Source organism: Bifidobacterium reuteri DSM 23975 (assembly GCF_000741695.1).
In the GTDB taxonomy this organism is placed as follows: domain Bacteria; phylum Actinomycetota; class Actinomycetes; order Actinomycetales; family Bifidobacteriaceae; genus Bifidobacterium; species Bifidobacterium reuteri.
The window spans coordinates 1-115,343 of record NZ_JGZK01000010.1 but is presented as its reverse complement, the minus strand read 5'-3'; the positions used below and the strand labels follow the sequence as shown (position 1 = coordinate 115,343).

69 protein-coding genes, 3 tRNA genes, 6 pseudogenes and 1 riboswitch (1 of these 79 running past the window's edge) are annotated in these 115,343 nt (G+C 60.0%); of the genes and pseudogenes, 49 read left to right on the top strand and 29 right to left on the bottom strand.

From position 1 onward, the window contains the following. The 6 genes from BREU_RS08745 to BREU_RS08715 form a co-directional block, all read right to left on the bottom strand. Window positions 1-2,581, bottom strand: the 5' portion of a protein-coding gene (locus BREU_RS08745; protein ID WP_044089284.1) for a glycoside hydrolase family 3 N-terminal domain-containing protein. Its footprint begins 344 nt before the window's first position; the window shows 2,581 of its 2,925 coding nt (coding positions 1-2,581); the start codon lies at window positions 2,579-2,581; its stop codon lies off the left edge, out of view. Window positions 2,582-2,793: 212 nt separating this feature from the next. Then, window positions 2,794-4,086 (bottom strand): ATP-binding protein, encoded by a 1,293-nt coding sequence (locus BREU_RS11330; RefSeq protein ID WP_081886649.1) that lies wholly within the window; start codon window positions 4,084-4,086, stop codon window positions 2,794-2,796. Beyond that, entirely contained in the window at window positions 4,083-4,784 is a 702-nt protein-coding gene (locus tag BREU_RS08735) for a LytR/AlgR family response regulator transcription factor (RefSeq protein ID WP_052382098.1), read from the bottom strand. Before BREU_RS08735 ends, BREU_RS11330 begins: the two co-directional genes overlap by 4 nt. A gap of 150 nt (window positions 4,785-4,934) precedes the next feature. Continuing rightward, window positions 4,935-7,871, bottom strand: a complete 2,937-nt coding sequence (locus tag BREU_RS08730; RefSeq protein ID WP_044089283.1) for a beta-glucosidase — start codon at window positions 7,869-7,871, stop codon at window positions 4,935-4,937. Window positions 7,872-8,713: 842 nt separating this feature from the next. Continuing rightward, window positions 8,714-10,123, bottom strand: coding sequence for an MFS transporter (locus tag BREU_RS08720; protein ID WP_044089282.1), 1,410 nt, complete (start codon window positions 10,121-10,123; stop codon window positions 8,714-8,716). Window positions 10,124-10,274: 151 nt separating this feature from the next. Continuing rightward, a complete protein-coding gene (locus BREU_RS08715; RefSeq protein ID WP_269147450.1) occupies window positions 10,275-12,215 on the bottom strand; it encodes a beta-L-arabinofuranosidase domain-containing protein in 1,941 nt (646 codons plus the stop codon). Window positions 12,216-12,459: 244 nt separating this feature from the next. Between BREU_RS08715 and BREU_RS08710 the strand changes: the two genes are divergently transcribed. The 8 genes from BREU_RS08710 to BREU_RS08675 all read left to right on the top strand — a co-directional run bounded on the left by BREU_RS08710 (window position 12,460) and on the right by BREU_RS08675 (window position 22,123). Then, window positions 12,460-13,629 (top strand): helix-turn-helix domain-containing protein, encoded by a 1,170-nt coding sequence (locus tag BREU_RS08710; protein WP_044089281.1) that lies wholly within the window; start codon window positions 12,460-12,462, stop codon window positions 13,627-13,629. Between the two features lie 119 nt (window positions 13,630-13,748). Then, window positions 13,749-16,166, top strand: a complete 2,418-nt coding sequence (locus BREU_RS08705; RefSeq protein ID WP_044089279.1) for a serine/threonine-protein kinase — start codon at window positions 13,749-13,751, stop codon at window positions 16,164-16,166. 205 nt (window positions 16,167-16,371) lie between these two features. After that, window positions 16,372-17,313, top strand: a complete 942-nt coding sequence (locus BREU_RS08700) for a DsbA family protein (protein ID WP_044089278.1) — start codon at window positions 16,372-16,374, stop codon at window positions 17,311-17,313. A 131-nt stretch (window positions 17,314-17,444) separates the two neighbouring features. Next, window positions 17,445-17,518: transfer RNA gene (locus BREU_RS08695), tRNA-Thr, on the top strand. 371 nt (window positions 17,519-17,889) lie between these two features. Beyond that, on the top strand, window positions 17,890-19,398 hold the full coding sequence (locus tag BREU_RS08690) for an aggregation-promoting factor C-terminal-like domain-containing protein (RefSeq protein ID WP_044089277.1): 1,509 nt from the start codon (window positions 17,890-17,892) through the stop codon (window positions 19,396-19,398). Between the two features lie 21 nt (window positions 19,399-19,419). After that, window positions 19,420-20,421, top strand: a complete 1,002-nt coding sequence (rsmA, locus tag BREU_RS08685; protein WP_044089276.1) for a 16S rRNA (adenine(1518)-N(6)/adenine(1519)-N(6))-dimethyltransferase RsmA — start codon at window positions 19,420-19,422, stop codon at window positions 20,419-20,421. Window positions 20,422-20,539: 118 nt separating this feature from the next. Beyond that, a complete protein-coding gene (locus BREU_RS08680) occupies window positions 20,540-21,448 on the top strand; it encodes a 4-(cytidine 5'-diphospho)-2-C-methyl-D-erythritol kinase (RefSeq protein WP_044089305.1) in 909 nt (302 codons plus the stop codon). A 45-nt stretch (window positions 21,449-21,493) separates the two neighbouring features. Then, window positions 21,494-22,123, top strand: coding sequence for a LytR C-terminal domain-containing protein (locus BREU_RS08675; RefSeq protein WP_044089275.1), 630 nt, complete (start codon window positions 21,494-21,496; stop codon window positions 22,121-22,123). A 430-nt stretch (window positions 22,124-22,553) separates the two neighbouring features. On the opposite strand, the gene BREU_RS08670 is transcribed toward BREU_RS08675, so the two are convergent. Then, entirely contained in the window at window positions 22,554-23,972 is a 1,419-nt protein-coding gene (locus tag BREU_RS08670) for a CCA tRNA nucleotidyltransferase (RefSeq protein ID WP_044089273.1), read from the bottom strand. Between the two features lie 527 nt (window positions 23,973-24,499). Here BREU_RS08670 and BREU_RS12540 point away from each other — a divergent pair. The 5 genes from BREU_RS12540 to BREU_RS08645 all read left to right on the top strand — a co-directional run bounded on the left by BREU_RS12540 (window position 24,500) and on the right by BREU_RS08645 (window position 33,851). Beyond that, window positions 24,500-25,450: an NUDIX hydrolase gene (locus tag BREU_RS12540; RefSeq protein ID WP_169740247.1), complete on the top strand. Its 951-nt coding sequence runs from the start codon at window positions 24,500-24,502 to the stop codon at window positions 25,448-25,450. 80 nt (window positions 25,451-25,530) lie between these two features. Continuing rightward, window positions 25,531-27,813, top strand: a complete 2,283-nt coding sequence (locus BREU_RS08660; protein WP_044089271.1) for a DUF6049 family protein — start codon at window positions 25,531-25,533, stop codon at window positions 27,811-27,813. Further along, window positions 27,810-31,922 carry a murein biosynthesis integral membrane protein MurJ gene (locus BREU_RS12425; protein WP_044089269.1) on the top strand — a complete coding sequence of 1,371 codons (4,113 nt, stop codon included), beginning with the start codon at window positions 27,810-27,812 and terminating at the stop codon, window positions 31,920-31,922. The genes BREU_RS08660 and BREU_RS12425 overlap by 4 nt, the downstream gene beginning before the upstream one ends. A 237-nt stretch (window positions 31,923-32,159) precedes the next feature. Continuing rightward, complete coding sequence (locus tag BREU_RS08650; RefSeq protein WP_044089268.1) at window positions 32,160-32,516, top strand: endonuclease domain-containing protein; 357 nt, start codon at window positions 32,160-32,162, stop codon at window positions 32,514-32,516. A gap of 309 nt (window positions 32,517-32,825) precedes the next feature. Beyond that, window positions 32,826-33,851: an NAD(P)/FAD-dependent oxidoreductase gene (locus BREU_RS08645; RefSeq protein ID WP_044089267.1), complete on the top strand. Its 1,026-nt coding sequence runs from the start codon at window positions 32,826-32,828 to the stop codon at window positions 33,849-33,851. 136 nt (window positions 33,852-33,987) lie between these two features. On the opposite strand, the gene BREU_RS08640 is transcribed toward BREU_RS08645, so the two are convergent. Both BREU_RS08640 and BREU_RS08635 read right to left on the bottom strand, forming a co-directional pair. Beyond that, window positions 33,988-35,220, bottom strand: a complete 1,233-nt coding sequence (locus BREU_RS08640) for an ATP-binding protein (RefSeq protein ID WP_044089266.1) — start codon at window positions 35,218-35,220, stop codon at window positions 33,988-33,990. 856 nt (window positions 35,221-36,076) lie between these two features. After that, window positions 36,077-36,886: a L,D-transpeptidase gene (locus tag BREU_RS08635; protein WP_238567042.1), complete on the bottom strand. Its 810-nt coding sequence runs from the start codon at window positions 36,884-36,886 to the stop codon at window positions 36,077-36,079. 207 nt (window positions 36,887-37,093) lie between these two features. Here BREU_RS08635 and BREU_RS11960 point away from each other — a divergent pair, with 207 nt between their 5' ends. Further along, window positions 37,094-37,315 carry a hypothetical protein gene (locus BREU_RS11960; RefSeq protein WP_152598591.1) on the top strand — a complete coding sequence of 74 codons (222 nt, stop codon included), beginning with the start codon at window positions 37,094-37,096 and terminating at the stop codon, window positions 37,313-37,315. Window positions 37,316-37,457: 142 nt separating this feature from the next. On the opposite strand, the gene BREU_RS08630 is transcribed toward BREU_RS11960, so the two are convergent. From BREU_RS08630 to rpmH, 8 genes are all read right to left on the bottom strand, one after another. Continuing rightward, a complete protein-coding gene (locus tag BREU_RS08630; protein WP_044089265.1) occupies window positions 37,458-38,828 on the bottom strand; it encodes a ParB/RepB/Spo0J family partition protein in 1,371 nt (456 codons plus the stop codon). Further along, on the bottom strand, window positions 38,828-39,796 hold the full coding sequence (locus tag BREU_RS08625) for a ParA family protein (protein WP_044089264.1): 969 nt from the start codon (window positions 39,794-39,796) through the stop codon (window positions 38,828-38,830). Before BREU_RS08625 ends, BREU_RS08630 begins: the two co-directional genes overlap by 1 nt. 488 nt (window positions 39,797-40,284) lie before the next feature. Beyond that, entirely contained in the window at window positions 40,285-40,950 is a 666-nt protein-coding gene (gene rsmG, locus BREU_RS11665) for a 16S rRNA (guanine(527)-N(7))-methyltransferase RsmG (protein ID WP_081886646.1), read from the bottom strand. Window positions 40,951-41,049: 99 nt separating this feature from the next. Further along, window positions 41,050-41,598 carry a Jag family protein gene (locus BREU_RS08615; RefSeq protein WP_044089262.1) on the bottom strand — a complete coding sequence of 183 codons (549 nt, stop codon included), beginning with the start codon at window positions 41,596-41,598 and terminating at the stop codon, window positions 41,050-41,052. A 124-nt stretch (window positions 41,599-41,722) separates the two neighbouring features. Continuing rightward, window positions 41,723-42,736 carry a membrane protein insertase YidC gene (gene yidC, locus BREU_RS08610; protein ID WP_044089261.1) on the bottom strand — a complete coding sequence of 338 codons (1,014 nt, stop codon included), beginning with the start codon at window positions 42,734-42,736 and terminating at the stop codon, window positions 41,723-41,725. Continuing rightward, window positions 42,733-43,050, bottom strand: a complete 318-nt coding sequence (gene yidD, locus BREU_RS11660; RefSeq protein WP_081886645.1) for a membrane protein insertion efficiency factor YidD — start codon at window positions 43,048-43,050, stop codon at window positions 42,733-42,735. The genes yidC and yidD overlap by 4 nt, the downstream gene beginning before the upstream one ends. 1 nt (window position 43,051) lies before the next feature. Next, window positions 43,052-43,399 carry a ribonuclease P protein component gene (gene rnpA / locus BREU_RS11655; RefSeq protein WP_081886644.1) on the bottom strand — a complete coding sequence of 116 codons (348 nt, stop codon included), beginning with the start codon at window positions 43,397-43,399 and terminating at the stop codon, window positions 43,052-43,054. Window positions 43,400-43,433: 34 nt separating this feature from the next. Further along, window positions 43,434-43,568: a 50S ribosomal protein L34 gene (gene rpmH, locus BREU_RS08600; RefSeq protein ID WP_007054596.1), complete on the bottom strand. Its 135-nt coding sequence runs from the start codon at window positions 43,566-43,568 to the stop codon at window positions 43,434-43,436. Window positions 43,569-43,886: 318 nt separating this feature from the next. Here rpmH and dnaA point away from each other — a divergent pair, with 318 nt between their 5' ends. From dnaA to BREU_RS11325, 8 genes and pseudogenes are all read left to right on the top strand, one after another. After that, window positions 43,887-45,407, top strand: a complete 1,521-nt coding sequence (gene dnaA / locus BREU_RS08595) for a chromosomal replication initiator protein DnaA (RefSeq protein ID WP_044089258.1) — start codon at window positions 43,887-43,889, stop codon at window positions 45,405-45,407. 934 nt (window positions 45,408-46,341) lie between these two features. Next, the gene (gene dnaN, locus BREU_RS08590; protein ID WP_044089257.1) at window positions 46,342-47,466 is read left to right on the top strand and encodes a DNA polymerase III subunit beta; all 1,125 of its coding nucleotides are present in this window, start codon (window positions 46,342-46,344) and stop codon (window positions 47,464-47,466) included. Between the two features lie 268 nt (window positions 47,467-47,734). Beyond that, window positions 47,735-48,902, top strand: a pseudogene (gene recF, locus BREU_RS08585) (DNA replication/repair protein RecF); the annotation flags it as partial. Between the two features lie 178 nt (window positions 48,903-49,080). Next, window positions 49,081-49,551, top strand: a complete 471-nt coding sequence (locus tag BREU_RS08580) for a DciA family protein (protein ID WP_044089256.1) — start codon at window positions 49,081-49,083, stop codon at window positions 49,549-49,551. A gap of 205 nt (window positions 49,552-49,756) precedes the next feature. Beyond that, the gene (gene gyrB, locus BREU_RS08575; protein ID WP_044089255.1) at window positions 49,757-51,847 is read left to right on the top strand and encodes a DNA topoisomerase (ATP-hydrolyzing) subunit B; all 2,091 of its coding nucleotides are present in this window, start codon (window positions 49,757-49,759) and stop codon (window positions 51,845-51,847) included. Window positions 51,848-51,921: 74 nt separating this feature from the next. Then, window positions 51,922-54,663 carry a DNA gyrase subunit A gene (gene gyrA / locus BREU_RS08570; RefSeq protein WP_044089254.1) on the top strand — a complete coding sequence of 914 codons (2,742 nt, stop codon included), beginning with the start codon at window positions 51,922-51,924 and terminating at the stop codon, window positions 54,661-54,663. A 67-nt stretch (window positions 54,664-54,730) separates the two neighbouring features. After that, on the top strand, window positions 54,731-55,291 hold the full coding sequence (locus BREU_RS08565; protein ID WP_044089253.1) for a DUF3566 domain-containing protein: 561 nt from the start codon (window positions 54,731-54,733) through the stop codon (window positions 55,289-55,291). A gap of 465 nt (window positions 55,292-55,756) precedes the next feature. After that, complete coding sequence (locus BREU_RS11325) at window positions 55,757-60,001, top strand: bacterial Ig-like domain-containing protein (RefSeq protein ID WP_052382096.1); 4,245 nt, start codon at window positions 55,757-55,759, stop codon at window positions 59,999-60,001. A gap of 130 nt (window positions 60,002-60,131) precedes the next feature. On the opposite strand, the gene BREU_RS08550 is transcribed toward BREU_RS11325, so the two are convergent. Beyond that, window positions 60,132-61,175, bottom strand: coding sequence for a LacI family DNA-binding transcriptional regulator (locus BREU_RS08550; RefSeq protein ID WP_044089251.1), 1,044 nt, complete (start codon window positions 61,173-61,175; stop codon window positions 60,132-60,134). A 163-nt stretch (window positions 61,176-61,338) separates the two neighbouring features. Between BREU_RS08550 and lacZ the strand changes: the two genes are divergently transcribed. Then, window positions 61,339-64,650 (top strand): beta-galactosidase, LacZ type, encoded by a 3,312-nt coding sequence (gene lacZ / locus BREU_RS08545; protein WP_238567041.1) that lies wholly within the window; start codon window positions 61,339-61,341, stop codon window positions 64,648-64,650. Between the two features lie 580 nt (window positions 64,651-65,230). Here lacZ and BREU_RS08540 read toward each other — a convergent pair. Together BREU_RS08540 and BREU_RS08535 are read right to left on the bottom strand one after the other, a co-directional pair. After that, window positions 65,231-66,259 (bottom strand): LacI family DNA-binding transcriptional regulator, encoded by a 1,029-nt coding sequence (locus BREU_RS08540; RefSeq protein ID WP_044089249.1) that lies wholly within the window; start codon window positions 66,257-66,259, stop codon window positions 65,231-65,233. A gap of 258 nt (window positions 66,260-66,517) precedes the next feature. Further along, window positions 66,518-67,822 carry a LacI family DNA-binding transcriptional regulator gene (locus BREU_RS08535; protein WP_044089248.1) on the bottom strand — a complete coding sequence of 435 codons (1,305 nt, stop codon included), beginning with the start codon at window positions 67,820-67,822 and terminating at the stop codon, window positions 66,518-66,520. Between the two features lie 491 nt (window positions 67,823-68,313). Between BREU_RS08535 and BREU_RS11320 the strand changes: the two are divergent. The 3 genes and pseudogenes from BREU_RS11320 to BREU_RS12715 form a co-directional block, all read left to right on the top strand. Continuing rightward, window positions 68,314-70,941 (top strand): annotated as a pseudogene (locus BREU_RS11320) (putative Ig domain-containing protein); the annotation flags it as partial. Window positions 70,942-71,700: 759 nt separating this feature from the next. Continuing rightward, window positions 71,701-73,085: pseudogene (locus tag BREU_RS12720) on the top strand (glycoside hydrolase family 43 protein); the annotation flags it as partial. A 993-nt stretch (window positions 73,086-74,078) separates the two neighbouring features. Beyond that, complete coding sequence (locus BREU_RS12715; RefSeq protein ID WP_462138067.1) at window positions 74,079-74,777, top strand: bacterial Ig-like domain-containing protein; 699 nt, start codon at window positions 74,079-74,081, stop codon at window positions 74,775-74,777. A gap of 208 nt (window positions 74,778-74,985) precedes the next feature. Here the strand turns inward: BREU_RS12715 and BREU_RS08520 are convergent, their stop codons facing one another. Next, window positions 74,986-75,465, bottom strand: coding sequence for a DUF4143 domain-containing protein (locus BREU_RS08520; RefSeq protein WP_052382094.1), 480 nt, complete (start codon window positions 75,463-75,465; stop codon window positions 74,986-74,988). A 240-nt stretch (window positions 75,466-75,705) separates the two neighbouring features. Further along, window positions 75,706-75,802: riboswitch (TPP riboswitch) on the top strand. Between the two features lie 48 nt (window positions 75,803-75,850). On the opposite strand from BREU_RS08520, the pseudogene BREU_RS08515 reads away from it, so the two are divergent. The 8 genes and pseudogenes from BREU_RS08515 to BREU_RS08495 all read left to right on the top strand — a co-directional run. Beyond that, window positions 75,851-77,206, top strand: a pseudogene (locus BREU_RS08515) (solute carrier family 23 protein); the annotation flags it as partial. 194 nt (window positions 77,207-77,400) lie between these two features. Continuing rightward, window positions 77,401-78,543, top strand: coding sequence for a LuxE/PaaK family acyltransferase (locus tag BREU_RS08510; RefSeq protein WP_193786516.1), 1,143 nt, complete (start codon window positions 77,401-77,403; stop codon window positions 78,541-78,543). Window positions 78,544-78,547: 4 nt separating this feature from the next. After that, window positions 78,548-80,095 carry an acyl-CoA reductase gene (locus BREU_RS08505; protein ID WP_044089246.1) on the top strand — a complete coding sequence of 516 codons (1,548 nt, stop codon included), beginning with the start codon at window positions 78,548-78,550 and terminating at the stop codon, window positions 80,093-80,095. A gap of 467 nt (window positions 80,096-80,562) precedes the next feature. Next, the gene (locus tag BREU_RS08500; protein ID WP_044089294.1) at window positions 80,563-81,333 is read left to right on the top strand and encodes an SDR family oxidoreductase; all 771 of its coding nucleotides are present in this window, start codon (window positions 80,563-80,565) and stop codon (window positions 81,331-81,333) included. A gap of 152 nt (window positions 81,334-81,485) precedes the next feature. Further along, entirely contained in the window at window positions 81,486-82,202 is a 717-nt protein-coding gene (locus tag BREU_RS11645; RefSeq protein WP_081886641.1) for a LuxR C-terminal-related transcriptional regulator, read from the top strand. Further along, window positions 82,199-83,425, top strand: coding sequence for a histidine kinase dimerization/phosphoacceptor domain-containing protein (locus BREU_RS11640; RefSeq protein ID WP_081886640.1), 1,227 nt, complete (start codon window positions 82,199-82,201; stop codon window positions 83,423-83,425). Before BREU_RS11645 ends, BREU_RS11640 begins: the two co-directional genes overlap by 4 nt. A gap of 236 nt (window positions 83,426-83,661) precedes the next feature. Next, on the top strand, window positions 83,662-84,126 hold the full coding sequence (locus tag BREU_RS11955; protein WP_152598588.1) for a hypothetical protein: 465 nt from the start codon (window positions 83,662-83,664) through the stop codon (window positions 84,124-84,126). 54 nt (window positions 84,127-84,180) lie between these two features. Beyond that, entirely contained in the window at window positions 84,181-85,026 is an 846-nt protein-coding gene (locus tag BREU_RS08495; protein ID WP_044089245.1) for a TraX family protein, read from the top strand. A gap of 122 nt (window positions 85,027-85,148) precedes the next feature. Here BREU_RS08495 and gdhA read toward each other — a convergent pair whose 3' ends face one another. Together gdhA and BREU_RS08485 are read right to left on the bottom strand one after the other, a co-directional pair. Further along, window positions 85,149-86,495 (bottom strand): NADP-specific glutamate dehydrogenase, encoded by a 1,347-nt coding sequence (gdhA, locus tag BREU_RS08490; protein ID WP_044089244.1) that lies wholly within the window; start codon window positions 86,493-86,495, stop codon window positions 85,149-85,151. 808 nt (window positions 86,496-87,303) lie between these two features. Continuing rightward, window positions 87,304-88,191: a FadR/GntR family transcriptional regulator gene (locus tag BREU_RS08485; protein WP_238567039.1), complete on the bottom strand. Its 888-nt coding sequence runs from the start codon at window positions 88,189-88,191 to the stop codon at window positions 87,304-87,306. Window positions 88,192-88,444: 253 nt separating this feature from the next. Here BREU_RS08485 and BREU_RS08480 point away from each other — a divergent pair, with 253 nt between their 5' ends. The 3 genes from BREU_RS08480 to gnd all read left to right on the top strand — a co-directional run bounded on the left by BREU_RS08480 (window position 88,445) and on the right by gnd (window position 91,651). After that, on the top strand, window positions 88,445-88,990 hold the full coding sequence (locus BREU_RS08480) for a gluconokinase (RefSeq protein ID WP_044089243.1): 546 nt from the start codon (window positions 88,445-88,447) through the stop codon (window positions 88,988-88,990). Window positions 88,991-89,053: 63 nt separating this feature from the next. Beyond that, window positions 89,054-90,382 carry a GntP family permease gene (locus tag BREU_RS08475; protein ID WP_044089241.1) on the top strand — a complete coding sequence of 443 codons (1,329 nt, stop codon included), beginning with the start codon at window positions 89,054-89,056 and terminating at the stop codon, window positions 90,380-90,382. 393 nt (window positions 90,383-90,775) lie between these two features. After that, window positions 90,776-91,651: a phosphogluconate dehydrogenase (NAD(+)-dependent, decarboxylating) gene (gene gnd, locus BREU_RS08470; protein WP_044089240.1), complete on the top strand. Its 876-nt coding sequence runs from the start codon at window positions 90,776-90,778 to the stop codon at window positions 91,649-91,651. Window positions 91,652-92,257: 606 nt separating this feature from the next. Here gnd and BREU_RS08465 read toward each other — a convergent pair. The 3 genes from BREU_RS08465 to BREU_RS08455 form a co-directional block, all read right to left on the bottom strand. Then, window positions 92,258-93,232, bottom strand: coding sequence for a DUF5692 family protein (locus tag BREU_RS08465; protein ID WP_044089239.1), 975 nt, complete (start codon window positions 93,230-93,232; stop codon window positions 92,258-92,260). An 877-nt stretch (window positions 93,233-94,109) separates the two neighbouring features. After that, a tRNA-Ala gene (locus tag BREU_RS08460) sits at window positions 94,110-94,182 on the bottom strand. Between the two features lie 54 nt (window positions 94,183-94,236). Then, window positions 94,237-94,310 (bottom strand) — tRNA-Ile (locus tag BREU_RS08455). Window positions 94,311-94,519: 209 nt separating this feature from the next. Between BREU_RS08455 and BREU_RS12595 the strand changes: the two are divergent. Together BREU_RS12595 and BREU_RS08440 are read left to right on the top strand one after the other, a co-directional pair. Continuing rightward, window positions 94,520-95,361 (top strand): annotated as a pseudogene (locus BREU_RS12595) (M48 family metallopeptidase). A gap of 386 nt (window positions 95,362-95,747) precedes the next feature. Beyond that, on the top strand, window positions 95,748-96,764 hold the full coding sequence (locus BREU_RS08440) for a LacI family DNA-binding transcriptional regulator (RefSeq protein ID WP_238567038.1): 1,017 nt from the start codon (window positions 95,748-95,750) through the stop codon (window positions 96,762-96,764). 240 nt (window positions 96,765-97,004) lie between these two features. Here the strand turns inward: BREU_RS08440 and BREU_RS08435 are convergent, their stop codons facing one another. After that, window positions 97,005-98,366 carry an ABC transporter substrate-binding protein gene (locus tag BREU_RS08435; protein WP_044089237.1) on the bottom strand — a complete coding sequence of 454 codons (1,362 nt, stop codon included), beginning with the start codon at window positions 98,364-98,366 and terminating at the stop codon, window positions 97,005-97,007. A 281-nt stretch (window positions 98,367-98,647) separates the two neighbouring features. Here BREU_RS08435 and BREU_RS08430 point away from each other — a divergent pair, with 281 nt between their 5' ends. After that, on the top strand, window positions 98,648-99,721 hold the full coding sequence (locus BREU_RS08430) for a LacI family DNA-binding transcriptional regulator (protein ID WP_052382093.1): 1,074 nt from the start codon (window positions 98,648-98,650) through the stop codon (window positions 99,719-99,721). An 80-nt stretch (window positions 99,722-99,801) separates the two neighbouring features. On the opposite strand, the gene BREU_RS08425 is transcribed toward BREU_RS08430, so the two are convergent. Further along, window positions 99,802-101,166, bottom strand: a complete 1,365-nt coding sequence (locus BREU_RS08425) for an ABC transporter substrate-binding protein (RefSeq protein ID WP_052382092.1) — start codon at window positions 101,164-101,166, stop codon at window positions 99,802-99,804. A gap of 434 nt (window positions 101,167-101,600) precedes the next feature. Between BREU_RS08425 and malQ the strand changes: the two genes are divergently transcribed. The 7 genes and pseudogenes from malQ to BREU_RS08395 all read left to right on the top strand — a co-directional run bounded on the left by malQ (window position 101,601) and on the right by BREU_RS08395 (window position 110,616). After that, entirely contained in the window at window positions 101,601-103,814 is a 2,214-nt protein-coding gene (gene malQ / locus BREU_RS08420) for a 4-alpha-glucanotransferase (protein WP_044089236.1), read from the top strand. A 290-nt stretch (window positions 103,815-104,104) separates the two neighbouring features. Then, window positions 104,105-105,118, top strand: coding sequence for a LacI family DNA-binding transcriptional regulator (locus tag BREU_RS08415; RefSeq protein ID WP_044089235.1), 1,014 nt, complete (start codon window positions 104,105-104,107; stop codon window positions 105,116-105,118). A gap of 160 nt (window positions 105,119-105,278) precedes the next feature. After that, window positions 105,279-107,840 (top strand): glycoside hydrolase family 31 protein, encoded by a 2,562-nt coding sequence (locus BREU_RS08410; RefSeq protein WP_044089234.1) that lies wholly within the window; start codon window positions 105,279-105,281, stop codon window positions 107,838-107,840. Window positions 107,841-108,365: 525 nt separating this feature from the next. Next, window positions 108,366-108,650 (top strand): DUF4244 domain-containing protein, encoded by a 285-nt coding sequence (locus BREU_RS08405; RefSeq protein WP_081886637.1) that lies wholly within the window; start codon window positions 108,366-108,368, stop codon window positions 108,648-108,650. Between the two features lie 5 nt (window positions 108,651-108,655). Continuing rightward, the gene (locus BREU_RS08400; protein WP_052382091.1) at window positions 108,656-109,033 is read left to right on the top strand and encodes a TadE/TadG family type IV pilus assembly protein; all 378 of its coding nucleotides are present in this window, start codon (window positions 108,656-108,658) and stop codon (window positions 109,031-109,033) included. Between the two features lie 44 nt (window positions 109,034-109,077). Further along, window positions 109,078-109,311: pseudogene (locus BREU_RS12410) on the top strand (Rv3654c family TadE-like protein); the annotation flags it as partial. Window positions 109,312-109,479: 168 nt separating this feature from the next. Beyond that, window positions 109,480-110,616: a diacylglycerol/lipid kinase family protein gene (locus BREU_RS08395; protein ID WP_044089468.1), complete on the top strand. Its 1,137-nt coding sequence runs from the start codon at window positions 109,480-109,482 to the stop codon at window positions 110,614-110,616. A gap of 31 nt (window positions 110,617-110,647) precedes the next feature. On the opposite strand, the gene BREU_RS08390 is transcribed toward BREU_RS08395, so the two are convergent. Next, window positions 110,648-111,247: a TetR/AcrR family transcriptional regulator gene (locus BREU_RS08390; protein WP_044089435.1), complete on the bottom strand. Its 600-nt coding sequence runs from the start codon at window positions 111,245-111,247 to the stop codon at window positions 110,648-110,650. A gap of 160 nt (window positions 111,248-111,407) precedes the next feature. Here BREU_RS08390 and BREU_RS08385 point away from each other — a divergent pair, with 160 nt between their 5' ends. Next, window positions 111,408-114,476, top strand: coding sequence for a DNA polymerase III subunit gamma and tau (locus tag BREU_RS08385; protein WP_044095908.1), 3,069 nt, complete (start codon window positions 111,408-111,410; stop codon window positions 114,474-114,476). Window positions 114,477-114,490: 14 nt separating this feature from the next. Continuing rightward, window positions 114,491-115,093: a recombination mediator RecR gene (gene recR / locus BREU_RS08380; protein WP_044089433.1), complete on the top strand. Its 603-nt coding sequence runs from the start codon at window positions 114,491-114,493 to the stop codon at window positions 115,091-115,093. Window positions 115,094-115,343 lie beyond the last annotated feature (250 nt).

Below are 115,343 nucleotides of genomic sequence, written 5' to 3'. Positions count from 1 at the left end.
CGAATCCGGCGAAGTAATCCGTGAGAGTGAATCCACGGAAGCCCCACTCGTCGCGCAGCACAGTGTTGAGCAGCGCAGGGTTGGCACCTGCATAGGTCGGTCCGATGTAGTTGTACGCGGTCATCACGGCCTGTGCGCCACCGTCCTTCACCGCCATCTCGAACGGCTTGAGGTAGATTTCGCGGATGGACTGCTCGTTTGCCCAGGTGACCAGCATGGCGGTACGGTTGGTTTCCTGATCATTCAGCGCGAAGTGCTTGATGAAGGAATACACGCCCTGCGAACGGGCACCTGCCACTTCGCCGGCAGCCATCACACCAGAGAGCAACGCATCTTCGGAGAAGTACTCGAAGTTGCGGCCCGAGAATGGGGAGCGGTGAATGTTCATACCCGGCGCATACCAGCCGTCGACGTGCATTTCGCGCGCCATCTTGCCCAAGGTCTTGCCGAATTCAGTGGCGAGATCCTTGTTCCACGTGTTCGCAATGCCCACAGCGGACGGGAATGCGATGGAGCTGACACCGGTGAAGTTGTTGATGAGCGCCGCCGGGCCGTCAAGATCGGTGAGCTTGATCTTGCCGATGCTGTCGATTGCAGCGGTGCCGTATCCGGCCATGGCAATCATGTTCTCCATGTCGTCGAAGGTCAGCTGGTCAAGCAGCTTGTCCCACTGCGGATCGTCATAGTCCTTGCCGCGCAACTCGGCCAGACGCACGCCGTTCTTGGCGCCGGTGGTCGGCATCTCATCAGAGGCATCGTCATGCTCGGAAGGCTTATAGATGTCGTTGTTGGTGAACTCCTTCTTGGTTTCATCCGACATAGACATACTAGCTGGTGCGGCGATGGCCTCCTCGAGATTCTCGAAGTGGTTGGCGCGGGACAGGTAGGTCACGTAGCCCTCGGCATTGTCGAACTGGTTGGTGGCCACGGTCTTGTCACCATCATGCGTGTTGTCTTCGCTGTCGTACGTGACGGTCTCCGGCACGTTCACCGTGGCCGAATCGATCACCGTGTGCGAATCGGACTGGATGGACACCTCATAGTCGCCCTGCTCCAGCACATACGCCTTCGCACCCTTGGAATCATAGGAGGCCATGTCATCGTCATCGAACTCGATGCTCACCGTCTCGGACTCGCCCGGGGCAAGCTCCTTGGTCTTCTCGAACGCCACCAGATTCACGGAGGCCTTCTCGATGCCGCCATCGGTGTACGGCGGGTTGTAGTACGCCTCCACCACATCCTTGCCGGCCACGTCACCAGTATTGGTCACGGTCACATCGAACGACACCTTGCCATCCGCGTACGTCACGTCGCCCATCTTCTGGTCGAACGTCGTGTAGGACAGGCCATAACCGAACGGATACTGCACCAGCTCGTCATAGTCGATGGCCCCCTCGTCGGCCGCGGTCTCGTAGAACTTGTAGCCCACGTAGATGCCCTCCACGTAATTCACGAACGTCGGGCTGGACATGTACTCGCTGCCGGCGAAGCTCACCTTGGCGCTCATGTCCTCGACGTTGTCATACGGGAAGTTGCCGATGTTGTTCAGCGTAGGCGTGCTGCGCACATCCTTCAGGAAGGTGTCGGAGGTCTTGCCGGACGGATTCACCTTACCGGCGAGGATATCGCCCAGCGCATTGAAGCCGGTCTGGCCGGCGGGCGGGCACCACAGCACGGACTTGATCTGCGGGTAGTTCGCGAGGAAGTCGAACTGAAGCGGATTGGAGCCGTTGTAGACCAGCGTGACCTTGTCGAAGTTCTTGGTGACCAGATCGAGCATATTGCGCTCGGTCTGGCTCAGCTGCAGAATGCTCTCGCCCTGCTTGTAGTCCTCATAATCCTTGGAATTGTTGACGTACGTGACGCCTTCCGCCTTCATGTCGCGCGGAAGATCGGCGTTCTCGCCACCGAAGCGGGTGATGACCACCATGGCCTCATCAGAGAACGACTTGGCGTCGGAAATCAGGGAATCGGAATACTGATCGGCCGGCACTTCGGGCAGGGTCCAATCCTGCTGGAACATGTTCAGCACCGGACGTTCAGCACGGTACTTGGTGTACAGGTCGGTCAGCGCGCTGTTGGTTTCGAAGCCCGCCTGCTTCAGACCGCTGAGAATGGAGGCCATCGGATGTTCGTTCGACATGGAACCGGAACCAGAGCCGCCGAGAATCGGCTGCGTGGAGCCCCAACCGAACACATTGAGCTTATTGGTGCCGGTGAGCGGCAGATTACCGTCATTGTTCTGAAGCATGGTGACGGCCTCGCCGTACAGCTCCTGCGCCTGCGCATTCGCCGTGGCGATGGTCTCATCGCTCAGCTTGTACTTCTTGGCGGTGGCGTTGTTGAGCAGCGTGGCCATCGGACCCGTGAGCATCAACGCAATGGCCACCGTAGCGGCGACCAACACCACGAGCCAGGATTCGGAATGAATCAGCTTGCGTACACTGACATCCTTGACGGTCTTCTTATTGACCGCGAAAGTAATGATGATCGCCGCGACCAACACCACGCCCAGCACCACGAGATAAGGTACCAGCGAGCTCAGGACGGCAATCACGTCGGACATATTGATATCCAGCATGACCTATTCTCCTATCTTCTTTGTCCACGCGTGGGCCGCAATGTGCCAATCAGCCACTTTGCCGACAAGCCCTTGTCACACGGACATCATCACGATAGGAACAACGGGACCGTCCACACAGCGGGCATCGCACGGGAGGTCAGCGTCAACGCACGAATGGCAATGCGCAGGAGTAATGCGCCAGGCGCAATCCGATGGGAGCAATCCGCCGATCAGTTCGGAATCGGCAACACGATCGATATCGCAAAAACATTGTCATCCGTGGTGATGGTCATTTCGCCTTGATATCGATGGACCTGCCACGCAATCGATCTCATGCCGAATCCATGGTTGATCGTATCCGGTTTCGAGGTGACCGGCACCCCTTTGTGCATAACCGGCGCACGGTCATCGGAATAGTAGTTATCTTCCCGGATCACCAATAATTGTCCTGCTGCGCAAACCGATATATTGATGATTCTCTGGCTGGGATTGGCGATTTGCTGCACACTCTCTATCGCATTATCGATGATGTTTCCGAACAGTGAGTAGAGGTCGGAGCTATCCATGAATCCCAACTTGCCGCCATCGGCGATGCACGTGAAGGTGATGCCGTGCGCGGAGCAGTACAGGCTCTTTTCCGTCAGCAGCACATCAAGTGAGTCGTTGCCGGTATGGAACATCGCATCATAGATTCGTATGTTCTCCTGCACCTTATTGATCATATCGGCTGTCGGTATCCTGCCATCATCGGCATATAGGGAACCCACCATCTTGCGGATATCATGGCACCGGATATTGATCAGATCGATGTTTTCCTTGGCCAGCTCGTAATGCTGCGCCTTGAGCCGATCTACCTGCCGCATAGCCATCAGGTCGTTATATAGACGGCTGTTCGCCGAGGCAAGCACCAGCAGGGCCAGCAACAGCACCACGCAAATCGAGTCATACACATACCCCACCGTCTGCACTTCCACCGATTTTTTCTGCACGAACACCATGCTGAGCACGACCATGAGCACGATTGCGGCCATGCAGGCCGCAACCCAACCTATGCGGCTCCGGGTCTTCTCTTCGTCCACGGAAAAATTACGTCCCACACACAGGTACGCCAAGCCGCACACCGTCAGGAGGATGGCCATACTAGTCACGCTGTATAGCCAGGAAGGCTTGCCGGAATGCCACGCATTCACCACCAAGCCGAACAGATTGTAGGAGATATGCTGCAGCGAATACCCGGCCACCACAATGATCATCGATTCCAGCCAGGTCACACTGGCGCAGCAATGCAGGGCGGCGGCCATGACGACGCAACAGGCTGTGAAATATAGGGATTTGATAGCGATTCCAGTCACCGATATGTCCGGCACATCCCACGGCAGGATGAGTGGGGTATACAGCAGATCAAGCAACAGGGCTGCCACCGGCAGCGCCGCCAGCCGCCACGATCGCCGCCATGATACGTGAGCGCAGAACACCAGCATGCCAAGCAGCAGCTGGAAAGTGAGCAGAGTGAGCATCGTCATCCCCCGTAATACGCAGCGAGGGCTTGCATCAGCGGCTTGCGCTTGGAGCGGGAGATGGGCAGGGTGATGTTATCCACGATCGCACCGTCGCCGGTCACCGCTTTGACCCATTCGAGGTTGACCAGACAGTAGCGGCTGGCGGCGGTGAAATGCACGGACTCAAGCAGCGCAGCAGCCTCCTTGAGGCTGGACCAGACCTTATAGGCGGTGTCGCCGGTGTGGTAGATGACTTCGTGGCCAAGCACCTCGATATAACGCACATCATGCGAGGAGAGGAACTGGGTGCCAGTACCCACGGTCAGTGGAATGGTGACGCCTTGGCGCTTGGCGACCACATCCTCTACCTTGCGCATTTTCAGCGCGAATCCGAAATAATCCATCGGCTTGACGAGATATCCGATAGCGTCCACGTCATACCCCGCCGCCGCGTACTGGGCCATTTTCGTGGTGAACACCAGCACAACGTGATCGTCGACTTCGCGCAATCGGTGGGCGGTCTCCAACCCGTCGATACCGGGCATTTCGACATCGAGGAACAGCGCATCGAATCCGGCTTTGTAGTCGTTCAAGAATGACTCACCATCGGTAAAGCGAGTGATGGTGTATCGATGATGATCGCCGTTATAGTAGCGATCAACCATTGCCGCTGTACGGCCGGCGTCAGTATCGTCATCATCGACGATTGCGATATGGATCATCGGCGACCCCTTCTTCGTTCCTTTGCACATGTCCCCGCGTATATGCGCAAAGGCTCGACCGAACAGGAGTCGAGCCTTGCGCTTATTCAGTTATTTCATCAATCGGACACCCCGATTCCGCACGGAGTCGGCATGGCCGATCGGAGAGCCTCAGGCTTCGGAAGCAGGGGCTTCGGAACCGCCATCGGCAGCCGGGGCTGCGATCGAGACGGTAGCCTGCTTGCGGCGCTTGAGGTACTTCTGGATGGTCAGGAACTCAAGACCGATCACCAGCACGGCGGTCACGCCCCAGACCACGTAGGTGATGGTCTTCCAGATCGGGGTCGGCACGTCCGGCTCGCCGTTCTCGTACAGCCAGCTGTTGGCGGCCGTGTAGAGGATGTTGTGCGAGGCGGTGCGCATGGCCTTAATCGAGGTGGCGGACTTGTCGGTGATGTGGTTGGTCACGTCGGTGGTGGCGAGCATCACGTCGTTGCCGCCGCGAATGGCACGATCGGCGTTCTGGTAGCCGTAGCCGCCGAAGTAGTCGGTCAGGACCATGCCACGGAAGCCCCACTCGTCGCGCAGAACGGTGTTGAGCAGCCCGGAGTGGGAGCCGGCCCATTCGATGCCGATGTAGTTGAAGGAGCTCATCACGGCGCCTGCGCCGCCTTCCTTGACACTCATCTCGAATGGCTTCAGGTAGATTTCACGAATCGACTGCTCGCTGGCCCAAGTGTTGAGCTCGCTCAATCGGTTCGTTTCCTGATCGTTCAGGGCGAAGTGCTTCATGAAGGCGTACACACCCTTGGCCTGAGCACCGGCCACCTGCTGGGAAGCCATCGTGCCGGAGAGCAGAGCGTCCTCGGAGAAGTACTCGAAGTTACGGCCTGCGAAGGCGTTGCGATGGATGTTCATGGCAGGGGCGTACCAGCCGGCGACATGCATGTCGTGGGCCATGTTGCCGATGCCGTCACCGAACTGCTTGGCGAGATCCTTGTTCCACGTGCAGGCCACAGATGTGGAGGACGGGAAGCCGATGGAGCCGACGCCGGTGAAGTTGTTGTTCAGGGAGGCCGGGCCGTCGACGTCGGTCAGGGCGATCTTGCCGATGGAGTTCACGGCCTGGGTGCCGTAGCCGCCGAAGGCGATGAGGTTGTCCATCTCGTCGAAGGTCAGCTGGTCAAGCAGCTGGTCCCACAGCGGATCGTCATAATCCTTGCCGGTCAAATCGGCCAGACGGACGCCGTTCTTGGCGCCGGTGGTCGGCATCTCATCCGAATCGTTGTTGGTTTCGGAAGCCTTGTAGTTGGAGTTGTTGCGGAAGTCGGCCTTGAGATCCTCCGGCAGCGTGTAGTTGGTCGGCGCTGCGGTGGCCTTGGCGTAGTTGGCGAAGTGGTCGGCACGGGACAGGTAGGTCACGCCCAGTTCGTCGCCGGAAGCGTCGTCGAACACGTTGGTGGCCACGGTCTTGTCGCCGTTGTGCGTGTTGGAGTCCGAGTCGTAGGTGATGGTGTCGCCCACGGTGATGGTTTGCTCGGCGATCGTGGTGTGGGAGTCGGACTGGATGGAGATGTCGTAGTCGCCCTTCTCCAGCACGTATGCCTTGGCGTTCTTGGAGTCGTAGGAGGCCATATCATCATCATCGAAAGAGATCTTCACGGTCTCGGATTCGCCCGGAGCCAGCTCCTTGGTCTTCTCGAAGGCAACGAGGTTCGCGGAAGCCTTCTCGATGCCACCGTTGGTGTACGGCGGGTTGTAGTAGGTCTCCACCACATCCTTGCCGGCCACGTCACCGGTGTTGGTCACGGTCACGTCAAAGCTGACCTTGCCGCCGGAATAGGTCACGTCACCCATCTTCTGGTCGAACGTGGTGTAGGACAGACCGTATCCGAACGGGTACTGCACGTAGTCGTCATAGTTGATCGCGCCCTCGTCGGCCGCGGTCTCCCAGTACTTGTAACCCACGTAGATGCCCTCGGCGTAGTTGACGAACGCCGGGGAGGTCTCGCCTTCCTCGAAGTTCTCGGTCGGGAATTCGCTCATGTTGTCGTACTTGAAGTCGCCGAAGTTGTTGTAGGACGGCTGCTGGGTGAGATCCTTGATGAAGGTGTCGGAGGTCTTGCCGGACGGGTTGGTCTCGCCGGAAAGCACATCGCCGAGCGCGGAGAAGCCGGTCTGGCCTGCAGGCGGGCACCACAGCACGGACTTGATCTGCGGATACTGGTCGACGAAGCCCAGCTCGAAGGCGTTCGCGCCGTTGTACACCACGGTCACCTTGTCGAAGTTCTTGGTAACCAGGTCGATCATGTTCTTCTCGGTCTGGGACAGCTCAAGGAAGCTCTCGCCATCCTTGAAGTCCTCGTAATCCTTGGAGTTGTTGGTGTAGGTGATGCCCTTGGCCTTCATGTTCGTCGGCAGATCGGCACCCTCGCCACCGACTCGCGTGATCACCACGACCGCTTCGTCAGAGAAGGACTTGGCCTTGGAAATCAAGGAATCGGAGTACTGGTCAGCCGGCACCTCAGGCAGGGTCCAGTCCTGCTCGGCCATGGCCACGACCGGACGATCGGCACGGTAGTCGGTATACAGCTTGCTCAGGTCGGCGTTGGTCTCGATGCCGGCTTCCTTCAGACCGTCAAGCAGGGAGGTGGTCTTGTAGTTCTGGTTCATGGAGCCGGAACCGGTGCCGCCATAGACCGGATTGGTGGAGCCCCAGCCGAATACGTTGACCTTCTTATTGGCCAACGGCAGGTTGCCATCCTCGTTCTTGAGCATGGTGATGGCTTCGGCCTGGATCTCCTTGGCCAGCTTGTTGGCGTTGGAAATGGTGGTCTGCGACAGTTCATACTTGGTGGCGGTGGCGCTGTTCAGCAGCGAAGCCAGCGGGCCGAACAGCATCATGGATACCGCCACGACCACGGCGACCAGGAACACCAGCCAGGACTCGGAGTGGATAAGCTTACGGGTGCCGACGTTCTTGACGGTCTTCTTGTTCACGCCGATGGTCAGCGCCAGCGCCAGCACGAACACGACGGCGATGGCGATCAGCTGCGGTGCAATGGAAGCGATGACGTTCCACACGTCGCTCCAATTGATGCTCAGCATCGTTCTCCTCCTTGATTCTTACCTATTCGCGGCATCGCCTCGATACCGTTATCGAAGCGTTTCGCGGATCGACCAGGCACTGCCCTTGCGCCAGTGTCGTCCGCCGGGATGCCTGCATCGCTCGCCATTGGGTCGCTGCACAGGCACTCGTAATATGCCGATGACTGTAGCATCGCAGATTCGCGGAGGCGGCGAACGCCGCTGCACCCATCCTGTCATTTCGCGCGCATAATCTGTTACCACATTCACCGCTCGCGCGACGCATTACATGCGCAAACGGCGCTTCTCATTACATGAACGGCGTATCCGGCCGCCGCACAGGGACAGCTGCGCCTTACCCCGCACTCCACCATGTAGGGAAGTGCCCACCATGTAGTGATTCGTCCACCGTGTAGGGAGTAAAATTTTACCTTCCGCGGAATAAAGCCATTTTGCATCCCTACACCGTGGGCTTTTCCCTACACCGTGCGGATATCCCTACACCGTGGGCCATTCCGCCGCCCGCCAAGCCGCAGCCCAGCAGCCCACAGCCCCTTTCTCATTCGCAAGTATCACTTCACGTCCACACCCGTACGGCTAGTGTCCGTCTCGTAATTGTCTGAGTGGTGTTGGCCCCCTCTGACGAGGGGGCTGTCAGCGAAGCTGACTGGGGGAGAGAAAAAGCCGAATCCCTCAATTACTACGAGACAGACCACCAGAACTGCAAAAGGGGCTTTGGTTGCGAGATTCGTCTCGGCAACCAAAGCCCCTGTCTCCTGTACGAAGTCACTGTATGACATCTTGTCTCAATACAACATCAACACGTCAGACAAGATGCTACCGCAATCGATGCTATTCGCCGCTCACTGAGCGTGGCGCTCGGCGAGTTCGGCCTTAATCTGCGGCTCCATCTTCTCGTACTTGCGGTAGAGCAGCATGATTGCGCCCACGATAACATAGATAATGACCGGCAGCCAGATGAAGCAGAAGCTGATGGCACCGAGCGAGGATGCGGACTGCTTGGTGTTCGCCACATATCCGAAATGGTTCATGATCTGGAGCGGAATGAAAGCGCCCAGACCGGAGCCAACTTGGATGCAGAAGGCGGAGCCGAAGGCGGTCAGGAAGCCTGCAGCGTGGATACCAGTCTTCCATTCGCCATAATCCACGGTGTCTGCGAGCATGCCGAACGGCATACCGCAGGCGATGGCCGCACCCAGCACGCCAATGGTCCAGAAGATGACTGCAAGCGCCACACTATTGCCGGCGAGCGGCATGAGCGACTGCCCGATGATGCCGATGATCAGACCGATAATCATGGTGAGGGTCTTGTTCTTCGTGTACTTCACCAAGAACGGCATTGAGAGAGTGCCGATGAGACCGAGCACGTTCACGCCGTTGAACAGCGAGGTGAGGTTCTCATTGCCGAGCACGTACTTCGAGTAGTACACGGCCATGCCGCTGCGGGTAGAAGCGGCGATCCAGAAGATCACAAATGCCACAACCAAGATGATCCACGGCCAGTTTCCTTTGCAGGCTCGCAGTGAATCCTTGAACGGGATAGGCTTCTGCTGTTCGGGATGGTAGTTGTGCTCGTTGAGGTTCTTGAAGGAGAACAGGAGCAGAGCGACGGCAATCAGGCCGAAGATCGCCGTGACGATCATAAAACCGGCCTTGTCCCCACCACCGACGACCGTGCCGAAGAATCCGACCAGCGGGATGCAGAACGCGGAGGTGATGAACGAACCGATATTGCCGCCGGCCATACGGTAGGTGTTGGCGCTGATGCGTTCGGTTGGGTCGGAAGTCAGGTTCGGCAGGATGGCGGTAATCGGCGTCTGTATGCCGGTGTACACGGCACCAGCGGCCAGGATGTATGTGAACATGGCGTACCAGAACTTTGGAGCGCCATCCGGCAGGCTTGGCGCGGTGAACGCCAGCCAGACGGTGATAGCGAACGGCACAGCAAGCCACAGGAACCATGGGCGCGACTGCCCCCACTTGGTCTGCGTATGGTCGACGACCGAGCCCCAGAACACTGCGGCGATAGCGTCGGCGAAACGGGCAGCCAGCAGGATGACGCTGGCACCCCAGGCTCCGGATGCGGGGATACCGAACACATCCGTGTAGAAGTACATGATGTATGAGGAGATCGTCACGTACAGCAGGTTGCCTGCCATATCGGTGAAGGAATAGGCAATCTTCTCTTTGACAGTCAGTTTGGTGGACTGCACCGGCGCTATGGATGCCGGTGATGCAATATGTTCGCTCATGCATTACTCCATTGATGATTACTGATGGTTGTTGGTATTGCGATGATGCCTCGCAAGGATCGGGAAAGGTGCGATGCGCGCAGCGGCAATTTCCTGTGAAGTGCATCGCACGCGATAGGCAGGCAACGCGAATCCGACGTGTACGTGGCCGTCAGCTGGGGTCGTTGGCACCTTCAGCTACGGGAACGAAGTGGCACGGAGCGACGGGATGCGCAGCATCGGTGTTGAGATAGACCGAGTAGTCCTCGCCGCCGGGCACGTCATAAAGCGGCAGTAGGTCGAGCGGGGCCTCGGCGTCCGACATCGTGAGACGCAGGTGCAGACCGGCGTCGGCATCGGTACCATCTCCAGCATTTGCCGGCGTCACGCGGCCAGCCAATGATTCTGCCGGTATCGTGCCGATGTTAGCGCGATTGCCTTCAGCAGCGAGCAGCACATCACCGTACAGCAGCGCCACACGTTTGGGGGCGCCGGCCAGCGGTTCCGCGTGTAGGTCGGCGCGCAACACGATGCGGATAATGTCGCCATCATTGAACGCGCGCTCCACGGTTACAAAGCCTTCATTGTTCACATTCACGTCGGCTGGCACCGGAGCGCCGTCTGTATCTTCGACCGTCACTGATGCCACCAGCGTCGCACGCAGGCTAAGGCGGAAACGTACCGACGCCGCAGCCGCCGTGCGTACGGTGATGCCGACGTTGAGATCCGCCGGATATGCGGAGGCAAGATCGAGCGTCACGCCTAGTGCCGTCCAATACAAGCGGGATGCAATGAATGCGGACAGCACCACCGCGGGCACGTCATCCACCGGATTAGCCAAGCCGGTCACGTCCGCAGTATCGGCCGAAGGCACCGACTGGAACCAGATGTCCTTCTGCAGATCTGATCCGCCTTCGACGCCGGTACCGGTGCAGCACCAGAAGGACTGGTCGGCTGTGCTGAAGACCTTGCGCACACCCACCCCCATCGGCTGATGGTATTGCGACAGTCCAGTACGCGGGCTGAAGCAGTTGAGGATGGCATTGAACTTGAGGCGCGCCACGTGGGCCAGCACATCAGCACTGCCATTCCACGAGAACAGTTCAGAAGCGATCAACTCGGTGTTGTGGCCGTTGCATGATTCGCTTTCGCCACAGGTGAGCGCATCATGCAGGTCGCCGGCCGCTCCCCAATGCTCGGCCTTGTCGGACACGCCATAGACCGTGGTGTAATGGGTGGCTTTGGAGCTGTTGGAACCATTGGCGAACGTGCGGGTATGCAGGAAACGGTAGAAGTTCTCAGCAGCGGTCTTGTACCGCTCGTCGCCGGTAGCATCATAACGGCGCATGGCGGCCAACGCCACGGGCAGATGTGTATTGGCATGCAGGTCTTCGAGCATGTCAATGCCATTGATAAGACGGCCGGTGAAGTAGTCGCGATCGAAGATCTTCGCGGTTTCGAGGATTGTCTCGTCCCCGGTCAGACCATAGAGCGTGTACATCACTTCGCCTATGCCGCCATATTCGTTCAACGGATTGAGGCGTGTGGGGTGCAGGATATTCTCAATCTTCCAGTATCCGAGCTTAGCGAATCGTCCGGCGATATAGTGAGCCAGGTTCACTGCGAGGGTCAGAGCATCCTTGTTCCCTGTATACCGGTAAGCGTCCACCAGCCCCTGCATGATCTTATGCAACGTGTAGTAGGGTGCCCAGATTGTACAGAATTCTTTCTGCTCGAGCCGGTCGATCTCCGATTCGGGGAAGGCGCTGACATATCCGTTCGGCAGCGCGCATTGCTTCATCACCGCGACGATGGTATCGACTTCGGCTTTGAGCCGCTCACGCTCATCTTCGGTATTGTTGGCGTCCACGAAGAATTTCGACGCAGCGGAGAGGAAATGGCCGACGAAGTGTCCGCGCAGGCCACAGTCCGGCGCCTCCCAGCCACCGAGAGGCTCGGCTAGGCTCGGCAATCCGGCGTTCGCACGGAACGTGTGCAGCAGTCGGTCCAGATCAAAGTCCAGCACATACCGCTTCACCAACTGCTGTCGACGTAGGAATTCACCATCGTTTAATGACACTTGTTGTATTGGAAACGCTTCATATCGCTTCATCGACGACCCCCCTTCGGGTATGCTTGCGCAAGGCCGAGCAGAGCCACGGCACACGCATGATTGTTGTATTTGCAATGGTTCGAGGCAAATACAACGCTGTTCATCGCCACTCACCATCGTTTGCTGACATCACTTACGATAGCCCGGCCAGCATGTGCTACATTATGAGCAAAAGTATCAGTTTCCGACTTCCGTAGCAGACTGATCCACCGAAACCAATACAGCCCATAGAGAAAGCTCTGCGATGACCACCTATGAAATCGCCATCGACAAGCCCGTGTATTACTACATCGCCGGCGAGTTCACCAGTGAACCAGGCTGGACGCACGCTCGCTACGAGCACGAGGACGATTTCGAGCTCATCATTGGACTTTCCGGGCATTTCGACCTAGCAGTGCGCCATCTTTCCGGCAATCACGGAGAGCAACGTCTCCGAGTAAGCCCCTCAACGTGCCTGCTCCTGCCGCCGCGAATCGTGGTACAAGGCGCCGAACGCACAGGCGAAAGCGTCGATTTCATCTGGATCCATTTTCTTGCCGACTGGCATACCAGTGAACGATTTCAGAACAATAGTGTCCATTCCCGACCTTCCGCGATAGCCAATCGCCCAGCCGATCCGAAAACCCGCCAACACGGCAACGGACAGACAGATGATGCCGCCAACATCATCCACACCGCAACCCATCCAGACGCCGCCCGCACATTCCAATGCATCCGACAGCGCGAATACTGCCCGGACGTCAACAACACAGTGGTTCTACCGAGCCGCTTCATCGTGCAGAACATGAACCGCATCCTGCTCGCCGCCAGAAACCTGCTGTCTGTGACAAACTCCTACCGGTATTCGCAACGGGAAAACGATTTTCTGACCTCCTGTCTACTCATCGAACTCAGTGACGACTATCTAAGCACCTTGGCCAACGCCACGACCAGCGAACGACGAACAGCACCAATCACCGCTTGGATTCACACCAATATGTCATCCTCCCTGAGCGTCATCGACGTGGCAAGTCATTTCATGCTGAATCCCGACTATCTCACACGCCTGTTCAAGCGGGAGAATGGCGTCACCCTGCGCGACTACATAGTCTCGCTGCGCATCGAGACCGCGAAAGCACTGCTGGTGCGCACCGACCTTCCGATACCGATGGTCGCCCGGTACGCCTATTTCAACGACGCCCGCAATTTCATGAAGCAGTTCAAAAAGCACACGTCGTTGACCCCCACGAACTATCGCAAGACCTTCGCGCAGCCCCATATCAATACCCCATTCATTGACGTCGAACTACCGGTCCCACACGAGATATCGGTCATGCTCCGCGAAGGACGCAAAGACCGAACGTCGCAGGCCAACACAGATGCAACGGCGCGGCACCACCGCACTCCACCGTGTAGGGAAGTGCCCACCGTGTAGGGAGTAAAAATTTACCTTCCGCGGAATAAAGCCATTTTGCATCCCTACACCGTGGGCTTTTCCCTACACCGTGCGGATATCCCTACATCATGGGCCATTCCGCCGCCCACCCAACTAGGATGGGTGGTATGAGCGATCTGACGGCGTTGAATCTCGAATCGGGCGAAGTGGTGGGCGGCTACACCTTGGTCTCCCGGCTTGGCTCAGGTGCGATGGGCTCGGTCTGGCGCGTGCGCGACGACGGCGGCACGAATTACGCCATGAAGATCCTGCGCGATTCGCTGGTGGATGATTCCGCGACGCCAGCGGCATCCGAAGCCGCAGGCAGCGGCGCACAATTCGCGCAACCCGCACGACCTGCACAACCCGCACACGACCCGAATCTCAAAGCCGATGTGACTCCGCGAGAACGTCTCCGCCGCGAGGCCATGGCACTGAAGAAAGTCAATCACCCCGGCGTCTGCGGCATCGTGGACATGGAGCTCGACGATTCGCTGGCGTTCATCGTGACCGAACTCATCGAAGGCAAGAACCTCAGGGACGACGTGGCCGCCAACGGCCGCTACATCGGTGATGATCTGGAACGTCTGGCCCGCAAGCTCATCGACGCCACCAAGGCCGTGCATGCGGCAGGCATCATCCACCGTGACATCAAACCCACCAACGTGATGGTGTCGGCCACTGGCCCGGTGCTGGTGGATTTCGGCATCGCGATGGGCGAGGGCGAAAGCCATGTGACGCGCACCGGTCTGGTCATGGGCACGCCGGGATTCATCGCGCCGGAAATCATCGATGGCGCTGAGGCCGACGAGATGACCGACTGGTGGTCGGTGGCGTCCGTGCTCGCTTTCGCCGCCACCGGTACGCCGGTGTTCGGTACCAAGCCGATGATGGCGGTACTGGAGCGCGCGGCCTCGGGCAACGCCAATCTGACCGGTCTGCCGGCCGGCACATTGGCGGCATTCCGCTCCGCGCTCGACCCCGACCGCTCCAAGCGCTGCACACCGGACCAGCTGTTGCACGCCATCGCCTTGGATACGATGAATCCTTATGCCTGGCAAGACGCCCAAGCCAGCCCCTTCGGCTCCAGCGCATTCGGTACCGGCACAACCGGCTCGGCTGGCGCCGGCGCAGGGGCACCAAAAGAAGCAACCGAGGTGATGCCCCCTTTTGGAGCTGAACCGGACGAGGACAATCCGCGCACCTTGTGGCGCGTATCCGACACGCTGCCGACCTCGTCACTGCCGACGTCCCTGCTGCCAGCCGAGGACGCCCCGACCATCGCCTCGGCAATACCGCTGATTCCCGATAATGCGGCCGGGACAGTCGCCACCGCGATACTCCCCGAAATCAGCGCTGATCCGGTCGAAGCCACCAAGGCGCTGCCGGGTGAATCCAATGAAGCTGACGAAGCGACAATAGCCACCACGCGAACGCGCCTGTTGCCCAGTGCCGCGTCCACTGAGGTATTGCCGCCGTCGCTACCGCCCACTGCAGCGCTGCCGCCCACTGCGGCATTGCCTCCCGTGATGCCCCCTACAGTGCCGCCGTCGCTGCCGCCTACCTCTACGTCCACACCGCCCGCGGCAGTCCCCCCTGCATTCGACCCTGCGGTTCGCCCAGCCATGCAGCGCGTAATCGACCAGACCGCCCAGGCTGTACCCACGGAAGCGCTCATGCAGCGCACGCCCGCGCCCAATCCCGCCGACATACGCCGTGGTGCGTACCTGCAACGCGGCACGCTGCCGTTGTTCCTGCTTGCGATCCCTTTGTCGGCCCTATCGGCGAGCTTCCCGATTATCGGTGCCGCGGCGGCGGTAGTCATGCTGTGGTTGCTGCTGGTGCTGGCTTATAACGAGGAGGCGCAGCTGGAGCGCGAGGGCCGGCGGGGCGGCGAGCGCAAAGGCTCGGATGCGCTGATCCGTACGGCTACGCTGCCTTGGCATCTGGTCAAGGGACTGTTGTTCACGATACCGCGCGCGATATTGCTGCTGATCATCGACATCGTCGGTGTCGCCGTGGCCAGCGTGGCATTGGCGCTGCCGGTGAACACCATTCCCTGGTATGTCACGGCGGGTTGGGGCTTCGGTTTGCCGTTGCTGAGCGATGTGCCGTTCTCCCCGTCCGGTATGGCATTGGCGGGATTCATGGCGGTGGGCTGGCTGGTCACCGTGTTCGGGCCGCAGGCGATGATGATGCGACTGGGTGCCGGGGTGCTGCGCGGTTTGAAACCGCAGCAGATCGACGCCATCAATGCGGCCATCGCCGATGCCTCCGGTACTAGGCCAGCGACGGCCGCTGGTGCCCCCAGCCCGACGGCACCAGCTCCAACGGCACCAGCCCCGACCACCCCAGGCCCGAGCAGGCTGAATGGCTTCAATCCGCTCAATGGCGCGGCATCGCCGATGCAACCGGTGTCGCCGCCCGCGCGAGGGCATCGCGGCACTGTGATGTTCACCATATGGCTGATACTGTCGCTGGCCTGTGCCGGCATACCGCTGATCGGCATACCAATCAGCTGGTTTCCGTTGATCTGATTGGCTTCCTCGGCCCTAGGCAGCCGCAGCATCACGGCATCATTCACTGCAGCATGTCCGGCCAGCGGCTCCCCGAGCCCGGGTTTTCACATGGAATTCATCTCAGATCAGCTCTCAGCACAGTCGTACTCAGCGCCCATCATTATGATGGAGCCCAGCTATCTAGCGAATCTCACAGTATGTGAACGAATGCGAAGGGGTTTTCATGGCTGATTCCAAGCGTCAGGTCAAGCGCGTCACCCGTGCGGAGCGTCGCGCCGCCGAAGAGGCAGCGCAGAAGGCGCGCGCCGAGCAGGCCGCCAAGGAGCGCAAGCAGCAGACCATCATCGTCGTGGCGATTGTCGTGGCGCTAGTGGCCGTGATCGGCGTGGTCATCTACCGCAATGTCACCAAGACCTCGGCCAGCGCGGAAGAGGCCTACAGCAAGATGCAGTCCGCGGCCACCAAACCCGCCAAGGCGGACGACAAGGGCGGCTTCCTGATGTCCAAGGACGGCTACGGCAAGAAGGTGGACAAGGCGCCGACCGTGGCCATCTACATGGAACCGCTATGCCCGGGCTGCGCTTCGGTGAACCGCAACCTCGACCCCACACTGGTGAAGATGATGAACGCCGGCCAGCTCAACCTCGAGCTGCACTTCCTGAACTTCCAGGACAACAAGAGCTCGGACAACTATTCGAACCGCGCCTTCAACGGTGCCATCTACATCGCCGAGCATGACGACGATCCGAACCATCTGGTCGATTACCTCGCCAACATCTACGCCGACGGATTCCAGCCCGGCGAGCTGACCGAGTACGTCTCGGTCAAGGATTCCCAGCTTCAGGAGCAGGCCATCAAGGCCGGGGTGAGCGAGGACGTGGCCAAGGCAGCATTCAGCGGCAAGAACGAGTACTGGGATTGGTTGAACGCCTCCAACGACTACACCGTCTCCCGCCCGGAGCTGTTCAACTCCTCCGGCTCCTTCTCCTCCCCCACGCTGACCATCAACAACAACTACTGGAGCTTGAACAACATCACGCTGGCGAACACCACGATGGTGGACGGCTTCCTGAAGGCCATCGGTCTGACGTCCGATCAGGTGGGCGTGGAGGGTGACATGCCATCCATCGGCGCCGATGGTAAGCCCATCGATATCACCGCCTGATATTTTGCCCGCGTTCCGTCTGCGCACTGCCCGTGTCCTGTCCCGACACGGGCAGTGCGCATTCCCGGAGTGCTGGTATGCTAGTCACTTGTTCAAAACGTTGCATCCGCGATGTTGCGTTTTCGGGACACGCCTCTTTAGCTCAGATGGCCAGAGCGGCCGCCTTGTAAGCGGCAGGTCGTCGGTTCGATCCCGACAAGAGGCTCGTTGCGCGAGAAAAAAGCGTATCATAGTAACAGGGATGCGCGGTTGCTCCCGCGTATAAGAGATCTTGCTTGTGTAAGTTCTCCAGGAGCCTTCCCCCAACTTATGGCTTCCTGGACTAGGGGCGGAGCGTCCCCCAACCTGCTCCGTGCCCTCATAGGGGGCGGGAAATCCCCTTCTCTCCCGCCCCCTTTTTCTTTACTTCATAACCCAACCCTCGCCACTCCTGACCACTCCGCCCCGCTCTCCGGCCGCGTCAGAGCCGCATATCCGGGCAGGAATGGTAACGGTGGCCGGGGAACGCACTAGCCGTACCAGACCAGCCGTTACGATGGTGGGCGTATGTATCCGGCGATCAGGAAGAGATAAGACATGGCTCGGCGTTGGACCCCGCAGCGGTTTGTTACACTGCGTCGCATCCGCGTAATGGCTTGTGTAGTGACACTTACAGCGGCGATGATGGGCACTTTCGCCTTCACCGCGCGCAAATCGGTGGCCTTGAACGTGAACGGCACCACCACGCAAGTCACTACCTACGCCATGACCACCGCCCGCCTGCTCGAGGAACAGGGCATCGACGTCAAATCCCATGACATCGTCGAAACATCTTCAGGCGACCATCTCGCCGACCACGCCGTGGTCACCGTGCGCTCCGCCTATCAGACCACCATCAGCATCGACGGCACATCGGTGCCGTTCTGGACCGTGGCCACCAGCGCCGACCAGCTGCTGGGCTTCTTCCAGGAGAACAACGCACAAGCTGCCAAGATCACCGTCGACATCAATAACATCTACAACCAGCTCACCGGTGGCATGGTCATCAATCAGGAAGGCCCGGTCACCGTCATCGCGGACGGCAAGAGTTCGGTGGCACCGAATGGCAAGCTGCCCGCAGCCTCCATCCTCGATTCCAAAGGCATCGTGCTGGGCAAGGAAGACCGGGTCAGTGTGGAGAAGGACGGCGATCAGACGATATTGCGCGTCCGCCGCGTGACCCACGGCGAGGAGACGCGCACCGCTTCGATCCCGTTCGACACGCGGACCATCATCGACCCCAATCTCGAGGAGGGCAAGACCGAGGTCCGTCAACAAGGGCAGAACGGCGAGAAAACACAGGTGTACAGCGTCACCTATGTGGACGGCGTGGCCGAATCCGAAACGTTGAAGTCCGAAACCGTGACCAAGATGGCAGTCGATCAGATCATCGCCGTGGGCCAAGCGAAGCCGAAAACCGACGGCGATGGGTCAGGTTCCGATGATTCCAAGGACTCCGATTCCGCCGATTCGGATACCAAGGCCGATTCCGGTTCCAATGATTCCGGTTCCAATGATTCCGGCAAGAACGATTCCTCCGGCAACGACTCGAGTAACAATTCCGGTAACTCAAGCGGTAACTCAGGATCGAATAATTCGGGTAACTCGGGCAGCTCCGGGAACGATTCCTCGAACAACGGCAGCAACTCAGGCAATAACTCCGGTAACTCGGGAAATTCCGGTAACTCGGGCAATTCGGGCGGCAACAGCGGCACTACCACCCCTACCGACCCGGCGCCTTCCGGTCGCCTCTGGCATCCAACGGTGGCTCAGGCGCAAGCCTATGCCGCCGGTGCCGCGGCACAGCGCGGCTGGACAGGCACCGACTGGGATGCGTTGGTGAAGCTGTGGAACCGTGAGTCAGGATGGTCCTGGTCCGCAGAGAACAAACGGTCCGGCGCATACGGCATCCCACAGTCGCTGCCCGCCGACAAAATGGCCATGTTCGGCGCGAATTACCGTGACGATGGCGCCGTACAGATCGATTGGGGACTGTTCTATATCGCGCAAAGCTATGGCAGTCCATCCAAGGCATGGCAGCATTCGGAAGAAGTCGGCTGGTACTAAGGACCGCAAGGAAAACACGTTATGACTGACAACACCATCACTACCGGCACGCAATCCGGTCAAACGACCGGCCATCTGCTGGGCGCGGCCGACATCCGTCGCATCGCTGACGAGGCCGGCGTGAGCCCCACCAAGAAATTCGGTCAGAATTTCGTCATCGACCCAGGTACGGTACGCCGTATCGTCCGGGAGGCCGGCGTGACCGCCTCCGATCATGTGATGGAGGTCGGCCCGGGTCTGGGTTCGCTCACACTGGCGATTCTGGAGACCGGCGCTTCGATGACCGCCGTGGAGATCGACCCGCCGTTGGCTGAACGTCTGCCCGAAACGGTCGCCGAATTCATGCCTGAGGCGTCCGACCGGTTGCGCGTGGTCAATCGCGACGCACTGACCGTGACCCCCGAGAATGTGCCGGATTTCAACGGAGACACGGGTTTCACCCTGGTGGCCAACCTGCCGTATAACGTAGCCACGCCGATTCTGCTGACGCTGCTGGAGCGATTCGACAACCTCACCTCGTTCCTGGTCATGGTGCAAAAAGAGGTGGCCGACCGGCTCGCCGCCAAACCCGGTTCCAAGATCTATGGCACCCCCAGCGTGAAGCTCGCATGGTATGGTACGGCCGAGCGTGTGGGCACCATCGGCCGCAATGTGTTCTGGCCAGCACCGAACGTGGATTCCGCTTTGGTGAAATTCACCCGGTTCGCCGCCGACGACCCGGTCAATCCCGCCACCGGCGAGCATGCCGCGAACCGCGAGACCGTGTTCCAGCTGATTGACGCAGCATTCGGACAACGGCGCAAAACCCTGCATGCGGCCCTGAAACATCTGGTGCCCGCCGAAGCGTTTGCGCAGGCCGGCATCGACCCGACCCGTCGCGGTGAAACACTGACCATCTCCGAATTCTCCGCGCTGGCGTCCGCGTTGACGGCGACCTCAGCCACGGCGACCTCACCAACCACAGCAGCCTCCACGGAGGGCGATACCGGCGCCGACGACCCGACCGAAAGCAAGGTGGCATGATATGAGCACCGCCACTCTCGAACGTATCCACTCGGCGCATGACGAGCACCCTGAACACCTAGAGCACCTCACCGAACACTCCGGACAGCCCACGCAGGGCGATCACCGCGAAATCCCGATGCGCAGCGGCACGCCGCTGCCGTTCACGATCCGCGTGGATTGCCCGGCCAAAACCAACCTCACCCTTGCCGTCGGTGAGCCGCATGCGGAATGGGGCGGACGGCATGCCCTAGATACCATCTACTGTGCTGTAGGCGTGTATGACACGGTCACCGCGACAGCCAAAGCTCCCGGCAGCGGATTCTCCCTTGATCTGGAAGGAGCGCATCTGGGCGACCTGGCGTCGTCGACCAGCGACATGCGCCGCAATCATGCGGTATTGGCCCTGTTCGCCATGGCCGAGGCCGCAGGCCGCGATCCGGATGTGGCGTTGACCATCACCAAGCGCATTCCTGTCGGTGCCGGCCTGGGCGGTGGGTCAGCGGATGCCGCAGCCACCATCCTGGCCATCAATCGCCTCTGGAACCTCGACTGGCCTATCGATCGCTTGCGCGCCATCGCCGCCACACTGGGCGCGGACATGCCGTTCTGCCTGACCGGCGGTCTGGCGCACGGCACAGGCTTCGGCGAGCAGATCGAAGACATCACGGCCGAAAGCGCCGCAGCCCGCGAACTCGAATCGCAGGGATTCTGCGGCGACGTACTGGTCGGGGCGTACCAATCGCAGCTCAGCACGCCCGAGGTCTATCACGCGTTCGACATCATGGGAGCCGCAGACGGCGACCGCAACCATCTCCAGGCCGCGGCCATCAGCCTGCATCCTCGCAGCGGGCGCGCCATCAGCGCGGCTCTGGCAGCCGGAGCGCGTCATGCGTTCATTTCCGGCTCCGGCCCGTCGGTGGTGGCGTTCGTGCCGGACGACGCCTCTGCGCAACGAGTCATCGACGCATGGGTGCGTGAGGATGCGGCCGATCGAATCATCCGGGCCAAAGCCCCTGTGATGCCGATAATCGGCGTCACCCAGTGACGCTAAGGTAGCAACAAGCCATTCGTAAGTGAAGGAAGTCCCACGATGCCGCAACAGATTGACGAACGTCAGGCCCGCAAGCGCTATGTGCGCCACCGTCAAACCGTCGTATTCTCCATCACCGGCGTGATTGTGGCGGCCACCTTGGTGGTTGCGCTGCTGTTCAATTTCCACGTGGGCGGACTGGGACTGGTAGCCACGCCGCTCGCCGAACCGAACTTTGGCAATCCGGCCCCCTGTGCAGTGAAGAATGACAGCGGCAAGGCCACGTATGTGCCCAACGGTTCCGTCAATGTGCGCGTGCTCAACGGCACATCCCATGTGCAGTTCGCCTCGGCGGTGAGCAAGGCGTTGGCCAAGCGCGGATTCGCCATGCAGGAGGCAGGCAACTTCTCCTCCACCAGCGTGGAACGCACTACGGTGTACTTCGGCAAGAACGCCATCAATCAGGCGTATACGGTGGCCGGCAACTTCACTGACGCCACGATGGTGATGATCCAGCGCGACGATCAGCTCGTCGATGTGGTGCTCGGCGCCACGTTCAGCGATTTGAACGACGAGAAACAATCCCCGCAGCAAGGCAAGGAAATCACCGACATCCAAGGCTGCCAGGCCGCCGATAAGATGACCGACCTCCCCGCCGACGTCAAGCCCGCCAACACGGATCAGCAGTAGCAGCTATGCCTTGGCTCTCTCTGATGGGACGTGTAGGTTCTCCTAGTGGAACAGTTTGTGGCTCCCTCTGATGAGGGAGCTCCCGGCGACAGCCGGGTGAGGGAGAGAAGCCCGCAGGCACGAGCCTGCGGCATCAACGCAGTCGCCAGTCTCTCCCCCAGTCAGCTACGCTGACAGCCCCCTCATCAGAGAGGGCCGAAATACCGCCGCTGTTTGCTTCACGGCAACGTCCCGTCAGAGGGGGCCTATGACAGTACAATGTTGGCTCCCTCTGATGAGGGAGCTCCCGGCGCAGCCGGGTGAGGGAGAGAAACATACAGTCGTCCCGGTCTCTCCCCCAGTCAGCTCCGCTGACAGCCCCTCATCAGAGAGGGCCTGCAATCACGGACGCGCTACGCGCGCAGTTGGCAGGCACGTCCATCCAGAGAGTTTATTGCTGCAGTTCGGCGTACCAGCGCTTGAGCTCGGCCACGGCCACGTCATGTTCGACCGGACCGTTGTCAAGGCGGTATTCGAGCATGTGCTTGTAGGCGCGGCCGATCATCGGTCCGGGCTCGAGGCCGAGCAGGGCCATAATCTCGTTGCCGTCCACATCGGGGCGGATCGCGTCGAAGTCTTCCTTCTTCTTGAGCTCGCGCACGCGCTCTTCCATCTCATCCATCGCATGCGCGAAGATCTGCGCCTTGCGCTTGTTCTGCGTGGTGGCATCCGCGCGCGTCAGGCGGTTGAGGCGCTCATACAGATGTCCGGCGTCCTTGACATAGCGTCGCACCGCGGAATCGGTCCACGGCTCATCCACATACCCGTGGAAGCGCAGATGCAGGTTCACCAGTTCGGAGACGTCCTCCACCAGATGATGGTCGAAACGCAACGCCTTGAGCCGCTTGCGGGTCATCTTGGCCCCCACCGCATCATGGTGGTGGAAGCTCACTTTGCCGCCGGGCTCGAACTTGCGGGTCTTCGGCTTGCCGATGTCATGCATGACGGCGGCCAGACGCAGCGTCAGATCGGGAGCAGGCACCGGGCCGTCCGGGCCGGTCTCCAACGCAATCGCGCGCTCCAGCACCATCATCGTGTGCTCGAACACATCCTTATGACGGTGATGTTCGTCGATCTGCAGCTGCAACGCCGGAATCTCCGGGAATACGATGTCCGCCAGACCGGAATCCACCAGCGCCTCAAGACCCGCGCGCGGACGGTCAGAGAGCAGCAGCTTGGTCAGCTCGTCACGCACGCGCTCGGCGGAGACGATGCCGATGCGGTCGCGCATCGAAGTGATCGCCTCGGCCGCGTCCGGCGCGATGGAGAAGCCCAGCTGGGCCACGAACCGCACCGCGCGCATCATGCGCAGCGGATCGTCGTCGAATGACTGCCGGGGATCGACCGGCGTGCGCAACACCCCTTTGGCCAGATCGTTGGCACCGCCGAACGGGTCGACGAATTCCAGATCGGGCACGCGCAGCGCCATCGCATTGACGGTGAAATCACGACGGGACAGGTCGCCCTCAAGAGTGTCGCCATAGTTGACTTCCGGCTTGCGTGAATCCGGATCGTAGGTGTCCGAACGGTAGGTGGTCACCTCGACCTTGACTTCGGTGCCATCAGCCCGCCTGCGCATGGCACCCAGCGTGCCGAATTTGCGGCCCATATCCCAGAAGCCGTCATGTCCCCAACGGCGCAGAATCGGCTCGAACTGCTCGGGCCGCGCCGAAGAGCAGAAGTCGAGGTCGTGGCTGCGCCGGTGCAGCAGCAGGTCCCTGACTGGACCGCCGACCAGTGCCAGCTCATAGCCCTGCTCCTTGAACAGTCGACCAAGTTCGATCGCCTCGGGCCACACTTCAAAATCCAATGGGCACCTTCCCCTATGTGACATTTTTCTGCCCTCCCAGCATACCGTTACCCCACCTGCACACGGGATTGAGTATGGTGGAAAGCATGATTACGCCCGCCGACCTTGCCCAGATGCTTGGGCAAACACCCAGTGATGCGGGCAACCATACCCAAGACCAACTGCTGTATTCCTCGCAGACTCCGCAGAATTCCGCCGATTTGGACGGTATTGAGGCAGATAGACAACGTGCCGAACGCGCCGATTCGGATGCCGATGCATCCGATGATGACGGCCGCGCTCCAATCAGTCCGGCGATGATTGCCGCGATTATCCACCGGGCTGCGACCGCGAATGCCGATCAGTCGAACACCGGTGATGGTCAGGATGATCAGACTGTGGACTCCAGTGGTTCACATGCCGCACATGAATCGCATATGGCGACGGCTGTCCGCCAATCTCAGTCTGCCGCGTCCGCCCCGCGCCCCAAGCCAGCACCAGTTCCGCAGCCGAAACCGGTGAATCGCAAACCGGAATCAAGGTCCGCGATGCCTACTCCCGCCATGGTGTTCGGCATGCGCGCCACGGTGACCATCGCCACGGCGAATGGGACGATAATCGGTCAAACCGAGGGCATCGCCGCTGAAGCCGAGACTGTCGCCGCCAATGCCGCAGCCGTCTCGGCAGCAGTCGTGGACACCACCGTAGCCGGGGACACAACCAAGGCTGCGGCAACACCCACTGCTGCATCAAATGCGACTGACGTAGCAGACAGGACAGCGCCTCGTGGACCCAAGACGCCGGCGTCCGCCCCGCTTTCGGCGGCGGCCGCCATGCGTGCCATCGCAGCAGCGACGTTGGGCAAAGTCGGATCGGACGGCGCGGACCATGCCGGGGCGACTGCCGTGACTTCCGAACTGGCAACGGCTGCAGCGGCTGCGACTCCTCTGACGGCACCAACCGTCGCCGTCGCCAGTTCGGGCCCTACGCCGGCCATCATGCCGCAACGCCGCACATCGGACGGCCCCACCACGTTCGCGTCCTTGGATGCGCAGGAACTGCCGGTGGTGCGCGAATATTCGGCAGGCGGACTGATTTTCGACGACCAGAATCGCGTGGCGATCATCGCCCGCCATTCGCGTTCCGGACATCTGGAATGGTGCCTGCCCAAGGGGCATATCGAAAAAGGCGAGACTCCGCAGCAGACCGCCGTGCGCGAAGTGCATGAGGAGACCGGCATTCTGGGCGAGGTCATCGATTCGATAGCCACCATCGATTACTGGTTCACCGGCACCACCCAGCGCGTGCACAAGCTGGTGCACCATTTCGCGTTGCGCCAGACCGGCGGCGAACTGACGGTGGAAGGCGATCCGGACCATGAGGCGGAAGACGCCATCTGGGTGCGCTTCGATGATCTGGATGATGTATTGAGCTATCCGAACGAGCGGAAAATCGCGTGGCTGTACGCCAAGAAGAAGAACAGGCAGGCAAACGAGTGAACCTACCCGCAATGCAACGCCGTACGCATCACGGCGGACGATGTGCACGTGCCCTCGCTGCGCTCATAGCAGTCGGAGCGATGCTGTTTACACCGGTCGCATGGGCCGATGACGCCACCGGTGACGCTTCCGCGTCGCAATCGGACCAATCCTCGGCTCAGCAGCATGCCGAAACACTGACCATCGCGCAAAGCACACCGGTGGTCAGCGCATCCTCCGGATTCCACATGCAAGTGGTGGTCGCGAATCATAGCGACAGCGATGCTCCCGCCGGCAGCCTGACAGCGACCATCAATGCCCTGTTCACGTTCGCCTCACGATCGGATATGCAGTCGTGGGCGGAAAACGGCACCCACATCCCCACGCCCAACCTGCTCGATTCAGTCGATGTCCCATCCATCAAGGCTGGCGGCAGCAGCACCGTGTCGTTCAATATTCCAGCGGACAACCAGACACTGTCCTTGCTGCGCAGCTGGGGACCGAAACCGCTGCAGCTCGTCTATGTCGCCGGCGACGCCCAGGCCGAGCTCCACAGTTTCCTGACCCGCTCCACGGACGGCTTGAACACCGCACAGACCCCGGCGATGAACCTCACTGTGGCGATGCCGCTGACCTCGGGCGATTGGCAGACCAACGATCAAGCCATCACCAATATCATCGAAGAAACCGATGCTCCTGCGTCCGCGAACGGCAGCGAAAAAGATACCGACGACGACGCGAACAATACCGGCACCGGCAGCAGCGACACGGATGCGGGCTCATCATCCGGTAACAGCAACGGTTCCTCGAGCGGTTCCTCCACAAGCGGTTCCGCGGAAGATTCAGGTTCCTCTGACAGTTTCAATGGCGGAACCGGCACGGCGACAACCGCAGGCAGCACGCCATTGGCGATCAATGCGCAGAGCCTTGCGGCGACTCGCACGCTTGAGCAGACGGCCGCCAAGCATCCCGCGCTGCAGCTCGTAGCCGACCCGGTATACGTGCAACAGTCCGGCAGCACCGGCACCGTGGCGGGCGTCATGCAGCCCGCCGACTTCGATATCACGTCCTATGCCGCGATCAACGATCCCGCCTCATACGGCAACGCCGGCATAGCGGATAATCAGTGGTCGGCGAAAACCGCGCAGACGCAGTATGCAGTGGCCGCCAAAACCGCAGCCGCGCCCACTGCATATGCCTGGCAGGGCGCTGCGAATTGGAGCATGGACGCGCTGACCAAGGCGCGTGCGCAGGGCTATACCACAGTCATCGCCAACGCTTCGTTCGACAACGAACAGACCGATACCGTGCACACCGGCACGTATGTGGTGAACACGTCGGCCGGGGATGTGACCGTGCTCAAAGCCCAATCCGAACTGAGCACGCTGGCCCAGGGCCGTGCCACCAGCGAGGCGGCCGCCGCAGAAACCAGCGACGCCGGCCGCCTCGCCCGTCTGATGGCGCAGAGCGCGTTCTATCAGATGGAACAGCCGTACACCTCGCGCCACCTGCTCATGACCTTCAACAGGGACAGCACGTCGGGCTGGGTGAATCAGGTGATGAGCGCGCTCGAAGGCGCATCCTGGCTCAGTCTCACCGGCCTTGACGCCATGGCCGCAGCGGACCCGTATGACGTGAGCGATTCGGTGAACCAGGGCGATGGCACACCGGACATGTCCGCCACGCGCACGATACTCGACCAGCTGATCACCAGCCGGCAGCACATACTGCGACTGGGCGACTCCATCCTGGAAGACAGCGTGAACGCCACAGACCTCTCGTCGTTGGATCCGCAGGCGCTTGCCCGACGTGACGCCAACAGCACGGCGAATCACGACAACGACCCGACGCAATGGATGGCCGACCTGCTTGCGGTCCACGACGATATGGCCTTGCGCGCGCTCACCGGCGCGGAACCTTCGGACGCCCACCAGCGCATGGCCGACGCCGCGATGAACATGGCCAGCACCCTGCTCAACAGCGTGAGCATCACACCATCCGAATCAGTGTCGGTGTTCAGCGAATCCGCGAAGATGCCAATCACCGTCAGCAACGCGTTGCCATACGCGGTCAGCATCAACGTCAATTCCATCACCGATTCCATGCAGATCGTCACCTCGCGCACGACTAGCCTGGTGATTCCCGCACACAGCGAAGCACAGGTGGCGTTCACGATCCGCGTCTCCACGTCAGGTTCCACCACCGCACATGTCTCGCTGACGGACCGCAGCGGCACTGCGTTCGGCAATGTACAGAACACGCCAATCACCAGCGTGCTACGCATCAGCGATGCGAGCGGCTTCATCATCATCGGCTTCGCGGTGCTGCTCGGCGTCGTGGGTTTATGGCGCCAGTTCAACCGTAAGAAGGATCCCGACGAATGAGTTCTACCGTAGGCCGTAATTCCCTGATCATGGCATCCGGTACCGCGGCCTCCCGTGTGACCGGTCAGATTCGTACAATCCTGCTGGCCGCAGCAATGGGCACCACCGGTCTGGCCGCGAACGCATATCAGGCCGGTTCGATGATTCCGCAGGCTATTTTCACGCTGGTAACCGGCGGCATCTTCAATGCGGTGCTAGTTCCGCAGATCGTGCGCACGCTCAAGGAGAAGGACGCCGAGGCTCGCCTGAATCGTCTGATCACACTGGCCATCGTGATCCTGCTGTCGGTCACGGTGCTGATGGGCGCCGCATCGCCGCTGCTGACCCGACTGTATGTGGGCGGCGACAATGATCAGATGATCGCGCTGACCACCGCCTTCACGCTCTGGTGCATGCCGCAGATCTTCTTCTACGGCCTCTATACCGTGCTGGGGCAGATTCTCGCCGCCAAGGACCATTTCACCGCCTATGCGTGGAGTTCCACCGGAGCGAACGTCATCAGCTGCGCCGGTTTCACCGCGTTCATCCTGCTGTTCGGCAAGGCCAACGAACAGCCGCTGGATTTCTGGGACCCGGGCAAGATAGCGCTGACGGCCGGCACCTGGACGTTGGGCGTGGCCTTCCAGGCGTTGGTCCTGTTTCTACCGTTAGTGAAACTGGGGTTCAGATACCGACCTCAGTTCGGACTGTCCGGATTCGGTCTGAAGGCTATGGGACCGGTGGCCTTGGGCTCGCTGGGCGTGGTGGTCATCACCGAAATCGCCACGATCATCCAGACGCGAATCGCCACGCTGGCGCCATTGCGGGCGCAGGAGCTCACCGGTGCCAGTCTGTTCGACATCGCAGGCAACGCCACCTATCAGAACGCGTATACGCTGTTCATCCTGCCGTATTCGCTCATCGCCGTGTCCGTTTCCACAGCGATGTTCCCGAAGATCTCGCGTTCCATCGCCGACCATGATCTGAGTGAGGCCCGCAATGATCTGAGCAGCGCGCTGAACAATGTGGGGCTGGTGATCATGTTCTTCGCCGCGGCGATGATCGTGTTCCCCGAGCCGATCATCCGAGCGCTGCTGCCGTCCGTTTCGATGAATGAGACGATGCTGATTTCCTATGCGCTGATTCCGCTGAGCTTCGGCATCCCGCTGGTCTCCGGCTTCCTGCTGATCCAGCGCACGTTCTATGCGTTCGAGGACGGTCTGCACCCCTTCCTGTGCAATCTCATCGACTACGCATTCGTCATCGCGCTGATGGTGGGCGGCATGATGGTGCTGCCGCCGCAGTGGTGGGTGGTGGGCATCGCCTGCGCCGCGCCAATAGGTTCTATTGTGGCGTTGCCGCCAACGTTAATGATGCTGAGGCGCAAGTTCGACGGCCATCTTGGATTGAAGACGGTGGCCGTAGCCTATGGCAAGGCGATTGCGGCGGCTGTAGTGGCCGGCGTGGTGGTGTGGCTGCTCAAGTCACCGGTGGTGGCGTTGTTCAGGGCCGACATCCAGCCGGCGAAGCATATGGATGGCAGATTCGGCAGACGCGGCGCTGCGATGGCCGGTGCTGATGCAACCGGCGCGCAACCTGCAGGGCACCTCGCCGGACAAGCCGGTGGCGGCCACATGAGCTGGCTTTCCGCAATGGGCATCTGCATAGTGCTCACCATCGTGTTGGCGGTCGTATATGTGGCGGTTCTGTGGCTGTTGCGCACGGCTGAGCTGAGTGCGATCGCCGGGCCGGTGCTCGCCAAAGCCGCCCGCGTAGTCCCCTTCATACCATCCCCTGCGACTGCGGCAGGCGATACCGCCGTGAAAGGCGCAGCCGCGGAAGATGCCACCGCAGCAACCGGCGGTTCCGGCACCGACCCTGATACTGATCCGGGCGAGCGGCCGGACAGCGGTTCCGACGGCACCCCGAGCGGGAATCCGGACGGTCCCGCAGAGCCTGTTTCACCCAGCGAACCATCCGCTGAAATCACCCCTGAGGAGGACGCCGTCAAGGCCATCCCCACGGATAGAATGTCAAAGACAATTCCAAGCCACAACCGTACGGAGTCAGACAGGCATATGAAACCGCAACTGGGCGATACCATTCTCAATCGTTATACGTTGGTGTCATTGTTGCGCGAAGCACCGGGCATTGAAGCATGGAAGGCCAACGACCGTATTCTGGCCAAGGACTGCCAGCTATATCTGGTCTCCAATCGTGACCATCTCACGATGATCAACGAGATTGCAGGCACCATCACCGCCACGCACCCCAAGAATTTCGTATCTGTGCTCAAATACCGCCGTCAGGGGGATGTGCTGCTGGTCATCACGCCTGTGGACGACGGCCGGTCGCTGAGCGATTATCTGGCCACCAAGGCGTCTTCGCCACTGAGCTATCATGCGATGCGTTCCATCATCGGCGAGCTGTCCGAGGTGCTTCGCCCGATGCTCTTCGGCGTGACCAGCAATATCGTGGTCAACACCGACACCGTCCGCATCACCGGCAATGGCGTGGAAATCACCGACGCTCCGTTCGCTCCGCTGCTGGCCGACACGTCGGGGACCACGCTTGAGCATGACGGTGCCGAGCGTCATGCCGTCCGTCAGCTGGCGGCATTGCTGTATTCGATGCTGACCGGTCAGCGCAGCCGCAAGCAGCCTGAATTCCATCTTTCCGCGTTGCCTGCGGACACCCCGGGCGAATTCCAAGTGATCTGCAAGCGCGGGCTGGAATTGTTCGACGAGGATGCCTTGGCGTTGCCGATGGCTTCACTGGCCGAACTCGATGCGTTGCTGGGCGAGTGGAAGCCGGTGAAGGACCTCGCCGAATCGGATATCGATCTGCCGATCACTGCCGGCGAATGCTCCATAGTGCGTACCCAGTTCCGCGATCTCGAAGGCAAACCGAACCTTGCCGAGATTCCCGATTCGCTGATCACCAGCAAGCAGCTGCCCGAGATGGCCATCTCGCAGGCAGGACCGATGATTTCCGCCGCGGGCACCGATGGCATGGATGCCCAAGGACGTCGTCTCTTCGACTTCAAGTTCTCCGATGCCTGGAACGCGGAAAACCTTTCCGGCGATGACACAGCCGACTGGTTCAACGATTTCAATACGCCGGCCAACGGCACGTTTGCCGGTAATTCGCATCCGACCGTGCCAATCGATGCCACTGGAGAGACCACCAGCCGTATCCCGATCTACGATGGCGGCGGACGTGAGATCCAGCCCGGCGAAGAATCGCTGCGCGCGCTGGAAGAGGAGCAGGCCCGTATCGCCGAGGTGGCTGCCATTCCGCCGAGTTATGACCCCAAGAACCCGCCTGTCAAGTCCAGCGCGGAGGATGACAAGCTGCCGGACGAGAACCTGTTCGGCAGCCTCACGACGAAGGTTGTGGCGCTGGTCGTGGCGCTGGTCGTGGTGGTCGCAGCCGGCTTCTGGGCATGGAGCGCTTTCCAGGCCAGTGGCAACGATCCCGCCGATGCCACTGATACGAAATCGTCTTCCAAGGACGCTTGGCCGGATGTGAACATGAACGAAGTGCCGTTCGGCAATTCCACCCCGGGATCGTCGTCGGACTCCTCATCGGCTGGTTCCTCCGATTCGGCCAGCAACGGCAATTCCGACTCCGCCACCGGCTCTTCATCGTCGGATTCCTCATCGAATTCGTCCGATTCATCGTCCGTGTCCTCCGGGAACCAGTCTTCTGAGCAGAAGTCCACGGAGAAGAAGTCCACTGTGAAGAAGGTCGTGGAGGATCGCTCGGTCAGCTCCGTGCCAAAGCCGCACGTGAACAACACCACCGCGTACGCCATCGCCAACGCGAACTTCGTATCCAACCCCGGCGGCCAGTCCGGTTACGGCTACACGTTGCACCTCGACCAGCCGCACGATGTGTCCCGTATGATCATCACGATCCGCAGTTCGGGTGGCAAGGGCTACATCCGCGCCAACACCACCGGCAACCCGGCTGACGGTACCGAGATGGCCTCGTTCACGTTCGCCGAGGGTGGCACCACCGAAGTGAAGTTCACCAAGTCCATCACCACACAGGATCTGATGCTGTGGGTCCCGATGGACAGCCTCCCCCAGAACCAGCTCTACATCGTCAAGATCGAAGTCTTCTAACCCAAAGTAAAAGCCCGCAGCCTTCTGATGGGAAGTGTGCACAAGTTCGCGACTCCCTCTGAAGGGACGTACAGGCTCTCTGAGTGGAAGAGTTTGCGGCTCCCTCTGATGAGGGAGCTCCCGGCGTAGCCGGGTGAGGGAGAGAAGCCCGCAGGCACGAGCCTGCGGCATACAACACAGCATCGGCCGAAGGCCGATTCCATTCCCATTCCCACAAATCCAGCGTATCCTCGATACATGAAGGATTATGATCGGGCCAATACCGCAAGGGCGCGGATGCTCAGACGCAACATGACTCCATGGGAGCGCAAACTCTGGCACGAATATCTGAAAACGTATCCAATACGTTGGCAAAGACAGAAACCTATTGGACGGTTCATCGTCGACTTCTACTGCGCCAAAGCACGGCTTGTGGTCGAACTTGACGGCGGTGGCCATTACGAACAGCAGCAACAGATCGAGGATCTGCAACGTACACAGGAACTGGAACATGAAGGCCTGATGGTCATCAGATTCTCGAACCTTGAAGTGGATCGCTTGTTCCTTGAAGTATGCACACGGATAGATCAGGTGGTACGCCAACGAATTGCATAAGAGCGGTCTTGCAATGCTTGGTTGGGCGGTGGCATCGGCCTTCGGCCGATACTGTGCTTATGTCGCAGGCTTGCGCCTGCGGGCTTCTCTCCCTCACCCGGCTGCCGCCGGGAGCTCCCTCATCAGAGGGAGCCATAAACTCTTACGCTCAGAGAGGATGTGCGTCCCATCAGAGGGAGGCATGGGCTCCCTCCATGTTCTGCTACAGCTTGCAGCTGAATGGCGCAAATGGGCGCTAGCCACCCCTATGATGGAGATTCTGGAGTAACGAATACGAATCGAGCATTCATACGGAACAAGGGGTGGCACATGCAGCACAAGGTCGTTATCGTCGGATCGGGTCCGGCCGGATATACCGCGGCCATCTATCTGGGACGCGCCGGTCTGGATCCGGTGATGGTCACCGGCGCGCTGACTCCCGGCGGACAGTTGGTGAACACCACGGAAGTCGAGAATTTCCCCGGCTTCCCGAAAGGCATCATGGGGCCCGAGCTGATGGACAACATGCGCGCTCAGGCCAAGCGCTTCGGCACCGAGTTCATCGCCGACGATGTCGTCGCCATCGAAGCCGTCGAGCCAGCTACCGATGGCCAGGACTCCGCACGCCCCAGCTATCGCCTCAACCTGTCCGACGGCGATGTACTGCAGACCGAAGCCGTGATCATCGCCACCGGATCCAATTTCCGTAAGCTCGGCGTTCCGGGCGAGCAGGAGCTGAGCGGTCACGGCGTATCCTATTGCGCCACCTGCGATGGTTTCTTCTTCCGTGACAAGCCTATTGTCGTGGTCGGCGGCGGTGACTCCGCATTCGAAGAGGCGCTGTTCCTGACGCGCTTCGGCTCATCGGTCACCCTGATTCATCGTCGTGACGAGTTCCGCGCCTCGCAAATCATGGTCGACCGCGCCAAGCAGAACCCGAAGCTGCGCCTGCTGACCAATACCGTAGTGACCGAAGTTCATGGCACCGAGACTGCGCCAGCTACGGCTCCTGCAGCACCGGCGCTGAACCTTGGCGGTTTGTCGCTTACCCCCAAGCCGCAGGTCAATGTCAGTAGCGTATCGCTGAAGAACACCGTCACCGGTGAGGAAAGCGAACTGGAGACTGCTGCGGTGTTCGTCGCCATCGGACATACGCCGGCCACCGATTTCGCCGCCGATGTGGTGACTCGTGACTCCGATGGATACATTACGGTCGACGGTGCCAGCACCCGCACCACTGCCGCGGGAATCTTCGCCGCCGGTGACTGCGTGGATCGTGTCTATCGTCAGGCCATCAGTGCCGCCGGCATGGGATGCCGCGCCGCGCTCGATGCGCAGGCCTACCTGAACGATTAGCGACTAGCAGATGCGCAGTGCTCCCGGACGTACAGCCGTCCGGGAGCTGAAGTTCCGAATGTCTCTTGTCCACTATGTTTGAAAGGCCGCAACCACTGACCTAGTATTCGAACGTCGACGTATCAGATCAGTGGAATCATTCAAATTCGATATCCCCATCATTGGCCAAGAACTCCATGAGGTTGTGATGGCGTACACCATCACGTTGCAAGGGAAGCTGGTCAAGAGTGAACAAATACTGCGGGAAACCATCACGTATGAACGTAAACGGTCGATACTCACGCTCTTCGACCGATGGGTCAAGAACACTCATTGAAACTTGAATATATGCATATCGTCCACGTTTGCGAACGATGAAATCACACTCCAGCTTACCGATGCGCCCAACGCTAACCTCATACCCCTTAGCACGCAGATGCAAATACAATGCATTCTCCAAAGCCGGCCCATAGCTCAGTCTTACATCGATGTTGCGTGCAAAATATACGCCTGGATCAGCAATATAGTACTTCTCACCACCGCGTAATGATCTGCGTGATTTCAGATCAAAGCGAGGACATTTGTATATGACCTTTGCGTTTTCGAGCATACGCACATACTTGGCAAGAGTTTCTCGTTTTATAATCACGTGCTCGCTGTGCTGCAGATACTGAGCAATGCGGGTCAGATTTGTGGGAGACGCATAGTTGTTGATTAGATACGTTTGCACACGGTTGAATGAATCCCGATTCGAGATGCGGCTACGGGCAGTGATGTCTTTGTCAAAAATCTGCTGAATCACATCCTGAACATACATGGCCTTTGCATCAGGATCGCTGTATTCCAGCGCCTTTGGAAACCCGCCATAGGTGAGGTAATCGTTAAATGACAGCATGTCAGCATTACTTGAAATCCCAATGAAGCTTTTCATACCAAGATATTCGCCATACGAGAGGGTATACATCTCCAGCTCTACGTATCGCCCGGTAAGTTTGGTTGCCAATTCGCCAGACAACAGATAAGAATTCGACCCGGTTATAAAGATAGAAAACCGACCGTCCTCACGATAAGCGTTGACTACGTTCTCGAAACCACTGACGTTCTGTACTTCGTCAATGAAAAGGTAGACGAATCCTTCATCAGGAATCCGCGATTCGATGGCCGCATCAAGCTGATCCGCGGTGGTTACTTTGCGGAGTTCCCTACTATCCAGATTCAACATAATGATATTCCGCCCGTCGACACCGCGATTCCTAAGCTCATCTGCGACGCATGCCATCAACGATGATTTGCCGCATCTGCGAATGCCTGTGATCACCTTTATTAACCCAGCATCATCATAGAAAGGACGGAGTCGCTCCAAGTATCGTTCGCGCGGGTATAACGCCATGGCATATTCCTCTTCTGCATGTACAGTCTTGGTTAAACGTGTTTTCCGGGGGTATAAATCGCATTTTTTTCAATAATACCCCCCGGAAACACCACAGGAAAGCACAATAACGACTTCTACGATGAGTTTCAGTCGCAATACGCTGATAGATGCTACGCCGTAATTATGCCATCAGCATTCTTACGCAAAACATCGAACCGTATTAGGGGTTGCGAAAGGTCGATATACGTCCGAACAAGCGAAATCGGCACAATGATTACAGGGCTACTATGGATGTATGAAAATCATACTGAGAGTGATAGTCAGTCTTGTCTTGCTCATTGGTGCGGTATATGGGTTCTTTGTCCATTCGTTTTGGATAATGCTGATGTTCAGCCTCGCGGCGGTGTTTAATCTGCTGATTCCGGCTTTAATGAGCAAGCAGTATAAAGAGTTCAGAGAGAATCTGAAGTATGGCTCCTCCAGTGGAAGCTCCTCTAGTGGAAGCTCCTCTAGTGGAAGCTCCTCCAGTGGAAGCGGCCCCCTTGGTAGAAGCGGCCCCCTTGGTGGAAGCGGCCCTCTCCGTAGAAGCGGCCCACATGTGATTGTGTCGACCAATGGACGGATCCGATATTCATATAGCACAAAGGGACTGAGCAAATGCCCGTACTGCAATCAGCCGATTGAATACGGCGAAGGCGTGCTATGCGATGAGTGCAATAGTCTTTTTCATGAAAGCTGCATTCGAGGCTACGCTTACAATGATCCCGACAAACCGCTGTGCCCGTATTGCTATTCAAGGATCCTTAACAGTTACTGAACGCCATATGGCCACATATAGGCATCGCAATCAGGCGTCAGCCGATGCGACCGCCTCTCAGCCGATGTCGATGGGGGTACCGGTCGGGATTTGCTGGCGGAACCACGCCGCATCGGCTACAGTGAGGCGCACGCATCCGTGGGACGCAGGCTGTCCGAGCTTTTCGGCTTCGGAAACGATCCAGTTGCCGTTGGCGTCCGTCGGCACGCTGTGGAACAGGTAAGTGCCGCCGATGAATCCGACCCAGTCGCGCGCACCCATTTGCTCATTCGGATTGTAGAATGAATCACCCCGCAGACCATTGATGTAGTACCGGCCGTGCGGCGTGGCATCATCCACACCGGTGCTGGCCTTCATCACATAGATGTCTTGACCGTTGCTCATCACGTGCACTTGCTGTTCGGCAAGGCTGACGCGGACGCTGAGATTCTGATAATCGGCAAGATTCGGTTGAGAGCCGGTCGGATTCATCCAAGCGGCGTTGTTGGCTGCCTGTTCAGCCTGCAACTTAGCCTGCAACTTAGCCTGCTCGGCCTGTTGCCTCGCCTGTTCCTCTTGAAGTTTTGCCGCTTCGGCTTGCTTCTTGGCTTCCTCGGCGGCCTTCGCCTGCGCCTCACGTTCCGCGATAATCTTGGCATTGGGAACCGGCGCGTTCGTCTTGGCTACGGACGCAGGAAGCGGGACGGCCTTCGCCGGCTTATCCACAACCATGGGAATGGAGGCATCCTCCGCCTCGGCCGTGACGTTGTTCATATTCATTGTTCCGGCCCCAATGGCCAGTACCAGCATCAGGCCTACCACGCCGACTGAGGTGTTCTTGACCAGTGCCGCGCTGTTGTCACGATTCTTGATGTGTCGCCCCGACATCTCTCTCCTAAACCCCATCATCATCCGCCTTCATCGGGCCACCACCGCACCCGCTTCTCTCTATGCTATGCATAGGATACCTCGCCGCAATAACAAGCAGTCTCGAACCTCCAAATGATCGCCGCTCACAGATCAGTGTCAGTCGGCACTCCAATCACAGCAAACGACCATGCCGGTACCAGCAAGCATCCATTCGCAGGAATAGTAATGAACGAGGTTTCCGGTGCGGAGGGCGCATCTTCCCCCGGCTTCCCTGCATCCGATCGCTCTGCGCACAGCAAAGTCATCGAAGCCTTTACCGGCAACCCAGCAGTGGAATCCATTCGACACCCGTCACCATTGGGCTCAAAAATACTTCAGGTTTTGTCTTGGTGGGAACTAGTGGGAACTAGTGGGAAAAAAATCGTTGTACAAAATATTGGTATATGAATCTATAGTAAATTGAATGCGAGATAAGGGGCTGCCTCGCAACGTGAACGAGCCAGCCCCTTGTGCGATTGGTAGAATCGGGCTCAATCGGCGCTCTGCCGACTATTTCAAATTAACGCTCTGCACTGTGCGACACGCAATATCACACCCACTTGGAACCGTCAGCTTTGGACTGCTCGGGCACCAGGAGATTGAGGATGCGATCCATATCCTCCGGCGAGGAGAATACGATTTCGATGCGTCCATGCTGCTGCGTGCCCTTGATGGATACCTTCGTGTCAAAATGGTTCTCCAGACTCTGCTGGACAGCCGATCCCAGCCACGGATTAGTCTTCGACTTCTTCGGTTTCTTCGGCTGCTCCCCCGAGGCGATCTTCATCGCGACGATCTCCTCAGTGCTGCGCACCGACAATCCTTCGGCGATGATGCGCGACGCCAGCTTGTCCATTTCCTCGGGATCGGTCAATCCCAGCAACGCACGAGCATGCCCGGAAGACAACACGCCGGCCGCGACCTTCTTCTGCACGGCAGCAGGCAGGTTAAGCAGTCGGAGCATATTGGCGATCTGCGGACGGGACTTCGACACCGACTTCGAAAGCTGTGCCTGAGTCAGACCGAACTCGTCAATCATCTGCTGGTATGCGGCGGCTTCTTCGAGAGGATTCAACGCCACGCGATGCAGGTTCTCCAGCAGCGCATCGCGGAGCATATCGTCATCCGCAGTGGTCTTGACGATTGCTGGAATGGTCTCCAGACCAGCAAGCTGGGAGGCGCGCCAACGACGCTCGCCCATGATCAGCTCATAGGGGCTGTCCAAATGGCCAGCGAACGGATTGGCAGCGGCGTCACCGTCTTGCGATTCATGCTGCTGCTTCGCCTCGGCAATCTGAGAGGCCGGACGCTTGCGCACCACAATCGGTTGCAAGACGCCGACTTCCTTGATGGAAGCGGCCAGCTCGTTCAGATCATCCTCATCAAAGATGGTGCGAGGCTGGTGGGCATTCGGACCGATCTCACTGAGCTTGAGCTCCGCGAGATAGCCGCCCTCCACAGGCTTCAGCTCCGGCTTCTTCTCATCTCCACTCTTGCCCTTTTCCGTATCAGCATTGTTCTTGGCGGAACCCGCTGCTGCTGCAGCAGATGTTTCACGTGAAACATGCTCGTTCCTGGTGTTGGACAGCGAGGTTGATTCAACCCCGCTCAGCTGCGGCTGCGGCGTATCAGCACCAAAGAACAAGTCGCTCGGGTGGGCGATATCATCCAACGCTGGCATGGCGGCACGTTTCGCCATGTTCTTTTTCACATTGGTTGACGGCTTGCCCTTTATTGCAGCCGGGGTGGCAGCAGATGCTAGCACCTTGGAAGCCGACTTGGTTTCGGCGACCTTCTTGGCGGCTTCTTCCGGATTCACCTTCTTCTCGGTATCCTTCTTGGTGTGCTCGGCAGAGTCCTCCCCCGGGAGATCAGGAAATAGAGCGCCGAGACCTTTGCCCAGTCGTGATTTCGATGCCATTACTTCCTCCTCGCATCAATCGCGTCAAGTACATGCTGGGAGCGTCCAGCGATTTCCAATGCCGCTTCGCTATAGGCGATGGCCCCAAGACCACGGGGGTCATAGGCAATCACGGATTGTGAGAAACTTGGCGCTTCGGAAATCTTCACCGATCGCGGAATCGTAGTGTCCAGCACGATATTGGGATAGTGGCCCTTGACTTCGTTGAACACTTCCCTACTCAGCAACGTGCGTCGATCGAACATGGTGACCAGCATCGTGGATACCAGCAGTACGGGATTGAAATGATCCTGAACCAATCCGATGGTATTGATCAACTGTCCGAGACCTTCAAGTGCATAGTATTCCGCTTGGATAGGAATCAGCATTTCTGTGACCGCGCACATCGCATTGATCACCAGCAGGCCCAGACTCGGCGGGCAGTCGATGAACACGTAATCATAGTGCTTATCCGACTGGCGCAGATACAGGTCAAGTGCTTCCTTCAGCAAAGTATTGCGGTTCGGCAAATCGGCGACTTCCAATTCAGCACCGCTCAAATCGATTGATGCAGGGACCACATCCAGATTGGGGAAATCAGGGCAGACGCTCAACACATCTTGAATCGGCTTGCGTCCTTCAAGAACATCGTAAGTCGAGGGATCTCCTGAAGCATGGGGTACACCCAATGCCGTGGAAGCGTTGCCCTGAGGGTCCATATCAATGACCAATACTTGAGCGCCATATTTCGCCAGTGCAGCAGCAAGGTTGACTGTCGACGTGGTCTTGCCCACTCCCCCCTTCTGATTGGCGACTGCTATCAGACGGGTACGCTTCGGCTTGGGGAACGTGGCGTTCTGAAGGGCCTCATAACGAGAGCTTTCGTCAGCCATCTGCGTGCCGAGGCCTGAATCCTGCCCTTCAAAGATCCGATGAAGGGTTTCAGAAGCTGTTTCGATAGCTTCCTCGTGATGATCCTTCTTGGCCATCAATCCTCCTTGCAATATGTATGTTCCAAGTCTTGCCATCCGCATGGACAGGCTCCGAGTTATCCACCGTGTGCAGAACTATTGTGGATAACTGTGGATAACCACAGTTGCTACAACCTGAAAATGTCCAATGACATCACTCGAAACCCTTGATTTATCAACGTTTTTGGTATTGTCCACAACTCATGCCAAAAAATGTGGATAACTTTTTGTTCGGTGCGAAATGTGGATAAGTCGCGTAGCCACACGTTCGCAAATTATCAGTACTCAGTTGCTCCAGATTGGACTCCAATCCTTAATAAGCCTCTCCCAGTCCTCGTTCGATGAAAGCAACTAGTATGCCTCATCGTATGGTCGTTTATTAAGCCACTACCCCTCAGTCCCGCTTCGCGGGCCAGCTCATCTGACAAGGGGAGCCAACAACAAAATCAACGAACATTGGCGCTGGATAGGATAGGACATCGAATCTCTTGATGTACAGCAGAGCGTTATCGTTTATCTACAATAACCACATGTGTCGATTCAAGTCCTGGACCAACTTCCGCTTCAACGACACGAGGATTGCGACCTCCATATCGGTTGATCTGATCTTTCGCTTTATCGAGTTCAGCCTGAGCGGAACGACCCTTCAAAGCGATCAGCTGACCCGATGGTTTCAACAGGGGCAGTGTCCAACCGGATAACTTGGTCATAGGTGCCACCGCACGACATGTGACTACTGCAAAAGGATGCAGCGTGTGCTTCCGAACCTGAGCAATGACTTCATCTGAACGGCTTCGCACTATCGTGACGTTATCCAACTCCATGAGCTCCACGCATTCGCTCAACCATTCGACACGACGTTCCATAGGTTCAATCAGCGTAAAGCGATGATCAGGCAAACATGCGGCAGCAACCAAGCCGGGAAAACCACCGCCACTGCCGATATCGGCCACCGTTTTGAATCTGGCCTGTGCGGTCGATCGCATGACGTACGGAACAATGGCAGCTGAATTGAGGATATGACGCTCCCAGATAATATCGACATCACGAGGGCCGATCAAACCACGCGGCTCACCTTCACGTTCGAGCTTGTCATGAAAACGCTCGAGTCGAGGCAATGCATCGCCAAGCACTTGGTCTAGTACCGGCGAACCGTCAAGGGCATCTGCCATACGACATTCCTTCTCTCTGTTTCACGTGAAACAACAATCAGACTCTTTGGCTTGCCAAAAATCCACAGCCTAAAACAGGGTCTGATTCATAAACCATGACTATGCAAGAACTGAGTCCTGATCGTAATCATCGGTACCGTCCTCAGCATCGTCATCGGACTTACGAAGATATACAGTGACAAAACGATTCGGTTCCTCACCATGCGAACGAGATTTCAGACCCTCTTCGCGAACGACATCATGGACGACCTTACGCTCGAAGGAATTCATAGGCTTGAGGTCGACCGCCTCGCCGGATTCCTTTACTGCATCCACAGCATCAAGAGCGATATCACGAAGTTTCTGACGCTTCCGCTTGAGGAAGCCATCAACATCGACAATCAAGTGGGATCGCTCACCGGTCTTCTGCTGGACAGCGAGACGAGTCAGCTGTTGCAGTGCATCAACCACTTCCCCGTTACGTCCGATCAGGTTCTTGATATCGGTGTCGTCATCTGCAACAATCTGCACCGTCGGACGATTGTTGCGGATACCCATTTCGATATCGCCTTCATAGTCGGCGATATCAAGCAGACCTTCAAGATAATCAGCGGCGATGTCAGCCTCTTCGTTGAGCTGATCAATCGTCTTCTCGTCATCCTGTGCCATGCGATACTCCTTCTAGCAGATACTGATTTACAAGTCTAACGTGTTCAGGGTAAATACCCGTAGAGTGTCGAACGTGCTCCATGTTTCACGTGAACATGGAGCACGTTCGACACAGCATCAATAGTTACTTCCGCTTCCGCTTGCGCTGCGGCTGGGCGCGCTGATATCCCTTGGCGTCACGGCGCTCGGCAGCTTCCTTCGCCTTCTGCAGTTCCTCTTCTTCGAGGGAAGGCAAACCGGCCTTGGCGCGACGTTCATTCTCATGGCGATAATCACGCTTTTCCTTATCCTCGGCAGCCGGGGAACCCGGAGTCGGGAAATACATGACCTGCCAGAACGTACGAACCAAGTTGCACACGTTGTTCGTCAACCAATAGACCAGCACGGCGAAGGGCATGGTGACGCCGGAGAAGATGTACATCACCGGGAAGAGCCACAGCATCATCTTCTGCATGCTCTCCGCCTGCTTGTTCATCGAAGCAGTAGGCGTATTGCGCTTCATGCTGAAGTAGGTCGTGAACCACAGGCAGAAGCACATCAGCGCCACGAAGATGCCGATGACGACTTTGCCTGCGATGTCTGCGGAGTTGAAGTTGTCGGTGACGCTGACAATGCCGAACACATCGGTCTGCGTGAATTGCTGGGCGGTGGCCTGATCAAACGCGCCCAGCGACTCCTTTTTCACGCCACTGGCGATGTACGGAATGGCCGAAAGCGTATAGAACATGGACATGAACACCGGGCTCTGGATGAGCAACGGCAGGCAGGACCCGGCCGGATTGGCATCGTTGTCCTGGTAGAGCTTCATCATTTCGCGACTCATGGCTTCCTTGGAAGCCTGATCGGTCTTGCCCTTGTACTTGTTCTGGATGCGCTGCATCTTAGGAGCCAACGCCTGCATCTTGCGCATCGACTTGATCTGCTTATAGAACAGCGGGAAGATGCATGCCTGAACGACCAGCACCAGAGCGATGACCGCGAGCACCCAGGAGACACCGACCTCGTTCATGCCAAGCAGCACGAAAAAATCATGAACGATTTTGAGAATCCAGGTCTGCAGCCACTCGACAGGGGTCAGAATCTTGTAGAAGAACCCCCAGAACCCGCTATCGAGGAAGAATTGGTTTTGGTTGATCATCGTTGGGCCTCTCCTTGGGTTGTGGCCAATGGTGTCAGTCGAGGCTCCTCATGAGCCTTCGACCACGAAAATCTGTAAAAAATCGAGTAACGCTGCGGCACGTCGTCTATTCCCCCGCGACTCCACGGCCTGCAGCGAAGCAATCGCAGCACAGCGAGCACTCCCCCTTTGAAAGCCCCATACCGTTCGATTGCCTCAATGGTGTAATTCGAGCATGACGGATAATACTTGCAACAAGGCGGCGTATTCGCTGAAATGTGACGTTGGTACCAACGCACACCGCGAATCATCACCGCCTTGATGGAAGTAGACATGTCACTTCGCCTTATATGCCACGGCAGCAAAGCACTTTGCGATCTGCTGATCCAAAGAAGCGAACGAGGCAGTTGCCGCGCTTGGCTTGGCGCGCAATACGATATCGCACTGTTCCGGGAGTTGGTGCTCGTGCATCCTGGCCAGGACTCGGAACCTACGCTTCACCGTATTTCGGGTAACCGCTTTGCCGACGGATTTGGAGACGGCCAAACCCAGGCGACGATGATTCGCCTGGTCGTCATGCTGCTCATCGGGCACCAAATAGTGCACGACGATATCTCGGCCACCGACTTTGCTCCTGCGCTTTAGCACGGACACAAAATCGCGATGGCTTTTCAGCCGCTCCACCTCGACTATGCCGCTGTGGTATTGATCGATGGGATCAGGCGGACAGGGACTTGCGGCCCTTGGCGCGACGGCGGTTGATCACCGCGCGGCCGGAACGGGTGCGCATACGCAGACGGAAGCCGTGCTTCATGTGGCGACGACGGTTGTTCGGCTGGAACGTCCTCTTCATAATCAATGCTCCTAGGTCTATTTGGCAACGCTTCGCGCTGCCCTCACGTGAGTCAAGCTATACCAACCTACTCTCAACCCTGCCCACAAGTCAAAACAGCGGATGAGTTTTCACATTTCGACACAACAATTACAACACGCCGTGGGCTCGATAATGGCGTAATATCAACCATTCCGCACGGATAGTTATCCACAAATTACATCTATGTTATTCACAATCGAGCATTTCCAACACGCAACGCGGTGGATAACTTCCGCGGATAGTAGTAAACATGTCCTATTGTATCCATGTACGCACGAGCAAGAAGAAGGGGTCTGTATGGCTGGTTCATCTGCCGACCCCGCGGTCGAAGCTGCCCGCATCTGGTCGGACACGCTCACCATACTCAAACACAGCTCGTCGCTGACTCCCCGTGAAAAAGGGTGGCTCGAGGGAGTGATTCCCGAGGGCGTGTTCGGCCCGACCATTGTGTTATGCGTGGATTCCAATGACACGTTGCAGGCCATTCAGGGCAATCTCAACGAGCAGTTGCTGCAGGCGTTGCAGAACGTAACCGGGACCACCATGTTCCCGGCATTCAAAGTCGCGCCTAAGATGACGCCGAAACCCAAGCCTGCGCCCAAGCCGAAGGCTCCCCATCGCAGGGATGCCTCTCCGACGGTCAAACAGTTCGGCCAGTCACCGTATGGCGCCAAGCAGCCTGAGGTTGCATCCCAACCCGAGCCACAATTCGTTCCTGCGCCGGTGAATGAGCCCCGTTATCCGGTAGGCGGTCAGAAGATGAACCGCGACCCGGAGACGCATCTCAATAAGAACTTCACGTTCGATTCGTTCGTGCCCGGCGATTCCAACCGGTTCGCCCGTACCGTGGCATTGGCGGTGGCCGAAGGCTCCGGACAGGATTTCAACCCGTTGTGTATCTATGGCGGGTCCGGTCTGGGCAAGACCCACCTGCTCAACGCCATCGGCAACTACGCTCTGGTCAAGGATCCCAGCCTCAAGGTCCGGTACGTCACGTCCGAGGAATTCACCAACGAATTCATCGACGCGCTGCAGAACCCGAACCAGAGCCAGGGTCAGATCGCCGCATTCAACCGTCGCTACCGCGAAGTCGACGTGCTGCTCATCGACGACATCCAGTTCCTCGGCGGCAAGGAAGCGACCCTCGACCAGTTCTTCCATACATTCAACGCGTTGCATCAGGCGAATAAGCGCATCGTCATCGCCTCCGATGTGGCGCCGAAGAACCTCAAGGGATTCGAGGCACGCCTGATCTCGCGTTTCGAATCGGGCCTGACCGTAGACGTCAAGCCGCCGGATCTTGAGACCCGCATCGCGATTTTGCGCATGATCGCCTCGATCAACGGCTCGAAGATCCCCAGCGACGTGCTCGACCTCATCGCAGAACGCTTCACCGAGAACATCCGTGAGCTCGAAGGCGCGTTGACCCGTGTCACCGCGGTCGCATCGCTGAGCAACCAGCCGGTGACCCGCGCTCTGGCCGAGCAAACGCTTCAGGACTTCTTCACCACCGACGTGGAAATCAAGCCCACCGACATCATCGGCCAGGTCGCCAAGTACTTCCACCTGACTTTCGACGACCTTGTGGGACGTTCGCGCACCAAGAACGTGGCCCTCGCGCGCCAGATCGCCATGTATCTGGCCCGCGAAATGACCAGCATGAGCCTTCTCGACATCGGCGAAGTGTTCGGCGGCCGCGATCACACCACGGTGATGCACGCCTACACGCGTGTGAGCGACGAGATGCAGCAGAAGCAGGAGATCTACACCTACGTCACGGAACTCACCGTGCGTCTGAAGCAGAACAGCGACAAGTAAGGCACCCGGAACCAATCCGGGAGAATCCGTCTGAGCGACCGAAAACGGCACTTTTGGGGACTGAGGTCTCGAAAAGTGCCGTTTTTCGTCTTCAGAATCGATTCTGCGAGTTGAGTACAAGCCCCTGCAAGACGCGCTTACGGCCTGCGAAGGTTCGTTGATTAATCGACTACCCCTCAGTCCCGCTTCGCGGGCCAGCTCGTCCTGCAATTATGGACGCTCTTCGCGCGCGGTTTGCCAGCTCGCCTGTCGGCTCGCACAGCACCTACAAACAACTCTGCTGTTTGCTTTACGGTGCTGTCCTGACAAGGGGAGCCATACACGCCGGTATCGGCCCCCTCTGCGCAGCAGACTGCTGGATCGCATGGCACTGACGCGTTCCGTGCGCCGTTGGAGGCAGAAATCACGCTATCCGGGAGAATGCGTTTCAGCGAACGTTTTTGGCACTTCGCGCAACCCGGTTCCGAAAACCCTCAAAAACGGTCTCCAGAATCGATTCTGCTCGACGCCGAGGGGCCCAACACGCCGTGCGCACGCGAAAATCGCGGCGAAGTTATCCACATAGTTATTCACAAATGTGGGTAAACTCTGCGGATAACTCGTGGATTACCCCCAAAATAGCGGTGGATAAGTCGTGCACAAGTGTCACCTCGATGTGGATAACCAAAAACCGGCATTTCCGGTGTGGATAACTTGGCGATTTATCCACATACTATGCAGAAGTTATCCACATTGTGCACATAGTTATCAACCGTTGCGGCAGAAGCCCTGCGAGCACTTATCCACACTATCCACCGCGCTTATTATGGCGATTACTTACTCGGTACTTAGAAGGGCATCATCAGCACAGTAATCGGCGGGCACTGCTCCACATCGACTTAGCAGTTCACCGGCTAGAATGTTCTTCAGCGAAATCAGACGAAGGGAAACCCATATGAAAGTCGAAATCGATACCGCAGCCTTGGCCGACGCCGCAGCCTGGACGTCTCGCGTCATCGACGCTCGACCCTCGAACCCGATTCTGGCTGGCGTCCGGCTGGAAGCCGTCGACGGCACACTCCAGTTCTCGGCCTTCAACTACGAAATCTCGGCACGTCACCACATCGAAGCCGGCGTCGACGAACCCGGTTCCGTACTGGTCCTCGGCAAGCTGTTGGCGGATATCACCAAGTCGCTGCGCTCCGAGAAGACTTACATGTCCACCACCGACTCGACACTGACCATCAGCGCAGGCAAGTCGACGTTCACGCTGCAACTCATGCCCGATACCGAGTACCCTGACCTGCCCGTCGTGCCCGCAGCCCTCGGCCAGGTAGACGCACCGACCTTCGTGCAGGCCGTCAACCAGGCGTCGGTCGCGGTCTCCCGCGAGGAGAACCGCCCGGTGCTCACCGGTGTGCGCATGCAGTTCCGTGGCGACAAGGTCGTGCTGACCTCCACCGACCGTTTCCGTCTGGCCCGCGCCACCTTCACCTGGAGCCCGGTGAACCCGGATGTGGACACGACCACGCTGGTCCGCGGTTCGCTGCTCAAGGATGTGGCCCGTTCGCTGGACGAGCACCAGAACATCCGCCTTGACTTCGACGCCGACAATCCGACTCTGCTGGGCTTCGAGAACGCCGGCCGCGTGTCCACCTCCCAGCTCATCGATGGTGAATTCCCGGCAGTCGACCGCCTGTTCGCCGACGAATACCCGATTCAGGCCGTGGTGAACAAGCAGGATCTGCTCGATGCCATCACCCGCGTGGCTCTGGTAGCCGAACGCAACGCCCCGATCCGCATGGTCTTCTCCGGCCAGGAAGTGGCGCTGTCCGCCGGCTCCGCGGATGAGGCCCAGGCCAACGAAACGCTCGACATCGATATGGACGGCGACGACATCACCGTGGCGTTCAACCCCTCCTATCTCAAGGAAGGTCTGTCCGCCATCGCCGAACCGTTCGTGCGCATCAAGATGACCACCCCGGTCAAGCCGGTGGAGTTCAACGGCCAGCAGGAAGCCGATTCCGACGAATCGATGGACTACCGGTACCTGCTCGTGCCGATGCGCTTCAACAGCTGAACCCATCGGACCGCGATCCGGTAAACCCTAGTGGTCCGTCTCACTAGTAATTGAGCACTGCGTCTCTTGTCTCTCCCCCAGTCAGCTTCGCTGACAGCCCGACCTGCAATTACGGACGCGCTACGCGCGACAACCGACCGGCTCGCCTGTCGGCTCGCACGCTGCCTACAAACAGCTCCGCTGTCTGCTTCACGGCAGCGTCCCATCAGAGTAGGCCAACACCACTCAGACAATTACGAGATAAACCCTAGGAATCGACCATCATCCGATGTACATTTCGCGACTTGCCCTCGACCACTACCGCTCATGGAGCCAAGTAGTGGTCGATTTCGTACCGGGTGTGAACCTGATCATCGGAAACAACGGCCTGGGGAAGACCAATATCGTCGAGGCAGTGGAGGTGCTGTCCACCGGATCCAGCCATCGCACCTCCAGCACCCTGCCGCTCATCGAGCGCGGACAGACGACTGCCACCATCCGCGCGAACGTGGTCGACGGCACCGGCGAGTTCGGCGTCGACGGCCAGGACCGGACGACCGCCACCGAACACGTCACCACGTACGAGGCCTCCATCCATGCGCGCGGGGCGAATCGGGCCCGCGTGAATTCCGGCTCGTCGATGTACCTGCGCGACATCATCGGACAGATTCCCTCGGTATCGTTCACGCCTGAGGACCAGCGGCTGATCTCCGGCGACCCGGCCGCGCGCAGGACCTTCCTCAATCAGGCCGGCGCGCTGCTTGAACCCGGATATCTGGCGGCATTGCAACAGTTCACGCGCATCGGCAAGCAGCGCGCCACCCTGCTCAAGCAGTTGGGCGCGAACCAGAACGCCGGACAGCCGGTGGACGCCGTACTCAGCGGTCTGGAGATTTGGACCGGGCAGTTCATCGAAGCCGGCATCGCGATCACCCGCATGCGTCGGCATTTGATAGCGCTGCTCGCCGAACCGTTCGCGCGGATCTATCGCGATCTCGCCGGCGACACCGAACAGGTGAGCCTAGGGTATCTGCCATCGTTCGACGAAGTACTGATCTTCGATGAGCCTCATCAGGCGATCAGCGAGCATTTCCAACGCATCTACCCCGGCGAAGTGGCTCGCGGGGTGAACCTCATCGGTCCGCAGCGCGACGACCTGAGCCTCGAACTGTTCGACATGCCCGCCAAGGAATTCGCATCCAACGGCGAGATGTGGACCATTGCTTTGGCGCTGAAAATGGCGTTGTTCCAGGTCATTCAGGACAGGCTCGGAACCCGGCCAATCGTGATTCTCGATGATGTGTTCGCGCAGTTGGACGACAGCCGGCGCGCGCAGATCCTTGATTTCGCCGCCCGGCAGGATCAGACGCTGATCACCGTGGCCGCGGAAGGCGATGCTCCGGAGGCGGCCACGCGCGAGGGGCGCGCGCATGTGATCGATGTCGCCGCGCTGAAAGCGCAGTATGACGCCTTCGCCCAGTCGCTTCAAGAGTCGCTGCAGCAGTCGATTGCAGCGCGGTCGGGGGATACTGCGCTTGCGGACGATGCCTCGCTGCTGAGCGATACCGCGGCGTCAGCGGCTCCGGCCGCCGACGCCGCATCTCACGCCGCTGATACCGGTGAATCGGGGCCACGATGACGCCGCCGGTGGCTTTCGCCCTGCACCTTGACCAGACCAAGCTCGCCGCCGAGGTATTCGAGCAGATCTCGCATCGTGGCGCGTTGCTCAAGGACCGGCGCCGGCGGCGTGAGGAAGCCGTCGAGAACTTCGGCAAACCCGGACGCGACCCAATCGAGCTCGGCGACGTGATGTCCACCATCGCGGGTGATGGCGTCTGGAGCATGAACCTGAAACTGGCGCAACTGCGCACCCATTGGGATCAGGTGGTGGGCGAAGGCGTCGCCAAGCATACGGCGGTGGCCGACTTCACGAATGGCGTGCTGACGATACGCGCGGAATCGACCATCTGGGCCACGCAGCTGACCTATCTCATCCCCCAGCTGACCGAAACGATCCGGGGCAATCTCAAAGGACTGACCATCAACGAGATCCGCGTCACCGGTCCGGCCGTCGGTTATTCGCGCAAATGGGCGCGGCGGAAGTAAGCGCGTGGATGGTGGATTCGGCAGGGGTGGGCTTGGACCTCGAACCTGCAGAAGGCTCGCTATGGCGCTCGTCGTGCTAAACGAGTAAAATCTCATGAAGTATGGTCAAACGGCTAGAAGAGCCCTTTATGGGCGTCTTACGGCATATCGCTTCAGCAATAGACGATATTTGCGAGGTTGACCGGTAGTTACGGAAGGAAGCCTGTTGGCAGACGAAACCAGCAAAGAGGAGCAGCTGAAGGCGGCTGCGGAGCATATCAACACTGCGGAACTCACCGAGGGCGAACTTGACGAATCCATGGCCCCCGAACATTACGAGGCCTCTGATCTGAGAGTGCTTGAAGGACTGGAGGCCGTGCGTATCCGCCCGGGTATGTACATCGGCTCCACCGGCCCGCGAGGCCTGCACCATCTGGTCTACGAGATCGTCGACAACTCGGTCGACGAGGCATTGGCCGGATACGCCAGCCACATCGAAGTCACCATCCTGCCGGACAACGGCATCCGCGTGGTGGACGACGGCCGAGGCATCCCGGTGGACGAGGTGCCCGGCGAAGGCGTCTCCGGCGTGGAAACCGTGATGACCAAGCTGCACGCCGGCGGCAAGTTCGGCGGTGGCGGTTACGCGGTCTCCGGCGGCCTGCACGGCGTCGGCATTTCCGTGGTGAACGCGCTGTCCACCCGAGTGGACATCGAAGTGCGCCGTCAGGGCTTCCACTGGACCCAGACCTACCTCGACCAGCACCCCACCGCACGTCTGAAGCAGGGCGAGCCGATGGCCGAGGGTGAATCCACCGGTACTTCCGTGACGTTCTGGGCCGACCCGAAGATCTTCGAGACCACGGTCTACGACTTCGAGACCCTGCGCTCCCGCTTCCAGCAGATGGCCTTCCTCAACAAGGGCCTGAAAATCAGCCTCACCGACCTGCGCGAACCCGATCAGGCCGGCGATGAAGTGGCTGGCGACGATGCGCCGGACGCCGGCGAGACGCATCAGACCGTCACCTACCAGTATGCCAACGGCATCAAGGATTACGTCGACTATCTGGTCAAGGTGCGTAAGGTCAACCCGGTCGAGGACGAGGTCATCAGCTTCGAGGCCGAGGACCTGAAGCTCGGCATCTCCGCCGAACTGGCCATGCAGTGGACCACCGCCTACTCCGAGTCGGTGCACACCTTCGCCAACACCATCTCCACCACCGAAGGCGGCACGCACGAGGAGGGCTTCCGTGCGGCGCTGACCTCGCTGGTCAACCGGTACGCTCGCGACAAGGGCATCCTGAAGGACAAGGATGAGAACCTGTCCGGCGACGACGTGCGCGAAGGCCTGACCGCCGTGATTTCCGTGAAGCTCACCAACCCGCAGTTCGAAGGCCAGACCAAGACCAAGCTCGGCAACTCCGAAGCCAAAACCTTCGTCCAGCGCGTGATGACCGACAAGCTCGGCGACTGGTTCGACTCCCATCCTGCCGAGGCCAAGAACATCATCCAGAAGGCCATCGAGGCCTCGCGCGCGCGTCTGGCAGCCAAGAAGGCGCGTGAGAACACCCGCCGCAAGTCGATTTTCGAATCCGCGGGCATGCCGGACAAGCTCAAGGACTGCCAGTCCTCGAACCCCGAAGAGTGCGAGCTGTTCATCGTGGAGGGTGATTCCGCAGGCGGCTCCGCCATCCAGGGCCGCAACCCGATCACCCAGGCCATCCTGCCGCTGCGAGGCAAGATCCTCAACACCGAGCGCGCCAGCCTGGACCGCATGATGAAGTCCGACACCATCGAATCGCTGATCACAGCCGTGGGCGGCGGCTACGGCGAGGACTTCGACATCTCCAAGGTCCGCTACCACAAGGTCATCATCATGGCCGATGCCGATGTGGACGGCGCGCACATCGCCACCCTGAACCTGACGCTGTTCTTCCGCTACATGCGCCCGATGATTACCGCCGGATACGTCTACGTGGCCATGCCGCCGCTGTACCGGCTCAAGTGGACCAAGGGCCCGCACGACTTCGTGTACACCGACGCCGAACGCGACCGTGTGCTCGCCGAGGGCAAGGCGAAGGGCCGCCAGCTGCCCAAGGGCGAAGGCATCCAGCGGTACAAGGGTCTGGGCGAGATGAGCTACCAGGAGCTGTGGGAGACCACCATGGATCCCGAGCACCGCATCCTGAAGCAGGTGCACATCGAGGATGCTGCCGCGGCCGACGAGACCTTCTCGATGCTGATGGGCGACGAAGTGGAGCCCCGCCGCCTGTTCATCCAGCGCAACGCCAAGAACGTCCGCTGGATCGACGCGTGACCGAATCCTCCAACCGCCCTCGTCAGAGGGGGCTACGAGCGGCTTAAGACTTAGACAACTAAAGGAACGATAGAGTGGCAGACGAAAACAACAATGTGCCGACGGACGGCGACGGCACCGACGATCAGTTCATGCCGGACGGCTCGATGGAGCCGTTGAGCCCGCAGGAGGCGGACAACACCGACTACGGCCTGATGACCGGCGAACGCATCCAGCGCAAGGATCTGCAGCAGGAGATGCGCGAATCCTATCTGGCGTACGCGCTGTCCGTGATCGTGGAACGCGCGTTGCCGGATGTGCGCGACGGCATGAAGCCCGTGCACCGCCGCGTGGTCTACGCGATGTACGACGGCGGATACCGCCCCGACCGCGGTTACAACAAGTGCTCCCGCGTGGTCGGCGACGTGATGGGTAAGTACCACCCGCACGGCGACGCCGCCATCTACGACACCCTCGTGCGCATGGCCCAGTCCTGGTCGATGCGCTATCTGCTGGTCGACGGTCAGGGCAACTTCGGCTCCCCCGGCGACGATCCGGCCGCGGCCATGCGTTACACCGAATGCCGTATGGCCCCGCTGGCCATGGAAATGGTGCGCGACATCGACAAGGACACCGTCGACTTCGTGCCCAACTACGACGGCAAGACCCAGGAGCCGACCGTACTGCCGGCGCGCTTCCCGAACCTGCTGGTCAACGGTTCCGCCGGCATCGCCGTCGGCATGGCCACCAACATCCCGCCGCACAACATGCGCGAGGTCGCCGAAGGCGTGCACTGGGCGCTCGAACACCCGGACGCGAGCCGCGAGGAGCTGCTCGACAACCTGATTCGCATCATCAAGGGACCGGACTTCCCCACCGGCGCCACCATCCTCGGCCACAAGGGCATCGAACAGGCCTACCGCACCGGCCGCGGCCTGATCACCATGCGCGCGGTGGTCAACACCGAGGAGATCAACGGCCGCATGTGCCTGGTGGTCACCGAGCTGCCGTATCAGGTGAACCCGGACCGTCTGGTCGTCTCCATCCGCGAAGCCGTGCGCGACGGCAAGATCCAGGGCATCGCCGACATGCGCGACGAGACCTCCGGCCGCACCGGTCAGCGCCTCGTGCTGGTCCTCAAGCGCGACGCCGTGCCGAAGGTCGTGCTCAACAACCTGTACAAGCACTCCCAGCTGCAGCAGACGTTCGGCGCGAACATGCTGGCTCTGGTGGACGGCGTGCCGCGCACGCTGAGCCTGGACGCCTTCATCCGCCACTGGGTCGGCCACCAGCTCGACGTCATCGCCCGACGCACTGCGTACCTCAAGCGCGAGGCTGAGGAGCGCGACCACATCCTGCAGGGCTACCTCAAGGCGCTCGACATGCTGGACGAGGTCATCGCCCTCATCCGCGCCTCCGAAGACACCGATGCCGCGCGCACCGGCTTGATGCAGCTGCTCGACATCGACCAGGTGCAGGCGGACGCCATCCTGGCCATGCAGCTGCGCACGCTCACCCGCATGAACCGCGACAAGATCGTTGCCGAGCATGAGGAGCTGCAGCGCAAGATCGCCGACTACATCGACATCCTCGCCAAGCCCGAGCGCCAGCGCAAGATCATCGGCGACGAACTCGACGAGATCGTGGCCAAGTACGGCGACGAGCGCCGCACCAAGATCCTGCCGTTCTCCGGCGAGATGAACGTCGAGGACCTGATCGCCGAAGAGAACGTGGTGGTCACCGTCACCCACTCCGGCTTCATCAAGCGCACCAAGGCCGACGAATACCGCGCCCAGCACCGCGGCGGCAAGGGCATCAAGGGCACCAAGCTGCGTGAGGACGACGTGGTGGACCACTTCTTCCTGACCTCCACGCACAATTGGCTGCTGTTCTTCACCAACAAGGGCCGCGTCTACCGGCTCAAGGCATATGAACTGCCGGAGGGTTCGCGCGACTCCAAGGGCCAGCACGTGGCCAACCTGCTGCAGTTCGCGCCCGACGAGCAGATCCAGGCCGTGCTGTCCATCCCGAACTACGACGTGGCGAAGTACCTGGTGCTCGCCACCCGCTCCGGCAAGGTCAAGAAGACGCCGCTGGCCGAATACGATTCCGCTCGTCAGGGCGGTCTGATCGCCGTGCGCCTGATGACCGACGAGAACGGCGAGAACGCCGACGAGCTGATTGGCGCCGCGCTGTGCAACGCCGAGGACGACATCATCCTGGTCTCGCGCCTCGGCATGAGCCTGAAGTTCCAGGCCGACGACGAGCAGCTGCGCCCGATGGGCCGTCAGACCGCCGGTGTACAGGGCATGAAGTTCCGCGAAGGCGACAGCCTGCTCGCCATGGACGTGGTGCCGGAGGATTCCGACAAGGACCTCTTCGTGGTCACCAACGAGGGCTTCGCCAAGCGCACCGCCATTTCGGAATACCGCCTGCAGGGCCGCAACGGCCTCGGCGTGAAGGCTGTGCAGCTCGTGGAGGGCCGCGGCTCGCTGGTGGGCGCGCTTGTGGTGTCCGAGGACGATCAGGTCATGGCCATCATGAAGTCCGGCAAGGTGATCCGCTCCAATGTGGACGAGGTGAACCGCACCGGCCGCACCACGCAGGGCGTCACCTTCGCCAAGCCGGACAAGGGCGATGAGATCCTGTCCATCGCGCGCAACGAGGAGAAGGACGACGAGGAGGATGAGGGCGAATCTGCCGCTGGGGCTGCCGCCGCACCCGCTGAGGCACCTGCCGTTGAGTCTGCCGAGTCTACTAAGTCTGCTGAAGCGCCTGCTGAGGCTGCCGAATCCGCGCAATCCGAGGAGAATGTGAACAACGCGGACGCCGAGTGAGCGGCGTCCGGAAAAGCTGGTAGCCTCGCTAACAGCAGAGGCTACCGATAGCCTGTAAGGAGAAACGATGAGCGAGAATCTCGAAGGAAACGAGCCGGTCATGCAGCCCGTGGCCCCACCCACAGTCGAACCTGCTGAGCCGTTGATCAGCCCTGCGCAGGGTACCCCCCGCGTGGCACGTTCCGTGTCCAGCGATCCCGAGGAATCCGCTCTGCCGAACGGCAGCACTCCCACCACCTCGCGTCCGAACGTGCGCCGCACGCCGCGCGCACGCCGCATGAGCCTGTCCCTGACCCGCGTGGACGCCTGGTCCGTGGCCAAGGTGACGTTCATGCTTTCCATCGCCGGCGCCATCATCCAGATCGTCGCCGCCGCGCTGGTATGGGTCATGCTTGACGCCGTCGGCGTTTTCGGACAGATCACCCAGATCGTTTCCAGCACCGGTCTCAACACCGAGGGATTCGACTTGAAGAACGTGTTGTCCCTGACCACCGTGATCTCCGGCGTGACCATCTTCTCCATCATCGAGGTTGTGATTGCCACCCTGCTCACCACGATTATTTCCCTGCTGTATAACGTGGTCAGCACCTTGGTCGGCGGCGTCCACCTGACGCTCGGCGACGACTGAGTTCCTGCCGGTCCGGCGTGTAGATTGAGTCTGGTGAAGCGCCGGCGCAGCCTCGGCGAGCACCTGTTCAAGTGACAATAGATCGGGTGATAATCGATTATCGGAAAAGCGGCCTTTCGGGGCCGCTTTTTGTATGCCCGTGATGGCTTGGATACCTATCAGTGGTTTGGATGCGGTGTCGGTATCTTGACCGCTGTGGCGCTGTGAGCAACGGATAATGGCTGCTGAATTATCGTATTGACGGGAATAATCAAGCCGGGAACCATGGGAATATTATGGATAACATCCCGCGCGTGCATATTTGCCATAATTTGTAACCGGTCACGCATTGTGGCTATACTTACAACCAACTCGGTGCGCCTAACTGCGAGGAAGGACGCGGGCGCTATTGAGGAGCCAGAAATGGCGTGCGCATTCGTTTGATTGCGCAAACATCAATGAAGAAGAAGCAAGGAGGTTTCTTCAATGACCCAATCCACCCTAAGGCGCCTATTCGCGGGCACAGTCGCCAGCGCGACGCTGCTGTCCGGTATGGCACTGGTGCCGACCGTCGCAGCCTATGCGGACGAGACGACCCAAGACACCCCAGCCACCGGCACCTCATATTACGTCGACTGCCAGGCGGCCCCTAATGGCGACGGCACGCAGGACAAGCCGTTCAACTCATTCGCCGCAGCCAACAACGTCACCCTCAAGGCCGGCGACCGACTGCTGTTCAAACGCGGCACCACCTGTACCGGTGAGGATCAGACGGTAGACGGCACCACCATCAAAGCCGCCCTGCGCATCGTGAACACGCGCGGCACCGCCGAAGCTCCGATCGTCATCGGCGATTACGGCGACGCCACAGCCCCCGCACCGAAGCTCGACGGTGCCGGCGTGGCCGATGTGGTCCTGCTGCGCAACAGCGAATACATCACCGTGGAGAACCTCGACATCTCCAATACCGACACCGAAGCGAACTATTACAAATACATGCGCCGTGGCATCACCGCCGAAAACGACAACGCCGGCGAGCTGAACGGCATCATCATCCGCAACAACTCCATCCACGACATTTACGGCGAAAAGCAGAAGGACCTTGGCGGATCCGCGGCCATCCAGCTGGAGAACTACGGTCGCTCCATCCCTGTCGATGGCGCTGACAAAACCAAGGGCAGCGTCAAGTCCGATACCTCCCGTGCCACCCGATCCTGGTTCAACGACGTGCAGATCGTGGGCAACACCATCACCAACGTGAACCGATCCGGCATCAACATGTCCTCCGACTTCCGCTGCCGCGAGGACGTGGCCTGGGAATGCGGCGTGAGCGGCTCCACCCGCGACCAGTACCCGTGGACCCCGAACAGGAACCTGTACATCGCATCCAACACGTTGAAGGACATCGGCGGCGACGGCATCGTCGTGCAGATGTCCGATGGCGCAGTGGTGGAGAAGAACTATCTGGAGAACGCGGCAAGCGTCAACGGCCAGGGCTCCAACGCCGGCATCTGGAACTGGAACTCCGACAACACGCTGTTCCAGTTCAACGAGGTGACCAACACCAAGAAGCTGCCCGGCAACAACGACGGCACCGCATGGGACTTCGACTACGGCACGCGCAACACCGTATTCCAGTACAACTACAGCCATGACAACGCCGGCGGCGCGGCCCTCGTGTGCGCCTGCACCGACTGGTACAACAATCCGGACGAGATCGGCACGGCTCTCGGCGGCACCTTCCGATACAACCTGTCCGTCAACGACGGCGTCGCCGCCACGCCACGGGACGACTCCACCGACACCTACCGCACGGTGACGCTCGACGGCATCACCGACATGAACTATTACAACAACACGACCATCCTGCCCAAGGGCGAGAAGGTCACGTTCTCCAACAATGCGCAGAACGCCGGCGTGACGTACAACAACAACGTGATCATTGCGCAAGATGGCACCACGCTGACCGACCAGAACAGCAAGATCAATGACGACGGCTTCCAGATCAACTATGGCAGCAACCTGTACGTCGGCGGCGATCAGACCCAATGGGCCAAGGTCGGCGAGAACGGCAACCAGTACGTCTCCCTGGCTGACTATGTCGCCGCCACCGGACTGGACCTCGAGGCCGTAGCCAAGGGCGATCTGAGCTCGCTCTACTCCGCCAAGGCCACCGATTACGCAGCCGGCAAGGGCCGTGCGATGGCCAGCGACAGCTTCCCGTTCGCCATCAGCAACAAGTATCTGACTGGTGACAATGCGCTCAAGACCCTCGACTTCCCGCATGGCTTCGATCACGCCAAGCAGACCTATGGCACCCAGCACGTGGTGTCCGGTTGGTCCGCCCCGGCCGTGGGTGCCTTCCAAGGTGCCGATACCACCGAAACCGGTGCTGTGGGGGACCTGTCCGCAGGCAAGTCCGTGACCATCGACGCGCCCGGCAACGCCACCTTGGAGATCAAGGCCACCACTGCCGGTGACGCCGTGCTCGAAGCCGGACTGGCTAACGATCGCGGATACGCACAAAAGACCACCGGCGAAGGCGAGCAGGTGCTGCACGTGCGCACCTCGTCCGACGTGTCCAAGCTGACCCTGACCAACACCGGCAAGTCCGGTGCGGTCACCGGCATCAGCGTCTCGACCGTATACGACCAGCTGTGGGACGGTTCGTTCGAAAGCATCAACCACGGCAAGGCCAGCCAGCCGAAGAACGGCATCTCGCCGTGGGCGCCGGCCAACCGCGACCATTCGAAGAACCGCGACAACTACAACGACGCCAAGATCAAGCGCTACCGCTCCGACCTCAACCAGCAGAACGCGGTGGTTTCCGGCGAACGAGCCGCCAAGCTCGGCAAGAGCGACGGCGTCTCGTTCACGCAGATCGATCAGCGCAACATCCCCGCGCAGCCCGGCAAGACCTATGAACTTGGATTCTGGGTCACCACCGGTGCCAGCAACGACCAGACTCCATCCACGGTGACCGCCACCGTCCGTTCCCGCAAGGAAGGCTCCGGTGCAGGCGGCAACTTCAGTCAGTATGGCACCGTGCTGCTGAACAAGTCGGTGGACGCCGAAACCGCTGATGGCGGCGACAAGGTGTACGTGCGCGGTACGTTCACTGTGCCGTGGGATGTGCCGGCAGACAGCGCCCTGTGGGTCAACATCGCACAGCCTGATCTGGATGATGCCTCCACTGCCTATGTGGACAACGTGACGCTGGTCGAAACGGCCGCCCCGGTGACGGACATCGCATCCATCGCCGTGACCAAGCAGCCGGCTAAGACCGATTACCAGACCGGCGAGTCCCTGGACGCCGCTGGGCTGGAAGTGACCGCCACCCTGTCTGATGGCACCACCCGTGTGCTTGATCCGTCCGAGTACACCCTGCTTGGCTTCGACTCCTCCAAGGCCGGTGTCGTGCCGGTGACGGTCAAGCTCAACGTGGATGGCAGCAAGATCACCCGCTTCCGTGTGCGTGTGCAGAACGTGACCAACCTGGCATACGAGTTCCGTTCGTCCGCCGCTGCGTCCGACGTGCAGACCAAGTGGGGCACCTCCAAGGCTTCGGATGCGTCCGACGGCAATCTGGGCACCAATTGGTCGAACTGGAAGGACAAGTCCGAGAACGTGCCGGCCAATCCGGCGTGGATCAACTGGACCTTTGACCAGGCGTACAAGCTCGGCAATCTGGAGTTCTATGTTGACCAGACCAAGGCCGAGGCCGCACCGGCCCAGTTCCAGGTGCAGTACCTTGGCGAGGATGGCAAGTGGGTGGATACCGATCTGATCGGCAAGCCTGACGCCAGCAAGCCCGCCGAGCCTACCGTCCTCGACCTGAGCGGACTGCCCGCCACCAAGGCCATCAGCCTGATCGTCACCCCGGTGGACAACGGCAGCGACTATCCGTACGTGAAGGTGGCCGAAGTGAAGATCTTCCAGGCCGCCGACCCGCTGCCCACGCTGGAGTCACTGACCGCCACCGTCAACCCGGAGACCAAGTACACGGAGGGCGACCTATTCTCCGCAGCCACTTCCGGTCTCAAGGTGGAAGGTGCGTGGACCGGCGACTACACCGACGAACTGCTGCCCAGCGAGTATACGCTGTCTGCGGCAGACAAGGATGGCAACGCAGTCGATCTCACTCAGCCGCTCCCGGCCGGAGACCTGACCGTGACGGTCGCTGCGGTGGAGAATCCCGAGGTCAAGACCACGTTCGATCTGACGGTCGCCCCCAAGCAGACGCCTGAGCCGGACGTGACCATCACCGGCATCGGCGTGGCCCAGAACCCCGACAAGACCGAATATGCGGTTGGTGAGACGTTCTCCGACGAGGGCCTAAAGGTGAGCGCCCAGCTCTCCAACGGCGCCACGCGCGATTTGGACGCCAACGAGTATGCGGCGGCCGCCTTCTTCGACGGTTCCGATCAGCCGGTGGATCTGTCCAAGCCGTTCGCCAACGCGGGCACCCTGACGGTGACGCTCACGCTCAAGGCCGACAAGACCATCACCACTACGTTCACGGTGACGGTGAAGGCCAAGGGCGGCGAGCAGCAGCCCGGCCAGCAACCCGGTGGCGACAAGGACAACACCGCCAATCCGAACAAGAAGCCCGCCGCCGATCAGGGTGGCAAGCTGACTGATTCCGGCTCCAGCGTCACCATCGTGGCCGCTGTGGCTGTGGTGCTGATCCTGGCCGGAGGCATCCTCCTGCTCAACCGCCAGCGTCACTGACGCTTCGGGTACGCGGTACGTGGGTAGGTGCGTGCGCAAGTAAGCACCTACGCCAATGAGTACGCGAATAGTGCAAAATACGCACAATATGTGAATGGCTCTCCCTCACCGGGGAGCCATTCTTCGTATATCAGGCGGATTCGCGGCGTTCGATGTGGAATGTCGCGGTGACGCGCTGATGGGGGAGATTGGGTTCGTCATCGATCCGCCTGATCAGCAGATCCACGGACCGCCGGGCGATGTCTTCGATGTCGACGGCCACCGTGGTCAGCGACGGCACCATGGACGCCCCCATTGCGATGCCGTCGAATCCGATGATGGCGATATCGCGCGGCACATCGAGTCCGATATCCTTGAGCCCGCGAATCACGCCGAACGCCACCGTGTCGGTCATGCAGAACAGGGCGTCGCAGTCGCGGATCGTCGATTCATAGGTGTGCACGGCCTGCCGGGCGTCCACGTTATTCCATGGAGTCGGAATGACGCGCGCGGGATTCCACGTCATGCCCAGCTCCTCGAATGCTATTCGGCAGCCGGTGATACGGCGTCCTTTGGTGATGCGACTGTCTTCGAGTGACACCTCGTTCACCGCCGGATTGGCGCCGATGATGCCGATCCGACGCCGCCCGATACCGTGGAGGTAGGTGATCGCTGCCTGCGCGCCGGCCTCACACGGTGTCAGCACGGTATCGATATCGGTCTGCCGACGGTCATCGTCCAGCAGCACGGTCGGTCGATGATTGGACAAGGTCTCGATCTCGTATGCCGAGAGTCGGCTGGAGCTGAACAGCAGCCCGTCGCAGAACTGGTTGGACATGCGCTCGATGATCGAACGTTCGTTGAGCTCGTTGATGCGTGTCTGTTGCACCACCGTCTGGTAGCCGCGCTTCTCGGCCTCTATGGAAACCAGCGAGGCGAGCTGCGACGGATACGGCTGGTCGAGCTCGAAAATCGCCAGTCCGATGGTGCCGAACTCCTTGCCTCTACGACTGGTGGATACGCGCAGGCTGCGCGCGGACAGGCTGGTGGTGTTGAGCCGGTAATGCAGCTTGTCCGCGGCCTCGCGCACGCGCTTGGCGGTTTCCGGAGCAACGTTATCATTACCACGAAGCACGTTGGAAACCGTCATTGCGGAAACGCCGGCTTCGCGTCCGACATCCTTCATGGTGACCATAGAAACTCCTTACCTGCTCACCAATATACGAACATATTGTCATCTCTGCGAATACGATGCAGCACAAACAGTTCTTCGGACAGTACGTGTGAGTACCATTGGTAAAGGATATGAACAAATGCCGAGGCACTATGGGGTGCCGGTGAAAGGAAGCATACGTAACATGACCAGCTCAATGATGGCGGCCGCAGCATTCGATCCGGTCTGGCTTGCCGATCCGCGCGTGTTCGCGGTGAACAGGCTGACCGCGCATTCCAGCCACAAGTACTATGACCACGTGCCGGGCACCGGCGAGACAATGGATCTCAAGCAGAGCCTCGACGGCGAATGGCTGGTATCCATCGCCGATCTTGCCGAGCTTGGAACCGATGCGCTGGCCCAAGCCGAATTCGCGGACGCAAAGTACGACGACTCCTCATATGAGCCAATCGACGTACCCTCCTGCCTTGAAGTCAAAGGTTTCCTCAATCACCAGTACGTCAACCAGCAGTACCCTTGGTCCGGCCATGAAGCACCTGAGGCACCCGGCATCCCCGAGCACAATCACATCGCGCTGTACCGGCGTACATTCGAGCCGGAAGCCAAAGTCGCGGCTGCAATAGCCTCCAATAAACGCGCCGGCGAAACCGGAGAGCCGCTCTCCCCCATCACCCTGACCTTTGAAGGCGCATCCACAGCCATCGCCGTCTGGCTCAACGGCGCCTTTGTAGGGTATTCCGAGGACTCCTTCACCCCCAGCGAATTCGACGTGACCGCATTCTTGCAGCCGGGCGCGAACACCCTCGCCGTGGCCTGTTTCCAGTACTCCTCCGCCAGCTGGCTCGAAGACCAGGACTTCTGGCGCATGCACGGCCTCTTCCGTTCGGTGGAACTGGCCGCCCAGCCGGCAGTGCATGTGAACGATCTGCGCGTCACCGCCGACTACGACCACGTCAGCGGCGAGGGCGAGCTGAGCGTCGACGCCATCGTGCGCAATGCCGCAGGCGCGGCGGCATTCGAAGCGGTGCTGCGCGACGCCGATGGCGCGGAGGTCTGGCGTGAAACCCGTCACGTGAACGATTCGGACACCACCGACATCGCAACAATCGCTGCTGGATTGGCCGGGGAGGCCTCGGGTGAGGGTGATGGCGACGATGGCTTCGATGCCACGCCCGATGCCGTCGTGACATGGAAGGCGAACGTCGGGCAGGTCGCCCCATGGAGCGCCGAGGAACCCACCCTGTACACGCTGACCGTCACCGCACTGGACGGCGCCGGCCACGTGATCGAAGTCGTGCTGCAGCGCGTGGGCTTCCGCCACTTCGCCATCGAAGACGGTCTGATGAAGCTCAACGGCAAGCGCATCGTGTTCCGCGGCGTCAACCGGCACGAATTCGACGCACGTACCGGCCGCACGGTCTCCGAAGCGGTGATGCTGCAGGACATCCGTGAATTCAAGCGGCTGAACATCAACGCCGTGCGCACCTGCCACTATCCCAACCAGACCCGCTGGTACGAGCTGTGCGACGAATACGGCATCTACATGATCGATGAAACCAACCTCGAGACCCACGGCACCTGGACGTACGGCGACGGCACGTTCCACGCGGAAACCGCCGTGCCCGGCAGCCGCGACGAATGGCGGGCCGCCTGCGTGGATCGCCTCAACAGCATGATGCGCCGCGATTGGAACCATCCGAGCGTGCTGATCTGGTCGCTCGGCAACGAGTCGTTCGGCGGCGACGTGTTCCGCACCATGCGCGACTTCGTGCACGAGACCGACCCCGCGCGCCCGGTGCATTACGAGAGCGTGTACAACGAGCCGGAATACAGCGACGTGACCGACATCATGAGCCGCATGTACGCCAAGCCGGACGAAATCAAGGAACTCTACCTGTTCGGCGAGGGGCAGAAGCCGTACATCTCCTGCGAATACTGCCATTCGATGGGCAACTCCTCCGGAGGGCTGCACCTGTACACCGCGCTCGAGCAGTACCCGAAGTACCAGGGCGGATTCATCTGGGATTACGTGGATCAGGCCCTGTTCCAGCACCTCGGCGGCGGTACCGAGCGGCTTGGATACGGCGGCGACTTCGACGATCGCCCCACCGACTACGAATTCGCCGGCAACGGCATCGTCTTCGCGGATCGTAGTGTGACGCCCAAGGCGCAGGAGGTCAAGCAGCTGTACGCCAACGTGCGCCTGACGCCGGACGAAAGCGGCGTGACCATCGTCAATGACAACCTGTTCATCTCCACCGCAGGGTATGTGTTCACCGCTCGCGTGCTGGTGAACGGCGTCGAACGGTGGCATGCGGATTACCGGTTCGACGTGCCGGCCGGCGACACCCAGCGTCTGCCGATCGACTTCCCGCGAGTCACCGATCTGGTGCCGCTGACGGGCCGTGCCGAAGTCGTGTATGAGGTCGACCAGCGGTTGGCTTCGGCTACTGATTGGGCGCCGGCCGGATATGAGCTGACGTTCGGGCAGTATGTGGCGAGCATGGACTTCGGGGATGGCGAGGGTGCTGCGGATTCTTCGGATTCGGATTCGAGCGCTGGTGTCGGCTCGGTTGCAGGCGCCTCGCCGCTGGCCGTCGTGGCCGAGGATCCCTTCAACGCCGGCATCCACAACGATGCCGCCGAGGCGCTGCTGTCCAAGACCGCGGGCGGACTGGTATCGTACCGTCGCTTCGGTACGGACGGGTTCAACGGCGGCAAGAGCAGCGAGCCGGATCGCGAAATGGTGATTCGCCGGCCCGCGCTGACCACCTTCCGTGCGTTGGTGGACAACGATCGCGGCAACCAGTCCGGTTTCGATCGCGCCCAATGGTTCGCCGCCGGACGCTACGCGCGCGTGACGAACACCGCCATCGAGCAGAGTGTGGACGGCCTGACCGGCACATACACCTATGAGCTGGCCGACGCCGCACATACGCCGGTTGTGGTGCGCTATGAGATCGACGCGGCCCTGCGCATTCACCTGACCGCCGAATACCCGGGCGAGGCGGACGCGGCCACCTTGCCGGCGTTCGGCCTCGAATGGATGCTGCCGGCGCAGTACGATCACCTGCGCTTCTACGGTCTGGGACCCGAGGAGACGTATGCGGATCGTCTGCATGGCGCCAAGCTCGGCATCTTCGAGCGGACCGCGGCCGAGGACTTCGCGCCGTACCTGATTCCGCAGGAGACCGGCAACCATGAGGGCGTGCGCTGGGCCGAGATCACCGATGTGCACGGCCGCGGCATGCGCGTCACGGCGGCCGGGCCGGACGCCTCGCCGTTCGCGGTGAGCCTGCTGCCGTACAGCTCGCTGATGCTCGAGGACGCCACGCATGCCGATGAGTTGCCGCCGGTGCGTCATACGTTCCTGCGCCTGCTCGCCGCCCAGATGGGCGTCGGCGGCGACGACACTTGGGGCGCGCCCGTGCATCCCGAGTTCCAGTTGCAGGCGGACAAGCCGCTGAAGCTCGACGTGACGCTGGAGCTGCTGTAACAGTATGCCGGATTGTGGCCGGGTTTTGGGTTCGGTGGGGGCTTCGGGCTCCGGGACTCGGTCAGGATGCGGGCCATGGATTCGGTTCTTACGGGTTATGAGGCGTTGAGAATGTCCCGGTATGCGGGGAAACGGGCGGATTCGCGTACCGGGACGTTTTTCGTGTCTCTGAAAGAGAGAAACGTGCAGATTGCGGCTTCCGGGACGGGCTTTTGTGTCCCGGAGGTGTCCCGGAAGGACGGGGAGGGGCTGATTCTGTCTTCAGAGACAGGTTTTCGTGTCCCGGAAGTGCGGTTTGGCTGTTTTTGGTGTACCGGGACACGAATTCCGCTTCCGGGCTGTCTGGTGCGTGGGTTGCGGGTGGAAGGAATGGCGGAATTTCAAGGATTCTTGGTGCGGTTGTGTGCGTGTTGCGGTGCGGCGAGCCGGTGAATCTGTCCCGGAAGCGCGAAAAGGTCCGTATTGCGCTTCCGGGACAGGTTTTCGTGTCCCGGAAGGATAAGAAAGGGCGAATCCCAGCTTCAGGGACAATCATCCATGTCCCTGAAGGAGAAAACCGACAGCCATTGCTTAATTTCCGCTAGGCCGACTGGCGCTCGACGATCGTGGTCGGGAGCATGGTGACGGTGTGGTCGTCCACGGCCTCCCCACGCAGCATGCTCAGCAGCAGTTGGGACATCTCGCGCCCGTGCAGGCTGGAATCCTGACGGACCGTAGTGAGTTTCGGATCGGACATCAGGGCGATCGGGGAGTCATCGAAGCCGGTCACGGCGATATCGTCGGGCACGCGATAGCCGAAACGATGCAGCTGGTTGATGACCCCGATGGCGATGTCGTCATTGGCGCAGGCGATGGCGTCCACCTCATCGAGTCGGGGCTGGAATGCGACTGCGGCCAGTTCGCCGCTGTTGATCTCCCAATCGTCGGCGTAATAGACGAGCCCGTCATCGAATCGGTCACCCATCGCCTGTTTGAAGCCGTTCAGTCGCTTGATCGAGGAGGGGGAATACCCGGGCCCGCATACGTAGGCCAACTTCGCGCATCCCCGCTCTATCAGATAGTTCGTGATGTCGCGCTGGCCGGCGGTATTGGCGAAATCGACGGCCGGATATGGCGTCGTGTTGTGTGAGTTGGATTCCGAGAGCACCACCGGGCGGTTTGCGGAGCGGAAGATGTTCAGTAGCGAATCATCCTCGCTCAGCGAGAACATCAGGTAGCCGTCCGCGAAGTCGCTCTGCACCAGCTGCGCGATGCGTTGGGTCGATTCCTCGCTGTTGGCGATCAGCGTGACCATCTGATAGCCGGCCTCGCCAAGGGTCTGGTTGGCGTTCGCCATGGCTTCCGAGACGCTGGCCTGCATCAGTGTCGAAATCGATTCCACCTGTACGATGAACGCGACCATGGAGGTGCGTTGCTGAGCCAGCGACCGGGCCGCCTTGTTCGGCGTATATTGTGCCTCTTCGATGGCTTTGGCGATTCGTTCGGCGGCGCTCGACGATACGTGTTCATTGCCGTTGAGATACCGGGACACCGTGCCGTATGACACGCCTGCCATACGGGCCACGTCCCTGATCGTTGCTTTCTTGCGCTCCGTCGTCATATGTGTCATCGTATCCGCTTTCCGCGTGTGCCACTCTACCCTGAGTGTGACGCAGTTTATCGCTCCGGCTCACTAGGTTCGTGACCGGTCACAAACCTAGTGTATACCATGTTTTTCCGAATAGACAGCGGCTGCGGAGAGCGGCGTTTGCGGCTGTGGAACACGGTGTTTGCGGTTGCGGAAAACAGCGTTTGCCGCGGCGAGAAACCTCGCGCGGGTTCGCGGACAACCGCAAACCTCGCGCGGGTTCGCGGACAACCACAACCCTCACGCGGATTTGCGGACGACCAAATCCGTCGGCATATGCACCACACGGGGCGACCGCTCGCCGCCGATCGCCTTGATGACCACGTCGGCCATCATGAGCCCGCGCTGATCCATGTGCTGGTCGACCGTGGTGATCTGCGGTGTGATGGAGGTGGCGGCTGAGCTGTTGTCGAACCCGGAAACGGCCACATCGCCGGGCACGTTCTTACCCAACCGCTGCAATTCTTGGATCGCGCCTACTGCCAACGTGTCATTGGCGCAGATTACCGCATCCACATCATCCAAAACGCCTGATTCATGCCATTCGCGAATCGCATCGGCGCCGCTGGTAGTCCTCCAATCCGCCGAATAGCAAATCGGATGATCGATACTGGTCGGCAGCATCTCGCTGGTCACGTTGACGAACGCCGCCAATCGCTCCGGTGCGCCGGGCATGTTCAAGGGGCCGCAGATGTAGGCGGGCCTCCGTCTCCGCAACTCCCCCTTCGGCGCGAGCACATACCGCACGAGTCCGCTCATGGCGGTGAGGTTGTCCACATCCACCGAGGGGCAGGCTATCGATTCGTTGAAACCGGTGCCGCACACCACTGCGGGCAGCGACCGTTCGGCGAGCAGCGAGAGCAGCGGATCGTTCTTGGACAGTGTGTACAGCAGATATCCGTCTGCGAATCCGCCGGCCACCAGTTGTTTGATATTGTTCGCCGCGATGTTCTCGTCCGAGATCATCGTCACCAACTGCCAGCCCTCGCGCGTCACGCGTTCGTTCGCGCTGGCCATGATCTGCGCGATATTGGGGTCGGTGAGCACATCCGAGGAAGCGCCATGGATGATCAGCGCGATGATATGCGTGCGCTGCTGGGCGAGGGAGCGTGCGCTGGTGCTGGGGATGTAGGCGATTTCCTTGACCGCTTTGTCGATGCGCGCGGCGGTTTTCGCGGACACGTTGGGGTGGCCGTTGAGGTAGCGGGAGACCGTGGCATAGGAGACGCCGGCGCGGTCGGCGACGTCGTAGATCGTGGCTTTTTGCGGGGGCTGCGGTGTTGATGGTGCCGCCGGTGTTGATGGTGCCGCCGGTGTTGATGGTGCCGCCGGTGTTGATGGTGCCGTTGACGATAGCGCTGGTGTTGATGGCTTGGTTGCTGCTGCGGCTGTCGCGCTGTCCACCGCGTTCGTGCGGTGTGAGGATTCGATATGGGCGACGGCAGGAGTCGCCGACTCGGCTGTAGGCTCGATTGTCTCCGGCGTCGGCGGCACAGGAGCCTCGGTGGCGTCCGCCTGATGCTGGTCTGTCTGTTGCTTGGTCATGTGTGCCTCTTGTCGGTGAGTGGACGCTGTTGCCTGTGCCGTTGCTGTTTCCTCGGGCGTGTGGCGCTGGTGTCGTGAGACATTGCCGAACACGGGTGCCGATGACGTCACTATTGTGACGCTGATGGTACTGGTGTCGGATGCCGTTGCGCTGACTGTTGTGCCGGCGTCAATGACTCCGACACCGTGACGCCGGCGTGGTATCTGCGTTAGCAACCGGCACTGCGGGCACCGGTACTGACGCATGTGCCTCGATGCCGGTGCCAGGCCAGCTCGGCGGCGCGGGGTCGGCTGGTCCGGCACCGCTGTACGCCGGCATCGGTCGCTTCCATGATAAGTGACTGTGATGTCGGCGTTTCGTTCACGGTTCCCAGTTTCTACCCACAGTTTCCGTAAGTGCTTACAGTCATTGTACTCCCAATATTCTAAGCGCTTACAAAATAGTGTATGCTAAGGAGCGTGTAAACGGTCACGGCGTTCGTGATCCTTGCATGGGGTTCATCAGGAGGAATCCCGAAGGAAAGAAACCAAGGAGTGCAATGAAGCGAATAACACCCTCTGAATCCCAGAGGACATCGGCTTCTCAGCCGACGCTGCGCAAGGCCATGGCGGCCATTGCCAGTGCGGCCATGCTGCTGACCATCGTGCCGTTGGGGGTACAGACGGCCGCAGCAGCGGAGCCGACGTTCACTGATGACGGCACAGTCCAGACCTATGCGGCCACCGGTGCCGGCACCGACGTGCTCGGCAACAAGACCGACACGCCGGATGTGGCCTCGGACAAGTACCAGGTCACCATCAACGACACCCCGGTGGAGGCCGTGCAGTACACGGCCAAGGGCCACAACTTCGACATCGCGAGCTTCGCGTCCAGCTCGCGCACGCCGGTGGTCAAGGTCACGATGATCAACGGCGAGAAGATCGACAAGGTCAACATCTACCCTGAGCGCTACTACGTGGGCAAGTACGAAGTCAGCGCCGACAAGACGACCCTGACCTTCAAGATGGAGTCCAGCCTGTTCTCCGCCATGGTGATGATCAACAGCGGCGACACGGTCAACGCCAAGGGCCAGCCGTACCTCGCGCTGATCAACGACACCATTGAAGACAAGAGCGCCGCACCGAGCGCCGAGGCGGGCACCAGCGCCGACGAGCAGGCCTGGGGCTACAACGAGGCCACCGGCGTGCTCAACTTCAAGACCTTCGCCAAGCAGTATCTCGAATCCAAGGCCGGCACCACGCTGCCTGACGGCAAGACCACGGTGAAGAAGCAGGAGGCCATCGCCTCCCACCACACCTCGCTGTGGAATGACGGCAAGGGCACCGAAGTCGGCGGCCAGACCGCCACCGGCGTCACCTCCGAAGGCCGCATCATCTACGGCAAGGACAAGGACGGCAACGTCGTCACCGACGCCGCCGAGAAGGATACCGTCGTCAGCGGATCCGAGACCGTCACTCAGGTCGGCTACCCCGACCAGCGCGCCATGAGCGACGACGACGCCACCTACGCGCTGCAGGCTGCGTTTGATTTCATCGAAAACAAGGGCGCTTCGCTCAACACCCTGTACTTCCCGAACGGCACGTACACGTACGGCGGCCTTGACATCAACGGCGTCGACGGCAGCAAGGTCAAGGGCGGCACGCTCAAGATCTACGCCGATGAGGGCGCGCTGCTCAAGAACCACGTGCAGCCCTACCGCGAGGCCCAGGAGCCGGCCATCGGCATCTGGAACTCCAAGAACATCGAGCTTTCCGGCCGCGGCATCTACGACGGCCAGGGCGCGAAGAACTACTCCGACAAGAACGGCAACACCTCCGGCGACAAGAACGACGCCTACAACAGCCAGCATCAGGCCGGTGTGATGGTGGTGCAGTCCAGCGACATCGTGTTCAACGACACCTACATGCGCGGCGCCAAGCAGTGGAACTGGGAGACTCACACCGCCAAGAACGTGACGTTCAACAACATCAAGGGCCTGACCCCGTACGAGATGAGCTGGGGCGACGGCATGGACTTCGCGTCCGGCCAGAACCTCACCGTCAACGGCGCCCTGACCTTCGGCAACGACGACACCTTCGCCTCCGGCCACTACAACCCAGGCCGCTGGTTCCAGCCGGACAAGCCGGACCTGTACAACAAGATGTTCAAGTTCAACACCGACAGCCCCAACATCCAGGGCTATGACAACGCGGTGGGCGGCTACGACGCGTTCGTGGAATCCCACGGCATCGGCAACGACGCATGGGATACCGCCGACAGCCACGACATCACGCTCAACAACACGTTGGGCTGGTCGTTCTCCGGCGGCAACGGCATCCGGCTCGGCCATGAGGCCCACGGCTACCAGCTGAAGAACTACACGTTCAACAACTTCAACTCGCTGGGCTTCAAGGGCGGTGGTCGCGCCATCACCATCCAGAACCACACCGACATCTACCCGCGCTACGAGAACATCGTCATCAAGGACTCTTCGTTCGACACCTCGCGCGTTGGTACGAACTTTGACATCAACGGTGCCGACGGCTCCAGCAAGGCGACCGTCAAGTCAGCCGATCAGCAGCAGAACGGCTATCGCCCGAACCCGGACGGCAGCAACGCCGACTACAACGTCGAGCGCTTGCCCATCGCCAAGGTGACCATCGACAACACGTGGTTCTCCAACGCCAACGCCGGCTTCGCGCTGAACAATATCACCGATGCCACCGTCAACAACCTGTACGTGGGCGGCAAACAGGTGCAGTACACGAACATGGCCAAGTTCACCAAGAACGACTCCGTGGCCAACTTGGCCTACACCTACACCGACGCGGACGGCAAGACCCAGAGCGTCAAGCAGAACACCGTACCGACGTTCACCGCTCCCGAGTCCGACACCGTGACTGCCAAGAGCGATGAGAAGCTTAGCTTCGATGTCACGGTCTCCGACCCCGATGTGGAGAACGGCGACAATGTGAAGCTTACGGTCTCCGACCTGAGCGGGCTCAAGGGCGCGACGTTCGATGCCGCGACCGGCAAGTTCGAGTGGACCCCCACCGAAGAGCAGATCGGCGAATACCCGGTGACCTTCACCGCGGCCGACGCCGGCGCCCAGGCGGGCGACTACGACGCCACCACCAAGACCGTCACCGTCAAGGTGATCTCCTCCAAGTCCGAAGTCAAGTCCGTGGCCGCTTCTGGCGACGCCTACGTGGCGTCCTGGAAGTCAAACAAGAACAACGACTACAGCACCAACCCGGTCAAGAAGCAGACCGACGGCTACTTCGCCGTGCGCAACGCCGACGGCAAGGGCCTGTTGGGCGAGCAGAACAAGAGCACCAGCACCGGCGACGGCACTGATGTGAAGCTCGGTTTCGTGCAGTTCGATCTGAGCCAGTTCAACGGCAAGACGCCGTCGCTGGCGCAGCTGAAGCTCACGCTGATCGGCCGCCGCTATGACACCGCGAACCGTGCGGACGAGCAGATCACGGTGACCCCGGTCAACGCCGACAAGCGTCTTGACGGCACCGCGTTCGACGGCACGCTGTCCGGAATGACCTGGAACACCCGCCCGAACTTCGACGCTGCCGACGATGCGACCACCGCCTCCGCCGCGTTCGACAACAGCAACAACGAAGTCCGCAACGACGTGCCCGGTTCCGTGCTCGGCACCACGGTCACTGTTGACGTGACCAAGGCCGTGCAGGATGCGCTGGCAGCCGGCAAGACCACGCTCACGCTGGCCGTGGGTGGCAAATTCGCCAACGACGAGCTGTACTTCGTGAACACGAAGGGGGCCGCCGAAGGCCGTTATGGCGCCAAGGCCGATCAGGCCCCGACGCTCGACGTCACCCTGCCGCTCGACTCCGGCACCACCAAGCCGAACCCGCCGGCCACCGACGTGCCCACCACGGATCAGGTTCCGAACTACACCAAGTTCGAGGCCATCGCCGACCCGGGCACCAAGGACAAGAACTACTTCCAGCCGCTCTGGTACGCCAAGGACTCCGATGACGCCACCACCGGCAGCCACATTCAGGCCCACGGCGGCCAGGTCATCACCGTCCAGGAGAACGGCCAGACCGTCTACTACTGGTACGGCGAGGACCGTTCCTCCGGCTACTACAACTCCCACGGCGTGCACGTCTACCGCTCCACTGATGCCATGAACTGGGTAGACAAGGGCGTTGCGATGCGCTCCATCTACTACGATGCGAGCTCACCGACGACAGCTACTTCACCGACCTGTACGGCCTGAAGGATGCGGACGGCAAGGTAAACGAGGCCAAGGCCAAGAAGCTCGCCTTCTACCTCAACACCAACACCGACGTGGACGGCGATGGCGTCAAGGACACCGCGAACGCGATCTTCGAGCGTCCGAAGGTGCTGTACAACGCCAAGACCAAGAAGTACGTGATGTGGTGGCACGCGGACGGCACCAAGACTGCGGGCTCGACCGCCAACTACGAGCGTTCGCTCGCCGCGGTGGCCGTATCCGACTCCCCCACCGGTCCGTTCAAGCTGACCGGCGCATACCGTCTGCCCAACCGCGAGGATTACAAGACCGGCCACAAGAACGCAGTACCTGGTGGCTCTCGCGACATGACCGTGTTCCAGGATGACGACGGCACCGCGTACCTCATCTACTCCTCGGAGGAGAACCGTACGCTGTACATCGCCAAGCTGAACGACGACTACACCAACGTGGTGAAGACCACGAAGGACACGTCGAAGGTGGCCGATGCGGACCTGCAGTACTCCGAATCCGGCGAGTATCCATACACGCTGGCTGACGGCGGCGAGGGCGCTCCGGTCGCCGGGCAGGACTTCGTGATCGTCAAGGATCGCGGCATGCTCGAGGCACCGGCCATGTTCAAGAACAACGGCAAGTACTACATCATCGCCTCCGGTGCCACCGGCTGGGCCCCGAACAAGCAGACGTACTACACGTCTGACTCGGTGTTCGGCGCATGGATTCGCGGCGTCCAGGCCGATGACCAGTACGAGAACACCGCGTTCGGCAGCCTGCCGGAGGGTGCCGATGGCCTTCTTTCCGTGGGCGACACCCGTGGTTCCACCTTCGGCTCGCAGACCGCGTCCGTGTTCCAGATCCAGCCTGGCAAGTTCATCTACATCGGTGACCGTTGGGACTCCGGCAAGTCCAACTCCACGTATGTCTGGCTGCCGATCTCCATCAACGCCACCACCGGTGCGCTGACCATGCAGAACCCCGCCACCCAGGATCCCGCCACGTATGGTGACGGCTGGGATGTGAGCTACTGGGATCAGTCCGCAGACAACCCGCTCAACCTCGCTTCGATTGAGGTCAACGGTGCTGCGGTGGCCGGATTCAACGGCGGAACCACCACTTACACGGTGGATACCGGTGCATGGGGCAAGGTGCCTACGGTCAAGGCCGTGGCCGCCGACCCCGAGCACACGACCGTGACCGTGGACGTCAACACCGCCCGCGCGATCGTGACCGTCGCCTCCAAGGATGACCCGGCCCAGACCCGCACCTACACCGTGCGCTTCACCGCATCGGCCGAGGGCGCGCAGCAGGTGGGCGAACCATGGAAGACCACCAGCTGGGGCAACGCCGGTACCTTCCTGCAGGGTGAGGCCACCGGTTCCTTCCGCATCACCGACGCCTCGAACAACGGTGCATGGACGAACAAGGACAACCTGTCCACCATCTACCAGCCGGCCAAGCTCGGTGTGGGCGACTCGATCGAGACGACCATCACCTCCTCCCAGCCCGGCAGCAACGAGGACCCGCGTGCGGGCATCATCGTGCGCAACGATCTGAGCGCGGCCGGCCAGGGCAAGGCCCACGGCTACGCGCTGCTGATCGCCAGCACCAAGGGTGCGTTCTTCCAGACGGATTCGAACAACAACGGATTCATCGACAAGGAACTCGACAAGGTGGCCGAAGCCGCCAGCTCCATCGACACTCCGGTGTCGTTCAAGCTGGTGCGTAACTCCGCCACCGAGCTGGAAGGCTTCTACAAGCTCGCCGGCTCCGCCGAGTGGAAGAGCCTCGGCACTGCCACTCTCGGTGAGGATGCGGCCGACAAGCTCGACGTGGGCATCTTCGCCACCTCGAACAATGCCAAGGGCGACTACACCGCCATCTTCGACGGCACTGCGGTGACTGCCAAGGGCGAGCCCGAGCCCTCGCAGCCGACTGTGACCGGCATTGAGGTGAGCGGTCCGGACGACGTCGAGTACACGGTCGGTGAGACGTTCTCGGACAAGGGTCTGACGGTCAAGAAGCTGATGTCCGACAACACCTCGGATGAGGTTGCCGCAGGCGACTACACCCTGTCCGCCGTGGACGCCTCCGGTGTTGTGGTCGATCTGTCCAAGCCGTTCGCGGCTGCGGGCAAGGTCACCGTGACCGTTGCGCTGAAGGACGATGCCACCAAGACCGCCGCTTTCGAGCTGACGGTCAAGGACAAGCCGGTCACGCCTCCTGCCGAGACGACGGTCGATGAGATCGCCGTGACCAAGCAGCCCGCGAAGACCGAGTACACGGTCGGCGACAAGTTCGACGCCTCCGGCCTCGAAGTGACCGCCAAGCTGTCCGATGGTGAGACCCGTGTGCTGGGCTCCGACGAGTACCTGCTCACCGGCTTCGATTCCTCCAAGGCTGCGGACGCTGTGACGGTGACCGTGACCTACACCGGCAAGGACGCGGGCAAGGATCTCAAGCCCGCCACCTTCACCGTGAAGGTCAAGGCGAAGGATGCCGGTTCCGACAATGGCGGCAACGGCAACCAGGGCAACCAGGGTGGCAATGGCAGCCAGAACCAAGGCAACCAGAACCAGTCCGACAAGAACAACAACAAGTCGGACGGCAAGGGTGACGGCAATCTGGTGAATACCGGTTCCGCTGTCGCCGGCGTGGCTGTCGCGATGCTGCTGCTGGCAGTGGCGGGCATCGCGCTGGCCGCCGTGCGCCGCAGTCGCCGGTAGCCGGTAGTCAGCACTCGGCAGTCGATTATCGATAATCGACTACCGAGTGTTCCCGGCAAACGTACGGCTGACAGCCGACCGGCTCGGTGCCGTACGGCACCATATTGCAGGTGCTATGTATGAGGCCGCCGTCCCTTTCCTTCAGGGACGGCGGCCTCGTCGTGTCATCTGGCTGATGCGCGTGTGCCGTTGGCGCCGGTGCGGCGTGTCATGGCCGCAATGTGGTGATGGGCGCGACGATTACTCCGTCCGGACGCGTGAAGCTGTAGGCTCCGGTACCGGTGAGCACCATGAGGAAGCTGGGCTCGGACATCTTGGAGGTATCCAGTCTTCCGGCCAGCTTCAACAGGTTCGAGGCACCCTCGTTGGTTAGTTTGTCTCCTCCGAGTTTGACCTCGATGAGACCATACCGTCCGTCACGCAAATGGACCACGGCATCGCATTCCAAACCGGTCTTGTCACGATAGTGGAACACCTGTCCGCCCAATGCGTCCGCATAGACGCGAAGATCGCGGATGCACATTCCTTCAAACAGTAGGCCGAAGGTCTCCAAGTCACGTAAAATGCCCTGAGGATTCACACCAAGGGCAGCCGCAGCGATGGACGGATCGACGAAATGCCGCGTATCCGCCGATCGAATGGCGGTTTTCGAACGAAGATTTGGATTCCATGCGGGCTTCGATGACATCCCGAAAGGCTCCATTTCCTTATTTGGACCGATTTCGTTTCCTTATTTGGACTGATTTTATTTCCTTATTTGGACCGTTTTCGTTTCCTTGTTTGGCTGACGGATTTGTAACAGAATTCGTTACACTTCCGTCAGCCGAGGTGGCAACCCCGTCAATCGACATGACAAACCCGTCAATCTGGCCCGGCGCGGGAATTTCCTTGACTCACAGCCGCTGTGTTTGCTACGGTGACCTCGAAACCGATTCGTAAGGGGCGCCTCTGGCTGAGACGGCATTCGCCGAACCCTTCGAACCTGTGAGCTCATACTCGCGTAGGGACTACGACGGTTGGACGCTTCCGTTCGACTCGAGAGCCGCGTGCGCATTGAGGGAGGAAGCAAGAGAGTGTCAATACGCAAGGAACTGACCGCCCAAAACGTCCTGCTGGGCTTCCAGCATGTGTTCGTCTCCAACGTCTGGCTCGACCCGGTGTTCGTGGCGGGCGCCATCGGCCTGCCGATCGCGTTGTCGTCGAACATGATCAACGCCATCTTCATCGTCTCCGGTCTGGTCACGCTGATCCAGGCCACCCGACTGGTGCGTCTGCCCGTGGTGCAGGGCCCGTCCGCCGCATTCGACGCCCTGATGATCGCGGCCGGCACCGCCGGCATGCTGGGCGCGGCCAGCTCGTCCATCCTCATCGCCTCGCTGGTATTCCTGGTACTGTGCCTGACCGGCGTCATCGAACGGATGCGGTTCCTGTTCTCCCCGCTGATCTCGGGTGTGGTCATCTTCATGGTGGGCGTATCCCTGTCCGGGTTCACGCTGAGCGAGTTCCTCGGCGGCGCTCCCGGCGACAAGACGTTCGCCGACCCCCGCATCCTCACCGTGTCCATCCTGACCACGGCGATCGTGCTGGTGCTGTCCCTGCTCGGCAAGGGATTGCTCAAATCGTTCTCCTTCCTGATCGCGCTCGTGGTGGGTACTGTGGTCGCCGCCGCGCTGGGCATGGTGGACTTCTCCCCCGTCGCATCAAAGGGTTGGCTTGGTCTGCCGACCTTCCTGCCCTACGGTCCGTTTACGTTCGATTGGAAGATCTTCGTACCGTTCTTCATCGCCTACATGGTCGCCGTGATGGAGGCGCTGGGCGTGTATCAGGCGGCTTCCGAGATTCAGGGCACCCCGCTTGAGCGCAAGCAGGTGCGCTACGGTCTGGCCGGCGAGGCGGCCGGTTCCGCCATCTCCTCGCTCATCGGCGGCTTCACGACCACCGCGTACCCGCAGAACGTGGGTCTGCTGAACCTGACCGGTGAAGGCAAGCTGCGCACGCGCACGCCTGTGGTCATCGCCGCAGTGCTACTACTGATCCTCGGCTTCGTGCCGAAGGCCGGCGCCCTGCTGTCTGTGATTCCCTCGGCTGTCGTCGGCGGCATCTTCCTGCCCGCTGCCGCCAGCCTGATTGTGACGGGCATCCGCACGCTGCGCAAGGTCGCCGACGACGAACGCCGTCAGATGGTGATCGGCATGTCCCTGCTGCTCGGCATCGCGCTGCCGAAGGCGCTCGCCGGGCTGACCGGTGGCGCGAGCGTGTTCTTCGGCAACAACATCATGGTCGGCGTATTCTGCGCGATCATCCTCAACGCGCTGTTCGTGGCGCTGCCGGATCTGGTGGCTCGGCATCGCACGCCGGATGCCGCTGAACCGGCAACGAACGTAGCGGAGGCTGCTGCGAACGGTGCGGATGCTTCTGGGAGCGTAGCGAATGCCACTGCGGACGTTGCGAGTGCTGCTGCGAACGGTGCTAAGGCCACTGTGAACGTAGCGAATGCTACTGTAGCCGCGCCATCCACAAATGTTGTGGATAACTCGAACGTCGCCAAGCGGGACTGAGTTCAGCGAACAATAATGCATATCAGGATTCGGAATACTCAGCGGAATCGGAGGGGAGCAGATCAATGACTGCAATGACTGGCGGGACCGATGTGAAGGCCGACGCGGGCCGTATCAAACAGGAGATTCTCGATTTCATCCACACCTATGGCTGCGAACAGGCGCCGGACGAGGCGTTCGACGCCTTGGCCCGCGACGTGTTCACATACCAGTACACCTATGACCTGCCGTATCGCCGGTATTGCGCGGCCAAGCGCATCACGCCCGCCTCGCTGCGCGGCTGGCGGGAGATTCCGCCGATGCCAGTGGACGGATTCAAGCACCTCACCCTGTCCACCATCCCCACCGACCAGTGCGAAGCGGTGTTTATGACCAGCGGCACCACGCACGGCGGTGCGATGCGCGGCCGCAACTTCCACCCGGACCTGGAGGTGTGGGATGAGTCGATGATCGTGCCGTTCCGCCATTTCATCATGCCGGACCGCGAACGCATCCGCATCGCCGTGATCTCCCCCGCGTGGGACATGAACCAGAACTCGTCGCTCTCCCGCTACCTCACCAAGGCCGTGGAACAATGCGGCAGCGAGGGCAGCGGCATCTACTTCGACGAGCACGGGCTCAAGTTCGACGGCATCATCGACTTCCTGAACCGTGCGGTGGCCGATCAGGAGCCGGTCATGCTGATGGGCGTCTCGTCGTCCTACTTGTATCTGCTCGACTACCTGCACGAGCACGACCTGACGTTCGCCTTGGCCGCCGACAGCCGCCTGTTCGACACCGGCGGATTCAAGAGCACCAAGCGCGACATCACCGAGGACCAGATGCTCGCCGAACTGGAGCAGACGCTGGGCGTGCCTCGCCACCACTGCGTCAACATGTACGGCATGACCGAGCTCAGCTCCCAGATCTACGACCAGAACATCCTGTCCTGGTACACGGACGGCACCAGCAATTATCTCAAGGCGAACCCGTCATGGGTGCGCACGGTGTTCCTGGATCCGAACACGCTGACGCCCGTCAAGGATGGCGAGACCGGCGTAATCGCCCACTACGACCTGGCCAACTGGAACTCCTGCATCGGCATCCTGACCGAGGACCTGGGCCATCGCACACCGGACGGATTCCTGCTGCAGGGCAGGGCGAAGGGTGCCGAGGCCCGCGGATGCTCGATTGCGGTGGACGAGGTCATCAGTGCCAACCGCGGGTGAGGCTATGGGTGGATTTCCGGCATCCTCGACGGCCACCATCGATGTCTTCCATCTGCCTTCGGGCGTGGAGCCTGCGGAGTACGCGACCTATGACGTCGCCACGGCGCAAGGCGCGCGGCAGTTGCGCTATCCCGTGCTCAACGGGCCGGCCATCACCGCCCTCGCACGGCGGCTGACCGAGGTGCGCGCCCGCCGATTGGCCGCGATGAGCGTCAACGACATCCTCGACGTGCTGGCGCGCGCCGCCGAGCTGTGGACCGATCCCGATTTCGAGCTGCGGCGTCATGCCGAGCTGCTCATCCCCGCGATCACCGGCTACCAGTCCGACATGGTGCGTATCGAGCTGAAGCGGTACATGCGCCAGTTCCGACGCCGAGAACTGCTGCGGTTCCTTGACGCCGAAATCGGACAGCCGGCCATGCTCGACGGATTCCGGCCCAACAAGGCGGGCGGCTATTCCCGGTATGTCGGCCCGCGCCTCACGTATCAGGTGTTCTCCAGCAACGTGCCGGGCATCCCGGTGTGGAGCATGGTCATGACCCTGCTGGTCAAAGGCGCGATCCTCGGCAAATCCTCGTTCTCGGAACCGGTGATGCCCGCATTCTTCGCACGCAGCATCGCTATGATCGACCCGGAACTGGCCGATGCCATCGCCGTGGTGCCGTGGAAGGGCGGCTCGCAGGAGCTGGAGGATCCCGCCATCGACGCCGCCGACGCCGTCATCGTCTACGGTTCGTCGACCACCACCAAGCTGATCGCCGGTAAGGTCGCGGGCGCCAAGCCCTGTCTGGGCTACGGGGCGAAGATCGGTCTGGCGTTCATCGGGCGCGAGGCGCTGCGGCCGGATACGTATGCCGACACCGTGCATCGCGCGGCCGTCGATATCGCCACCTACGACCAACAGAGCTGTCTGGCCCCGCAGACCATATTCGTCGAGACCGGTGGAGCGCTTGCCCCGCGCGAAGTCGCCCAGTTGCTGGGCGGCGAACTGGAGGGGCAGCAGCGCAAATACCCTCGCGCGGTGCTAAGCGACGCCGAGAACATGGCCATCCAGCGGGCGCGCACCAATACCGAGATGCAGGCGCTGATGGGTGGTTCGGATGCGGTGATAGCCAGCAGGAACGGCACGGCATGGACGGTGTTGTATCGCGAGCTTGAGGCTGATGCGGGCGCTGAGGACGCTGGCTTGGCTGCGGCTGCCGCGACGGGGCTTGGTGCCGCCGAGACGCTTACGTCATTGCTGTCCCCGCTGAACCGGACCATCAACGTGGTGGCGGTGCCTGATCTGATGGATGCCGTCGGGCAGCTGGCCAATTGCCGTGGATGGCTGCAGAGCTGCGGCGTGGCCGTGGATTCCAGCCGATTGTTCGGCCTCGCCGATGCGCTGGCGCAGGTGGGCGTCGATCGCGTCTGCCCGTTGGGGGAGATGGATCGGGCGAAATCCGGCTGGCATCACGATGGCGGCTTCAATCTCATCGATCTGCTGCGGGCCGTGGATATCGAGCGCGGCAGTGACACATACAGCGATTCGTTCGATCTCGACATGGAATAGCGTGGCATAGCGCGGCGATGACGGCAGCAGTAGCAATTCGTTAGCGAGAGATGACTACCCCTCAGTCCCGTTTTACGGGCCAGCTCGTCCTGCAATTGTGGACGTGCTTCGCGCGCGGTTTGCCGGCTCGCCTGTCGGCTCGCACAGCACCTACAAACAGCTCCGCTGTTTGCTTTACGGTGCTGGTCCCGCAATTGTGGACGTGCTTCGCGCGCGGTTTGCCGGCTCGCCTGTCGGCTCGCACAGCACCTACAAACAGCTCCGCTGTTTGCTTTACGGTGCTGTCCTGACAAGGGGAGCCGAAATGCAGTAACGAATTGCTGACGCAGGACAGTAGTGAATATTAATTAGGGATATGGAAGGTGAGGATGATGGCAGCAGTAGGTGTAGGTAGTGCAGTCGGCGTGGCCGGTGCAGTCGGCGCGGCTGGTACTGGTGGCGCCGCGGCCGGGGGAGTGCGCGGCCCGATGGCGGATCTGAGCGGGCGGACGGCGATCGTCACCGGTTCCGGCAAGGGCATCGGCGCCGCGGTGGCCGCGCGCCTGGCGTTGTGCGGGGCTGCGGTCGTCGTGAACTATGTGCACGACGCGGACAGCGCCCAGCGTATCGTTGACGGCATCCGCGCGCTGGGCGGCACGGCGATCGCGGTACAGGCCGATGTCTGCGACGACGAGCAGTCCAGAAAGCTGGTGGACGCGGCCGTCGATGCGTTCGGCGGTGTGGACATTCTGGTGAACAACGCGTTTGGGCGGTTCTCCTTCGACCCGCGTCGTCGCTCCACTTTTACGGGTGGTGACTGGTCCGAATTCCATGCGCAGCTTGAAGGATGCCTGCATGGGGCGTATCTGATGTGCTCGCAGGTCGTGCCGCTGATGCAGGCGCAGACGTTCGGACGCATCATCAACGTGTCCAGCAATCTGGTCGATGCGCCGATTGTGCCGTACCACTCGTACATCACCGCCAAAGGCGGCCTGGTGGGCATGACCCGTTCGCTGGCCCAGGAATTGGGCGGTTTCGGCATCACCGTCAACGCCATCGCCGCCGGTCTGACGGCGGGGACCGCATCCAGCGCCGCCACCACGGAGGATGTGCGCGAACATATCATCGCCATGACGCCGCTGGGCCGTCTGGCGCGGCCGGACGACATCGCCGGGGGAGTGGCGCTGCTGGCCTCCGACCTGGCTGGCTTCATCACCGGCCAATGCTTGCACGTCGACGGCGGCCTGACCATGCGCTGAGCTTGAGGTGAGCACGCGGCGAACACGCGGTGAGCTTGGCGTAAGGGCCGCGGCTGAGAATCTATGTGCCTCTAAGAACGTACGCATCGTTACGATTGGCGTGTATATAAAGGTGCTCTTTCCCCGTTGAAAGCACAGCGGCACCCACTCTGATGTGTTATGAGGGTGGAGATAAAATAGAAGCGGGGATGGGGGAAAACATGGGACAAGAGCCATATCGTATAGGCATCGTTGATGATGATCTGATGACCTTGATAGGTTTGCGAGCGGTGATTGTATCCCAGAGGTCTGAATTCGCCAATAATGTCGAAATAAGTTGGGCGGTTCGTTCTGGATGTGACGCGATAGATCGTTGCGTTAACGAATCCACAAGACCAAATATGGTGCTAGTGGATATGTGCATGGATGGGGATAGCGGGGCGTTTACATGCAGGCGTATACGTTCATACTCTGCGAAGATGGTGATTATTGCAATAACTTCGCATTCGCTTAACAAGTATCGCAATGCAGCGAGAGAAGCAGGGGCCCAGGCGTTGATGGATAAGGCAGATGCTAGGGGAATTAGAAAGTGCATATATGATTACGCAAGAGGAAAAGAATATATCGAAGCAAGTTATGAAACGCCATTGGAAGCTTATAGGAAGATTGCAGACGGAAGAAATAAAAATGATGGAATACTGTCGGAAAAAGAAAAAGAAGTAATGAATTTATGCATCAGAGGTATGACTTCAAAAGAAGTAGCGGAAAAACTAGGATTATCAGAATCGACAATAAAAACACATATACGGCATACGATTGTGAAACTTGGGGTAGATAATAAATTGCAAGCTGTGCAGAAGTGGACAGAGATAAGCCAGGGAATCTTTTGAAACAAATTATCAACGTGATATTTAAAGCTATAACAAAAGATTATTATGCACTTGCGTTGATGATAGTTGAACTACTTGAAGTAGTTGAATTTATATCGCTTATCAGGAAAAATATATATAATATAACAGTATTTATACTAGAAACAATATTTCTCGTTCTTGCATATAAATACTCAATAATAAATGCTACTATCATTATTATAATTTCATCATGCTGTACGTTGATTCCTGACATAGCTTTTCCTTCGCAAATAGGCTATATCTGGATATCGTTTGGAATAATAGGTTACAGCAGACAACTACTGCTGAATATAATTACATGGTTGATTGCGACCGGTTCATGGTCATTGTACTTCATGACAACAACTCAACACGATTGGTCAGTAACGGGGCTGATAACTCTTTCGGGAACATATATTGGTGCAGCAATAATTGGTTATGCGATTTCTGAACATAACAGAGTAAGAGAAATGGAGATAATAATCAATCAGCGTCAGAAGGAGGAGATGCAATATAAACGGCTAATGCGCGATATGGCTTTAGCGAGTAGGCTGCATGATTACGTTACTCAAGGGCTTTCGTCAATAATAATCGAAACATGTAACTTGACTGATGATCATACACTTCCAGAATATGTATCCAAGAAGGTTCAGATAATAGCATCAACAAGTAGGGACACTCTTCGGAGGGTTCGAAGGATAATCGATGTGTTGGATGGTACCTCGGATCAATTCAATGATGAGCTTTATGAAGATAATGCATCGGTTGTCAATATAATTCGATTATCCACCGAATCAGGAGATGCCTTTTTGCACTCATTTGATATAGCTGGTTCAAGCATAATGCATAGCGATTGCAAGGCTATAATGAAGAATGTAAATAAAGAAGCCGTCAATGAAATTATTGCATTACTCAATCAGATTTACACAAACATTTTGACGCATGCAGACGCCAGTATGGGACAATATTTGGTTACAGTTACTGTTAATGAACGCGAAGTGATAATTTATCAATCGAATAGTACTTTTCGAACTATGGTAAAAAATGAAGCCGGGAAAGGCCTTATTCTGCATGCAAAGAAAATACAAGCTTTACAGGGTGATATACATACATCTTGTGGAGATGGTATATGGATTTTATATGCTCGTATACCCTTTGCCATAAAGAATACAAATGATTCAAATGATATCGCAAATGATAAATCATTTACAAATCCAGAATAACCATGAAGGGCATGGAATGTACTGTATTGAATGCATATTGTTTCTTTGTAATTGTGTGATGTTTGAATTAGGTTGAACAATAGGGCAAATACTTAGCGATGCTATAATTATCATTGCGATGATTTTCATATCATTCAACATAATCTGAGAAGATGCGAGCATCATCTTTTTGACGATATTCAATGTTTGTTGTTGTATATTTTGAATCGTTCCTACAAAGAAGTGGAAGGATTATAGTGAAAACGCATAATCGATATTTCATATTGATAGCAGCGTTGTTGATGATACTTGGGTTTGTACAGCCAGTCTATGCTGATTCGCCGAACATCGGAGTGTCTCCTAATCCACCTGTCCAAGAGCTCGGTACAAGAGGCGTGTATCCTCCACATCAGATTTTTGGTCCTGTGAAGGATATTAATAATGGTAGTTATTCTTTTGCCGGGTCACTTCCTGGCACTGTGTATACAGAGTATCGCTTTAAAGGCAAAAGAACGTATATGGTTCATATGAGTCAAATTACTCAACCTTTGGAAATCACGGTTTATAAATATAACAGCTTTAATAATGCAACCCAAATTGCGAGATATAATCTTTCGGCAAGTGGTGCTTCTTTCTCGTTTGGTACGTCAAGCACCAACGACGAAATATATCTCTCATTTGCTTCTTATTACAATTGTGATTTTTCTGGGTATGTGTATTAATTCCATATCCCGCCTGTGTCAGACAGGCGGGACTTGCGTTATTAAGGCAAAGACATGATTCGCTTCGACAGCTTTCAAATCAAGATTATAGCTTGTATATTGATGGTGATAGATCATATGGCTATATTCTTCCCGCCTTATATTTCTTTGCCGATGCAATGGCTGGGTCGGTTGTCATTTCCATTATTTGTATTTCTGATTGGATGGGGATGCGTCTACACGCATAATATACGCAATTATGTTCTGCGCTTGTATGTTGCGAGCGTGGTTATGTGTGGTATTGCACTGGTATTGAATCGTTCTTCCAATGCTTTCACTGATTTGCTCCATGTTGCTCTATTGATTGCCATAATATCGTCTTCCAAAAAGAAACGCGCAATTGGCATTGCTGGCTATGTTATATGGCAGGTAGTTTCTACTCTGATTCTTCAATCCTTATCGCCTATACTTGGTAATGTATTTATATATATCGCATCGACTATCTTTGCAAATTGGATATCCTTGGATGGTGGATATTTCTATGTCATCCTTGGTATAGTGTTATGGAAATTCCACGATTCTCGTGTATCGTTATCGCTGGCTTTTGCCTCTAGTGTGCTGTTGCTGTTCGCGTCTCAATTTGCATCGCATGCCGCCTCTGAACTGATGTATACCGCGCCTACAAATCTAATTGCTGTTGTTGATCAGGTATTATTTGTCTTGTTGAGAAATGATGGCGGATTGTGGAATCCATTATTCATTCAGTATCAATGGATGATGATTTTTTCGCTGCCTATTATGCTGCTTTACAATAATCGGCGTGGCCTGCCTGTCAAATGGCTCTTCTATGTCTTCTATCCCGCACATCTTGCGATTATTACCATTGCGATGCGTTTGCTCGGGGTCAATTATGGGGCTTGATACGAATCGGCGTTCGTAGCGTTTTTGCTGTTTTCTTCAGATATGACAACTGCCTGTTGCACTGATTGATGCCAGTGCAACAGGCAGTTGTCATATCTGTTATACCTGTTATATCAGCAGGCTCACAGCACGCCCTGGGCGACCATAGCGTTGGCCACCTTGACGAAGCCGGCGATGTTCGCGCCTGCCATCAGGTCGCCTTCCTCGCCGTATTCCTTGGCGGCCTTCAGCGACTCGGCCACGATGGACTCCATGATGGACTTGAGCTTGGCGTCCACCTCGTCGAAGGTCCAGCTCAGGCGGTAGCTGTTCTGGCTCATTTCCAGACCGGAGACGGCCACGCCGCCGGCGTTCGCGGCCTTGGCCGGGCCGTACAGCAGGCCGTTGGACTTGTAGACCTCAATGGCCTCGGGCGTGGACGGCATGTTTGCGCCCTCCACGACCACCTTGCAGCCGCCAGCGACCAGGGCCTTGGCGGACTCCTCGTTGATCTCGTTCTGGGTGGCGCACGGCAGGGCGATGTCGCACGGTACGGTCCACACGCCGGAGCAGCCCTCATGGTATTCGGCGGATGGCACGCGCTCGGCGTACTCCTTGATACGGCCTCGCTCGACTTCCTTGATCTGCTTGACCACAGTCACGTCGATGCCGTTCGGATCGTAAACGTAGCCGTTGGAATCGGACACGGTCACGACCTTGGCACCCAGCTCCTCGGCCTTCTGCGCAGCGTAGATGGCCACGTTGCCGGAGCCGGAGATCACCACGGTCTTGCCCTCGAAGGAATCGTTCTTCAGCACACGCAGGGCTTCGGCGGTGTAGTAGCAGACGCCGTAGCCGGTGGCCTCGGTGCGGGCCAGCGAGCCGCCGAACTCCAGGCCCTTGCCGGTCAGCACGCCGGAGTACTCGTCGCGGATGCGCTTGTACTGGCCGAACAGGTAGCCGATCTCACGGGCGCCGACGTTGATGTCGCCGGCCGGAACATCGGTGAACTGGCCGATGTGGCGGCACAGCTCGGTCATGAAGGCCTGGCAGAAGCGCATGACCTCGGCGTCGGACTTGCCCTTCGGGTCGAAGTCGGAGCCTCCCTTGCCGCCGCCCATCGGCAGCGTGGTCAGGCTGTTCTTGAGGATCTGCTCGAAGCCGAGGAACTTGATGACGCCCTCGTTGACGGTCGGGTGGAAGCGCAGGCCGCCCTTGTACGGGCCGATGGCGGAGTTGAACTGGATGCGGTAGCCGCGGTTGACCTGCACCTTGCCGGCGTCGTCCACCCAGGCCACGCGGAACTTGACCACGCGCTCGGGCTCGACCAGGCGCTCAAGCACGCCGTTCTTCTCATATTCGGGATGCTTGGCGATGACCGGCTGAAGCGTGTCCAGCACTTCGTAGACGGCCTGCAGGAATTCGGGCTGGTCGCCATCGCGCTTCTCGACCTGTTCGTAGACGCGCTTGACGTACTCGTTGGTGAGCATAGTGAAACTCCCCCTTGGGTTGGACTATCAATAAGACGACTCCGATTGTAGGCGCGTTGTCTGGAAACGCTCAAGAGGTCGGCCCGGGATTAGTCAACAGGTGGACAGGCCGGTCTCCTGTACCGGCTGCCGGCTTCATGGCAATGTCCCGTCAGGGGCCGGCATCACTCAACCAATTACGAGACGGACACTAGGCGCCGATTTGTGGCCGATGGTGCCGGTCAATCTCCCGCGTAACCTCAGTCAGAGGCCGGATTTGGGGCGAAACATAAGTTTTCAACGTCAACGGTTTATGTTTCGTCCCATTTTGTATGGCTGAAGTGGGGCGAAACATAAACCGATGGCACAAAAAACTTATGTTTCGCCCCGTTTGAGGACGGCGGAATCTCTATGCTGCTGCGCGTGTGGCAATGGCGTGCTGGAAGGGCGGCCAATCTTCTAGTATCCCGCGCATTAAGTCGTTGATAAATTTGGAGGCTCCCCTTGTCAGGACAGCACCGTAAAGCAAACAGTGGAGCTGTTTGTAGGTGCTGTGTGAGCCGACAGGCGAGCCGGCAGACCGCGCGCGAAGCGCGTCCGTGATTGCGGGACCAGCACCGTGAAGCAAACAGTGGAGCTGTTTGTAGGTGCTGTGTGAGCCGACAGGCGAGCCGGCAAACCGCGCGCGAAGCGCGTCCACAATTGCAGGACGAGCTGGCCCGCGAAGCGGGACTGAGGGGTGGTGAATTAAGCAACGAACTTACGGCGAGGCATACTAGCTCCGGTGCTGGCGGTCGGTTATCGCGTATTGCCACGCATCGTCCACGAATCACGTGAGCTCGAGTGATTCGGCTACCTCGTCCACGATGGTGCGCATCGCTTCACGGGCTTGGTCCGGATTGCCGCGCCAGATGCCTTCGGCCACCGCGTCGTGGGCGTCGAGGGCGGCCGGCTTGGGCTTCTGCGGATACATATGCAGTTCCACGCGGCCTTTGAGCACGATGCCGATGATGTCCGACATGGAGGCGAACAGATCATTGCCGCTGCTGAGCAGGATCGAGGAATGGAAGCGGACATCGAGGTCGTGGAAGGTGTCCAGATCGCCGGCCTCGCCGCATTTGCGCAGTTCGCCGGCCATGACGGGGAACAGCGCGCGGGCCTCCATCGAGGCGTTGCGGGCTGCCGCTGCGGCTGCCGCGGGCTCTACCGCCAGCCGCAGTTCGGTGAGGGTCCGCAGTTGCTCCTTGCGCCTGCTGGACATGAGCTTCCACCGGATTACCTGAGGATTGAGCGCCGACCATTCCTCCACCGGGCGCGGCATCAACCCCACGCGCCGGCGGACGCTCACCGCGCCCATCGCCTCCAGATATTTGGCCACCTCGCGCGCCACTGTGCGCGAGGTGGTGAATCGATCCTGAATGGTCTCAAGCGTTAATGCCTCGCCGATGGGCCAGCGGTCCTCCAGCATGTCCACGGCGAGCTCGTCGGTGATAGCCGTATGCAGCAATGCGCTTTCGCGTGGCTCGTCGGGGGTGCGGTTGGCATGCGCGACGGTGGTCGGGGTGATGGTTGGCATGATGGCCGGGGTTATGGTTGGACTGGCGTCTGGGTTTGCGGGCGGATTCGAGTCCTGGCGCGTAGTTGGACGTGCGGCCTGTCTGGTGGCCGTGGCGGGAGTCGGCGTCGTCGTAATGGCGTCACCTGTGCTTCCGTTCATGGTCTTCCCTCCCTGCGGTGCTGATGTCATTGCGGCCGTATGCTCCGGGTCTGTGCTCCGCGCCGTGTGCTCCGGGCCGTGTCCGCCGATGTGCCGCGTCCCTGCTGTTTCGTCATATCTCATCATAATTGTCAGAAAAATCATGCCATTCCGAAAATAAGTAGTACTTTTAACTTGACAAGTACGACGAAAGAATCGTATAGTATTACTCAACAATCAACCAATCAACAAAGCAGTTGAAAGGACAATCCAGATGAGCATTCACGTCGTAGTGATGGGCGTCGCCGGATGCGGCAAATCCACGGTCGCCGAGGCGATTCGTGACCAGCTGGGTTACGTCATGGCAGAGGGCGACGACTTCCACCCGCAGGCCAACATCGATAAGATGAGCGCCGGCATCCCCCTGACCGACGAGGACCGCTGGCCGTGGCTGCGTGTCATCAACACCTGGATGGTGGCCCGCGAGGCGCTCGACCAGAACACCGTGGTCTCCAGCTCCGCCCTCAAGCGAGCCTACCGCGACCTGCTGCGCGAGAACGTCGACGTGTTCTTCGTTCACCTTGCCGGCTCTCAGGAGCTGATCTACAGCCGACTTTCCGCCCGCAAGGACCACTTCATGCCGCCTTCGCTGCTGGCCAGCCAGTTCAAGGATCTGCAGCCGCTCGAATCGGACGAAAACGGCGTGGTCGTGCCGGTCGACGGCACCATCGACGAAGTCGTCGCTCAGGCCGTCGAAGCAGTCCGCCAATATCAGACATCCAAGGCTGCCAACGACGCGACGGTATCCGCAGCGGCCTGATCGCCTGCGAAGCAAGCCCGAAAACGTAACTCCAATCCTTCCAACGAACGCAAGGAATTCCCCATGAACCTCATCCTCGCCGCAATCATCGGCATCGCAGTCATCGTGCTGCTCATAGCCGTCGCCAAAGTCCATCCATTCATTTCCCTCATGGTCGGCTCGTTCGTCATGGCCATCTGCGCCGGCGTACCGTTCGACGAATCCTGGAACAGCTTCACCTCGGGCGTCGGCTCAACCGTGTCCAACGTCGGTCTGCTCATCGCCTTCGGCTCGATCATCGGCACGCTGCTGTTCGCCTCCGGTGGCGCCGACGTTATCGTGGACACGATCATGGCCAAGACGCCGCTGCAATTGCTGCCGTGGGCGATGGCGCTGATCGCGTTCATCGTCGGCATCCCGATGTTCTTCGAGGTCGGCGTCGTGATTCTCATCCCGGTGGTGCTGTTCGCCGCACGCCGCGCCAAGATGCCGGTGATTCTGCTCGGCATCCCAGCCCTTGCCGGCCTGTCCACCCTGCACGCCTTCGTGCCGCCGCACCCCGGCCCGCTGGTCGCGATTTCCGCCCTCAATGCCAACCTCGGCGTCACGCTGGCGCTCGGCCTGCTCGTGGCAGTGCCCACCGTCATCATCTCCGGTCCGTTGATGGCGCGCATCATGGCCAAGTGGGTGCCCATCCCCGCGCCAGAGCAGGCCGCCGAGAAGGAGGCCGTCAAGGATGAGTCCAAGCGTCCGTCGTTCGCTCAGGCCATGACCGTCATCCTGCTGCCCGTGGTGCTGATGCTCGCCGCCTCCGTGGTGGATCTGACCGAACAGACCGAGTCGCTGTGGGGCCGTGTGCTCGTCTTCATCGGCACGCCGCTGACCGCGCTGTTCATCACCGCCGTGGTGGCCATGGTGCTGCTCGGTTTCATGCAAGGCCGTACCCGCGAATTCATCAACGGCGAAGTCGGCAAGTCCTTCGCCTCCGTGGCGGGCATCGTGTTCATCGTCGGCGCGGGCGGTGGCTTCAAGCAGACCTTGGTGGACTCCGGCATTGGCGACGTAATCGCCAACGGCATCTCCGAATCCGCGATGAACCCGCTGATCGCCGGCTGGCTCGTGGCTGTGCTCATCCGCCTCGCCACCGGTTCCGCCACCGTGGCCACCGTGACCGCCTCCGGCATCATGGTGCCGCTCGCCACCGGCATGAGCCCCACGCATCTGGCGCTGCTCGTGCTCGCCATCGGCGCCGGCTCCGTGTTCTTCTCCCACCTCAACGACGCCGGCTTCTGGCTGGTCAAGGAGTACTTCGGCATGTCCGTCTCCCAGACCCTCAAGACCTGGTCGCTGATGGAGACCGTGCTGTCCGTGGTGGGCCTCGGCTGTGTGATGCTCCTCTCCCTGGTCTTGTGACCCGTGTGATCCGCGTCCTCGGCCATCGCGGACGGGATGCCGCATCTCCCGTACTGCTCCCATCCGCCCAGGCCGGTTTCTTCGGCCCCCTCTGGTGGATGTCGCCTGTCCTGTACTCCTCCATATCCTCCATGGCGGTTTCAAGGTGCGCGAGGACGCGGCCAACCAGGTCCCGTACCCCCTCTTATCCACCTATGGTGGCTTTCCTTGGTCCCTCTGATGAGGCCAGTCAGGTCCCGTGCCCCTCCTATCCCCTATGGCTGTTTTCCTTGGCTCCCTCTGACGAGGGGGCTGTCAGCCGGAGGCTGGCTGGGGAGAGACCATCATCACCCACCATTTCCACCATCCTTTAACCCCATCCCGTACCCCACATCACTGTGAAAGGAACCTGCAATGCACATCGGAATGATTGGACTCGGCCGCATGGGCGGCAACATGGCCAAGCGCCTCGCGGCTGGCGGGCACAAGGTCGTCGGCTACGACATGTCCCCCGAATCAGGGCGCGACGTCGACTCGCTGGAGTCGCTGGTTGCCGCGCTTGATGCCCCGCGTGTGGTGTGGGTCATGGTGCCGGCCGGCAAGCCCACCGACGACACCATCGACCGCTTGGCGGCGTTGCTTGAGGCCGGCGACATGGTCGTTGACGGCGGCAACACCCGTTATGTGCATGACGCCCGTCACGCCGCGCAATTGGGCGAACTCGGCATACGTTTCATGGATTGCGGCGTTTCGGGCGGCGTCTGGGGCATCGACCGCGGCTACGCGCTGATGGTCGGTGGCTCGCAGGAGGACTTCGAGTTCATGCGGCCGATCTACGACACTCTGAAGCCCGAAGGCGAGTATGGCTTGGTGCTGGCCGGTCCGGTCGGCGGCGGGCATTTCGCCAAAATGGTGCACAACGGTGTGGAATACGGCATGATGCAGGCGTTCGGCGAGGGCTTCGCCACCATGGTGCGCTCCGAACTCATCGCCGACCCTGCCGCGGTGATGACCTCATGGAAGTCTGGCTCGGTGGTGGGCTCATGGCTGCTCGATTTGCTTGCTAACGCCTTCAAGACCGATCCGACGCTGAAGTCCATGCCGCCGGTGGCCAACGAATCCGGCGAAGCCAAGTGGATGATTGAAGCGGCTCTGGAGCTCGGCGTGCCCACTCCGGCCACTGCGGCGGCGTTGTATGCCCGTCAGACCTCGCGCGGTGGCGGCGACGACACCCTGCGCGTCGTCTCCACCATGCGGGCCCAGTTCGGCGGCCACGTCACCAAGGCGTAATTGGGGCTGCCTGGGGCTGAAGTGGCTGCCGGGGGGTGAATCGGGCTGTATGTTCGCGGCTCAACGAGGGCGACGCGAACATACGGTCTGTAACAACGCAAAAACCGGCTGTAAGTGCGCGACATATTGGTTGAGCCGCGAACTTACAGCCGGTTTTGAGGTTCGGGTGGCGCGGGCTGCGTAGTCTGGCCTGCCCGGCGTAGTCTGCGGTCACGCGGCGTGGGCGATATAGGTCACATTCAGCTATCTGCCTTGTATGAGGTACTTTTGCCCGGTTGCGGAAAGGTATCTGCTTTCAATGAGGTACTTCAATCAGGAAAACCCGAGTACGAACGTTGCAATATCAACGTTTATACTCGGGTTTTCCTCATCCCGGTACCTCATTGAAGGCAGATGCCTCTTCGCAAACCCCCGAATGTACCTCATTCAAGCGAGTTAGCCGGTTTTGAGGTTCGGGTGGCGCGGGCTGCGTAGTCTGGCCTGCCCGGCGCGGGCAGGCCCGTGGCTTTTCACGCGGCACGAATGATGGCCTGCTCACGGGCCGTGGGGCGGGGAGCCCGGTGGAGTCCCCGTAGGCCCCGCCGAGCGGCGGTAGTCGTGAGGCAGCTATGCGGCGCGGGCGATGGCCTGCTCGTAATCCTTGGTGCCCTTGAAGATCTCCTGCATCCACGGGTTGACGCCCTGCTTCTTGGCGCGGACGAGGATGTAGCCGAGTGCCAGCACGTTGGCCACCAGAGCAATCAGCGAAACTACGAGGTTCACGTTCGGGTTGTTCACGGACTGGGTGGAGAACACCGAGTAGTCTTGGAACATCGGGAACACCTGCGCGAACATACACCAGATGGCCAACGTGAACGCACGGTTCTGGATCCAGCCGCCCTTGTTCCAGAAGAAGTTGGCGACGGTCGGGGCCAGCAGCAACGCGAGGCCGCAGTACCAGGAGTGGGTGGGCAGGCAGTTGTAGGTGTAGCAGAAGTTCCACAGGTCGTAGGCCACGATGAACACCCAGGTCATGTCCGGCCAGAGCATGTCGTCCTTCTTCTTGGATGCGTAGATGCCGAACCAGCCGGTCATGCAGAAGATGTTGAGGATGCCGGCCACGCCGTTGAACACGTTGTGCCAGCCGCCGTACAGGGTCACGCCTTCGGTGGAGACCCAGGTGCCGCCCCAGCCGCGGATGGCGGATTCGAAGTCGGAGACCACGGCGATGAGGATGTTGATGGCCACGATCACGAACGGGAAGCACTTGAACCAGTGCGACTTGCCGATGGAGCCCCACTTGTATTTGAGCGCCATGAAGCCGATGCAGCCGATGGTGGCCGCGTACAGCTTGGCGTAGTGGAACCAGCTGGTCATGTGCACGTAGGTGGGGTTGTTGAGGGCCCATTCCGCACCCATGGCGGCGGCCGTGTAAATCGTGACGAAGTAGACGGTCAGGACGGCGGGAACCACGAGGAATGCGACGATGCCGCCGGTTTTGGTGCGGCGGGCCAGCTCGTTGGCGCCGATGAGGCAGCAGAAGACGAGAATCCATCCAATCCATTGGTAGACGGCATTGTCGCCGTAGACCTGAAACAGCATGACGGTCCTTTCCCTTGATGTGCTGTTGTGCCGGCTTCGTCGTCCCTCGTCGGACGCCGAAGCGGGGCATTGGCGCTTGGTTCGAGGTTTGACCTCCGCACTCCTTGCGGCGGCCGTATTGTTGACGAAGCGTCAATTTCTCTCACGGCTTATTGTAGTGCATTTTGACAAGGTGTCAACTGCTTGGGGTTTGTCTCGCTATTTGGTGCTAATGATTGGAGATTGCGGCTTCGTGTTGCTTCCCTGCTGCTCCCCAGACGGCTTCGTCGCCAGCTCGTCCTGCAATCAAGGACGGGCTCTCCGGGCGGCTGTTGGTTTGCTCGTTGCTTCCAGCAGCTCCGCTGTTTGCTTCACGGTAACATCCTGCAATTGGGCCGCGCTACGCGCACAGCTGGCTGGCTCGTCTGTTGGCTCGCACTGCGTTTCCTTGGCTTGGCCGAGGTTTTGCTCCGCTGAATGGCTGTCAGTGGGGTGGTTTGCTGGTTGGCCCGAGGTTCTGCCCGCTGGTGGGTGGTGGCTGGGGTGTTTCTTCGGCTTGGCCGAGGTTTTGCGTCACTGAGCTGGTGGAGGCGTGGTGTTCCATCGGTCTGCCCGAGGTTCTGCCTGCTGGTGGGGTGTGTTTGGGGTGTTCCATTGGCTCGGCCGAGGTTTTGCCTCTCTGAATGGCTTTCAGTGGGGCGGTTTCGCTGTTGGCTCGAGGTTTTGCTTCGCTGGGGCGGTGTAGGAGTGGTGGTTCCTTGGCTTGGCCGAGGTATTGCTCCGCTGGTGGGTGGTGACTGGGGTGCTTCATCGGTTGGCCCGAGGTTTTGCCTCGCTGGACTATAGCCCGCAAAAGAGAAACCCCGGAACCTTGCGATTCCGGGGTTTCTCGAGATTGTGGAGCTAGCCGGGTTCGAACCGGCGACCCTCTGCTTGCAAAGCAGATGCGCTACCAGCTGCGCTATAGCCCCATTTGATTTATTCGGGAAAAAAAGAGCGGCACCACGGCCGCTTGATTTTTCCTGTGGGCCCGGGAGGACTTGAACCTCCGACCTCATCCTTATCAGGGATGCGCTCTAACCACCTGAGCTACGGGCCCGTCCATGCACTTCAAAAGCGCACAGGTGATTACAATACCACTGACTGAAATGGTGTCAACGCCTGAGCCGCTTCGGCGTGTCGCCACCTGCTGCGGCGTCTTGGTGTCCGGCAAAGCAGATTCCGGAGAGTGGGCTTTGATCCAGATTGGACCCCAGATCCGACTCCATCGCTATCGGACTGTCGGTTCCGCGCGCGAGAATGGCGCACATGCCGTATCGACCATCACCGCGTTCCGGGTCCCGCCCGGCAGGCTCGGCAGCCGAAGCCGCCGCCAAGAACCTGACCATCGACGGATTGCCGGTCATGGTGGTGCGCAAGCCCATCAAGAACATGTATCTGCGCATCAAGCCGCCGAACGGCGATATCACAGTGTCCGCGCCGAAGCGCATGAGCGACCGGGTTGTCGCCGATTTCATTCGCAATCGCCGCGAATGGATCAATCGCAATATCCGCAAGATGCTTCGGCCCGTGAACGGTCTCTTGCCGAAGGCGGGCTGCAAGGCACGCGTGCTGATACTCATACATTCGCCGGTGCGGATGGTGGCACCGGTGCGGATGGTGGCGCTGGTATAGATGGTGGTGCCGGTATGCGCGATGCTGCTGACGGCGGTCGGGCGGATACGCGCCGGGCTGATACGCGTCGGGCTGATTCGCGCCGGGATGATTCACGCGGGGGAGCAGCATATCCTGAGGTTGCCGCTCATTTCGCCTGGACCGAAGAGCTGCGCCGCCGCGCGGCCGCGAACATCGACGCCCAGCTCCCCGCGCTGCTAGCGAAATGGGGTCCGGTGATCGGCCGCCGCCCCACGCATATCACACTGCGATTGATGACTTCGCGCTGGGGGTCGTGCACGCCGGCGACCGGCCGCATCCGCCTGAATCTGCAATTGGGTCTGATGGAACCGCGATTCCTGGAATACGTGCTCGTACATGAGATGACGCACCTATGGGAACGCGGCCATGGCGCAGGCTTCCAGCGCCGCATGACCGCCTACCTGCCCGGCTGGAAGGCGCTGCGCCACGACCTCAACCGCCGCGTGGTGCTGTAGACTGTCGGCGGCTTCCGCTGGCTGCGGGTTCTCGATGAATCCTCGTCGCTGCGTCAATGGTTATTGGTTATTGGTTATCCGGCAATGACACATTTTCATCATTGGCGGCATTCGAGCGAGTTACGCTAGTGGAATCAAGGTGTAAACTTATGCATTGTTGTGCATGTGCTGATTGTGTGCCCTGATTAGTCAGGATTACCGGGATTGCCAAGGGCTATCAAGGGCTATAAGGAGTCGTCGATCAGCCGAGGTGAGCACCGGTGATAACTCGGATTGCGGGATGCTGTTGCGGGATGCCATTGCAGGATTGATGCCAATGCACTATGTCATCCCGCAATGTCATCCCGCAATGGCATCGCACTATGGGCAGCGCTATGGAGGGAGTCATGGAAGCGAGTATCTCGGAAGTCGCCGCAAAGGCGGGCGTATCCATCGCGACGGTGTCGCGTGCGTTCGCGAAACCGGATATGGTATCCGAAAAAACGCGCAATCGTGTGTTCGCGGCGGCCGACGAGCTGAACTATTCGATCTCCCGCTCGGCTACTTCCATGAAAACCGGCCGCTCCTATCGCCTTGCATTGCTCCTTAGCGAGGACATTTCGACTTGGTTCAATTCCCGTCTGCTGGCTGGTCTGAATTCCGTGCTGCATGACGAAGGCTACGACATCTCACTATATTCGGTCGTCACTTCCGAGGAGCGGCATAGCTTCTTCGCCGAGCTGCCGGTGCGGCGCAACGCCGACGCCGTAATTGTTTCGTCGTTCAACGTCAACCCGGACGAGGCGTCGCGTCTGCAGAGCGTCCACATCCCGATTGTCGGCGTGAATACTCCGTCGCTGGATGGCTACGACGCCACGGTGAGCATCGACGACCGCAGCGGCATGCGCATGATAGTCGAGCATCTCATCACGCTCGGCCACGAGCGGATCGCGCTCGTACGACATCGCACATCGCCGTCGATTCCGCACAGCGCCGACCTGCGCATCCAGGGGTTCGATGACGCCTGCCGCGAGGCCGGTATCGTTCATCCTGAAACGATTTATTACGACGAAACGGTGGACGCCCCCGCCGACGATCTGCTGTCGCAGATGCTCGCGCTTCCCGAACGCCCCACGGCGGTCTGCTGCGTTATGGATCTTATGGCGATTCCGCTGTATTTCTCGATGATTCGCTACGGTCTGCGCGTGCCGCGTGACCTGTCGCTGACCGGGTTCGATGATTCAACGTACGCCAAGGAAAGCGGGTTGACGACAATCCGCCAGGATCCGGCCGCGCTGGGCCGGGTCGCCGCTCAGAAAACGCTTGCGCTGATTGAAGGCAAGACGCCGGAACGCGCGCACGAAATCGTGATGCCGGGACTGGTGCTGCGTTCCTCCACTGCTCCCCTCGCTCAGGAAGACTGAGGGATGCAAGGCGCAGTCCTTGCATCCCTCAGTGAGCCGAACCACTAGTGGTCCGTCTCGTAATTGGTTGAGTGGTGTTGGCCCCTCTGACGACTACCCCTCAGTCGGCTACGCCGACAGCTCTCCTGACAAGGGGAGCCATACACGCCGGTATCGGCCCCCTCTGACGAGGGGGCTGTCAGCGAAGCTGACTGGGGGAGAGAAAAAGCTAAAGCACTCATTTATTTAACAGACAGACCACTAGGACAGCGGGTCGGCGGGCGGCAGCATGCCGGTGGAGTCCTTGTAGGCGTCCCACAGCGTCTTCCAGGTGCCGGCGAAGCCTTCCACGACGGCATCCCAATCGCCGGTGCCCTGAGTGTATTCGACGAGCGGGTTGGCGATGTTGTCCATCCACTGCTGGCCGGGGATGCTGGCGGTGTAGACGGTCTTCTTGCCCTTGGATTCGCTCCACTCCTTGGCCGCGGCGACGAGCGGGTTTGCCGGTTGATCATCATCACCGAAGGTGGTGAACGGCGCTGCGAAGCCCATCTCCTTGGCCAGGGCGTTCTTGCCGGTATCGGAGCTCACCATCCACTTGATGAAGTCGAGTGAAGCCTTCTTGTCCGCTTCCGAGGCGTTCTTGTTGATCGCCCAGTTGGCGTCGTAGACGGCGGCCGGGCCGTAGTCCTCCTCGCCCGGGTTGCCCATGTAGTACGGGAGCATGCCCAGGTCCTCGTCGGCCACGTCGTTGTCCTTGATCTGCGAGTAGGCCCACACGCCATTCGGGTAGAATGCCACGGCGCCGGTGGAGAATTCGGCGGTGGAATCCTCATAGGTGCCGGAGCCGATCAGCGACGGCTCGGTCGGGCTGTCCTTGACCATGGTGTCCCACAGGTCCTTGTAGTTGTCCATGTACTTGCCGGTGATGTCGAGCGAGAAGGTCACGCCGAGATCCTTGAGCTCGTAGAACAGCGGAATGCGGGCCATGTGCGAGGAGAAGCGGTAGTTGTCGGAGGCGTCCAGGCCTGGGGTCGACACGGCGCCTTCGAGGCCGATGTCGTCCTTGTGCTCCTGCATGGAGTTCATGACCTTCTTGAGCACATCCCAGCTGGTGATGTCGTCGGCGGACTTGATGACCGCGTAGCTCTTCTTCGCGTACTCGTTGACGATCTTCTTGTTGTAGATGATGCCGTACCATTCGGCGGCGTACGGAATGGTGTACGCGGTGTCGCCGTCCTTGTAGGCGTAGCTCTTGCCTTCGTCGGTCAGCAGCTGGTAGGCCTCGGAATCCTGGACCGGCTCGAGGTAGTCCTTGAACTTGGCGTACTGGTCGAAGCCGGCAAGATTGAACATGGTCGGGCCGTCGGACTTGGACAGCTCGGAGGTCAGGGTCTGGTTATTTGTGCCGGAGGCGGCGGTCTGGATGTCGACCGAGACGCCGGTCTCATCCGTGTAGGCATCGGCCAGCTCCTGCAGCTGGTCGACGATTTCGGGCTTGGTGTTGAGGAAGTAGACCTTCCCCTTGCTGTCATCGGCGGTGTCGCTGCCGCATGCGGACAGTGCGGCGACGCTCATGGCCAGAACTGCAGCGGTCGCAATGACCTTCTGAGCAGACTTCATCGGATGCTCCTTACGACTTCCTGTGTGTTCTCCTCGACGGCAGCGTCAGTGCTCCGTCATGTTTGATGCAAACTCATTCATATTGGAATCATTTGCATTGTTTGCAGTATAGCGCATTATTCTGCAAACATTTACATTCGGTGAGTCGAACCGGTTTTATGCCGTTTTCAAGCGTCCGCGCATCGTGGATACACTAGTGAACTGACGCGGTGACGCCGCATTCCTGCACCGGCGTCAACGCCGCACGAAGCCGCAGGAGACCGTATGTAACAGGAGACCATATGGAAGCCCGAATTGCACAGGTGGCCGTCAAGGCCGGAGTCTCCATTGCTACGGTGTCGCGTGCGTTCGCCAAACCGGACCTTGTATCCCCCAAAACACGCAAGCGCGTATATGAGGCAGCAGAGTCGCTCAACTACTCCATCTCTCGCTCGGCAACTGCCATGAAAACCGGTCATTCGTTCCGTATTGCACTGCTGGTGAGCGAAGATATTGCCACATGGTTCAATTCCCGCCTTTTTTCCGGGTTGAATGCGGTCTTGTCAACAGCCGGCTACGACATTGTCATCTATCAGATTGAAACACCGGAGGAACGCCGCAGTTTTTTTGAGACGTTGCCAGTACGCCGCAATGCCGATGCGGTCATTGTCTCGTCGTTTGCTATCGAGGCAGACGAAACGCGTCGTCTTCGCAGTGTTGGGGTGCCTATTATCGGCATCAATCCGCCTGTGCCGAATGTGTGCGATGCATCCATTCGCATTGATGACCGGGGCGGCATGAGGCAAATGGTCGAGTATCTGATTTCCCTTGGGCATACGGATATCGCTTATATCAGCCCGGTTATCACCACGCGTTTGTCGCACAGCGCCGAAGCTCGCGCGCTAGGTTTCCGTGATGCGTGCGCCAGCGCATCCACATCGATTCGCTCCCGGGAATTGTTTTTTGACGAGCGTTCTGATTCTTCGATGGAACAGCTCGCCGATCGGATTGTCGATCTCGGCGAAGATATGCCGACTGCACTGTGCTGTTATGCGGACTTGGGGGCGCTCCCGCTCGCATTCGCCCTGCAACGTCGCCGGATTGACATTCCCGGCCGCATCTCGCTTGCGGGATTTGACGACGCGACATACTCGGCACAGTATGGGTTGACTACTATGCGTCAGGACCCTCGCCGTCTGGGTACTCTGGCGGCTCGCCGAACACTTGATTTTATTGGCGACGAGTCTGTCCAAGAGTCCTCTGCCGGCGAACGCGAGCATGATGCATCGAGCGCAATCGATGAAACCAATCGTCACACCGTCGTGAATTTGGAGCTGATGCCGCGTCTGACCACAGGCTACCCGATTCGGCGCTAACAAAGTATTGTCCCTCCGGCGAGTATTCGACGGAGGGACAATACTGCGGAGCTGAACCGCAGTGGTTCAGCGTGTTTACATCACCACGTGAACTTCGTCTGTTCCGGCAGCATGCCCTGAGACTTCTCGCTGGCCGCCCACTCGGCCTTCCAGCCATCTACGATTGCGCTCGTCACGCCATCCCACTTACCGGTGCCTTGTGCATATTCGAGCAGCGCATTGGCGATGCCGTTCTGCCAGTTCTGGTCGGGGACGTCGACGCTGCGCATGTACTTCTTGCCCTTGTCTTCCCACGTTTTGGCTGCGGCGACGAGCGGATTGTCCGGCTGGTCGTCATCTCCGAATGTGGTGAAGGGGACGGCGAAGCCCATCTCCTTGGACATGATCTCCTTGCCCTTGTCCGAGGTGACCATCCATTCGATGAAGTCGAGCGATGCCTGCTGGTCGGCTTTGGAGGCGTTCTTGTTGATGCCCCATGTTGCTTCATAGACGGTGGAGGGGCCGTAATCTTCCTCGCCGTCGATTCCCATCCAGTACGGGAGCATGCCGAGGTCCTCGTCTGCTACCTCATTGTCCTTGATCTGCGAGTACGACCATACGCCATTGGGATAGAATGCGACGTCTCCCAATGCGAATTCGGAGGTGCAGTCCTCGTAGTTCTTCGAGCCGAGCAGGCTGGCCTCGGTCGGCGAATTGTTCATTTCGAGGTCGAACAGGTTCTTGTAGTTGTCAAGGTACGTGCCCTTGATTTCCTTCATGAAGGTCGTATCGTTGTCGCGATATTCGAAGAAGATCGGCGGACGGGTCATGTGCGCGGAAAAGCGGTACGTATCCGATGATTCAAGGCCGGGTGTCGCGAACGCGGCTTGAATGCCGAGATCGTCTTTGTGCTTTTGCATGTCCTCGACGACTTTGCTGAGCACGTCGTAGTTGGTGATGTCGTCGGCTGATTTGATCACTGCATAGCTTTTCTTGGCGTATTCGTTGACGATCTTCTTGTTGTAGATGATGCCGTAGTATTCGACTGCATAGGGGATGGTGTATGAATCGTCGCCAATCTTCTGCGAGTTGGCTTTGGCGTCGTCGTTGAGCAGTTGATATGCCTTGGAGTCCTGAATCGGTGCGAGATACTTCTTGTACCGCGCGAAGGTCGCGTACCCGGCAGTGCTGAACATGGTAGGCGCGTTGTCTTTGGCCAGTTCGGACAGCAGCGTGGTGTCATACGTGCCAGATGATGCAGTCTGCACATCGACTTGCACGTCAGTTTCCTCAGTGTATGCTTCGGCAAGTTCTTGGAGCTGGTCCACGACTTCCGGCTTGCTGTTGAGCATGTACACTTTGCCTTCGCTGTCGCTTGTCGTGGTGCTGTTGCCGCAAGCGGCAAACGCGCCGATGCCCAGGGCAATCGCGGACACGGAAGCGACGATTTTCCTCATCGATGTCATCCTGAGTTCCTTTCCTCTTGCGCGGCGTCCCTGTCGCGCATCCAATCTTAAGATAACACATTTTTTTGCAAACTTATACATCCTCATTTTTCAACGATTAAAACGGTTCGAGAATATGCCCGATTTCTTGCGGTTTCCGGGGATTGCAAACGGTGGAGGTAAATGACGCGACACGCCCTCCAGCTCACACAATCGAGTACTTTCAACAGTTTGAGGCGCAACATGTTTCGCCGCTTTGCAAACGATGTCAATCGACGTTATAGTTGATAACGTCATGCAACGGTCCTGACGGTCCCTGACAGCCTCAACAGACCCGACCCAACGACGAGTCGCACGTCAAGCAAACGTGTGCAGTACCCATCCGACCGCACATCGGCCGGCATCCGCACGCGGCACCGTTCGCACAACGCACGCAGCAAGGAGAAGGAGCACCAATGACGGCATCCAGCAGCAGCACCATCACCGCCACGTCCATCGACGGCGCAGAACACAACGAAAGCCTTGAACGTCTCGCACGCCCGCTGATTCGCCTTGCCAAGGCGAGTGGCGTATCCACGTCATACATCGACCAGCTTGGCACATATGTCGAGATCGCCGACGATGTGCTGGTCGATGTGCTCGGCGCGCTCGGCGTCGACGCCACCAGCCCGGAGGCGATCGACGCATCCCTTGCCGCGGCCGATGCCGCGACCAGCGATCGCATATTGCCGTCCTCGACCTTGACCGCGACCGCAGGCGAGCCGGCCACCATCACCTTGCATTGCGCGGCAGGCGACGAGCCGGAGGCGACGATCACGCTGGAAGACGGCACCGTTCGCCGCAGCGACGAGAACGACATCCTGCCCGATCTCAATGTCGCCACAAACCGATTCCTCGCCCTGCCGGACGATTTGCCGATCGGTTATCACACGTTGCAGGTCGCAGCCGGCGACCGCACGGACGAGGCCACGCTGATGGTCGCCCCGGCCCGCATTCCGCTGCCGGCCACCGTGGCCGAACACCCGCGCTGGGGCTGGATGGCCCAGCTGTATTCCATTCGCTCGCACGAGTCGTGGGGCGTGGGCGATTACGGTGACCTTACCACGCTGCTCGCCGATGCCGGCGCGAAGACAGACGCCGATTTCATGCTGATCAATCCGATTCACGCGGGCGCGCCGGTGCCGCCGCTCGAACCGTCGCCGTACCTGCCGGAGTCGCGCCGATTCCTCAACGTCACGTACATCCGGCCGCAGAACATCCCCGAATACGCCGAGTTGACCGCCGATGAGCGCACCCGCGTGGACGCGCTGCACGCATCGGTCGCCGCACGCAACGACGATCCCGAACCATTGGACATCAATGCCGCGTGGAACGCGAAGCGCCCGGCTCTGCGCGTGATCTTCGACCATCCGCGCTCCCCCGAGCGCGAGGCCGCGTTCTCGCGGTTCAAGGAGCAGGCCGGACCCGATCTTGACGCGTTCGCCGCCTGGTGCCTCGCGTTCGAGGTGTGGGGCGCGCCTTGGGAGCCGGATTCGTGGTTCGGCCGCACCGGCCGCACGTCGCCCGAAGTCGCCGAACTGATCCGTGACCATCACGATCTGTTCGAGTTCAACCGCTGGCTGCAATGGATCGCCGACGAACAGGTGGCTGCCGCGCAGCAGGCAGCAAAGGACAATGGCATGGCGCTCGGCCTCATGCAGGACATGGCCGTGGGCGTGCACGCGCTCGGCGCTGACGTGTGGTGGAGCCCGGAACGCTTCGCGCTCGGTTCCGTCACGGTCGGCTGCCCGCCTGATTTCTATAACCAGCAGGGGCAGGATTGGGGCCAGCCGCCGTTCAACCCGCGTTATCTCGAGGCGACCGGATACCGCGTGTACCGCGAGATGGTGCATTCCATGTTCGCTCATGCCGGCGCGGTGCGCATCGACCACGTGCTTGGCCTGTTCCGCCTGTGGTGGATTCCCATGGGCAAGGGCGCGAAGGGCGGCGCGTATGTGATGTATAACTATCGCACCATGATCGCGGTGTTGTCGATTGAAGCGACGCGCGCGAACGGCCTAGTCATCGGCGAGGATCTGGGCACGGTGCCGGAGTATGTGCGGCATGTGCTGGCTGACCATGGTGTGCTGGGTACTGATGTGGCCTGGTTCGCGCGCATCGACAACTCTCCGAACGCGGGCGATCCATATGCGCCGCCGAGTGACTATCGCCGTCAGGCGCTGGCGTCCGTCACGACTCACGATCTGCCGCCGACGGCCGGATATCTGGAGTTCGAGCATGTCCAATTGCGCGAGCGGCTGCACCTATTGGCCGAGCCGGTCGAGCAGTTCGCCGCGTCGGCGGCGGCCGAACGCCAGGCGATGCTCGACGTGTTGGTCTCCGGTGGATGGCTGGATGCCGCGGCCGCCGCCGATGTGCCGGGGCACGAGCAGGAGATCGTCGAGGCGATGCATCGTATGCTGACGGCCACGCCTTCGGTATTGCGTCAGGCGGCGATTGTGGACGGCACCGGCCAGCACGCGACGGTGAACCAGCCGGGTACGTCCGATCAATACCCCAATTGGCGGATACCGTTGGTGGATGGCGACGGCCGACTCGTGCATACCGAGGAGGTCTTCAGCAATCCGCGTGTGCTGTCGTTGTCCGCAGTCATGCGCGGCGAACGCTAGTGGGTTGTCCCGCTAATAATTGAGGTTTCGGTTTTGCGTCTCTCCCCCAGTCAGCTACGCTGCCAGCCCCCTCATCAGAGGGGGCCAAAATACCAACGCTGACGTCGCGCGTGGCAGTCGCCGGTAATTGCGCCAACAATACGCGCTACTGATGAGCGGTGGGTGGGTGCGCGGTTGCGCCCGCCCACCGCATGATGAGGTGGCTTAGATCGGCGTGCATGTTGCTCGCTCATGTATGATAACGTTGTCTTTTGAGGGATTGTTATCCACTGTTGATGAGCGAGGTTGCCATGACAAAAGCGAGCATTCAAGCGGTAGCGAAAGAGGCTGGCGTATCCGTGTCAACGGTGTCACGAACCTTCGCCAAGCCGGACCTTGTGCTGCCGAAGACCCGTGACCGAGTCCTCGCCGCCGCGCGAAAACTCGACTTTCAGGTTTCCCGGTCGGCAGCCGCATTGAAATCCGGCCAATCGTTCCGCATCGCACTGCTGCATGCCGATACCATTGATGTCTGGTTCAACGCCAATGTCTTCCGCGGGCTCAACTCCGTATTCGGCCCGGCCGGATACGACATCTCCGTATATGGTCTGTCGAACGCGCGGGAGCGGCATGAATTCTTCACTGAACTGCCGGTGCGTCGCAATGTGGATGCGGTCATCGTCTGCTCGTTCGACATCGACCCGGATGAGGTCAGCCGTCTGAAAGACGTGAACGTGCCGCTCATCGGCATCAACACCCCGTCCACCATCGGACTCGACGGCGCGGTGTGCATTGACGACAAGCTGGGCATGCATACGGCCTTCGAACACCTGATTTCGCTCGGTCATCGCAACATCGCCTACGTGTACGGCGCGCCGGATGACACCAGTCAACTGCGCTTCAGCGCGGAAAACCGACTGCAAGGCCTTATCGATGCCGCCGCGGCCCATCCTGACGTCACGCTTGAGCAGATTCGCTGTTCCGGCCATGAGGATACGACTGGCGCGGCGCTCGCACAGCTGACCACCATGTCGCCCACGCCCACCGCAGTCTGCTTCCAGACCGACGAAATGGCGATTCCGGTGCTGTACCGGTTGCCGCAATATGGGCTGCGCGTGCCGCGTGACCTGTCAGTAATTGGCTTCGACGATATCCCCTTCAGCGCCAAAATGGGCCTGACCACATTGCGGCAACGCCCGAATGACCTGGGCGCCATTGCCGCGCGCAAAGCGCTTGCCGCGATGGAAGGACCCCTGTCCGAACCGCGATTTGAAACCGTTGCCCCGCAGCTGATGCTGCGCGACACCACGGCCATCGCCGCGTAACGCCGCCGATGCGTGTCGCCGTCGGTGACAGCATATCCGCGTGAAAAGGACCATGACGGAGCGCATCGCGATGTCTGAGGCCCGCACGTCGGCGATGGTTCATGGATACGCCAACTACAAACAACAACGTGGAAAACAACACAAGCAAAGGAGCACACCAATGTCCACCTTTCCACAGCTGGCCACCCGTCCGGGCATGAACCCGGCCTCGGTTATCCAAGGCGACCGTTGGCGCATCGGTATCATCACCGAATCGCTCGTTCGCCTCGAATGGCAGGATGACGGCAAGTTCGAAGACCACGCCACCCAAATGGTCGTCAATCGCGATTGGTTGTCGGATGGCGCGAACGGTGCGGATGGCGCGAACGGTACCGCCACTCCGCCGAAGTTCACGAAGACCGAGCGCGACGGGCTGCTCATCATCGATACGCCGGCGCTGCGCCTCACCTATGACATGCAGCCGTTCAGCAAGGAAGGCCTGAGCATCGTCGTCAAAGGCGTGGCGAATTCCCAGATGAACACGTGGCACTACGGCGAAACCCAGGACGGCAACCTGCGCGGCACCGCGCGTACGCTGGACGCGGTCGACGGCGAGATTGAACTGGGTCTCGGCGTGATTTCCCGCGACGGCTGGGCCGTGCTCGACGATTCCGCGTCGAACGTGATCGTCGAAGGCGCCGAAGCCGCCACCGTCAAGGGCGAGGCCAACCCGTTCGGCATGTGGGTCATGCCGCGCGAGCACCCCGGCAAGGATCTGTATGTCTTCGGTTATGGTCATCGGTATATCGAGGCCGTACAGGACTTCTACAGGCTCACCGGCCCGACGCCGCTGCTGCCGCGCTTCGCGCTCGGCAACTGGTGGAGCCGCTACCACCGTTACACGGAAGCCGAGTATCTGGAGCTTGTCGATCGTTTCGAGCAGGAAGGCCTGCCGTTCACCACGGCCGTGATCGACATGGACTGGCATCTGGTCGACGATGTCGACCCGAAGTATGGATCCGGATGGACCGGATACACGTGGAACCGCGAATTCTTCCCCGACCCCGAGCGATTCCAGCGCATCCTGCACGAGCATGGACTGCGCACGACGCTCAACGTCCACCCGCGCGACGGCGTTCGAGCATTTGAAGACGGCTATGCCAAAGTCGCCGAACACATGGGCATTGACCCGGCGGGCGGCGAGCCGGTCGAGTTTGATCTGACCAGTCCGCGATTCATGGAAGCGTACTTCGACCTGCACCATGGGCTCGAAGCCCTGGGCACCGATTTCTGGTGGCTGGACTGGCAACAGGGCGGTGTGACCCGCCAGAAGGGTCTTGATCCGCTGTGGATGTTGAACCACATGCATTATCTCGATTCGGGACGCGATGGGCGCTGGCCGCTCACGTTCTCACGGTACGCCGGCCCGGGCTCGCACCGTTACCCGGTCGGATTCTCCGGGGATACGGTCGTGACGTGGGAGTCGCTGAAGTTCCAGCCGTACTTCACGGCTACCGCATCGAACATCGGCTACGGCTGGTGGAGCCACGATATCGGCGGCCACATGTTCGGCTACCGCGACGAGGAGCTGGAGGCCCGCTGGTATCAGCTCGGCGCGTTCAGCCCGATCAACCGCCTGCATTCGACCGATTCGCCGTTCAACGGCAAGGAGCCGTGGAACTTCCATCCCGAGACGGAATGCTCGATGGATGACGCGCTGCGCCTGCGCCACGAGCTGCTGCCGTATCTGTACACGATGAACTGGCGTGCCGCCGCCGAGGGCCGTCCGCTGGTCGAGCCGATGTACTGGCAGTCGCCGGAAAATGTCACCGCGTACGGGGTGGAGCATGAGTTCCGCTTCGGCACCGAGCTGATCGTCGCGCCGATTGTGACGCCGTCCGACCGCGACGTGCAGCTGGCGAAAACCGATGTGTGGCTGCCGCAGGGCACGTGGTTCGACTTCTTCACCGGACGTCGGTACGAGGCGGGCTCTGCCGAAGGCCGCAAGTTCGAGGCGTGGCGTGGGCTCGATGGCATTCCGGTCTTCGCGAAGGCCGGCGGCATCGTGCCGTTGCAGCCGCTTGACGAGGAGCTCAACGGCAGCCTCAACTCCGTGGATAATCCGCGCTATCTGGAGATTGCGGTGTTCCCAGGCGCGAACGGCGCGTTCGACCTCAAGGAGGACGATGGCACCAACCAGGCGCAGCCGTCGGATTCCGCGCTCGCGGTGACGCATATGGACTTCCGCTGGGAGGCCGATGGTGCGGTGAACGCGTTCGAGATTGCCCCGGTGGCCGGCAATGTTGCGGCGGTGCCGCAGCAGCGCACGTGGACGGTGACGTTCACCGGTGTGGCGCCGGTCGCCGCTGACGAGTTGATTGTGACGGTTGGTGGCGCTGAGGTCGTGCCGGATGTGTCGTACGACGCCGAGACGCTGAGCCTGTCCGTCACGGTTGCGGATGCGCCGGTCACGCAGGCCGTGTCGATTCACGCGACGAACGGACTGCGGTACGCCGACGATCCGGCGATTGAGGATGCGTTCACTGTGCTGTACAACGCGCAGATCGACTATCTGGCCAAGGAACGTGCCTACCGGCTCATCAAGGCTGACGGCGCTCGTGCGCTCAATGCGCTGCATACGCTGGAAAGCACCAAGAGCAGCCATCCCGGCCACGAGTTCGACGATTCCCACATGCCCGAATCCGTGATTCAGGCCGTCGCCGAGCCGCTGCTGCGCGCGTAGCTCGTCCGTAATTGCAGGACGGGCTGTCCGATGGTGAACTTCCATACGGCCATGGCCCCCTCTGACGAGGGGGCTGTCAGCGTAGCTGACTGGGGGAGAGACTGGAACGACTGTGTTGTGTGTTTCTCTCCCTCACCCGGCTGTCGCCGGGAGCTCCCTCATCAGAGGGAGCCGGCAAGCTGCGCGCGGAGCGCGTTCGTACTTGCGGGACGGGCTGTCAGCGTAGCTGACTGGGGGAGAGACACGAAGCTGAATCCCTCAATTATGTGTGAGACGGACCACTAGGCCTGGGTGTCTGGTCCGGGTTGGTGGCGGCCCGGTAGCCCACTGGCGATGTCCGCTTATCCACATGTGCTGTGGATGACACGCCGGGATGTGGATAACTTGGCAAGCTAGAACCACATACCCCGTATCGGCGTGCATGCCGCGACGCAATCCTTCACAGTGGTACTACCCCATGCCGGCCACGCCGGTGCGGGGTCAACCAATCACAATGCCGTGCTGTCAGTGAAGAAAGGAGCTCACATGCTCACACGCCATGCCACCCCAAGCCGCGATCTCGTGCGGCTGGCCGATTCCCCCGGGGATATAGTCGGCTTGCGCGCCCGCATCAACCGTCGGTTATGTCTCATGGACGCCCAGATACGCACATTCATCGAACGTCCCGAGGAGGGTGCGGTCACTGCGGAATACGCCGTGGTGCTCGTAGCCGCCACCGGGTTCGCCGCGCTTCTGGTCACCATCCTCAAATCCGATGCCGTCAAGACGCTGCTGATGAACATCATCAAAAAAGCGTTGAACATCGGGTAGCGGCCATGCGATGCCAATCATGGTTCCATTGGATGGCCCGTCTGCCGCCGGACCCTGAAACGGGTGCCGCCACTGCGGAATTTGCTGTCGTCCTGCCAAGCGTTGTCGCCATAGCCGGGCTCATCCTGGCGTTGGGTCGCGTGACTCTTGTGTCCGCCGATTGCCGCAGTGCGGCGTCGGCGGCCGCCAGGGAGCTGGTGGTGTCGGCGGACGAGTCGCGCGCTCGCAGCGTCGCCGCAGAGGTGGCGCGCGCGCAGGTCGTTGTCGATGTACGGCGGTCCGAACGGACCACGCAAGTGCAGGTGACATGTCCGGTGCTGCCTGGACCGATGAATCTGACCCCAGTGCAGGTCACCGGTGAAGCCACCGCCGTCACGCAATAATCGCCCCAAATGATACCCAAGAGAATCCAAGAACCGAGGTAGCGATGAAAGCGCGTCTTGAGGAAGGCTCAGGCACCATGGCCGGTGCCATGCTGGTGATGCTCGCCGCTGTGATGCTGACGGTGATCGCCCTTGTCGGCAATCTGATGCTTTGCCAACATAAGGCGCGCTCCATCGCCGATTTGGCGGCGTTCAATGCCGCGTACGCCTTATGGCATCAGGGGCTCGACGACCCGTGCGCCTTCGCCGGCGGCATCGCCGCAGCCAATGAGGCGGTACTTGCCGACTGCGAAGTGCAGGGCGACGATATCCGCCTTGCGATCAGCGTCGCCACCGATGTGCCGTTCGCCCGCATGTCCGCAAGGAGGCACGAGCCGGGCCTGTGCTGTGCGATTAACATGGCGTGCGCTCTGGCGTGCGTTCGCATCCTTGGTTATGGTGAATGCATGACCGAGAGAGAACACAGCGAACGCCGTCACGTCATAGGGCTGGTGGGCAACCCCACGTCGGATAAGGGGCGCGGTGCCGAAGTCGATGCTCGCGTGTTGGACTTGCTGCACGAAGCCGGCAGACGCCACGGTTTCACGGTGACCGACCTCACCGGAACGAGCTTCAACGATTCGTTGAACCGTGCGCGTGAACACTCGCATGAGTACGACTATCTCGTGGTGGTCGGCGGGGACGGCATGATCGCACTCGGCGCCAATGCCGTGGGACTCAGCGGCAAGCCACTGGGCATTGTGGCGATGGGCTCGGGCAATGATTTCGCGCGCGGGCTCAAACTGCCGGTGAACCGCATCGAGACGGCGGTGGAGGGCATCGTGGGCGCCATTGTCCGCGGGTCTCATATGGATGTGGACATGGGCCGGGTGACCTCCCTGCCGGGCGGATACTCGGTCGACCCCTCTACTGGCAGTGAGTATGAGGTACCGGCGGGGGAGTCGGCTGCCCAGGCGCATCCCATTGACCGCTACTATGCGGGAATGCTGTCCTGTGGCATTGATGCCAGCATCAATGACCGTGCGAACCATTCGCATCTGCCGAACGGCAGCCTGCGGTATTTCGCCGCGGTGCTCGTGGAGCTGACGCGCATGAAACGCTACGGCTATCATGTCAAGGCCACGCTGGCGGATGGATCCACGGATGAGCGGGACATCATCTCGCCGCTGCTGACGGTCGCCAATTCGCGGCATATCGGTGGCGGCATCGAAGTCTCGCCGTATTCGTGCTTCTCCGACGGGATGCTCGATTTGGTGTGGATGGACCATGTGCCGAATGTCCGCGAATGCGCGGTGGCGATCTCGAACGCCTACAACGGTCGGCTGCTCGCCTCACGGGTGTTCGGCTGGAAGCGTATCCGCAGCATCGAAATCACGCGTGCCGACGAGGGCGATGAGCCTCCGGTGCTGATGGCCGATGGCGAATATGTCGGCCGGGGTCCGGTGCGAGTGACGACGGAAAGCCGTGCGCTTCGTGTGCTCGTGCCTCCGGCCGTGGCGGCGCGTGAGGTGGATGCCGCAGCGCATATGGCCGAAGCGGTCACCCGCGATGGCCGCGACCCATTGACCGGCGAATTCCACTAGAACGAGGTGCCACCGGCGCTGCTGCCGGATGTTACTGGATGTAGCTTTCGATGTGCAGCGTTTGCGCGATCACCTGCTTGATGGTGCTGTCGCTGATGTCCGGATGTGAACGCAGCAAGGAGATCAGCCCCACAATCAGCGTGAAGAAGGTCTCGTGCACGTTGCGGATCGGCAGGCCGTGCATCTGCTCGAAATCATGCACGGTGGTCTGGGCGATGTAGTCTGCGATGCGGTCTGCTGCCCGGTCGATGAACTTGATGTACAGGCCGGCGTTGCCGTCCTGGATCATCCGGTTGGAGAACGGGCTTTCATCCGCGATGAGCGCGCGCAGCAGCCGCACCATATCGTCAAGTGCCTTGTTCACGTTGCCGGTTTCACGTTCGCTGTTCCACCGGCCGAGCCGGGCGAGGATCTCGTCGATCACATCGTCCAGTACGGCGTTGGCCACTGAGTCCTTATCGGGGAAGTAATGGTAGAACAGCGAACGGGTCATGCCCACCTCGCCGGCGATGTCCGAAACGGTGATCTTGGAGAACCCCTTCTCCAGGCAGATCTTGCGTGCGGCCCGTACGATGGCTTCGCGCCTCACGTCGCCGCGGGTGACGCGGGGCTTCTCGAAGTTCTCGCCCATGAGCACCTCCTGATGACAACCATTATTGACACTATGTTAATACCTGTGAGCGTATGCGGTCGCCCGGCCGATTCGTGCCGGGTGGGGAAGACTTCTCCCGTCTGGGGAGGCCGTCCGTCCGACTCGCGCAAATTATCGAGGGCAAGGTAGGTTAGTAGCTATGGCACTTGCACTGTATCGACGCTATCGTCCCGACACCTTCGAAGGTGTGATCGGCCAGGATCAGGTCACTGTTCCGCTGATGCGGGCCCTTGACGAGGGCAAGCTCACGCACGCGTACCTGTTCTCCGGCCCCCGCGGCTGCGGTAAGACCAGCTCCGCCCGCATCCTCGCGCGCTGCGTCAACTGTGCCAAAGGGCCGACGTCCCACCCCTGCGGCGAATGCGAAAGCTGCAAGGACCTGGCCACCGGCGGCCCGGGCTCCATCGACGTGGTGGAGATCGACGCCGCCAGCCACAACGGTGTCGACGACGCCCGCGAACTGCGCGAACGCGCCGGTTTCGCCCCCGCCCGCGACCGTTACAAGATCTTCATCCTTGACGAGGCCCACATGGTCACGCAGCAGGGCTTCAACGCGCTGCTCAAAATCGTGGAGGAGCCGCCCGAGCATGTGATGTTCATCTTCGCCACCACCGAGCCCGATAAGGTGATTGGCACCATCCGCTCGCGCACCCACCACTACCCGTTCCGTCTGGTGCCGCAAGAGGTTATGGGACCGTATCTGGAAAAGATCTGCGCCAAAGAGGGCATCAAGCCTGAGCCGGGCGTGCTGAAACTCGCCATGCGCGCGGGCGGCGGATCCATGCGAGACACGCTGTCCGTGCTCGACCAGCTCATGGTCGGCTCTGTCGAGGGCGTGATCACGCATGATGCCGCCGTGGCGCTGCTCGGCTTCACGCCGGAGGCGCTGATCGGCGAAGCCGTGGATGCGGTGATCGACCGCAACGGTGAAGCCTGTATGGGGGTGATCCAAAAGGTCGTGGTCGGTGGATTCGACCCGCGCAGGTTCGTGGAGGATCTGCTGGCCCGAGTACGTGACCTCCTGGTGCTCACATTGGCCGGTGATTCCGCTGAATCCGTGCTGTCAGACACGGCCGAGGCCGAGGACATGAGCGACTTGCATCGGCAGGCCTCCGCTCTGGGTCTTGGCCCGCTCACAGTGATGGCGGACATCATCAACGACACGCTCAGCGCCATGACCGGCGCTATTTCGCCGCGTATGAGGCTCGAACTGCTGGCCGCCAGGCTGCTCGCAGGCGCCGAAACCGGTTTTGCGTTTACGGCATCCGCCGCGCCTTCGGCCGGAGCCCCCGCACAGAATGGCGGGGAACCCGCCACTGGCGGCAACGCCGGTGCCGCCGGCGCTCGGCATCACGCCGGATCGGGTGGTTTCGCGGGAGCGTCGCGCAATGCGGGCGCGGGCTCTGCACCGGGCGGATTCGCGGGCGCGTCTGGTGCGTCCGGGGGGTCTGGCGCATCCGGAACGTCCGCTGTGTCGCAAGGTGGATTCTCCGGCGCTGCGCGCAACCAGCAGGTTCAGCAAGCTCCTGCGGCTTCGATTCAGTCGGCACCCGTTCAATCAGCTCCCGCTCAGTCGGCTCAGGTTCAATCCGAAACGACTCAGCCGGCTGCGCAAGGGTGGGTGTATGAGCGGTCCGCAGCGCCGTCGGCCGGTGAGCCAACGGGTTGGGGACAGCCTGTGCAAACCTCCGCACCCGCGCAGCAGCCGGCTCAACCCGCAATGCAGGAACCCGCGAATACGACTGCACCGGCAGGAGCGACGGCCGCCGCACCTGCGAACGACACCCGTTCGGTGGATGAGAAGTGGAATGCCGCCGTGAATGCCTTGCCTGAGGATATCCGAGAATATGTGACCCGTGCCAAGGTGCCGAGTGTGAGGTTCGGCCAGAACCGCAAGGGTCTGCCGTGTCTTTCGCTCACGTTTGACCAGTCGCTCAGCCAGCATGCGTTCGCGCTCGCCGTGGATTCAAGCGGCAAGAAGGCCGCGATTGTGGTGCAGGATGCCGTGCGTAAGGAATTCGGCCCGAACACGGTGATCGCGCCCACGCAGGTGGCCGCCAACGGCGAACGGGTGGAATCCGTCAAACGCATGAGCCCCGAACAGCTGGCCAAGGTCAAGCAGCAGATTGCGCTCGCCAAAGCCGGTCTCGCTGCCGCAAGTCTGGGTTCCGGTTTAGGTGCGCACCTTGGCAGCGATTCCAAGGAACAGAAGCCCGCGGCGTCCGGCCAGGGCGAAGACGCTGACGACAGCCACCGAGGCGCGTCCCAATCCGCGGACCAAGCTGCGGGCCGAGTTGCGGCTCTGCCCACATCGGATGCGTCTCGAGCTTCCGTGTCGTCAGCAGCTGCGATGGCTCCGGGAACGTCGCCGGCATCAGCAATGTCCGTGGCGTCGCAACAATCTGCGGGGCAACCAGGGCACCTGGGCGGCAACACTCTGCCTGACGATGACCCTTGGGCTCATCCGGCTTCAAGCCCTACCGCGGTCGCATCCGGCGACCCAACGACTTCGTCCGCCCCAGCGCATCCTGAACACCACAAGAAGCATGTGCCCGTACCGGATATCAGCGATGGCATAGATCCTTGGAGCCAGCCGAGCCCTGCGGCCACAGCAGAGAACGACCCGTGGAATCAGCCTGCGCAGCCGCAATCCGCGCAAGTCCTGCCACCTGCACAGCCCATCCCCGCACAATCCGCAACCCAGCCGGATCCTTGGAACCAGCCTGCTCCCGCGCAGCTGGCCACAGCAGAGCCTGACCCATGGAACCAGCCCGCTCCGTCGAACCTTCAAACAACACAGCAACCGGTCCCGCCGGATGACGACCCATGGAACCAGCCGCCGCAGCAGCAGCATGCAGCCAGCGGGTGGGAGCAGTCGCAGGCGCCGCAGCAGGGTTATCCTCCGCATGCATCTGCTGGTGCAGGCCTCCCGCAAACGGCAGCCGCCAACGCAGGTTTGCGGAATGATGGTCCCAGTGACGACCCATGGAACCAACCGCCGCAGCAATCCACGCCAGCGCCCGAACCACGGGTGGACCCGGACGACGACGAATACTCGATGAACGACCAGTCGCTTGGCGATTCGCGCGCCATGAGCCTGGACGACCTGAAGAAGATGTTCGAGGTCAAGGACGTCAAGGAATTCGCCGCAGACGACCCGAAGAATCCGAAGAACATTCAGCCCGCCAAAAAGCACCTCGGTGAATAAGGAGCAACACAACCATGGCACTTGCCTATGATGGCGCCATCCAGCGTCTGATCGACGCCTTCGGCAACCTTCCCGGCATCGGGCCGAAGGGCGCGCAACGTATCGCCTTCTACCTGCTGTCCGCGCCGGACGACGAGGCGCGCGAGCTTGCTGAGGCCATCGAGGAGGTCAAGGCCAAGGTGCGCTTCTGCGACATCTGCGGCAACGTGTGCGAGACCAGCCCCTGCCCGGTGTGCGCCGACCCGAGGCGCGATCGCGCGACCATCTGCGTGGTGGAGGAGCCCAAAGACGTGATGAGCATCGAGCGCACGCGCGAATATCGCGGCCTCTACCATGTGCTCGGCGGCGCCATCAACCCGATGGCCAACGTCGGCCCAGCCGACCTGAGGATTCCCGGCCTGTTGAAAAGGCTGGAGACCAAGGAGGTCAAAGAGGTGATCATGGCCCTCGACCCGAACATCGAAGGCGAGGCCACCACCAGCTATCTCGCCCAGCTGCTGCGTCCGGTCGGCGTCAAGATCACGCGTCTGGCCAGCGGTCTGCCCGTGGGCTCCGACCTCGAATACGCCGACGAAGTCACCCTCGGCCGCGCCCTCGCCGGCCGCCGCGAAGCCTAAGGTTGCGTGACCGCCTAGAGTCTACAGACGTTAGTTGGTTTTCGTATCGTGATTATAATTGGCGCTATTGCTGTTTTCGTGGGTGGTTGTTTGCCGGTGAGGCGTTGAACCGGTAAGAGAAGAGCGCTTTTTGGTTAGGATGTTCATCGACCAAGAAAAACACAACCGAAAAGCGCCTGATGAACAGCATATTCAAACAGCTCCTCAACGTCAAAGGCATGGTCGTCGAGAACGTCCGCATCGTCGACGG

What these genes read in the sequence shown, in the direction of transcription:
- BREU_RS11330 (WP_081886649.1), bottom strand. Translation starts at nt 4,086, where the DNA reads ATGACGATGCTCACTCTGCTCACTTTCCAGCTGCTGCTTGGCATGCTG.
- BREU_RS08735 (WP_052382098.1), bottom strand. Translation starts at nt 4,784, where the DNA reads ATGATCCATATCGCAATCGTCGATGATGACGATACTGACGCCGGCCGT.
- BREU_RS08730 (WP_044089283.1), bottom strand. Translation starts at nt 7,871, where the DNA reads ATGCTGAGCATCAATTGGAGCGACGTGTGGAACGTCATCGCTTCCATT.
- BREU_RS08720 (WP_044089282.1), bottom strand. Translation starts at nt 10,123, where the DNA reads ATGAGCGAACATATTGCATCACCGGCATCCATAGCGCCGGTGCAGTCC.
- BREU_RS08715 (WP_269147450.1), bottom strand. Translation starts at nt 12,215, where the DNA reads ATGAAGCGATATGAAGCGTTTCCAATACAACAAGTGTCATTAAACGAT.
- BREU_RS08710 (WP_044089281.1), top strand. Translation starts at nt 12,460, where the DNA reads ATGACCACCTATGAAATCGCCATCGACAAGCCCGTGTATTACTACATC.
- BREU_RS08705 (WP_044089279.1), top strand. Translation starts at nt 13,749, where the DNA reads ATGGGTGGTATGAGCGATCTGACGGCGTTGAATCTCGAATCGGGCGAA.
- BREU_RS08700 (WP_044089278.1), top strand. Translation starts at nt 16,372, where the DNA reads ATGGCTGATTCCAAGCGTCAGGTCAAGCGCGTCACCCGTGCGGAGCGT.
- BREU_RS08690 (WP_044089277.1), top strand. Translation starts at nt 17,890, where the DNA reads ATGGCTCGGCGTTGGACCCCGCAGCGGTTTGTTACACTGCGTCGCATC.
- rsmA (WP_044089276.1), top strand. Translation starts at nt 19,420, where the DNA reads ATGACTGACAACACCATCACTACCGGCACGCAATCCGGTCAAACGACC.
- BREU_RS08680 (WP_044089305.1), top strand. Translation starts at nt 20,540, where the DNA reads ATGCGCAGCGGCACGCCGCTGCCGTTCACGATCCGCGTGGATTGCCCG.
- BREU_RS08675 (WP_044089275.1), top strand. Translation starts at nt 21,494, where the DNA reads ATGCCGCAACAGATTGACGAACGTCAGGCCCGCAAGCGCTATGTGCGC.
- BREU_RS12540 (WP_169740247.1), top strand. Translation starts at nt 24,500, where the DNA reads ATGCCTACTCCCGCCATGGTGTTCGGCATGCGCGCCACGGTGACCATC.
- BREU_RS08660 (WP_044089271.1), top strand. Translation starts at nt 25,531, where the DNA reads ATGCTGTTTACACCGGTCGCATGGGCCGATGACGCCACCGGTGACGCT.
- BREU_RS12425 (WP_044089269.1), top strand. Translation starts at nt 27,810, where the DNA reads ATGAGTTCTACCGTAGGCCGTAATTCCCTGATCATGGCATCCGGTACC.
- BREU_RS08650 (WP_044089268.1), top strand. Translation starts at nt 32,160, where the DNA reads ATGAAGGATTATGATCGGGCCAATACCGCAAGGGCGCGGATGCTCAGA.
- BREU_RS08645 (WP_044089267.1), top strand. Translation starts at nt 32,826, where the DNA reads ATGCAGCACAAGGTCGTTATCGTCGGATCGGGTCCGGCCGGATATACC.
- BREU_RS08640 (WP_044089266.1), bottom strand. Translation starts at nt 35,220, where the DNA reads ATGGCGTTATACCCGCGCGAACGATACTTGGAGCGACTCCGTCCTTTC.
- BREU_RS08635 (WP_238567042.1), bottom strand. Translation starts at nt 36,886, where the DNA reads ATGTCGGGGCGACACATCAAGAATCGTGACAACAGCGCGGCACTGGTC.
- BREU_RS11960 (WP_152598591.1), top strand. Translation starts at nt 37,094, where the DNA reads ATGAACGAGGTTTCCGGTGCGGAGGGCGCATCTTCCCCCGGCTTCCCT.
- BREU_RS08630 (WP_044089265.1), bottom strand. Translation starts at nt 38,828, where the DNA reads ATGGCATCGAAATCACGACTGGGCAAAGGTCTCGGCGCTCTATTTCCT.
- BREU_RS08625 (WP_044089264.1), bottom strand. Translation starts at nt 39,796, where the DNA reads ATGGCCAAGAAGGATCATCACGAGGAAGCTATCGAAACAGCTTCTGAA.
- rsmG (WP_081886646.1), bottom strand. Translation starts at nt 40,950, where the DNA reads ATGGCAGATGCCCTTGACGGTTCGCCGGTACTAGACCAAGTGCTTGGC.
- BREU_RS08615 (WP_044089262.1), bottom strand. Translation starts at nt 41,598, where the DNA reads ATGGCACAGGATGACGAGAAGACGATTGATCAGCTCAACGAAGAGGCT.
- yidC (WP_044089261.1), bottom strand. Translation starts at nt 42,736, where the DNA reads ATGATCAACCAAAACCAATTCTTCCTCGATAGCGGGTTCTGGGGGTTC.
- yidD (WP_081886645.1), bottom strand. Translation starts at nt 43,050, where the DNA reads ATGTCTACTTCCATCAAGGCGGTGATGATTCGCGGTGTGCGTTGGTAC.
- rpmH (WP_007054596.1), bottom strand. Translation starts at nt 43,568, where the DNA reads ATGAAGAGGACGTTCCAGCCGAACAACCGTCGTCGCCACATGAAGCAC.
- dnaA (WP_044089258.1), top strand. Translation starts at nt 43,887, where the DNA reads ATGGCTGGTTCATCTGCCGACCCCGCGGTCGAAGCTGCCCGCATCTGG.
- dnaN (WP_044089257.1), top strand. Translation starts at nt 46,342, where the DNA reads ATGAAAGTCGAAATCGATACCGCAGCCTTGGCCGACGCCGCAGCCTGG.
- BREU_RS08580 (WP_044089256.1), top strand. Translation starts at nt 49,081, where the DNA reads ATGACGCCGCCGGTGGCTTTCGCCCTGCACCTTGACCAGACCAAGCTC.
- BREU_RS08565 (WP_044089253.1), top strand. Translation starts at nt 54,731, where the DNA reads ATGAGCGAGAATCTCGAAGGAAACGAGCCGGTCATGCAGCCCGTGGCC.
- BREU_RS11325 (WP_052382096.1), top strand. Translation starts at nt 55,757, where the DNA reads ATGACCCAATCCACCCTAAGGCGCCTATTCGCGGGCACAGTCGCCAGC.
- BREU_RS08550 (WP_044089251.1), bottom strand. Translation starts at nt 61,175, where the DNA reads ATGGTCACCATGAAGGATGTCGGACGCGAAGCCGGCGTTTCCGCAATG.
- lacZ (WP_238567041.1), top strand. Translation starts at nt 61,339, where the DNA reads ATGACCAGCTCAATGATGGCGGCCGCAGCATTCGATCCGGTCTGGCTT.
- BREU_RS08540 (WP_044089249.1), bottom strand. Translation starts at nt 66,259, where the DNA reads ATGACACATATGACGACGGAGCGCAAGAAAGCAACGATCAGGGACGTG.
- BREU_RS08535 (WP_044089248.1), bottom strand. Translation starts at nt 67,822, where the DNA reads ATGACCAAGCAACAGACAGACCAGCATCAGGCGGACGCCACCGAGGCT.
- BREU_RS12715 (WP_462138067.1), top strand. Translation starts at nt 74,079, where the DNA reads ATGTCCGACAACACCTCGGATGAGGTTGCCGCAGGCGACTACACCCTG.
- BREU_RS08520 (WP_052382094.1), bottom strand. Translation starts at nt 75,465, where the DNA reads ATGTCATCGAAGCCCGCATGGAATCCAAATCTTCGTTCGAAAACCGCC.
- BREU_RS08510 (WP_193786516.1), top strand. Translation starts at nt 77,401, where the DNA reads ATGACTGCAATGACTGGCGGGACCGATGTGAAGGCCGACGCGGGCCGT.
- BREU_RS08505 (WP_044089246.1), top strand. Translation starts at nt 78,548, where the DNA reads ATGGGTGGATTTCCGGCATCCTCGACGGCCACCATCGATGTCTTCCAT.
- BREU_RS08500 (WP_044089294.1), top strand. Translation starts at nt 80,563, where the DNA reads ATGGCGGATCTGAGCGGGCGGACGGCGATCGTCACCGGTTCCGGCAAG.
- BREU_RS11645 (WP_081886641.1), top strand. Translation starts at nt 81,486, where the DNA reads ATGTGTTATGAGGGTGGAGATAAAATAGAAGCGGGGATGGGGGAAAAC.
- BREU_RS08495 (WP_044089245.1), top strand. Translation starts at nt 84,181, where the DNA reads ATGATTCGCTTCGACAGCTTTCAAATCAAGATTATAGCTTGTATATTG.
- gdhA (WP_044089244.1), bottom strand. Translation starts at nt 86,495, where the DNA reads ATGCTCACCAACGAGTACGTCAAGCGCGTCTACGAACAGGTCGAGAAG.
- BREU_RS08485 (WP_238567039.1), bottom strand. Translation starts at nt 88,191, where the DNA reads ATGAACGGAAGCACAGGTGACGCCATTACGACGACGCCGACTCCCGCC.
- BREU_RS08480 (WP_044089243.1), top strand. Translation starts at nt 88,445, where the DNA reads ATGAGCATTCACGTCGTAGTGATGGGCGTCGCCGGATGCGGCAAATCC.
- BREU_RS08475 (WP_044089241.1), top strand. Translation starts at nt 89,054, where the DNA reads ATGAACCTCATCCTCGCCGCAATCATCGGCATCGCAGTCATCGTGCTG.
- gnd (WP_044089240.1), top strand. Translation starts at nt 90,776, where the DNA reads ATGCACATCGGAATGATTGGACTCGGCCGCATGGGCGGCAACATGGCC.
- BREU_RS08465 (WP_044089239.1), bottom strand. Translation starts at nt 93,232, where the DNA reads ATGCTGTTTCAGGTCTACGGCGACAATGCCGTCTACCAATGGATTGGA.
- BREU_RS08440 (WP_238567038.1), top strand. Translation starts at nt 95,748, where the DNA reads ATGGAAGCGAGTATCTCGGAAGTCGCCGCAAAGGCGGGCGTATCCATC.
- BREU_RS08435 (WP_044089237.1), bottom strand. Translation starts at nt 98,366, where the DNA reads ATGAAGTCTGCTCAGAAGGTCATTGCGACCGCTGCAGTTCTGGCCATG.
- BREU_RS08430 (WP_052382093.1), top strand. Translation starts at nt 98,648, where the DNA reads ATGGAAGCCCGAATTGCACAGGTGGCCGTCAAGGCCGGAGTCTCCATT.
- BREU_RS08425 (WP_052382092.1), bottom strand. Translation starts at nt 101,166, where the DNA reads ATGACATCGATGAGGAAAATCGTCGCTTCCGTGTCCGCGATTGCCCTG.
- malQ (WP_044089236.1), top strand. Translation starts at nt 101,601, where the DNA reads ATGACGGCATCCAGCAGCAGCACCATCACCGCCACGTCCATCGACGGC.
- BREU_RS08415 (WP_044089235.1), top strand. Translation starts at nt 104,105, where the DNA reads ATGACAAAAGCGAGCATTCAAGCGGTAGCGAAAGAGGCTGGCGTATCC.
- BREU_RS08410 (WP_044089234.1), top strand. Translation starts at nt 105,279, where the DNA reads ATGTCCACCTTTCCACAGCTGGCCACCCGTCCGGGCATGAACCCGGCC.
- BREU_RS08405 (WP_081886637.1), top strand. Translation starts at nt 108,366, where the DNA reads ATGCTCACACGCCATGCCACCCCAAGCCGCGATCTCGTGCGGCTGGCC.
- BREU_RS08400 (WP_052382091.1), top strand. Translation starts at nt 108,656, where the DNA reads ATGCGATGCCAATCATGGTTCCATTGGATGGCCCGTCTGCCGCCGGAC.
- BREU_RS08395 (WP_044089468.1), top strand. Translation starts at nt 109,480, where the DNA reads ATGACCGAGAGAGAACACAGCGAACGCCGTCACGTCATAGGGCTGGTG.
- BREU_RS08390 (WP_044089435.1), bottom strand. Translation starts at nt 111,247, where the DNA reads ATGGGCGAGAACTTCGAGAAGCCCCGCGTCACCCGCGGCGACGTGAGG.
- BREU_RS08385 (WP_044095908.1), top strand. Translation starts at nt 111,408, where the DNA reads ATGGCACTTGCACTGTATCGACGCTATCGTCCCGACACCTTCGAAGGT.
- recR (WP_044089433.1), top strand. Translation starts at nt 114,491, where the DNA reads ATGGCACTTGCCTATGATGGCGCCATCCAGCGTCTGATCGACGCCTTC.